Genomic DNA, 115343 nt, shown 5'->3' on the forward strand with positions numbered 1-115343 from the left:
CAGGAGATGCAGCTGCGCTACGCCACCGTGACCGGGGTCGCCCGTGATGACCTCCCCGATGAGGGGGTGTGGCTCTACGCGGAGACCATCCGCAAGATCCACGAGTTGAACCCGGGCACCGGCGTGGAGATCCTGATCCCGGACTTCTCCGGACGTGAGGAGAACATCGCCGGGATCTGCGAAGCCGCCCCCGAGGTGTTCGCGCACAACGTCGAGACGGTCCCGAGGATCTTCCGGCGGATCCGTCCTGCCTTCCGCTATGAACGGTCACTGGACGTGCTGACCCAGGGCCGCGGTCACGGCATGATCACCAAGTCGAACCTGATCCTGGGCATGGGAGAGACCCACGAGGAGATCTCCGAGGCGCTGCGCGACCTTCACGACGCCGGGTGTGACCTGCTGACCATCACGCAGTACCTGCGGCCCACCCCGCGGCACCTCCCGGTGGACCGCTGGGTCAAGCCCCAGGAGTTCCTCGACATCTCCCAGGAGGCCGAGGAGATCGGCTTCCTCGGTGTGATGTCCGGGCCCCTGGTCCGCTCCTCCTACCGGGCCGGGTCACTCTGGGCCAAGGCGATGCAGAAGAAGGGCTGGGAGATCCCCGCCGCGCTGGCCCACATCGAGCCCTCCGGGACGACCAAGCAGGAGGCCTCCACCCTGGTCGCTGCGGGCTACTGAGCCTGCGGTAGACTGAGATCACTATGGCACCAGCTGACTCCACTCCTTCCAAGGCTTCCTCCAAGGCAGAGGCAAAGGCCGCGCTCAAGAATCTCAAGGCCCAGCAGAAGGCTGAACAGCGGGACCGTAAGGCCCGCAAGAAGGCCAATAAACAAGAGGGCTTCTTCGCGCGGATCAAGCAGGTCTTCACCATGACCCGCTCCTACGACCCGAACATCGGATGGTGGATGGCGCTGGCCTTCTTCGCCACCTTCGGAGTCTTCTTCCTGCTCTTCACGCTGCTGCTGAACTGGGTGACCGGTCTGCTGATCGGGCTTCCGTTCGGTCTGCTCGCGGCGATGATCGTGATGAACCGGCGCGCCGAGAAGGCCGCCTTCTCTAGGATCGAGGGCCGCCCGGGGGCTGCCGCCGCCGCACTGAGCACGCTCAAGCGCGGGTGGGTCGTCACCGAGGAGCCGGTCGCGATGGACCCCAAGACCCAGGACGCGATCTTCCGGGTGGTGGGCAAGCCCGGGCTGGTGCTGATCACCGAAGGCCCCGCCGGTCGGGTGAACAAGCTGGTGGAGAAGACCCGCAAGCGCTTCAGCCCGATCCTTCGGGACACCGGTGTCCCGATCCACGTCATCCAGTCAGGTCGCGGCGATCAGCAGGTTCCGCTGCAGAAGCTGGTCAAGACCATCAAGAAGCTGGACAAGAAGCTGACCAAGCACGAGGTCAACGCGGTGGACCGTCGGCTCACGGCGCTGCCGATCTCCCGTCCCCCGATCCCCAAGGGCGTCGACCCCTACCGCACCCGCCCAGACCGCAAGGCGCTGCGCGGCTAGATCCACTCCCGCAGATCCTGCCTGAGAGAACCCCGATCATCCTGAGGATGATTGGGGTTCTCTCGTCCCCGGTGTTAGGCTGTTGTGCTGTCTGGCAGGCATCGCGCCCCTTGAAGAGATCCCTGCACACAGACGCTCCCCCAGATTCTCTGATGGAGCGCCCGTGTGCCGGTGCGATGTCGCAGTGCAGTGAGTCTTCGGCGGCTCACACTCTCCGAACCACGGATCTCGGAGGCCAGGTACCTGATCGTTTGTCGCGATCAGGAATAAACATCATTCGCCGACAAGACAGAAAGGCAGAATATGCCCAAAACACCTCTGCGCAGTCGTCGTACTGTGAAGGCATCGCGTGCCCTTGGCATCGCGCTGACCCCCAAGGCCCAGAAGTACTTGGACCGCCGCCCCTACGGTCCCGGTCAGCACGGCCGCACCCGGCGTCGCACCGATTCCGACTACGCGGTGCGTCTGAAGGAGAAGCAGCGTCTGCGCGCCCAGTACGGCATCCGGGAAGCCCAGATGCTGCGCTACTACGAAGAGGCCAAGCGGATGCACGAGGGCCTGACCGGTGAGAACCTGGTCGAGCTGCTCGAGTCCCGGCTTGACGCCCTGGTGCTGCGTGCCGGGTTCGCCCGCACCATCGCCCAGGCCCGCCAGTTCGTGGTGCACCGTCACATCCTGGTCAACGGCAAGCGCGTGGACCGCCCGTCCTTCCGCGTGAAGCCCGGCCAGATGATCCACGTGCACGAGCGCTCCGAGGTCTTCGAGCCCTTCCAGGTGGCCGCCGCAGGCACCCACCAGGATGCACTCCCCACGGTCCCGGGCTACCTCACCGTGGAGATCGAGAAGCTCCAGGCGACTCTGTCCCGCAAGCCCAAGCGCGAAGAGGTCCCGGTCACCTGCGAAGAGCAGCTCGTGGTCGAGTTCTACGCACGCTGATCCGACTCGGATCACTCAGAACCGCGTTCTGAGACCCACAGAGCCCGCTGCCCTCCCTCACCGGAGGCCGCAGCGGGCTCTGTGTTTCCACTAAGCTGGTCCCGGCGCAGATCCAGAGAAGTCACAGACATGAGACTTCCGCGGCCGACTCGCAGCGACCATCAGCAAAAGGACCCGAGAAACTCATGAAGACCGAGGACATCGCCCGGACGTGGTACGACTACTTCGCCGCCAAGGGGCATGAGCGCGTCCCCTCAGCATCGCTGATCTCCCCGGATCCCTCGGTGCTGTTCACCATCGCCGGGATGGTGCCCTTCATCCCCTACTTCATGGGTACCGAGAAGCCGCCCTACTCGCGGGCCGTGTCGGTGCAGAAGTGCATCCGCACCGCAGACATCGAAGAGGTCGGCAAGACCGCGCGCCACGGCACCTTCTTCCAGATGTGCGGGAACTTCTCCTTCGGCGACTATTTCAAGGAGACGGCCATCCCGATGGCCTGGGAGCTGCTGACCCACTCCCGCGAGCCAGACCCGGAGACCGGGCTGCGCGGCTACGGTCTGGATCCGGAGCGGCTGTGGATCACGGTGTACCAGGACGACGACGAGGCCTACGCCATCTGGCGGGACCAGGTCGGTGTCCCGGAAGCCAGGATCCAGCGTTTCGGCCCCGAGGACAACTACTGGAACACCGGCCAGCCGGGCCCAGGCGGCCCCTGCTCCGAGATCTACTACGACCGCGGGCCCGCCTACGGCATCGAGGGCGGCCCCGCCGCCGATGAGACCCGGTACGTGGAGATCTGGAACCTGGTGTTCATGCAGTACCGGCTCTCCGCAGTGCACTCGAAGACCGAGTTCGAGGTCGCCGGCCCGCTGCAGAACAAGAACATCGACACCGGCCTCGGCCTGGAACGCCTGGCCATGGTCCTGCAGGGCGTGGAGAACATGTACGAGACCGACCAGGTCCGTCCGGTGCTCGACCGGGCCGCCGAGCTGGCCGGCCTGGAGTACACCTCCACCGAAGACCCCGCCGACCCGCACCACGCCAATGACGTGCGGCTTCGCATGATCGCTGACCATGTGCGCAGCTCACTGATGCTCATCTCCGACGGTGTGCGTCCCTCCAACGAGGGCGGCGGCTTCGTGCTGCGCCGCCTGATCCGCCGGGTGATCCTGGCGATGCGCCTGATGGGGGTGGAACAGCCGGTCTTCGGCGAACTGGTCAGCGTGTCCAAGGACGCGATGAAGGGCACCTACCCCGAGGTCGAGTCCGGCTTCGAGAAGATCCACCAGACCGCAGTCAAGGAGGAGCAGGCCTTCCTGCGCACCATCTCTGCGGGCACCGCGAAGCTGCGCTCGGCTGTGAGCACGGCGCAGACCGCCGGGGCCGCCGTGACCGGCGCCGATGCGTTCGCGCTGCACGACACCTACGGCTTCCCGATCGACCTGACCCTGGAGATGGCCGCCGAGGCCGGGGTCGGTGTCGATGAGAATCGATTCCGTGAACTGATGACCGAGCAGCGCGAACGCGCCCGGGCCGATGCCAAGGGCAAGAAGTCTGGACACGCGGACACCCAGCTCTACCAGGAGCTGCGCGCCGACTCCCCGACCCACTTCACCGGCTACACCGAACACACCACCGAGTCGCGGATCCGCGGCGTGCTCGTGGACGGGCAGATGCGCACCAGCGCCTCGGCCGGGGAGGACATCGAGCTGGTCCTCGACGCCACCCCCTTCTACGCCGAGGCCGGTGGCCAGGCCCCGGACACCGGGCGGATCACCGGTGACGGGTTCGAACTCGAGGTCCTCGACGTGCAGTCCCCGATCAAGGGCCTCTCGGTGCACCGCGCCCGGGTGCTCTCCGGAGAGGTTCCGGTCGGCGCGGAAGCACTGGGCGCCATCGACGTGCGTCGTCGTCTGGATGCGGAGAAGGCGCACACCGGCACCCACCTGATCCACGCCGCCCTGCATGACGTGCTGGGCCCGGAAGCAGTGCAGGCCGGCTCCTTCAACAAGGAGGGGTACCTGCGTTTCGACTTCACCTCCGAGGCGGCTATGAGCAGCGCCGCTCGACAGGAGCTCGAAGCCGCCGCCAACCTCGCCATCCGGGACAACTACGAAGTCCAGACCCGGGTCACCTCGCTGGAGGAGGCGCAGGCGCAGGGCGCGATGATGCTCTTCGGCGAGAAGTACGGCAACGAGGTCCGGATGGTCGAGATCAACGGGGCCTGGTCCCGCGAGCTCTGCGGCGGCACACATGTGGACGCCACCGCCGAGATCGGCACCCTGGCCCTGATGTCGGAGGCCTCCGTGGGCTCGGGGAACCGCCGTGTCGAAGCACTGGTCGGGCTCGACGCGTTCCACCACTTCGCCGCCGAGCGCACCCTGGTCAACCAGCTCACCGAGATGCTCAAGGTCCCCGCGGACCAGGTCCCTGACCGGATCGCCTCGACCCTGGCCAAGCTCAAGGAGGTCGAGCGCGAACTGGAGAAGCTGCGCAGCGCCCAGCTGCGCGCCAAGGCCGGGGAGCTGCTCTCCCAGGCCGTGGATGCCGGTGGGGTCGACGTGCTGACGCATAACGCCGGAGCCGTGTCCGGGGCTGAAGATCTGCGCGCGCTCGCGCTGGACCTGCGCGGACGCTTCGGCTCCCGCGCGGCCGCCGTCGCGGTGGCCGGTGAGTCCAAGGGCCGACCGGTCATCGTGGTGGCCACCACCGAGGCCGCTCGAGACCAGGGAGTCTCCGCTGGTGACCTGGTCAAGCGGGCCTGCGCGGTGCTCGGCGGCGGGGGCGGCGGCAAGGCCGACCTCGCCCAGGGCGGCGGTCAGGACGCGTCCCAGATCCTGCCGGCCCTGGAGGCAGTCACCGCCGCGGTGGGCCAGCGTGTCTGATCAGCCGCAGAACGCCGCCTCCCCCGGCCCGAGCGCGCGCGCCGGGGTGCGGCTGGGCATCGATGTCGGTGACGCCCGGGTCGGGCTGGCCGCCTCGGACCCTGACGCCCTGATCGCCACTCCGGTGATGACCCTGCGTCGAGACCCCAACCGGGCCTCGGACCTGAGCATGCTGATCACCATCATCCGGGACCGGGGTGCCCGGGCGGTCTACGTCGGGCTGCCGCTCTCGCTCTCCGGCGATGACACCCCGTCCACTCAGAAGGCACGTGACTACGCCGCTGCGCTGGCAGAGATGATCGCGACCGCGCAGCTGGAGACCTCGGTCCACCTGGTCGATGAGCGTCTCTCCACGGTCTCGGCCGCCTCCAAGATGCGCGCATCCGGGGTGGCCTCGAAGGACCAGCGGTCCCGGATCGATCAGGCCGCCGCGGTGGAGATCCTGACCCACGCCCTGGATATGCGCCAGTCCTGGGGCCGTGAACCCGGGACGACGGTCTCCGCCGGCTGAAGGCCCAGGCCGGGCTCTCCACAGCCGGCGCCGCATCAGACTCTGCGCGCAGCCCGTCCACAGCGCAGTTGCAGGGCTGGCCTCGCGACAGCTGTTCCGGGAGGCTCAAGGCATGCGAACCCACACCGCGCCGAGCCTGCCCCCGGGGGTCTACCGCGCCGGGGTTGACTTCTCTGCCGCTGAACTTCAGGTCATGGTCCATGAGGGTGCCCTGCGTCCGCTGCTGGGAGACCTCTACGCCGCCAGCTCGCTGCCGGACGCCCCGGCGCTGCGAGCCCAAGCCTGCCGGACCCTGCTCGCAGGAGGCCTGCGCGCGCACGCGGTGCTCTGCGGGGAGTCTGCCGCGTGGGTCCACCTGGGAACACCGGCCGCACCGCCGCGGATCACCGTGATCACGGCGGGGGTCTACCGACGTCGGACTGCCGGACCGGTCCCCTGGCAGGTCCACCAGGTGCCCCTGACGGAGCAGGAGCAGCGCCAGCTCCAAGGCGTTCCGGTGACCACCCCACTGCGCACCGCGGCCGATCTCTTCCTGGGGCTGGGCACGGTGGGCAGCCGACGCGCGCTCGATGCACCGCCCGCGCAGCCTCGCACCAGGACAGCGACCGACGCCGGATCGGCGCCGGGCGCTCGATCAGGACCAGGCCCGGGGAGAGCACCGGAAGCTGGATCGGCGCCCGGTGATGACCGGGCCCGGCGCTGGACCGCGATCCGGCGGCTCTGTCTCAGTGAGGCCGAACCTATCCACCCTCAGGCGCTGCTCCGGCAGATCCAGTCACAGCTCGGCGGTCGCGGCGTCGTCCCGCCAGGACACGGCACCACAGACCCGGGGCTCCGGGACGATCCCAGCCTCGGGCACGCCCCGGACGGGCGCACCCCGGACGAGCGAACCCCGGACGGGCGCACCCCGGACGGGCGCACCCCGCATGGTCGCACCCCGAACGGACGCGTCGAGCGGATCGCAGCCCTGCTGGCCTGCCACATCCCTTCCGGATGAGGTGCTCAGTGTTCGCGGCGCTTGCCCACTGTGCGGTAGACGTCGTAGACCCCGTCGATCCGGCGCACCGAGTTCAGCACGTGGTTCAGGTAGCGCGGGTCCCCCATCTCGAAGGAGAAGCGAGAGATCGCCACCCGGTCCCGTGAGGTCTGCACACTGGCTGAAAGGATGTTGACCTGGGACTCTGCCAGGATCCGGGTCACGTCGGAGAGCAGCGACTTCCTGTCCAGGGCCTCCACCTGGATCTCGACCAGGAACACCGAGGACTTTGTCGGGGCCCACTCGACCTCGACCAGGCGCCCGGGCTGCTCGCGCAGCTGCTGGACATTGCGGCAGTCCGCGCGGTGCACCGAGACGCCCTGACCGCGGGTCACGAATCCCTCGATCTCATCCGGTGGCACCGGTGTGCAGCAGCGGGCCAGCTTGACCAGAACGTTGCCCGCACCCCGGACGATGACACCGGCGTCGGAATACTGGTTCGCGGGGGTCCCAGGAGAGGTGATCGGAGTGGTGTCGTGCTCCTCAGACTCTTCCTCCTCGGGCTCGAAGAGTGCGGTGAGGTGTTCGATGACGTTCTGGGTGGAGACATGCTCCTCCCCCACCCCGGCGTAGAGCCCGGCGACCTCGGTGTAGTGCAGCTGCTTGGCGACGGTGTCCAGCACCTCGGGGTTCATCACCTTCTGCAGCGGCAGCTGAGACTTCCGGATCGCCTTGGTCAGGCTCTCCTTGCCGCGCTCGATGGACTCCTCACGGCGCTCCTTGGAGAACCAGTGACGGATCTTGTTCCGGGCTCGCGGGCTCTTCACGAACTGCAGCCAGTCGTTGCTGGGACCAGCGGTCTCGGACTTGGAGGTGAAGATCTCCACCCAGTCCCCGTGCTGCAGCTCGGAGTTCAGCGGCACCAGCTTCCCGTTCACCCGGGCACCGATGGTCTTGTGCCCGACGTCGGTATGGATCGCGTAGGCGAAGTCCACCGGGGTGGAACCGGCCGGAAGCGCCATGACCTCACCCTTGGGGGTGTAGACGAAGACTTCCTTGGCGTTGATCTCGAAACGCAGCGAGTCCAGGAACTCATCCGGGTCCTTGGTCTCCGACTGCCAGTCCACCAGGGACCGCAGCCAGCCGATGTCCTCGGTGGCCTGGGACTGCTGGGTCGCGGTGCCCGCGAGAGACCCGCCGGTCGGCTGGTCCACCGCCGAGGCTGGGGCGGTGGCCGAGAAGTCCTGCTTGTACTTCCAGTGCGCGGCGACGCCGTACTCTGCGCGGCGATGCATCTCATGGGTGCGGATCTGGATCTCCACCGGCTTGCCGGCCGGGCCGAGCACCGTGGTGTGCAGCGACTGGTACATGTTGTACTTCGGCATCGCGATGTAGTCCTTGAACCGCCCGGGCAGCGGGTTCCAACGTGCATGCAGGGCACCGAGGACCGCGTAGCAGTCCCGGATCGTGTCCACGAGCACCCGGACGCCCATCAGGTCGTGGATGTCGTCGAATTCCTTGCCCCGCACGATCATCTTCTGATAGATCGAGTAGTAGTGCTTGGGGCGACCCGTGATGGTGGCGGAGATGGCGGCGTCGTTGAGGTCATCGGCGATGGTCTCGCGCACCTCGGCGAGGAACTTCTCGCGCTGCGGCGTGCGGTCCCCCACAAGCCGGACGATCTCTTCATACACCTTGGGGTACAAGGCTGCGAAGGAGAGGTCTTCGAGCTCCCATTTGATGGTGTTCATCCCGAGCCGATGGGCCAGCGGGGAGAAAATCTCCAGGGTCTCCTTCGCCTTCCGGGCACTGGACTCCGCGGCCACATACCGCCAGGTGCGCGCGTTGTGCAGCCGGTCCGCGAGCTTGATCATCAGCACGCGGATGTCCTTGGCCATGGCCAGGACCATCTTGCGCACGGTCTCGGCCTGAGCGGCATCGCCGAACTTGAGCTTGTCCAGCTTGGTGACGCCATCGACGAGCAGCGCGATCTCGGTGCCAAACTCCTCGGTCAGCTGCTCCAGGGAGTAGGCGGTGTCCTCCACGGTGTCGTGCAGCAGCGCGGCGGCCAGCGTGGAGCCGGTGAGGCCGAGCTCGGCGAGGATGGTGGCCACGGCCACCGGGTGGGTGATGTAGGGGTCACCGCTCTTGCGCTTCTGGTCCCGGTGGTGATGATTTGCGACCTCGAAGGCGCGCTGGACCAGGGGGAAGTCCTGCTGGGAGTCATTGGCCCGCATGGCGCGCAACAGCGGCTCGAGCAGCGGTGAAGACGATGCCTCGTCACTGACCACGCCGACGGCGCGAGCTCGTCGGACCACGGGCGGTGAGGCTGCACTCGCTGCGGCGAGCTGCGTGATGCCCTTTGCTGCCGGGCGTTCCTCGTTCACCAGTGCGGACCTGCTTTCCCTAGGGCTGCGCCGGGATGCTGAAGACGGCGTGTCGGCAATTGTAGCCCCAATTCAGCGACGGCTGAGACTCAGTGCTCGTGCCGAGCCTGAATGATGACCTGGTAGTCGTCCTCGTCCTCCGGCTCCTCCTCGGGCTCCGGCTCCGGAAGCGGCGGGAACGCCACGGGACGCCCGGACTCATCCAGCGCGGTGCCGGAGTAGGTGACCGCGTATACCCCTCGGGTCTCGCGCAGCCTGAGCACCTCTTCGGTGTGGGCCTTGATGTCCTTGTCGTTGCGCCGCATCCGGGCGTAGAGCGGAGCCTGGACGAAGATCGTGGCGAGGGTGCCCACGATGATGCCGACGAAGAGCGAGAGCGAGATGTCACGCAGGGTCCCGGCGCCGAGCAGCAGCGAGCCGATGAAAAGGATCGATCCCACCGGCAGGATGCCGACCACGGAGGTGTTCAGGGAACGCACCAGGGTCTGGTTCACCGCCAGGTTCACCCGTTCGGTGAACGTCTGGTCCTTCTGCGCGTGCAGCGGCTCCAGGTTCTCTCGGATCTTGTCGAAGACCACCATGGTGTCGTAGAGAGCGTAGGAGAGGATCGTCAGGAAGCCGATGATCGCGCTGGGGGTGACCTCGAATCCGGTGAGCGCGTAGATGCCCACCGTGGTGATCACCACGAACCCCAGTCCCAGCATCGCCGCGAGCGACATGGTCCAGGTGCGGAAGTAGAACGCCATGTACAGCGCCACGAGCACCACGAAGATCACCAGGCCCAGCGTCATCTGCTGCGAGATCTGCTCGCCCCAGACCGGGCCGATGAAGGTGGAGCTGACCTGCTCCGCGGAGACCCCGTAGCCCTGCTGCAGCGCGTCAGCGACCTCCAGGGTCTCGGTGTCGCTGAGCTCAGCGGTCTGCACCCGCACCGTGTTCGGCGCGACGTTGGTCACAACCGCCTCCTGGCCGGAGATCTCGGAGACGGCGTCCTCACCGATGGCGATGTCGGTGTCCTGGGTCTGTGAGACCGTGAACTCCGATCCGCCGGTGAACTCGATTCCCAGGTTGAAGCCGCCCCGGAAGAACGGCACCGCGATGGAGGCGAGCACCAGGATCCCGGCGAGCAGGAACCAGAGGTTCGAGCGCTGGATGAACGGGTAGGACCGTTCACCGGTGTAGAGCTGGTTGCCGGTCTTGGCGAATCCTGCAGCCATCAGCGGTCCTCCTCGGTCTCTCGCGATGTCACGCGCTCATCCGATACCTCGGTGTCGACCGCTGAGCCGTCACCGGTTGATTCGGCGCTTCGCTGCCGCGCGGCGGCGGCGCGGGCGCGGCGTCGTTCGGCGATGGTCATCTGGCTCCATTCCAGCTCCGAGATCTCAGGAAGTTCCTCGACCCGGGCCTCCCGAGCGTCATCGGGGGTGCCGGCCGAGCGAGGCAGCGGACTGCTCGGGGGCCCCTCCCCGCCTGGGTCGGCGGTGGAGTCGCGGGGGGTCATCGGACCCGCCGGACCTGTCGCGACCACGCTGCTGCGCGCGAAGCGTCCGCGTCCGCGGTAGAGCACGTCCACGCCCAGCTCCTTCTCAGAGAGCCCCGAGAACGGTTTGCCTGCGGCGAAGAACTTCCTTCGGGCGATCAGCTGCATCAGCGGGTGGGTGAAGAGGAAGACCAGGATGATGTCGATGATCGCGGTCAGTCCCAGGGTGAACGCGAAGCCGCGAACGTTGCCCACGGCGACCAGGTAGAGCACCACGGAGGCGATGATGTTCACGGCCTTCGAGGCGAGGATGGTGCGTCGGGCGCGGGCCCAGCCCGCTTCCACCGCACCCGGAAGCGACCGGCCTTCGCGCAGCTCGTCCTTGACGCGCTCGAAGTACACGATGAAGGAGTCAGCGGTCAGACCGATCGAGACGATCAGGCCTGCGATGCCGGCGAGCGAGAGCCTGTAGCCGTCGCTCCAGCCCAGCAGCGCGATCGCCCACCAGGTCATCACGCCGGCAACCACCAGGGAGGCGATGGTCACCAGACCCAGCGCCCGGTATTGGAACAATGCATAGCCCGCGACCAGCACCAGCCCGATGATGCCGGCGAGCAGACCCAGCCGGAGCTGCTCCTCGCCGAGGGTGGCAGAGATCTGCTGTTCGGACTCGATCTCGAAGCTGATCGGCAGCGAGCCGTAGCGCAGCTGCTCGGAGAGCCCGCGCGCCTCGTCCTCGGTGAAGTCACCGGTGATCTGCGGGCGTCCGTCCACGATCGCCGCCTGGGTGGTCGGGGCCGAGATGACCTGGCCGTCGAGCATGATGGCGAACTGGTTCCGCGGAGCTTCCAGGTTGACCAGGCGGGTGGTGGTGTCGCGGAAGGACTCGGTGCCCTCGGCGTCGAAGTTGATGGTCACCGCCCAGCGCCCGGTGGACTGTCCGCTCTGAGACTGCTCCATGCCGAAGCTGGAATCGGCGATGTTGGTCCCGGGGACCTCCACCGGTCCCAGCAGGTACTTCGTGCCGGTGGTGGGATCACATGCGCTCAGCGGCTCGTCGTCGGCCGCTGCGGCGCGCTCTTCGAGGCTGATCTCGGTGCTGCAGCTGAAGTTCGCGAACTCGGCGGCGACCTCTGGGGTGATCCAGTTCGGGTCGGAGCCGTTCTCCGGCTCCGCTGTGGGCTCCTCGAAGTCCTCCGGCTGCGCGGCGGGCTCCTCGTCCTCCTCCTGGGCTGCCGAGAGCTCCTCTTCGAGCGCCTCGGCTTCCTCCTCGGTGAGGTCCTCGTTCTCAAGCAGCGACTGCTGCAGGAAGTCCAGATCCTGATCGACCTGGATCACCGGCCGGAACTCCATGTTCGCGGAGGCCTGGATCAGCTCCCGGGTCTCCTCGTCGGGCACGCCGGGCATGCCCACAACCACGTTCTCAGCACCCTGGGTGGCGATCTCGGATTCAGTGACGCCGGAGCCGTCCACGCGCTGCCGGATGATCTCCACGGCCTGTTCGAGCTGCTCGGCGTCGATCTCTTCACCGCCCTCCACCTGGGGCGAGAGGACCATCTGGGTGCCGCCTTCAAGGTCCAGGGCGAGCAGCGGCGCCCACTGGGCACGGCCGTCCTGGACCGCGTAGGCAAGGAGTCCGCCCATGCCGAGCAACAGCACGAGCAGACCGATCAGGGCGCCGCGGGCACTCGCGACGGGGGTGCGTGGAGCCATAGGAGCCGGATCAGTCCTCTGGTGTCGCGGCGGGTTCGACCACCTGCTGGATGGCGCCGATGAGGAAGTCCACCCGGTCCCCGGAGCTGAACTCCAGAGTCACCCGCTGGGCCTCCTCGTCACGGGTCACCACAGTCCCGACTATCCCGCCGGCGGTGACCACCTGGGCGCCCACCACGGCGCCTCCGCGAGCCTTGGTCTGCTCGTCACGCATCTTCTTCCCGCGGCGGAAGGTGAGCACCATGAAGATCACCAGGATGGCGATCATGATCAGCAGGAACGGGTCCAGCGCGGGTCCGCCCCCTCCTGCGGTGGCGAGGAGCTGAGCGTAATAGGGCGAAGCGTTCACAGATCGGGCCAATCTCTCGTCACGGGGTGTTCTCGGCCAGCGTGGGGGTCAATTCACCCAGAGCTGGCCGGGCATTCAACCCGACAGACTATCAGGATGCCGGTCCGGCGGGGTCAGCCCCAGGTGCCGCCAGGCCTGGTCAGTGGCGACGCGCCCACGCGGTGTCCTGGCCAGCAGCCCCTCTCGCACCAGGTAGGGCTCGGCCACGGTCTCCACGGTCTCGGTCTCTTCTCCGACCAGGACGGCCAGGGTGGAAAGGCCCACCGGTCCGCCCTTGAACCTCAGGCACAGCGCCTCCAGCACGGACCGGTCCAGACGGTCCAGGCCACGCTCGTCGACCTCGTACATCTCCAGGGCTTCGGCCGCCGTCGCCCGGTCCACCTGGTCCACGCGGTGCACCAGCGCCCAGTCACGCACCCGGCGCAGCAGTCGGTTCGCGATCCGCGGAGTGCCTCGGGAGCGCCCGGCGATCTCGGCGAATCCTTCCGAGGCGACATTCATCTCCAACATCGCCGAGGAACGGCGCAGCACCAGCTCGAGCTCCTCGGTGCTGTAGAACTCGAGCTGTCCGGTGAAGCCGAACCGGTCCCGCAGCGGCCCCGGCAGCAGGCCTGCCCGCGTGGTGGCTCCCACCAGGGTGAAGGGCGGCAGCTCAAGCGGGATCGACGTGGCGCCGGCGCCCTTGCCGACGATCACATCCACCCGGAAGTCCTCCATCGCCATGTAGAGCAGCTCCTCCGCGGGCCGGGACATCCGGTGGATCTCATCGACGAAGAGCACCTCGCCCTCGGTCAGCGAGGACAGGATCGCGGCCAGGTCCCCGGCGTGCTGGATCGCGGGACCGGAGCTGATCCGCAACGGGGCGTTCATCTCCGCGGCGATGATCATCGCCAGGGTGGTCTTGCCCAGCCCGGGAGGCCCGGAGAGCAGCACGTGGTCCGAAGCGGTGCCGCGGATCCTGGAGGACTCGAGCACCAGTGAGAGCTGGCGGCGCACCGTCTGCTGTCCCACGAAGTCGCTCAGCGCCTTAGGGCGCAGCGCCGCCTCCATGGCACGCTCCTCGGTCATCGAGGAGGCGCCAAGGAGCTCCCGGGGGGCGTCGGCGCTCACCTGGCGCCCCCGAGGCTGCGCAGCGCCTGCCGCAGGACGGTGGAGACGTCGGCCTGGGCCAGATCGGGTTCTGCGCTGAGCAGCCGGTCCACGGCGAGGCGGGCGTCCTTCTCGATCCAGCCCAGGGAGATCAGCGCCTCACGCACCTGCACGGCCACCTCCGGTTCGGCGGGGACGACGGCGGCGGGCGCGGCCGGCTGGTCGATGACCAGTTTCCCGGCGAGTTCGAGCAGGATCCGCTGGGCGGTCTTCTTCCCGATGCCGGGGACCTTGGTGAAGGCCGCGGTGTCGGATTCCGCGATGGCCTGGTGGACCTCGTGCGGGGTGTGCACCGCCAATACCGCCAGCGCCATCCGCGGGCCGATGCCGGAGATCGAGACCAGGGTGGTGAAGATGACCCGCTCGGAGAGCTCGGAGAAGCCGAAGAGCAGCGGCGCGTCGTCCTGGCGGGGGACGAAGCTGGTATGCAGCCGGGTCTCGGTCCCGCGCTGCAGCTCCCCCAGGGTCTTCGGAGTGGCGGAGACGTGCAGGCCGAAGCCGGAGACCTCGACCACCGCGTGATCGGTGCCGACATGGAGCACGTCGCCACGGATGGAAGAGATCATTTCTCACCTCACCGTCGCCGCAGGCGACTGGTCACGGACCAGGGGTGACCCCGGTGCCATTAGAACATGTATTCGAACACTCTAGCGTGCCCGCTTCGCCGCTTCCATCCAGGCACGCTGGGCGGGGGTCAGCGAGGCCCCAGACGGGGTCCCGCGAGGGGACCGCGGCTTCGAACCGGCCTGGTTCGCGCCCGCCGACCTCACGCTGGCCGAGGCGCTGGCCGAGGTCGAGCCGACTGGCGTGGAGCCGGCCGCCTGCTGGGCGCGCTGCAGCGCGGTCATGGCGCCCTGGTGGGTCTGTGTGGACCCGGACATGTTGAACCGCGCACCGATTCCGGAGCGCCAGCCGTGGCAGATGGCCACCGCGTAGGCATCGGTGGCATCCACCGGGGTGGGCAGACCGGGAAGCTTCAGGATCCGCTGCACCATCCGGGCCACGGCCTGCTTATCGGCGTTGCCGTCATCGGTCACGGCGGCCTTGACCTCGGACGGGGTGTGCCAGGCCACCGGGATGCCGCGGGCGGCGGCCGCCGCGATGATCACCCCGGAGGCCTGCGCAGTGGCCACCACGGTGGGCGCGTTGTTCTGCGCGAAGACTCGCTCGATGGCCAGGACGTCGGGGGCGAATCGATCCAGGAGCACCTCGGCGGCGCGCTGGATCGCCAGGATCCGCTCCGCGAGATCCTGGGCGGCCTTGGTGCCGGTGACCTCGACATGCAGCGACTCCCCGGTGCGATTCAGGTTCATCTCCACCACCGCGAAGCCGCAGCGGGTCAGCCCGGGATCCACCCCGAGGATCCGCTGCGCGGTCCGCGAGGTCCCTGCGGTCCCGGAGACGAATCCTGCCGGGCTGCTGCTGCCACGCCCCGGGTGGGGGCTGGACGCCATCGCCATGAGTGCCGGGCCTGCCTCAGTCCTCGGCCTCGAGCGCCGCCAGCGTCTCAGCACTGAGGTCGGCGTTGGTGTGCACATTCTGCACGTCGTCGAGGTCTTCCAGGGCGTCGTGGAGCTTGAAGAACTTCTTGGCGGCGTCGACGTCGAGGTCCACCGTGACGTCGGAGACGAACTCGACCTCATCGCTGTCCCAGCTGAGCCCGGCCTCCTCGAGGCCCTTGAGCACCGCGTGCAGGTCCTGCGGCTCGGCGCGCACCTCGAAGCTGGAGTCGTGCTCGATGACGTCCTCAACCCCGGCCTCAAGGACCGCGGCCAGGACGTCATCCTCGCTCAGCTCAGCCTTGGGCAGCTGCACCACGGCCTTGCGCTGGAACATGTACGCCACCGAGCCGGGGTCCGCGACGGTGCCGCCGGAGCGGGTGACCGCGATGCGCACCTCTGAGGCCGCCCGGTTGCGGTTATCCGTCAGGCACTCCACGAGCAGCGCCGAGCCCTGCGGGCCGCGCACCTCGTAGGTGATCTCCTCGTACTCCACGCTGTCCCCGGAGAGGCCGGCGCCGCGCTTGATCGCGCGGTCGATGTTGTCGTTGGGGACCGAGTTCTTCTTCGCCTTGGAGACGGCGAGCTCAAGACCGGGGTTGCCGGCGAGGTCGGGGCCGCCGTTGCGCGCCGCCACCTCGATCTGCTTGATATAGCGCCCGTTGAGCTTGGCACGCTTGGCATCAACAGCAGCCTTGCGGTGCTTGGTGTTGGCCCATTTGGAATGGCCGGCCATGGTTCTCCTCGTGGATGACGTCAGGGTGTTGGCAGTCAACAGTTGCCTCAAGCAACCGTCGTATAGTCTTGCCACCAGCCTATCGGAGAGGACGTTGAGTCTCATGGAGCACACCGAGCAACGCTCAGCCGCGCAGAACACGACGACGGGCCCGCCGCCCTCGCAGAATCCGCTGCTGGAAGAGGGCACGCTGGACTACGGGCTCACCGACCTCTCCCTGATCCAGGACGAGCACTGGCTGCCCGCTCTCGAAGCCGGCATTCTCGCCCAGCGCGAGGTGGTGGCGGCCATCGCCGAGGATGACTCGCCCGCCACGGTGGCCACCGTGCTGCACCCGCTGGGACTCTCCCACCGGCTGCTCTCCCGGGTCGAGCGGGCGTTCTCCTGCATGTTCTCAGTACACGCCACGGATGAGCGGCAGCAGGTCCAGCAGGAGCTGGCCCAGCGGCTGGCCGGACATCGGGACTGGCTCACGCTGCATCCGGGGCTCTACCGCAGGCTCTCCGCTCTGGAATCTGCGCTGGGGCAGGGTGAGACCAGTGCCAGCCCGGAACAGCAGCGCATGCTGGCGAAGACCCTGGAGCAGTCCCGGGCGGCCGGGGCGGGGCTCGAGGAAGCCACCCAGGCGCAGCTGCGAGAGATCAACCTCGAGCTCAGCGCCGCGGAGACTGCCTACGCACAGCTGCAGCGCCAGGAGGCTGCCGCACACGCCGTGCACTACGCCGAGGACGCGGAGCTCGCGGGACTCAGCGAGCAGGAATTGGCCTCCGCCAGGGCCGCCGCCCGGGAGACAGGCCATGACAGCGGAGCTCTGCTGCACCTGAACCTGCCCGTGCAACAGGCGCCTCTGGAGAGGATGAGCGTTCGCGACTCACGGCGTCGGCTGCACGAGGCCTCGACCGCGCGCGGCACCCTCACCGATGATCAGGGTCGCACCACCAGCCAGATCGGCGCGCAGATCGCCCTGCTGCGGGCCCGACGCGCTCAGATGCTGGGTTTCGAGCATCACCTGGACAGCGTGCTCCCAGCACGCACGGCGGAGGATCGAGCCAGCATCGAGGCGATGCTGCGCACCATCGCCGACGGCGCGCGGGCCCGGCTCGGCACCGAGCTGCAGACACTGCATGAGGCCGGGGTGGTTGATGGCGCAGAACCTGATGGTGCGGGGCATGATGGCGCGGCGCTGGATGGCGCGGCTCAAGAGACCCCGTCCGAGGACGCAGCCTCGCTTCAGCCCTGGGACATCAGCTTCGGCATCGCGGCCGTGGCGAAACAGCGTTCCGCCGCCGATTCGACCCGTTCGAACCAGCAGGACCCTGCGACCCAGGAACAGTCCGTACCCCTGGAGGAGGCGCTGCGGCGCGTCTTCGAGGCCGCCTCCCGGCTCTACGGAATCACCGTGGTGGAACGTCAGGACCTGCCCGGCTTCGCTCCCGGGGCGCGCAGCTTCGAGGTCTTCGAGCGCTCTGCCGAGCAGCGGCCCGGTGCAGGTGTCGGACTGTTCCTGCTCGATCTCTTTGCCCGGCCGAGCAAGTCCGGCGGGGCGTGGATGAACTCCTTCTCGGTGGCCTCCACCCTCACCGGATCCTCTCCGGTGGTGATCAACGCGCTGAACATCACCGCACCGGCCCCTGGAGAAGAAGCAGCGCTGACGCCCTCGGCGATGCGCACGCTCTTCCACGAATTCGGCCATGCCCTGCATGGTCTGCTCGCCGAGGCCGAGTTCGAGGAGCTCTCCGGGACCGCGGTGCCGCGGGACAACGTCGAGTTCCCTTCCCAGGTCAATGAGATCTTCCAGGAGCTGTTCACCGGGGGTCTGGCCGAGGCAGGACAGACGCCCCCGGCGGAAGAACTCTGGGGGAAGGGACTCAGCACCTTCGAGCACATCGCCGCCGTGGTCCTGGATCTGGCCTGGCACACGCTCTCAGTGGAGGAGGCCGAGGCTGCGACGCAGGACCCCGAGGGGTTCTCCGCCCAGGCGCTGGCTGCATGGGGGCTGGATCATCCCCTGGTGCCGCCGCGGTATGGAACCGGATTCTTCAAGCACATCTTCGCCGGATCCGGCTACGCCGCCGGCTACTACTCCTACCTGTGGGCCCAGGTGCTCGCCGCTGACGCCTCACAGTGGTACCGCGAACAGCTTGGTGCACGCCCCAGCGCCGAGGAGCGCGAGCAGGCGCTGGTCGCCGCGGGGTCCCAGGTGCGCCGCGAGCTGCTGGCCTGCGGGAACACCCGAGATCCGCTGGAGTCCTACCGGATCACCTTCGGCCGGGACCCCGCCATGGGCGCCCTGCTGCGCCAGCTGGGACTCTAGGACGGATGGATGAGCCGCACGCCCGGGGAATCAGATTCCCCGGGCGTGCCGCCGCTGCGTCTGCGGGGTGCCAGTGTCCCCACTGGGCACCCTCGAGTGCAGCCTTCAGCACACCCCGCTGGGCGGCCTTCAGGGCTGGGGCGTGCCGGTCACCCCGACGATGACCTTCCCCGAGAGTCTGGGATCCGCCGCGGTGGCGAACAGAGGGCCCGGATCCTTGGGGTCCAGCTCATGGGTGATGACGTCTTCGATCGCCGAGTGCGACTCGAGGAGCCTGATGGCGTCGTCGATCTCGTGGACGAATCGGAAGGCCCCGACGATGCGTATCTCCCCGGAGATCACGCGTGAGAGCCCGATCGGACTCGACGTCGGCGAGACCATCCCCACCTGGACGTGGACGCCGCCTGACCGCAGAGCGCGCGAGGTCGACGAAGCGATGGCCGCATCCACTCCCGAACACTCGAAGACCAGGTCATAGGAGCGCTCCGGGACACTGTCCTTGGACACATCCAGGCACACGGTGGCCCCCTGGCGCTCAGCGCGTTCCAGAGCCTGGGGAACCACATCTGTTGCGGTGATATGGGCTGCTCCGGCAGCCTTCAGCGCCGCCACGGTCAGCAGGCCGATGGGACCCACCCCGGAGACCAGAATCCGTGCGGTCTCCGGATGAGCACCGACCGAGCGGGCCTGTTCAACGGCGTGGAGCGCCACCGCGAGTGGTTCCGCGAGGACCGCGCGACGGATCGGCAGCTGTTCCGGCAGAACCCGCAGCATGGTGCGATCGACCACGATGAACTCAGCCAGGGCTCCCTGGGTGTGCGGCCAGGTGGACGCGCTGCCCAGGTAGGACCCGCCGGGCCAGAGGTTCGGGGCGTGCTCCAGGCCGGGCTGGGGCGTGCCCCATCGCGCTGGATGCACGGTCACCGGAGTGCCCGCACGCAGCTCACCTGTTGGATCCTCAGCCACCGTGGCTGAGAGCTCATGGCCCGGGATCAGAGGTTCACGGACCTGGAAGTCGCCGTTGGCGCCATCCCGGTAGTAGTGCAGGTCCGAGCCGCAGATCCCGACGTAGGCCACCCGCAGCAGCACCTGGTGCTCTTCCGGGACCGGCATGGGCACTGACTCCCAGTGGCAGCTCTGCGCGCCATGGATCACCAGCGCGTGATTCGTCTCCAGCGGTGCTGCCGTGGGGGTGTTCTCTGTAGCCATGCGTCACACCACCGAGGTCATGCCGCCGTCGACGAACAGGTTCTGTCCGGAGACGAAGCTGGACGCCGCGGAGCTGAAGAAGAGCAGCGCACCGGAGAGCTCGTCGAGCGAGCCCCAGCGTCCTGCCGGGGTTCGCTTGCAGACCCACTGGTTGAAATCTTCATCCGCCACCAGGGCTCGATTCATGTCGGTGGCGAAGTAGCCGGGTGAGATGGTGTTCACCTGGATCCCGTGCCGGGCCAGATCCGCGGCCATCCCCTTGGACAGCTGAACGACAGCGCCCTTGGTGGCGGAGTACGGAGCGATCGTCTCGCGGGCCAGCATGGACTGCACCGACCCGATGTTGATGATCTTGCCGGAGCCGCGCTGGATCATGCTCGGTACCAGTGCGCGAGAGACGTAGAAGACGCTGCTGAGATTGGAGCCGACGACGTCGTCCCAGTCCCGGGTCTCGAAATCCTGGAAGGAGGCCCGGCGCTGGAGGCCCGCGTTGTTGACCAGGATGTCGGGAGTCCCGCGTTCTTCGACCAGCCGGTCCAGCTCGCTGCGGACCTGAACGGCGTCCGTCACGTCGAAGGTGACGCTGTGAACCGGATGACCCGAGATGCCCTCGACCTCTTGACGTGCTTCTTCCAGCGCGGCGGTGTCGCGACCATGCAAGGTGACCTCAGCCCCAGCTCTGGCCAGGGCCAGAGCCAGTTGCCGGCCCAGGCCTCGCGAGGAGCCGGTGATCAGCGCATGCTGACCCGTGATGTCGAAAAGGTTCGGTGCGCTGCTCTCGGTGTTGCTGCGTGTCACGGTGCGGTTCCTTTCAGAGCAGCGAGGCGGCCAGGTAGACGACGACGACCAGGAGGAACCCGAGCACGGACTGCAGCGCCTGCTGCACGGTCCAGGTCTTCAGCGTCTCCTTCACGTCCATCCCCATGAGTCGGCCGACGAGCCAGAAGCCTGAGTCATTGACGTGTCCGGCGAACACCGAGCCGGCGGCGGTCGCCAGGACGATGGCTGCGACCTGGATCGAGTTGAAGTCTCCCGCGAGCACAGCCGGGGCGGCCAGACCTGCAGCGGTGACCAGCGCGACCGTCGCCGAACCCTGAGCCAGGCGGATCGCGACCGCGATGAGGTACGCGGCAGCGATCACCGGCAGTCCGAGGTCGCTGAGCGAATCCGCCAGCGCATCGCCGATCCCTGAGGCGCGCAGCACTCCGCCGAACATTCCGCCGGCGCCGGTGATCAGGATGACCGAGCAGACCGGGCCGAGGGCCGAGTCCAGGAGCTTCTCCAAGGCTGTGCCGGATTCCCCGCGGCGGTATCCGAGCACGATGGTCGCGACGATCACGGTGATCAACAGCGCCATCATGGTGGTGCCGAGGAAGGACAGCGCCTGCACCCAGGTGCTCTCGCCGTCGAAGACTCCCACCGAGGTCAGGCTGTTGAGGCCGGTGTTGAAAAGGATCAGCGTCATGGGCAGCAGCAGCAGGAAGACGATGGTGCTGACTCGGGGAGGATTCGTCGGCTGATCGTCGTCGATCTCACCGAAGATCGTGGGAACCGGAACCATCAGGCGCTTCCCGACGAAGAGACCCCACAGGTAACCCGCGACGTACCAGAGGGGGTAGGCGATGATGAGTCCGACCAGGAGCACGATGCCGAGGTTGGCCTCGTAGAGTTCAGAGGCTGCCACTGGTCCCGGGTGCGGCGGCAGGAAGACATGCATGACCGAGAACGCGGCGGCGGTGGGCAGACCGAAGAGCAGGACGCTCTTGCCGGTGACTCGCCGGGCCACGGCGAAGACGATCGGGAGCATCATCACCAGGCCGGCGTCGAAGAACATCGGGAAGCCGAGGATCAGCGAGGCGATGCCGAGGGCGAATGGAGCTCGGCGTTCACCGAAGCGGGAGATCAGTGCCTCAGCGAGGGCCTTGGCACCGCCCGAGTGCTCCACGAGGCGTCCCAGCATGGCGCCGAGGGCCACCAGGATCGCGACACTGGCGAGCGTGGCTCCAAACCCATCGGTCAAGGTTTCAGAGAGGACCGAGAGTGGAACGCCCGCAACGACGGCGGTGAGGGTCGAGACCACGATCAAGGTGATGAACGCGTGGACCTTGAATCGAATGATGAGCAGCAGGATCAGCGCGATCGCGCCGACAGCAATGGACAACAAGGGGCCTGTGCCCAGTGTCTGAGTCCAATCTTCCATGGGTGTCTCCGTTGCAAAGTCTGAGTGGGAGTGCGCGGTCGATGGCGTCAACGTCGAAGCTTCATCGCGACCGCACAGAGTCACAGGGATGTGTTTCCAGTCACATGGTGGCAGACAGGTAGTACTTTTGGCAAGAAAAGGTAGTACCTGTCGCGGGCCTGGGTGCCCGTGGGGTCGGTCCCTCAGGCAAGGGCCTCATCGTCGGTGAGTTGGTCTGCTTCGACACTCGCACCGAGGAATCCCGAGATGACCAGTGCCAGGACTGCCAGCAGCATGACCCCGGCTGCAGAGAGGAGCGCGATGGTGGAACTGGTGGCGATGGCCAGGGCTCCGCCGAGCGGAGCGCCGAGGACGATCATTCCCCTGTTGATGGATCGTCGGGTGGCGCTCATGCGTGCCAGGAGTCGATCTGGCGTGACGGCCTGCCAGTACCCCATCTCCAGTGGCCCCTCGATGCCCATCGCCACCCAGAACACGAACTGGGCCGCGGCAATGACCCCGAAGGCCAACCAGCGCGCGGGCGGCCAGTCTGCCGGAGATGCGTATGCGCCTTCGACCAGCGGACCGTCCAGCATGGCCGCGCCCGCAAGGGGGGCGAGAGCCACCAGCGCCAACGCCGCGGGCTGGACGAACCGGGAAATCACCATGGTCCGGCCAGTCCCCCACCTTTCACCGATCCAGACCGAGAGCAGCGTGCCGATGACCGAGCCGATACCGCCAGCGGTGAGCACCAGCCCGAGTCCCAGGGCTCCAAGTCCCAGGTCGTTAAGAATCAGGGCGGGCAGGACAGCCCCCATCATCGCTGAGCCTACGAACCAGGCGTGGCTGGACCATGCCAAGGGTCCGAGCCGAGGGTGCCGGTAGATCCAGCTCAGACCCTCACTCACCTTCCGGCGAATCGATGTCGGAGTGGCCGCGGGCGGCTTCTCGGCCGCCACCTGCCTGAGGGTGAGCAGGACAGTCGCAGAGCCGAAGTGGGTGATCGCGCCGAGCAGAAGCGCGAAGGGGGCCGTGACCAGAGCGACCAAGCCGCCCGCCACGGCGCTTCCCGAGGTCTGGGCCACGGTGTCGCTCTGCTGCAGCCGGGCATTGGCCCGTGTGAGCAGGGGCCTCGGGACAAGCTGTGGCAGGAAGGACTGATAGGCCGCGTCGCTCATCAACGCCAGGGTCCCGAAGCAGAAGATCAGCACCATCACGGTTCCCAGCTCCAGGAGTCCCAGCACGCCCAACAGGCATAAGGCTGACAGCACCAGTCCCCTGCCGAAGTCGCTCGCGATGAGCACCGTGCGTCGCCTCAAGCGGTCCACCCAGATGCCGGCCAGCAGGCCGAAGAATACATAGGGCGCCCAGCGTGCCGCGTTGACCAGCCCCTGATCGAACGCGGTGCCGCCCAGCGACACCAGGACCAGAACCGAGAGCGCCACCGTGGTGATGTAGGTGCCGAAGTCCGAGACGGTCGAAGCGAACCAGAACCGTACGAAGGCGGAATTATGACGCAGCCTCATGGTTGAGCGGGACGAAGGTCTGCGAGCGAACAGGATGGCAGCACGATCCATCCTTCTCGTTCTGCGCGCGCCTGCTGGTCTGGCGGCGGAGGGTCATACCTTCCCAGAGCGGCAGCGCGTGTCGCGAGGGCGGCCACCACGGCGTCGAAGCAGTCGGTGGAGTCCACCATCAGCTCGACATGCCTCCCGAGGTCCAGCCACGGCGCCTCACGCTGCATCCGCTGGACCGGGCCGCGCCGCACCTCCGGATCTCTGCGGTACCCGCGGACCACCCAGCCCCACAGCCGCAGCGTGGCACCCGGGTACACCTCCACCACGGCACCGGACTGGCCGGACCTGTCGACGACGAGCCCCTCGGCGGCGAGTCGTCCCAAGAGACCTGCACAGCGCATCGCGGTCAGCCCGATCCGGTCGGTGGAGACGCTCAGGGGCCAACGACCAGTCTTCTCGCGCACATTCCGGTCGGTCTCCCGGTACGCCAGCGTTCGCCGCCAGGCCATGCCACCGTCCGGGACGTGCGCACCCCGGAGGTCGGCGTGCTCCACCAGGAAACCGACGAACTCATCGGGCCAACCCAACGCGCAGTCGATCCCGATCTTCGCGACACCGGGCGCCGCTCGCGTGATCTGGGCGTCATCGACATCAAGAGTCAGCTGCTCCAGGCAGGCTCTTCGGGCAGTCCATGCGATGACCGCGAGGGCGGTTCCCCTGCTCTCGGCGGCCAGATCAACTCCGGCGGTGCGCATCGGGACGTGGCTCATGACCCTGACGCTACCAACGACGCCGATCCGCCGGTGTCCCCACGCCCCGCTGTGGCTTGTTCACCCATCTGTCGCACCTCTGTGCCATGTCCCATGGATTTGGACGGATATAGCGATGGGACATCGCATAGGGATGCGACAAACGTGGCGGGACGGGCGGAGCTGGGACGGGCGGAGTGCCGGCCGTCGGGTCAGTCGGTCGCGGCGGCGGTCTGGCGGATCACGGTCTGGAAGCGCTGGGCGATGGTGACCACCGACGCGATCCCGAGCAGGACCAGCACGATCAGCAGCACCGAGGGGTGCAGCCCCAGACCGGTGAAGCCGGTGAACACCAGGGTGAGCACCATCCGCTCGGAGCGTTCGGCGATCCCGACGTCGGCGGTGTACCCCAGCGCCTCCGCCTTGGCCCGCACATAGGAGACCAGGCTGCCTGCCAGCAGGCAGAACGCGGACGCGATGCCGAGCCAGAGGTGGTCTCCCCCGGTGAAGAACCAGATCATCAGACCCAGGAACACGGCACCGTCCTGGACCCGGTCCAGACAGGAGTCCAGAAAGCCGCCCAGCACCGAACCCTGTCCGCTGATCCGTGCCATCAGTCCGTCGATCAGATCCGAGAAGACGAAGACGGTGATGAACACCGTGCCCCAGAACAGCTCTCCCATGGGGTAGAACACCAGGGCGCCCAGACAGACGCCGATGGTCCCGATGACGGTCACCATGTTGGGGGTCATGCCCAGCCCGAGCAGGGCTTTGGCGATGGGAGTGAAGAGCCCGCCGAAGAAGGCGCGCGCGTAGCGGTTGAGCATCTAGCGGTTCGCCTCCCAGCCCTCGGCCACCAGGGCACGGGTCTCCCCCAGCGTCTGCGAGAGGTTCTTGGTCTGCGCGATGATCGGCATGAAGTTGGTGTCCCCGTTCCAGCGGGGGATCACGTGCTGGTGCAGATGCGCCGCGATGCCCGCCCCGCCGACCTTGCCCTGGTTCACCCCGAGATTGAACCCGCCTGGGTTCGCCGTCGCCCGGAGCACGCGCATGCTCTGCTGGGTCAACGCGATGAACTCCGCCGACTCCTCGGCGTCAAGGTCGGTGAGGTCCGGAACGTGCCGGTAGGGGCAGACCATCAGGTGACCGGGGTTGTAGGGGTAGAGGTTCAGCAGCACGAAGCAGCGAACACCCCGGTGCACGATCAGCGACTCCTCGTCGCTGCGCAGCGGGCCCTGACAGAACGGACAGTCCCCGGAACCGCTGACCTGGTCCTGGCCGCGCTTCTGATAGGCGGCACGGTGCGGGGTCCAGAGCCGCTGGAAGGCGTCCGGCACGCCCGCCAGTTCAAACTCCTCTTCGGACCCCACGCCGGTTCAGCCTTCCTTGGATTCGATCGCTGCCAGGATCCGGGCCACGGCCTCGTCCACCGGCACCTGGTTGTCCTGGCTGCCGTCGCGGAACCGGAACGAGACCGCTCCGGCGTCGGCGTCGTCGCCCCCGGCGATCAGCACGAACGGAATCTTGTCCTTCGAGGCCGTGCGGATCTTCTTCGGGAAGCGGTCGCTGCTGTCTTCAAGTTCCGCGCGCACACCGGCGGCCTGCAGCTTGGCGACCACCTCGGCGAGGTAGTCGTTGAACGGCTCCGCCACCGGGATCGCCCGGACCTGGACCGGGGAGAGCCACACCGGGAACGCCCCGGCGTAGTGTTCGGTGAGCACGCCGAGGAAGCGTTCGATGGAGCCGAACTTCGCGGCGTGGATCATCACCGGCTCCTGCCGGGTGCCGTCAGCTGCCTGGTACTCCAGCCCGAAGCGCGCGGGCTGGTTGAAGTCATACTGCACCGTGGACATCTGCCAGGTCCGGCCGATGGCGTCGCGGGCCTGCACGGAGATCTTCGGGCCGTAGTAGGCCGCGCCGCCGGGATCCGCGACCAGCTCCAGACCGGTCTCGGTGGCGACGTCTTCAAGCACCTTGGTGGCCTCGGCCCACTGCTCGGGGCTGCCGATGAACTTCTCGGAGTCCTCGTCCCGGGTGGAGAGCTCGAGGTAGAAGTCATCGAGCCCGAAGTCGCGCAGCAGCGAGAGCACGAAGGTCAGCAGGTGCCGCACCTCGTCGGGGGCCTGTTCCTTGGTGACATAGGAGTGTGAGTCGTCCTGGGCGAAGCCGCGCACCCGGGTCAGCCCGTGGATCACACCGGACTTCTCGTACCGGTAGACCGAGCCGAACTCGAAGAGCCGCATCGGCAGTTCGCGGTAGGAGCGGCCGCGGGAGCGGTAGATCAGGTTGTGCATCGGGCAGTTCATCGCCTTGAGCCGGTAGTCCTGGCCCTGCTTGGTGATGTTGCCCTCGGCGTCGCGCTCCTCATCCACATGCAGCGGCGGGAACATGGTGTCGGCGTAGTAGGGCAGGTGTCCCGAGGTGTGGAACAGGCCGTCCTTGGAGATGTGCGGGGTGCCCACGTACTGGAAGCCGGCCTCGATGTGCCGGGTCCGGACGTAGTCCTCCATCTCGCGCTTGATGATGCCGCCCTTGGGGTGGAACAGCGGCAGACCGGAGCCGAGCTCGTCGGGGAAGCTGAAGAGGTCCAGTTCGGAGCCCAGCCGGCGGTGGTCGCGGCGTTCGGCCTCGGCGAGCCGCTCCTTATAGGCCTTCAGGTCCTCCTTGGTCGGCCAGGCGGTGCCGTAGAGGCGCTGCAGCTGCGGGTTGGTCTCCTTGCCGCGCCAGTAGGCCGCGGCGGAGCGCATCACGGCGTAGGCGTTGGCGATCAGCTTGGTGTTGGGCAGGTGCGGTCCGCGGCAGAGGTCGGACCAGATCCGCTCCCCGTGGCGATCCACGTTGTGGTAGATCGTGATCTCCCCGCCGCCTACCTCGATGTTGGCGCCCTCGGCGGCCTCAGCGGCACCTGCGCTGCTGCCGTCGCTGGCGACGCCGAGCAGCTCGAGCTTATACGGCTCCTCGGCCATGGCGGCCTTGGCCTGGTCTTCGCTGACCACCTCGCGCTCGAAGAGCTGGGTCTGATTGATCAGCTTCTGCATGGCCTTCTCGATCTTCTTCAGATCTTCCGGCGTGAAGGGCTCGGCGACGTCGAAGTCGAAGTAGAACCCGTCGGTGATGTGGGGGCCGATCCCGAGCTTGGCCTCGGGGTAGAGCTGCTGGACCGCCTGGGCCATGACATGGGCGGTGGAATGGCGCAGCACGTTGAGCCCGTCGGGGCTGGAGATGTCCACAGCCTCGACGACGGCGCCTGCCGGGATCTCCCGGGAGAGGTCCCAGAGCTCGCCGTCGACCCGCATGACCACTGTGGTCTTCTCCGCGGCGAAGAGCGTGGTGCCGGTGGTGCCGCGCTCGATGCTCGCCGTCTCGCCGTCGCGGGTGATGCTGATGGATTCAGCCGGTGCTGCGGGCTGGGACGGGGCTTCCGATGCTGCGTTTTCGGACACTTGGGATGTACTCCTCATGGATGTTCTGCGGACCCAGGTGATTCTACGGGAACCCCGGCGGAACTGATCCCGCCGAAGACTCTGGGGCCTGCGGTGCCGGATCAGTCCCGCTGACACCCCGGGCACCAGTAGAGCCGACGGCCCTGCAGCTCCGCCGCCGCGATGAGGGTCCCGCAGCGCGGACACCCGGTCCCCTGGTGCTTATACACCCAGTGCCGACGGGAGCCGCCGGTGCGCACGGTGCGGATCCGACCCTCGGCCACGCCGTCGCGCAGCTGCTCGCTGAGCCGGTCCCAGAGGGCTGCGGCGCGCTCGGGGTCCAGCTGGTTGCTCGGCGTGTGCGGATCCAGCTGCTCCAGGAACAGGGACTCGGCCCGGTAGATGTTGCCGACGCCGGCGATCACGGCCTGGTCCATCAGGGCCGCGGCGATGCTGATCCTGCGCCGGCTGAGGTTGCGCAGGAAGTCCTTGCGCGGGGTCGTGTCGGTCTGCGGCTGGCGCAGCGGGTCCGGACCCAGACGGCCGATGACCTTCTCGTAGTCCGCGAGCTGAAGCACCGCGCAGGTGGCGGGTCCCCGGAGGTCCGCCCAGCCGTGCCGGGCGCTGATGCTGGCTCGGACCGCACCCTTGGGCGGTTCCGGGACGAGCCAGCCCTCGGCGTCGTAGTGCGGCTCGAAGGTCACCGCCGCGGCGCGTGGGGCTCCGATGCTGGTCTCCGCCGCGAAGTCCGCGTCCCCGCGGAAGCTGAAGGCGCCGTAGAGCCCCAAATGGACCTGCCAGATCTCCGGCCCGAGGTGGACGAAGAGGTGCTTGCCCCAGGCCTCGGCATGTTCCGGGGTCTGCCCGTCCAGTCGCTGCGCGCCGGCGGTGAAGCGTCCCTGCGGGGAGCTGACCCGCCACGGGCGGCCCACGAAGACCGTGTTGATCTGCGCGGCGAGCCGGTGGAGGGTATGGCCTTCAGGCATGGATCAGTCGAGGATCTCGCGGGTGCGTTCGTAGTGGCCGATCTTCCCGATCCGGCGCGCGTGGCGATCATCGCCGCTGAAGTCCGCGCCGAGGAAGGCCTCAACGATCCCGGTGGCCTCTTGAAGGCTGTGCTGGCGACCACCGAGGGCGACCACGTTGGCGTCGTTGTGCTCGCGCGCCAGCACCGCGGTGTCGTGGTTCCAGGCCAGTGCGGCCCGGACGCCGGTGACCTTGTTCGCCGCGATCTGCTCACCGTTGCCGGAACCGCCCAGCACGATGCCCAGCGCGTTCCTCCCGGCGCTGCGAGCGGCCACCACGGCCTCAGCGGCGCGGATGCAGAACGCCGGGTAGTCATCCAGGGCGTCATACTCGCGCGGCCCGTGATCGATGAGCGTGTAGCCGAGACCACGCAGGTGCTCCACCAGGTGGGCGGAGAGCTCCATTCCGGCGTGATCGGTGGCGATGTGGACTTCCATGCTGTCTACCATGATCTCTTCTCAGACCTTTCGGGGGCGAGGACGCTTCGGGCCAGGTGCCGGGGACAATCCTACGGGGAGCCCGTGGGTGCCGGCGCGGACCGCCCGGCGGACCGGGGCTCGCGGGGAACACGGCGCGAACGAGTATCGTTGCACCCTGCACCGCGCCAGAGGAGGAACATGTCTGCAGAAGAGCCCCAGCCCGCCCGCGAGCTCCCGAAGTTCTCGAACCGACTCGGAGCTCCGATCGCCACCGTGCGCCCGGTGGGCCGTCCGCCCTCCCAGGTCTCCGGACTTCCCGGCCGCCCGGGCACAGACCAGGCGGCCGCGACGCCCTCCACTCCAGCACAGACCACCTCTGAGCCGGCCAACCCGGAGCAGCCAAACCCCGAGCAGCCCAACCCGGGACCCTCAGGCGCGGAACAGCAGAGCTTCTACGATGCCGTCGGCGGACGCAAGACCTTCGCCACGATCGTCGAGGTCTTCTACGACCATGTCGCCGAGGATGAGGACTTCCGGGCGATGTATCCCGAGGCGGACCTTCAGCCGGCGAAGGATCGGCTGCTGATGTTCCTGGAGCAGTATTGGGGCGGACCGCGCACCTACCAGGAGCAGCGCGGGCATCCTCGGCTGCGGATGCGGCACATGCCGTTCGCGGTCGATGCCCAGGCCCGGGACAAGTGGCTGGAATTCATGCGCGCCGGGGTGGACGCCGCCGAGCTCTCCCCGCTGCACGAGCAGATCCTGTGGGACTACCTGGAGCGCGCCGCGCACTCGATGGTCAACAGCTGAGCTGAGTCAGCAGCGAACCCGAGTCAACAGCTGACCTGCAGAGTGCCGCTTCGCTCACAGCGTGGCCGGCTCCCGGGTGCTGCGGCACAGGATGTAGCCGCCCTGGGAGCTCAGCCGGATCCAGCGGCCGCGGCGATGCACCGCGGTGCTTCCCCCCGCGCCCTCCGGGGCGAGGAAGTTCAAGGCGTGGGCGCCGAAGGCCGCGCCGGCCGGGATGGCGGCGTCCTGCAGCGGCTGCGCCTCGGCGGCGGCATCGGCATCAACCTGCAATTCTGCGCCCCAGACCTGTTCTCGGACCTGCTCGACGACGGCGGCGCCCGCCGTGGTCGGAACGGCCTGCGTGATCTGGGTGATCCCGGACTGGGCCTGGGCGCGCAGGTGGTCATCGCGCAGGCTGCCCAGCGGGTCCCAGCCCGAGCGTGGCGGCGTGACCGCCGCCCAGGGCACGCTGAGCCGGCTCGGCGGGAGCGCCAGCTCGGTCTCGGCGGGGTTCATCCGGGCGATCCGTTCGCTGATCGAGCTGAGCTCTGCGGTGACATCGGCGCGGGAGTCCTCGGCCAGGGCGACGGTGCGCAGCCCCAGCACGGCGGGCAGCTGGCTCAGCAGCGAACCCGGGGTCATCACCGGCACCCAGGCGGCCAGGACCTGGCCCACGGCCTGCAGGCGGATCCCCTGCTCCTGGATGCGGCGGGCGCGCTTGATATAGGTGGAGAGGTCCTGGAGCGAGACGGCTTCAGCGAATCGCAGCGAGTCAGTCATGGCGCTCATTCTTCCAGAGCGGAGCGCACCTCATCGACCAGGATCTCCATGTACCGGCGGGCCTCGCGCGGGTCCTTGTCCGCGATCGCTCGGGCGACGCCGTCGTGGGCGTCGAGTGCCTCGGGCATCGGACGGGTGGGCATCAGGCCGTGCTTGGTCCGTCCGGTGAGCACCTCGGCGACGACTTCGGCCAGTGCCGCAAACATGGAATTGCCTCCGGCCCGAAGCATCAGCCGGTGAAAGGCGATGTCGGCCTGGATGAACTCACTGAGCTGCTCGGACTCCCCCAGCCGCCGCATGGTGGCGGCGAGATCCAGCATCTGGTGCGCCTGGACCTCGGTGCGGCCGGTGGCGGCCAGGGCTGCCGCCTCGGTCTCCACAGCGATGCGCAGCTGGGTGAGCTCGATGAAGGCCTCGCGGGCGGCGGCTGAGGCGAGCCGCCAGCTGATCACCGCAGGCGACATCACGTCCCAGTTCTCGGCGGCAGTCACGACCAGACCGATACGACGCTTGGAGTAGAGCAGGCCGTGGGACTCGAGCACTTTGACGCTGTCCCGGGCCACGGTGCGTGAGACGCCGAAGCGCTGCTGCAGCGACTCCAGGGTGAACACAGCGCCGGCTTCGTGCGCCCCGTCCACGATCTCGCGCCCGAGGGTCTCCGAGATCGCATCCCGACCCACGCGGGCTACGGAAGGGTTCGCCACAGAGCCTCCTTGGTGCACACAGACATAAACATCACACCTTTCAGGTGGAAAGGTGTTATCTTAGTGGAGACGTGGTCCCCGTCACAGGGAGCGCCGGAACCATCCCCCAGCTGGAAAGAATTCGATGACGAACCCTCCACCTCAGCCTAGCCGGAGTGCACACGCTCTCCCCTGTCACCTCGTGGTCATGGGGGTATCGGGTTCCGGGAAGTCCACCCTGGCGGCGGCCCTGGCCGCCGAGCTGAACCTGCCGATGGCCGAGGCAGACGAGTTCCATCCGCCCGAGAACATCGCCAAGATGGCGTCCCAGACACCGCTGACCGATGAGGATCGCTGGCCCTGGCTCGACGCCCTGCGCGACTGGATGTCCGCTCAGGCGGAGACCGGCAGTGTGATCACCTGCTCTGCACTGCGCCGCAGCTACCGCGATGTGCTGCGCAGCGCCCGCGGGCGCGTGGTCTTCCTCCACGTCGACGTGGAGATCCCCCGGCTGAACACCCGACTGGCCCACCGCAGCGGCCACTTCATGCCCCCGGCGCTGCTGGAGTCCCAGCTGAGCACGTTGGAAGCGCTCGACCCGGACGAAGACGGCATCGTGCTCGCCAATGACTCCACGGTGGAGGCTCTCCTGGCAGCAGCCCGCGCCTGGCTCAGCGCCGAGACCAGCGCCACCACCGACGGAAGCAGCACGCCCGAGATCACCGGGAAGCCCGATCCTTCATGAGTCATCGGCGCGCGGTGTGTTGATCTGACCTGGCACCCCGACAGGCGGCCGGTGGGCCGATAGAGTGGAGGAATCTGATCCTCTCCGCGCCCGAAAGGACGTCGCATGCCTGACCGCCGTTACGAGGTGCCCGCCGCCGATGACTCGGTGCAGCAGCTCGTGGACATGTTGCAGCTGCAGCACCTTGACCCTGAGGATGCCGAAGCCGCCGCCGGCCGCGGCGCGGAGGATCACTTCCTGGGTCCGGTGTTCAAACAGGCCTATTGGCGGGTCTTCGGCGGACAGGTCCTCGCCCAGGCGGCGACTGCGGCGATGTCCACGGTGGACTCCGACCGTCTGATCCACTCCGTGCACGGGTATTTCCTGCGCCCCGGCGACGCGAACAAGCCGATCCAGGTCTCTGTGGAGCGGCTGCGCGACGGCGGGTCCTTCTCGGCGCGACGCAGCCAGGCGTATCAGGACGGGATCCCGATCCTCTCGATGATCGCGTCCTTCCAGCGCCCCTCCTCCGGGGTCTCCCACCAGCGCCGGATGCCTCAGGGTGTCCCCGACCCCGAGGATCTGGCACCCCCGCAGGAGCTGGTGGGGCACGTCAAGCATCCGATCGTGCATGAATGGGCGCATGGACGTCCCTTCGACATCCGTCATGTGGACCGCCCGATCTATCTCGAGGCGGATCAGGATGCCCACGCGACCAGCGCGGTCTGGCTCAAGACCAAGGCTCCGCTGCCCGATGACCCGAACATCCACCGGGCGGCGATCCTCTACGCCTCCGACTACACGCTGCTGGAACCGATCCTGCGGCGTCACGGGCTCTATTGGGCCAAGCCGGAGATGAAGGTGGCGTCCCTGGACCACGCCATGTGGTGGCATCGGGATGCCCGCGCCGACGAGTGGCTGCTCTACGTCCAGCAGAGTCCCAGCGCTCAGAACGCCCGGGGGCTGGCGCAGGGTTCGATCTACAGCCGCAATGGTGCCCTGGTCGCCTCAGTCGCCCAGGAGGGCATGGTGCGTCCGCCGGAGGGTCTGCGACCGAAGCTCTCCGAGAAGATGCAGCAGACCCTGGTGCACAGCTCCCGGGCCACCCGGGCGATCAACAAGAAGTACGCGCAGACCTGGTCCTCGCGCTACCTGGAGACCTGAGTCGACGCTCAGCGGCTGGTGAGCAGGCGGACGCTGCGGTAGGCCTGCAGGCTGGCCGCTGCCGTGGCCTGCCAGGAGTAGGCGCCGGCGAGGGTGGCCGCCGTCGCGCTGTAGCGGCTCCATGCGCGCCGGTGCAGCACCAGCCAGCGCATCTGCTCGGCCCACAGCTTCGGGTCCAGACTGGGGATCAGGCGGCCGCTGCGGCGATGCGTGATCAGCGCGGAGAGCCCGCCGACGTCGTGGGCGAGCACCGGGGTGCCGCAGGCCATCGCTTCCAAGGCGACCAGCCCGAAGGACTCGCTGAAGGAGGGCACCAGCACCGCATCGCTGCTCCGGAAGAGCTCCGCGAGCTCCTGGTGAGGCAGCGGAGCCATCGCCTGCACGGCGTCGGCGACTCCGGCCTGCGCCGCGAGGGCCGCCAGGTCCAGCACGTCCTCGCCGCTCTGACTTCCTGCCACGATCAGCTGCACCGGCACCTCGGGCATCATTCTGCGCAGCTCCCCCAGGGCTTCCACCGCGACCTGCGGACCTTTATGCGGCTGGAGCCGGCCGGCGAAGGCCAGCCGCAGGGGACGCTCACGCAGCGGCCCGGACCGGGGATCGATCCCCGCCGGAGGCCGGAACACCTCAAGGTCGACGCCGGGGCGCACCAGGGCGATGGAGTCCACCTCCAGGCCGAAGATCCGTTGCAGGTCGGCGGCCTCGCGCTCGGTGTTCGCGGTGACCAGATCGGCCGCCCGCGCGATCCCGGCTTCGGCGTGCCTGCGCCGTGGGCTCTCCTGGGCCGCAGGGTCGAGCTCCTGCTTCACCGCGGCGATCGTGTGCATGGTGTGCACCAGGGGGGCCGAGAGCGCCTGGGCCAGCTGGATCCCGGCGAGTCCGGAGATCCAGTAATGCGAATGGATCGTGCTGACCTGGCTGCCGTCCACCGACTGCAGGCTGCGCACCGCACGGGTGGCCAGCGCGTCGACCTGCTCGTATAACAGCGCCTTCTGCGACCGCGTCGGCTCTCCCACGGCGAGGGTGTGCACCCGCCGGCCGTCCTCCAACACCGTGACGCCATCGGAGTCCGCCGCGTGCTCGGCATCGACGTCGCTGGTGACGATGTCCACCGTGAGGCCTGCCTGGGCGAGCGCGGCGCTGAGCGCGTTGACGTAGACGTTGAGCCCGCCGGCGTCCCGGTTCCCGGCCTGGGCGAGCGGGGAGGTGTGCAGACTGACCATGACCACGCGCGCCGGGTCCAAGCCGGTCTGCGCGGGTCCGCAGACCTCCGCAGGGACGCAGTCGGTGGACATGTGGCTCTCCATGACGCCGCGCGACATCGCGGCGCGGCTGAGGGGTGGGTGGTTCGATCCTTATGCTACAGCGCGGTCATCGCCGCAGGTATTCCGCACAATCCTGCGTCGCAGCGCTGCTCGCCGGTGCGTCTCGGTGCAGCAGCCAGAGACCCTGGGCGTCCTCGATGACCGGCTCGAAGCCCAGCCGTTCAGCCCGGGCGAAGGCCTCTTCTGGGCTCAACGGGTTCGACCCGCCCAGCTCTTCCACGGTGTCATCGATGATGATCCAGGTCAGCGCGTCTTCATCGGTGGTTCCGTTGAGTCCCACCGAGGTGCGGTCCACCAGATGTGGCACCGCGGTGTCCGCGGCCTCGACACAGACCCCATCGGGCACCGCGTCGGTGACCTGCTGGTGGGCCAACGCCCGCTCCCCCATGGTCCAGTTGTCCCCGGTCACGGTGCGCTGCAGCGGGAAGACGCCGGGAAACGCGAGAGTGCCCACCAGGCCCACCGTGATGACCGTGACGGGAAGTCCCACGCTCAGCGGTCGCAGCCGAGGCCACCGTGCGATCATCCGGCGGGCGACGTCGAACCCGGCGAGCAGGAAGATCGGCGCCAGGATCGCGTCGTACTGGTAGATCACCGACCAGACGTTGGCCCGGTCGTTGAAGAGCCGGGAGAGCAGAATCGGTGCGCCGAGGATCACATAGGGCGAGGCGAAGGGCAGCAGCAGCAGCGGCAGGAAGTGCAGCGCCCAGAGTCCCACCTTGGCCGGGTCATCGAAGAGGATCACGACGGCGTTCCAGGGCTGGGTCAGCAGGAACAGCATCGCCGCGCCGGCGCTGGGGCCCAGAGCGGTGAACTCCCAGTAACCGAACTCCCCGGCCGCGGAGAAGTGCGGAATCACAAGCTCCACCGCGAACCAGTAGCCGAAGACGCCCAGGGCGGCGGTCACCAGGGCGGGCAGCCAGGCGCGCTTGAACGCCAAGACCAGCGCCAGCGCGATCAGCGTCACGCCCATGTCCTCGCGCACCAGCAGCAGCACGGCACCCAGACCCACCGCCAGCCACATCCGCTGGCGCTCGATGGCCCAGATCACCCACGCGATGAGCGGGACGCCGAAGGCGATCTCGTGGAAGTCCCAGTTCACCAGTGCCTGGAAGGGCCAGAAGAGCAGCAGGGCGACGGCGGCGAGCAGCGCGGGCAGGTGACTGAACCACCGGCGCACCACCAGGTAGACCGGCAGGGCGGTGGAGACCAGCAGCGCGATCATGCCGATGTTGAGCACCCGGGGGTCGTCCCAGATCCAATACAGCGGCGCGAAGGCGGCGATGATGGGGTGGAAGTGATCTCCCAGCAGGTGGAAGTCCTCACCCTTGATCGGCACGATCGGGGCCTTGAACAGCGCGTACTGGCGGACCGCCTGGTCGAAGATGCCCAGGTCGTAGCCCTTGGCCTCGAAGTTGCGGAAGCGCAGCAGGGAGTGGAGCAGATACAGCACAGCGGCCGCCGTCATGACGGCGGCCATCTGGAGTCTATGCGATGTGGACAAGTGCCCCGGGAGGGATTCGAACCCCCGACCGGCGGATTAGAAGGCCGCTGCTCTATCCCCTGAGCTACCGAGGCGTGGACACGCAGAGTCTCAGCATCCTGAGCAGGTCCAGGCAGAGAGTCTACCTGCTCAGGACAGCGGGCTTTTCCCCAGATCGGTGCGACACGCCACCGGTTCTCGGGCTGTGCACACCCGAGCAGCGGATCCGCGACCGGGAGTCCGCAGCGCGAAGACTGAGCGGACCCCGTCCCCGACTGCCACGGCCCGCGGCGGGGCTGGGCACGCCGTGCCGTCCATGACCGGCCGTGACAGAGATGGAGCAGAACAATGAGCGAGACGATCACGGTGCGTGGATTCCTCGGCGGCGAGGTGGACGAGTTCATCACGCCCCAGGGACTGCCGATCTCGAACTTCCGTCTGGGGTGCACTCCTCGGCGCTATGACCGCAAGACCGAACGCTGGGTGAACGGGGAGACCAACTGGTACACGGTCTCGGCCTTCCGGCAGCTGGCCCAGAACGTGAAGAGCAGCCTGAGCAAAGGAGACCCGGTGCTGGTGACGGGTCGGCTGCGCGTGCGGCAGTGGGAGAACGAGAAGGGTCAGCGCGGGACCTCGGTGGAGATCGACGCCGAGGCGGTGGGCCATGACCTGACCTTCGGCTCGGGGTCCTTCACCCGACTGGGCGGGTCCAGCTCCGGGGAGGACAGCTCCCGCGGCGGGACCGGGGAACACGCGGAGACCGCGGGTGAGTCATCGGGCGAGTCCCCAAGCTCGGCCGCGGACTCGGTCTGGGGCGTAGCCGCCAGTTCCTCCGACTCGGGGGACTCGGAGCACAGCCCGAGCACCGAGGAGGCGCGAGAGACGGAGAAGGCCCCGTTCTGAGCCGGTGCGCGGTGTCCCAGGGACTCGCCCTCAGGGGGAACGACTCGGCCCGCCTGCGGACACCGAGGTGGTGTCCGCAGGCGGGCCGGTCAGTGTGGCTGAGCCTTGCGACGCTCAGTCGCGGGTGAGCCTGCGGTGGGTCACCCGGTGCGGGCGGGCCGCGTCGTCACCGAGGCGCTCCACCTTGTTCTGCTCGTAGGACTCGAAGTTGCCCTCGAACCAGTACCAGTTGGCAGGGTCCTCATCGGTGCCCTCCCAGGCCAGGATGTGGGTGGCCACACGGTCCAGGAACCAGCGATCGTGCGAGATGACCACGGCGCAGCCGGGGAAGTCCAGCAGCGCGTTCTCCAAGGAGCCCAGGGTCTCCACGTCGAGGTCGTTGGTGGGCTCATCGAGAAGCAGCAGGTTACCGCCCTGCTTCAGCGTCAGCGCAAGGTTCAACCGGTTACGCTCACCGCCGGAGAGCACGCCGGCCTTCTTCTGCTGGTCCGGTCCCTTGAACCCGAAGGCCGAGACATAGGCCCGCGAGGACATCTCCACAGCGCCGACGTGGATGAAGTCCAACCCGTCGGAGACGACCTCCCACAGGCTCTTATCGGGATCGATCCCGGCACGGGACTGATCGACGTAGGAGAGCTTCACGGAGTCGCCCACAGCGAGCTTGCCGCCGTCGAGCTCTTCCATGCCCACGATGGTCTTGAACAACGTGGACTTGCCGACGCCGTTGGGGCCGATCACTCCGACGATGCCGTTGCGCGGCAGCGAGAAGGACAGCCCGTCGATGAGCTGACGGTCGTCGAAGCCCTTCTGCAGGTTCTCGGCCTCGATCACCTGGGTGCCCAGGCGCGGACCCGGTGGGATCTGGATCTCGTCCATGTCGAGCTTCTTGGTGCGCTCGGCCTCGGCGGCCATCTCCTCGTAGCGGTTCAGACGGGCCTTGGACTTGGTCTGGCGGCCCTTGGCGTTGGAGCGCACCCACTCCAGCTCCTCGGAGAGTCGCTTCGCCATCTTGACGTCCTTCTTGCCCTGGACCTTCAGACGAGCCTGCTTCTTCTCCAGATAGGTGGAGTAGTTGCCCTCATAGGGGTAGAGGCGACCGCGGTCGACCTCACAGATCCACTGGGCGACGTGATCCAGGAAGTAGCGATCGTGCGTCACGGCGAGCACGGCACCCTCATAGTCGGCAAGGTGCTGCTCGAGCCAGAGCACGGACTCAGCGTCGAGGTGGTTCGTGGGCTCATCGAGCAGCAGCAGGTCCGGCTTGGAGAGCAGCAGCTTGCACAGCGCCACGCGGCGGCGCTCACCACCGGAGAGCACGCTGACGTCAGCCTCCGGGGGCGGGCAGCGCAGCGCATCCATGGCCTGCTCCAGCTGCGAATCCAGGTCCCAGGCATTGGCGGCGTCGATGGCCTCCTGCAGGGTTCCCATCTCCGCCATCAGGGCGTCGAAGTCGGCGTCCGGGTTGGCCATCTCCTCGGAGATCTGATTGAAGCGCTGCAGCTTCCCGTAGATCTCACCGACACCCTCCTGGACGTTGCCCAGGACGGACTTGTCCTCGTTCAAGGCCGGCTCCTGCATCAGGATGCCCACGGAGTACCCCGGGGACAGACGTGCCTCGCCGTTGGAGGGCTCGTCGAGCCCGGCCATGATCTTGAGGATGGTGGACTTGCCGGCACCATTGGGACCGACGACGCCGATCTTGGCGCCGGGGTAGAAGGACATGGTGACGTCATCGAGGATGACCTTGTCGCCCACCTTCTTGCGGGCGCTGATCATCGTGTAAATAAACTCTGCCATGGTCCCCAGGCTAGTCGGCGGGGCGGAGAATCTGCTAATGGGCCTCGCGGCCCGCTGGTCCTCAGTCGATCAGGTCCAGCTGGTGCGGGGAGCGCCCGGTGGCGGGGCGCAGCTCCACCCGCCACCGCTGGGAGGCGAGCTCGGCGACGTCGTCGATGGTTCCAGGCTCTGCTCCGTCGGCGCGCAGCAACATTCCCGCAAGCAGGCCGCGGGCATGTTTGGCGAAGTGCGTGATGACCTTGCGCTGACCCTCCCGCTCGGTGAAGGCGTTGACCATCAGGGTCTGCTCCGGCGCAGGCCGGTGCGCCTGGGCGTAGGAGCTGGAACGGCAGTCCACGACCAGCTGATCCCCGATGAGCTCGGACAGCGGCTGGTGCAGGGCGCTCTTCCAGAAGCGGCCCAGCCGCCCGGGCGCGGAGTGCGCCGGCGCGGCGCCGGGGCCCTGACCGGTTCCGGGTGCGCTCAGAGCCACCCCCATGGAGAGTCGGTAGGCGGGGATCTCATCGGTGAGTGACGTCACCCCGAACAGGCCCGAGAAGATCAGCACCTGCCGGGAGGCCCGCTCCAGCTGCTCGGCGCTCAGCGAGGCGGGGTCCAGCGCCTCGAAGAGCACCCCGGTGTAGATCGCATGCGCCGGCGCCGCGGGAGCATGCGCCAGCTCGGTATTGGCGCGTACCTGCGGCATCACCTTCTCCCCCACGCCGAGGACCTCGCGTGCCTGCTCCGTGCCGCTGATCTGGATCAGCGCATCCATCACGGTGCGGCGTGCGGTCTCGAGCTCGGGCAGGGTGAGGCGGTCCAGGTCCATCGGCGGGGCGCCGGGATCGGCCGGAGGCGTCTTGCCCTCGGAGGGCGGCAGGAAGATCAGCACCGGGCAAGGCTAGCAAGGGCTCCTGCGCGTCATCGCCCGGGTTGCGCCGCTGGGCGCGGAGTCCGGGGTTGAATCCCGTAGCATGGTGGTCCGGGACGGGTCGGTCAGACCATCGCGGCTCGAGACTGAGGCCCGCCGGAGACGGCGGATAACTGCCTCGGGCCGAGGAAAGTCCGGGCTCCACAGGGCAGGATGGTGGGTAACGCCCACTCGGGGTGACCCGCAGGCCAGTGCCACAGAAAACAGACCGCCGGCGGCGCTCGTCGTCGCTGGTAAGGGTGAAACGGCGGTGTAAGAGACCACCAGCGCCCCAGGTGACTGGGGCGGCTAGGCAAACCCCATCCGGTGCAAGGTCGAACAGGATGTGTTTGAGGGCTGCCCGCCTGAGCATCCGGGTTGACCGCTTGAGGTCCGTGGCAACACGAGGCCCAGATGGATGATGGTCCGCCTCGGTGAGCAATCACCGTGGCCGACAGAACCCGGCTTATCGACCGACCCGTCCCCCACCCACTCCCCCGTGCCCTCCGGCGCCGAGCCAGCCCGGTTCGGCTAGACTCGCCTACGGACACATCGCGGTGTTCGCCAGAACCGAGCACCCGATGGGTCCACGTAGACAACGACGTCTAGACGAGTGAGGACACGTCCAATAATGACCACTGAAGCAGACGAACAACTGCGCAGCTGGATCGACCGAGAGTCCCAGGCCGAGGCCATGATCCCTCTGCTGGGCAAGCTCTACCGAGAGAACAATGTGGTCACCGGGATCTACGGTCGCCGACTGGTCAACCGGTCCGCCATCGAGATCATCAAGGCCCACCGCTTCGCCCGCCAGGTCGACGAGACCGAGCTTCCGGTCTCCCAGACGCTGCCCCTGGTGCAGGCACTGACCACCCTTGATCTCGGTGCCGCCAGCATCGACGTGGCCCGGCTGAACTCCCGCTACCGGAACTCCGCCTACTCCGCCACCGGGGACATGGACACCTTCCTGCGTGAAGAGCTCGCCGAGGTGATCGGCCGCGGCGGCGAGGGCATGATCGAGCCGCGCGACGTCGTGCTCTACGGCTTCGGACGGATCGGTCGACTGCTGGCCCGAATCATCGTGGGCAACGCATCCTCCGCCTCCGGGCTGCGGCTGCGCGCGATCGTGGTGCGCCAGGGCGCTGAGGATGACCTCGCCAAGCGCGCCTCGCTGCTGCGACGGGATTCGGTCCACGGACCCTTCGAAGGCTCCATCCGGGTGGATGAGGAGAACCAGGCGATCATCGCCAACGGCACCTTCATCAAGGTCATCTACGCCTCGGACCCTGCCGCAGTGGATTACACCGCCCACGGGATCAGCAATGCCGTAGTGGTGGATAACACCGGGCGCTGGCGCGATGAGGCGGGGCTCAGCCAGCACCTGCAGGCCAAGGGCGTCTCCCGGGTGCTGCTGACCGCTCCGGGCAAGGGGGACCTGAAGAACATCGTCTTCGGGGTCAACCAGGACCAGATCAGCTCGGAGGACACGATCATCTCCGCGGCGTCGTGCACCACCAACGCGATCACCCCGGTGGCCAAGCTGATGGACGAGGCCTACGGGATCGACCACGGCCATGTGGAGACGGTGCACTCCTACACCAATGACCAGAACCTGATCGATAACTTCCACCCGGGTGAACGGCGCGGTCGCTCGGCGGCGCTGAACATGGTGATCAGCGAGACCGGCGCCGCGAAGGCGGTGGCCAAGGCGCTGCCTCAGCTCGCCGGGAAGCTCTCCGGCAACGCCATTCGAGTCCCGACCCCGGACGTCTCGATGGCGATCCTGAACCTGGAGCTGGAACGGGAGACCACCAAGGAGGAGCTCAACCGGTTCCTGCGGCGTGAATCCCTGGAGGGCCCGCTGCACAAGCAGGTGGACTACATCGACTCCGCCGAGGTGGTCTCCACCGACTTCGTAGGCACCCGGGCGGCGGGGGTCGTGGACGGTCTGGCGACCATCGTCAACGGCAAACAGGCGATCCTCTACGTCTGGTACGACAACGAGTTCGGATACTCCGCCCAGGTGGTCCGGGTGCTCGAGCACATGACCGGCAGCGCCCCGGTGAAGTACCCCAAGGTGCAGCCGCGCGACGCCTCGGTGAACAACGGCGCCACCGCGGCGGCTCGCTGAGCGCCGAACCGGCACGCGTCCAAGCCTGAAGACGACGACGGCGACCCTCCCCTCCTCGGGGTGGGTCGCCGTCGTCGTCCTGGTCTGAGAGGCTGCCCAGTCCCTCATGGAACACCTGGACCCGCGTGTCAGACCGAGGCTTGCGGATGCCGAGTGCATGGATTGCGGGCGTCCCCGGCGCCTGTCGCGAAAACGGTCGAGCAGCCGATGACAGGCGGGTGTGGGGCTCTAGGCCGTCGCTCGCAGTAGGAACACAGCCATCGAGCAGAACTTCACGCTCGAGTGTGAAGACTCTTCAGTTCTTGCTGATAGCGGTGAGAAGGGCGGCAACTGCTTTGGCTCCCGCGTCTTCAGCGCCGATCGAGGCGGCTTCAGGAACGTACGCGGCTCGACCGGCCCGCGCTGCAAATTCGGCCGTTCCGCGTGCACCTGCTTCCGCGTCTCGGGCGGCTTCCACCAGGCTGCCACCCGCCTCCAAGGCCCTGAGCGCTGGGGCAATGGCGTCGACCATGGTTGAGTGTCCCTCTTCGGCGCCGCCATGATGCATCATCGCGTTGAGCCCGGCACCTAAAGCGTCTGCCCAGTCAGCGTCTCGGGCCAACGCCTCTGACATTGCGGTTGTGAGTATCGCAAGAAGAACTCCCGATGAGCCGCCCATTCGGGTTTCAAGGATTGTTGCTACGCGGTTCATCCCCGCGGCAGGGTCTGCGAATCCCAGCGTGCCCGCATCAAGGTCCGCGAGAACAGCTTCGGCCCCCGCACGGAATGTTGTTCCCGCATCGCCGTCTCCGGTGGACCTGTCAAGGTCGTCGAGTACCGCCTTCATCTCGATCAGAGTCAAGCAGCCCTGTCGGACCCTCTCTTCAATATAATTTCCGGAGGAAACCTCCATAGGTGCACTTCGTTGCTCCTCCTGCCTGCTTTTCACCCGGCGAGGCGATTCTTTGACCTTCTTCGGGGCCATCCAAGCAGGGGCAGCAGTCGCTCTCTCCAGTGCAGCTACCAGGGCGTCGTCTGCAGACATGGCCGTGACGGAGAAACCTTGCATTCCAAGAGATGTCATGGCCCTCACCGGTCCGATGAAGCGCGCAATTCGGTTCGGACCAATCTGGCGAATCAGTTCGTGAGTGAGAACAAGGCCCTCCTGTACCGAACAACCTCCGAGGTCGTTGAGCATAAGCACCATGGACTCGGACTCAGCGTCGATCTCCAGACTCTCGAGAGCCCGTGCGACCGCGTCGGCAGCACTGTCAACAGAGATGGTTTTCGCGCCAGGTTCGTTATGGATCCCCATGCCCAGTTCGGCCCCACGCTCGAGATCAGGTGCGTCGCCTGGCAACTGAACCGGTCCAAGCGCCAGTCCGATGGTCCGAATCGACCCCGCCGCCTGGCGCGCAGCTTCTGCCACCTCGGTGAGATCCTTGCCCATCGACGCCGCGGCTCCCGCCACTTTGTGCACCAATACCGTGCCGGCTAGACCTCGCGGCTGCTCGAAGCCAGGGAGTGCCACATCATCCGCAACCAGGACGGTTTCGACCTCGTAGCCCTCCTGACGCGCGCGCTCAGCAGCAAGTCCAAAGCTCAGTCGATCACCGGTGTAATTCTTGACCACCAGCAGGCACCCTGCCGTACCGGAGACATGTCGGATAGCCTCAAGCACAGAGGTCACTGAGGGAGAGGAGAAGATTGCGCCGGGCACGGCCGCATCCAGCATTCCCTCGCCAATGAACCCGGCATGGGCGGGCTCATGACCGGACCCACCACCTGAGATGACAGCGACGCGAGATGGATCTCGCTGTGAGGAAGCTCCAACGAGAACTGTTGTGCCTTCCGAAGTCTCAAGTTCTTCTAATTCAAGAATGTGCGTCATGGCCGAAAGCATCTCGGGCACCAAGGTCTCACGAGTGTTGTAGAACGGCATAGCGCTCCCCTACTTGTGTCGTTGAGCATGCGCGTCTGGCGTTTGGATGTGATACACCAGCGATAGATTGTGAAGCGTAACACATTGCAATCGCTGAACCGCCCTGGGTTTCCATGCATGCACGGGTATGTCCAGGCTTCCGAGGAGTCCGGATTTCAGGATTCTGTATGTCCTGAGCGCAGTAGGACCAGATGGGGTGCACAGGCTGCCCCGCGGAGCTCCCGCGACGAGTGCTGGACCTGCTCCAAGCTGGACGCAGCGTCGCGAGCATCGCCCAGCGAGCACGGGTCCTTGGATCAGTGCGGCCTTGGCGCAGCCGTTGACGGTATCCGCCAGAGGGGACTGTCGCAGCGATAGGTGACAGTTCAAACTGTCACTATCATTGGGTCATTCGAACCCAGTTCGACTCAGGTTGCCTGTCACGGGGATGCTGACGATTGCGGCCCCCTGGTTCGAATCTGGATCCAGTGGTCTGTGCGGCCTGTTCTGGTGCTCCTCAGCACTCCAGCTGAGCTGCGCCGGACGTGGGAGGTTCAGCCCACCGGGCGGATCCGACTCCTACTCGGGTCCCATTCGGTCCCAGCGGCGGAGGCGTCCATCGCCTCGTTGCTCAGGGCGTCGGCGTCGCCGTTGTCCTTGCGCGGGATCCAGGTGTAGCGCACCTGAGTCGGTGGCAGGATGGTGGAGGCCTCTGCGGCCAGGCGCTTCATGTCCTCGTGCTTGATCTTCCAGCGCCCACTCATCTGCTCCACCACCAGCTTGGAGTCCAGCTTGACCTCCACGAACGCCTCCGGGTCCAGATCGCGGGCCAGCCGCAGTCCCTCGATGAGCCCGGTGTACTCGGCGACGTTGTTGCTCGCCTTCCCCAGCGGGGTGGCCTTGGTGGCGAGGATCTGCCCCGCCTCATTGCGGACCAGGGCGCCGGAGCCGGCGATTCCGGGATTGCCGCGGCTTCCGCCGTCGGCCTCGACGAACAAAGTGGTCATGGCTCACGCACCTTCAGGTCAGTACAGGTCTTGAATCTCAAACAGCGAGCCCCGCAGGCGGCTCAGTGGCCCGGGGTGAGCACGAAGTCCCAGGGGTCGGTGTTGATGCCGCTCACGGCAACCTCCACATCGTAGCCGCGATCGGTCAGCGCCTGGTGCAGCGCCTGCGCTGCGGTGGGCAGCCAGAGCCACTCCGAGGCGAAGTGTGAGACGTCGATCAGATAGGGACGCTCCTCCCCCGCGGCCTCTCTGGCCTCCGAGGCCGGGTGGTGCCGCAGATCTGCGGTCAGGAAGACATCAGCCCCGGCCTCGGCCGCAGTCCCCAGCAGCGAGTCCCCGGCGCCGCCGCACAGCGCCACACGCTGGATGAGCCCATCGCGATCCCCGGCCACGCGGACCCCGCCGGCCACAGAAGGCAGGACCGAGAACACCCGGGCGGCGAACTCCCCCAGCGTCAACGGCTCCGGAAGCGTCCCGATGCGCCCAAGCCCCTCGGTGGAGAGGCCCTCCTGAGCCGGGGTCAGCGGCATGGTGTCCTCGATCCCCAGCGCTCCGGCGAGGACGTCGTTGACCCCGCCGATCGCCGAGTCCCCGTTGGTATGAGCCGTCAGCAGAGCGCAGCCGGATTCGATCAGCCGGTGCACCATCTCTCCCTTGAACTGCCCGGCCTCCACCGAGGTGACACCGCGCAGCAGCAGCGGATGGTGGGTGATCAGCAGATCGGTTCCGGAGCTGGCGGCCTCCTCGATCACCGGGCGCACCGGGTCCACCGCGAAATGGATCCTGCGCACCAGCGCGTCACGCCGCCCGGTCACCAGACCCACGGCGTCCCAGTTCTCCGCCAGCGACCGCGGCCAGAGCTCCTCCGCGGTGTCCAGCACTTCTTGAAGGGTCGGCACCTGGGATTCGGTAGTGGTCTCGTCTGCATGCTGGGCGGGGCTGGGCGACATGACTCATTTCTACAGGTTCCGGTTCAGGAATAGAGCCTGGGACACGGACGGTTGTGCTGGCCATGGACAACTCTCTCAAGACCGTGGTGCTCGCCGCCGGCTGCTTCTGGTGCCTGGATTCCCTCGCGCGCCGACTGCGCGGAGTCCACCATGTGCGCAGCGTCTACACCGGGGGCTCCGGACCGGCCATCTACGAGGCTGTCGCCTCCGGCGGCACCGGCCACGCAGAGGCCGTGGAGATCAGCTACGACCCTGAGGTGCTGCCCGACGAGGTCCTCTACAGCGTCTTCTTCTCCAGTCATGATCCGACCTCGCTGAATCGGCAGGGCTACGACGTCGGCACCCAGTACCGCTCGGCGATGTTCTATACCGACGACGCCCAGCGCGAGGAGTTCTCCGCCGCGATCGCCCACGCCCAGGCCTCCTTCGACCGTCCCATCGTGACCACGCTGGAACCACTGGGCCGGGTCTTCGAGGCCGAGGAGGTCCACCAGGACTTCCACGCCCAGCGTCCCGATGTCGGATACTGTCAAGTCATCATCGACCCCAAGGTCGCGAAACTCCGCAGAGACTATGCTTCATGGTTGAAACCCGAGGAAGAAAGGTCCACCCACTAATGGCGAAGATTCTTGAGAACATCACACAGGCGGTCGGCAACACCCCCCTGGTGCGGCTGAACCGCCTGGGCGCGGACCTCCCGGGCAACATCGCGATGAAGCTGGAGTTCTACTCCCCCGCCAGCTCCATCAAGGACCGCATCGGCGCCGCCATCGTCGACGCCGCCGAAGACTCGGGCATGCTCAAGCCCGGCGGCACCATCGTGGAAGGCACCTCGGGCAACACCGGGATCGCCCTGGCCATGGTCGGGGCGGCACGCGGCTACCGCGTGGTGCTCACCATGCCCGAGACCATGTCCACCGAGCGTCGCGTGATGCTGCGCGCCTATGGCGCCGAGATCGTGCTGACCCCCGGCGCGGAAGGCATGCGCGGCGCGGTGGAGCGGGCCAAGTCCATCGTGGAGGAGACCGAGAACTCCATCTGGGCCCGGCAGTTCGCCAACGAGGCCAACCCGGCCGTGCACTACCGCACCACCGGCGAGGAGATCTGGCGGGACACCGACGGCGAAGTGGACGTCTTCATCGCCGGCATCGGCACCGGCGGCACCATCACCGGCGCCGGACGCCGACTCAAGGAGTACAAGCCCGGGATCCACCTGGTGGCCGTGGAGCCCGAGGACTCCCCGATCCTCTCCGGCGGCACCGCCGGACCGCACAAGATCCAGGGCATCGGTCCCAACTTCGTCCCTGACATCCTGGACCAGGGGATCTACGACGAGGTCTACCAGGCCAACCTCGAGAAGGCCGTCAGCTGCGCCCGCGACCTCGGCACCCACGAGGGCATCCTCGGGGGCATCTCCACCGGCGCCAACGTCGCGGCGGCGCTGGAGCTGGCCTCCCGGGAGGAGAACCGGGACAAGCTCATCGTCACCGTCGCCTGTGACTTCGGTGAGCGCTACATCTCCACGCTGCTCTACGAAGACATCCGCGGCTGAGACGGTTGAGTCCCCGCGGCGAGCGAGCAAGCTGATCGCCGCCCGCCGCGGGGACTCGGCCATCACCGAGACCGCCAGATCCCTGCTGTCCGAATCGTGCAGCTCAACTCGTGCTGTTTGAACCCTTGAAAGAGGTTGACCCACCTTGGGCCCACTGAAGCGTCTGCGTGAGGACATCAAAGCCGCACGCGAACATGACCCCGCCGCGCGCAGCACCGCCGAGGTGGTGCTGGTCTATTCCGGCCTGCACGCGGTCTGGTCCTACCGGGTCGCCCATAAGATGTGGCAGCGCCGCCCCCTGAAGACCCCGGCGCGCGCGCTCTCCCAGCTGACCCGTGGTCTCACCGGCATCGAGATTCACCCTGGTGCGCAGATCGGGCGGCGCTTCTTCATAGACCACGGCATGGGTGTGGTCATCGGGGAGACCGCCGAGATCGGTGACGACTGCATGCTCTACCAGGGAGTCACCCTCGGTGGACGTTCCCTGGAACAGACCAAGCGCCACCCCACCCTGCGCGACGGCGTGGTCGTCGGTGCCGGGGCCAAGGTCATCGGACCCGTGGAGATCGGTGCCGGCTCCGCCGTGGGCGCCAACGCCGTGGTGGTGAAGTCCTCCCCGCCGAACTCCATCCTCACCGGGGTCCCGGCCAAGGCGCGACAGCGCGGTGTGGCCGAGCGCAAGCCCCACGTGGACCCCGCAGAGTACGCACTGGACCCGGCCATCTTCATCTGAAGGTTCTCAGCCGTGGCCGCGGCTTCAAGCCCCAGAGACTCCGATCGCTGACCAGAGGCCCTGCGCGCTAGACCCGGTGGTCGCCCGCCAGGCGGCGCATCACCTCACCGGCCGGGTCCGGCCGCGCCGCGGCGAACCCGGTTCCGGCCCAGAGATTGAGCCCGTGCGGGTCTGCGGCGGCACCCGCCGCTCGGCGCAGTCCGGCGCTGAGCTGGTGCAGGGCCGGAAAGCCCGACGGCGCCGACGTGGTCAGCGCGTCGGTGAAGCTGTTACGCAGCGCTCGCGCCGGACGGCCTGAGAACGCCGTCGTCAGGGTGGTCTCCGGCACCCCCGGAGGATCAGCCAGGGCCTGCTGGTGCGCCGGATGCGTCCCGCTCTCGGGGCAGCGCAGCAGCGCGGTGCCCAGCACCGCAGCCTGCGCCCCGGCGTGCAGGGCGGCACGGACTCCGGCGGCATCGGCGATCCCGCCGGCGGCCCAGAGCGGCAGTTCGGTGCGGGACGAGATGGCGTGAAGCAGCTCGAGCAGGCCCACCTCCGCGGGTGGTTTCCGCGGGGTCCAGGTCCCGGAGTGGCCCCCGGCGGAGGAGCACTGGACGATCAGCCCGTCCACCCCGGCTCGGGCAGCGCTCTCAGCCTCCGCGACGCAGGTCACGGTCTGCAGCACCCTGGCCCCGGTGGCCTGCAGCCGTGCGAGGTCCCGCGCGGAGGGCAGTCCGAAGGTCAGGCTGATCAGTGGCGCCGGATCGGCCTCCAGCACCTGAAGCTTCTGCTCCCAGAAGTCATCCCAGACCTCTGCGGGTGCTGCGGTGACTGCAGGGGCTTCGTCGACTGCCGGGGCCCCGGTAGCTCTGATCACTCCGGCGAGGCTGTTGATCTCTGGCAGCTCCACCTCGCCCGCCCAGTCTCCGCCGGTCCGGGCATGATCGCTCAGCCAGCGCTGGACCGCGGCGCGGTGTCGATCCAGCTCCGCAGGCTCGATCGGGACCTGGTTCGGTACGAAGAGGTTCACCCCGAAGCGTGGGGTGGCGCGCTGCACCTGCTGGATCTGGACCCTGAGGTCCTCGGGGCTCTTGTACCCCGCGGCGAGGAATCCCACTCCTCCGGCTGCAGCAGCGGCCAGAACGAGCTCAGGACGGCTCGGTCCGCCGGCCATCGGGGCGGCCACCACGGGAATCGTGGCGCCGACCGAGGCGAGCAGACCGGCCGTCCTGGTGCTCATCGGGTCAGCTCCGCATGTTCGGAGTCAGTCCTTGGACCCAGCGGGTCAGGCGTCGATCTCGCTGCGGTCACCGGACCACTGGGTGTGGAAGGTGCCTTCCTTGTCCACGCGCTTATAGGTGTGCGCGCCGAAGTAGTCGCGCAGACCCTGGGTCAGCGCGGCCGGGAGCCGGTCCCGGCGCAGGCTGTCGTAATATGACAGCGAGGAGGAGAACACCGGGGCGGGAACGCCGTAGGTCGCCGCGGCGGCGACCACGCGCCGCCAGGCGGGGAGGCATTCGTTGATCGCCTCGTTGAACTCCGGGGCCAGCAGCAGGTTCTTGGGCTGCTGATCCTTCGGCGCGTCGTAAGCCTTCATGATGGTGTCCAGCAGATCGGCGCGGATGATGCAGCCGGCGCGCCAGAGCGAGGCGATGGCCTTCAGGTCCAGGTCCCAGCCGAACTCCTCGCCGGCGGCGACCAGCATGTCCAGGCCCTGGGCGTAGGCGACGAGCTTGGAGGCGTAGAGCGCCTTGCGCACATCCTCCACGAAGTCCTGCCGGTCCTCAGCGCTGCCATACTTCTCGGTGGCCGAGAGCGTCTCATCGATCCCGGCGCTGAACGTGGCGTTGGTGACCGCGCGCAGCTCGCGCTGGGAGGAGATCGAGCGGGCAAAGACGGACTCTGCGATCGCGGTGACCGGGGAACCCACCTCCAGCCCGGAGATCGCGGTCCAGCGGCCGGTGCCCTTCTGACCCGCGGAGTCCACGACCACGTCCACCAGGGGACGACCGGTGACCTCGTCCTCCTGCTCCAGGACCTCGGCGGTGATCTCGATCAGGTAGGAGGCCAGATCGGTGGTGTTCCACTCGCGGAACACGCCGGCCTGCTCGCGGGGCTCGATCCCGGCCAGGGAGCGCATCAGGTCGAAGGCTTCGCCGATGACCTGCATATCGGCGTATTCGATGCCGTTGTGCACCATCTTCACGTAGTGCCCGGCGCCGTCGGTGTCGATCCAGGCGCAGCAGGGTTCGCCGTTGTACTTCGCGGAGATCTTCTCCAGCATCGGGCCCAGGGTGTCGTAGGACTCCTTGGAGCCGCCGGGCATGATCGAGGGACCGTTCAGCGCGCCCTCTTCGCCGCCGGAGACTCCGACGCCGACGAAGTGCAGGTTCTTCGCGCGCAGGCTCTCCTCGCGGCGGCGGGTCTCTTCGTAGAAGGAGTTGCCGCCGTCGATGATGATGTCGCCCTCGTCGAGCAGGGGCACCAGGTCAGCGATCACGGAGTCCACCGGGGCGCCGGCCTGGACCATGATCAGCACCCGGCGGGGTCGCTCCAGGGACTCCACGAGCTCGGTGAGGGTCTCGGTGCGCACGAAGTCGCCGTCTCCGCCGTGGGCCTGCAGCAGGGCGTCCGTGCGGGCGACCGAGCGGTTGTGCAGCGCGACGGTGTAGCCGTTGCGAGCCAGGTTGCGAGCCAGATTGGCTCCCATGACGGCCAGGCCGGTCACTCCGATATGGGCACTCATGCATTCTCCTTCGTCGAGGTCAGTCAGAGTTCCTCACGGCGCGGTGCGGAACGGGCATCGGTCGCGGACCGCAGCGATGCGGGTCCCCGTCCACGGTGCACCCGGGCGCGCCGGAGGTCTGACATGGGATCCCGCCGTCGTGAACCTCGGTGTCCCCGAGGCGAGCACTGCAACTCTACCGCTTCAGCAGATCAGCCGACCCAGGCCCACACCGGGCACGGCGGATGGGCGTCAGTCACCCACCGCATCGCGGCCGCGGCGCACGATCAGCGGGTCGGGCCCGCCGACGATTTCATGGTCCTTGCCCTCGTACTCGAACTGGGCGAGGAAGCACTTCATCGCGTTCAACCGGGCCCGCTTCTTGTCATTGGACTTGATCGTCATCCAGGGCGCGTGGTCGGTGTCGGTGCGCAGGAACATCTCCTCCTTGGCCTCGGTGTAGGCCTCCCAACGATCCAGGGACTCCAGGTCCATGGGTGAGAGCTTCCATTGCCGGACCGGGTCGATCTGCCGGATCGCGAACCGGGTGCGCTGCTCCTGCTGGGTGACCGAGAACCAGAACTTCGTCAGATGGATGCCGGCGTCGACGAGCATCTGCTCGAACTGCGGGGCCTGGCGCATGAAGAGCTCATACTCCTGCTCCGAGGAGAAGCCCATCACCCGCTCCACTCCGGCACGGTTGTACCAGGAGCGGTCGAAGAGGACCATCTCCCCGGCGGTGGGCAGGTGGTCCACATAGCGCTGGAAGTACCACTGGCCCAGCTCCCGGTCCGAGGGCCGGTTCAGGGCGACCACGCGTGCGGTCCGCGGGTTCAGGTGCTCGGTGAAGCGTTTGATCGTCCCGCCCTTGCCAGCGGCGTCGCGACCTTCGAAGACGATCACATGCTTGAGCCCATAGTCCTCGGCCCAGTACTGGAACTTCAGCAGCTCCACCTGCAGGTGGTACTTCTCGATCTCATAGACGTCGCGGGAGAGCCGGTTCTCATACGGGTAGTTCTCGTGCCAGGTCTCCACCGCGCGGCCCTGCGGGTCGATCAGATCCGGGTCCGGGGTGTGCCCGTCCAGCACCGTGTATCCACCCTCGCGGAGCTCGTCGATGAACTCCCGGAGGTTCTTGCGCGCGGTGCCGTCGACCTGGAAGATCGGGTCACTCATCAGATCAGCCTTTCTCGAGATGCGGCTGCTGCCAGCTCATCAGGTGTGCATGAACACATTGTTAACCGTCCCGGCCGGATCTGGAAGCGCTGGTGGTGGCGCTGCGGCTCAGAGCGCGGTCTCCCCCATCTGCCCGGCGCGGGCCAGGGCGGTGAGCCGGGAGACCGTGCGGTGATACTTCTTCATATACCCACCGGTCATCATCTCTTCGGTGAACAGCTCATCAAAGGGCTTGCCGGAGGCCACCACTTTGATGTCCTGATCGTAGAGCCGGTCAGCCAGCACCACGAAGCGCAGCGCCAGCGCCTGACCCTCGATGGTCTCCACGTCCTTGAGCACCAGCACGTCCATGTCGGTCACCAGCTGCCGGTACCGGCTGGGGTGCACGCCGCTGAGGTGCTCACAGAGCGCGCCGAAGTCGTCCACCGCGATGCGAGCCTCGGGGTACTTCTCGGCGGCGAAGCTCTCGACCTCGGCTGAGCTCAGCGGCGCCGGGGCCTCCGGGAGTCCGCGATGCCGGTAGTCCTCGCCGTCGACCTTGATCACTGCGAACTGATCCGAGAGCACCTGGATCTCGCGCTGGAAGTCCGCGGCGGCGAAGCGGCCCTCCCCCAGGGACCCGGGCAGCGTGTTCGAGGTCGCGGCAAGCTTGACCCCGGCGTCGGCCAGTTCCCGCATCAGCCGGGACATCAGCACGGTGTCACCGGGATCATCGAGCTCGAACTCATCGATGCAGACCAGGGAGTAGTCGCTGAGCACGTCCACGGTCCGGCGGAAGGACAGCGCGCCGACCAGGTTGGTGTACTCCACGAACGTGCCGAACGCCCGCTGCCCTTCCACCGAGTGGTACAGCGAGGCCAGCAGGTGGGTCTTGCCCACTCCGAACCCGCCGTCGAGGTAGATCCCGGCAGGCGCCTGCGCGCGGGCTGGGCCGCGGCCGAAGAGCTTGCCGAAGAAGCCGCCGCCGCCCTGACTGGCGCCCACGGAGGCGGAGAACTCGCGCAGCGCGGTCACCGCCTTCTCCTGGGAGGGGTGCGCAGGATCCGGGATGTAGGAGTCGAAGGAGACCTCGGCGAAGCGGAAGGACGGCTTCAGGCCCTCCAGGAGCTGACCGACTCCCAGCTGGGGGGTCCGCTGACTCAGCGGAGTGGCGTTTGACGGCATATGACCACTCTACCTACGACTGCGTGTTTCACCGGCTGATTCCCTATCCTGGAAGGTGACCCAGTGACGACGGAAGGTTCTGTGCATCATGACCGAAGAAAAAGACTTCTCCCAGTACGCCCACCCCGACGCCCTGGTCTCCACCGAATGGGTGGCCCAGCATAAGGAGGACCCCTCGGTGGTGCTGCTGGAATCCAACGAGGACGTGCTGCTCTACGAGACCGGGCACATCCCGGGAGCTCAGAAGATCGACTGGCACACCGACCTCAACGACCCGGTGACCCGGGACTTCCTGGGCCCGGAGCAGTTCGCCGAGTTCGCCGCCGCCAAGGGGATCACCCCGGACACCACTGTGGTCTTCTACGGGGACAAGTCGAACTGGTGGGCCGCCTACGCGCTGTGGGTCTTCACCCTCTTCGGGCATGCGGATCTGCGCCTGATGGACGGCGGTCGGCAGAAGTGGGCCGCCGAGGGCCGCGAGCTGGTCACCGAGGTGACCGCCCCGGCTCAGGTGAGCTACCCCGCGCCGTCCCAGCGCGATGACTCCACCTTCCGCGCCTTCCGCGAAGACGTGCTCGCCCACTTCGGCAAGCCGATGATCGATGTCCGCTCCCCCATGGAGTACTCCGGGGAGCGCACCCATATGGAGGGCTACGAGCAGGAGGGAGCGCTGCGCGGGGGCCACATCCCCTCCGCGGCCTCGGTGCCGTGGGCCAAGGCCGCGAATGAGGACGGGACCTTCCGCTCCCGGGCCGAGCTGGAGGAGATCTACACCGAGCAGGCCGGCCTGGGCAAGGCCGAGGAGGTCATCGCCTACTGCCGGATCGGTGAGCGCTCCTCGCACACCTGGTTCGTGCTGCAGCACCTGCTGGGCTACGGCAACGTGCGCAATTACGACGGCTCCTGGACCGAATGGGGCAACGCAGTGCGGCTGCCCATCGCCACCGGAGATCAGCCCGGCGAGGTGCCCGGCGCATGAGCCAGGACCAGGAGGCACAGCCTGCCTCGCAGCCCGGTGATGCCGGCGCCCGGGTGCTGCCCGAGCAGCTGGCTGAGGTGGTCGAGGAGTTCGCCGAGCTCGAGGACCGGCAGAAGCTGGAGCTGCTGCTCGAGTTCTCCCGCGAGCTGCCGGAGCTGCCCGAGCGCTACCGCAACAGCTATGACCAGATGGAAGAGGTGGTGGAATGTCAGTCTCCGCTCTTCCTGACCTTGGAGTACGACGACGCCGCCGGGACCGCCGCGATCTTCTTCGCCGCTGCCCGGGAGGCGCCGACCACCCGAGGCTTCGCGGCGATCCTGCATGAGGGTCTGGACGGGCTGCGCTACGAGGAGATCCTCGCGGTCCCGGAGGACCTCTCCGAGCGCCTGGGCCTGTCCAAGGCGATCACCCCGCTGCGGCTGCGCGGGATGACGGCGATGCTGGGTCGGATCAAACGGAATATCCGGGCTCACCAGGCCGAGTCTGCCCCGGCGCAGGCCGGCTGAACAGGTCGCTCACCCAGTCGATCACGGTGGAGTCCCAGCGCTGCGGATCGTGGTTCCACTCCTTGACGTGCCGGGCCTGGGCGAAGGAGACATAGGTGACCTTCGGGTTCTTCCGGGCAAGGTCCCGGGAGGGCCCGAAGGGCACGATGTTGTCATCCACGCTGTGCATGATCAGCACGTGGTCGCGCAGCTGGTCTGCCCGGTCGATCCAGTTCATCGCCTGCAGGTCCACCGGGGCGGCAAGCCCGGTCACCCGGCGTCCGCCCGGGTTGGAGATGAACCACTGGCCCAGGCGACCGACGACGTCGGGGATCCGGTTGGCCTTGGCCTGGTGGGCGAGCACATCCATCCAGTCGATCACCGGACCGGTGAGCACCAGGGCGCGGATGTACTCCGCGTAGCGGGAACGGTCAGCGGTCTGCAGGCTGATCGCGCCTCCCATGGACCAGCCGAAGAGGATGATGTCTTCGGCCCCGCGGGCCAGCGCGAATTCGATGGCGGCCTCCACGTCCTCCCACTCGGTGACTCCCAGGCCGTAGCGGCCATCTGCCGCGGCCGGGGCCTCGCCGTCGTTGCGGTAGGAGATCAGCAGCGTCTCAGCCCCCAGCGCCGAGGTCGCGGCCAGCGCCCGGATCCCCTCGGTGCGGTTGCTGCCGCGGCCATGGACACCGATCGCCCAGACGTTGCGCCCGGTGAGCGGACCCTGATGGTCTGCGGGCAGTCCCGCGGGGATCGGCTGCGGGGCCACGTGCCAGGCCGGTGACGGCCCTCCGGGCAGCGTGATCACCACCTCCTCGCTGGCGAACCCGGCGTCGGCGGGGTTCAGGTAGACCACCGAGGTCCACCAGCCGCGGACCGCGGTGCGCAGGTCCCCGCCGTAGACCTTCTCCACCGGACGGGTGACGGTGCCGCCCTTGGGCTCCAGCGCCGTGATCGGCCCGATCCGGGCCAGTGAGCGCCCGCCATGGAAGAACAAGCCATAGGTCCCGTCCACCACGGTCTCCGCGGTGATCGGCAGGATCACCTCATCCCCCTCCGGTCCGCGGGTGACGGCGAGGATCTCGAGATCCTCGGCCCGCTCGCGCACCGGGGTGACCACGGCGCGTGCGAAGTATCCGGCGAGGCCGGAGGCTCCGGCGGCGAGGGTCATCCCGGCGGCCAGGCCGGCCCCCACGCCGAGGCTCGTGGCCCGGATCCAAGGGGTGTGCGGCGCGGATTCCCGCGCGGGCCTCAAGGCCCGTGCAGTGCGGTGGACAAGGGCGTTTGCCCGCGCCGCGGCGGCGACGGGCTGCTTGAACCTGGACGTCATGGGGCACAGCTTACGCGGGCGCGCAGAACGTGATGAGATAGAGACATGAGTGAGCACCAGAACCCCGGAACCGGCACCGACCCATGGCGCGAGAAGCTCAGCCCGCAGGAGTACCAGGTGCTCCGGCAGGGCGGGACCGAACGCGCCTATACGGGCGAGTACTGGGACAACAAGGCCGCCGGGACCTACTCCTGCCGGGCCTGTGGCGCCCACCTGTTCGCCTCTACGGAGAAGTTCGACTCGCGCTGCGGCTGGCCCAGCTTCTTCGAGCCGGCCGCGGATGCGAACATCCGCTACCTCAGCGACACCTCCATGGGCATGGAGCGCACCGAGGTGCGCTGCGGCTCCTGCGACTCCCACCTGGGACACCTCTTCACCGGCGAGGGCTTCGACACCCCCACCGACCAGCGCTACTGCATCAACTCCATCTCGATGGACTTCCACGAAGCCTCCGAGAGCTGAGCGGTGACGCTGACCACGACGCATCCGGTGCTCGATGCCTCCTTCGCCTCCGACAACGTTGCCGGGGTCTCTCCCGAGATCCTCACCGCCCTGGGTCGGGCCAATGCCGACGCGGCGCTGCCCTACGGCGCGGACCCGGTCACCACGCAGCTGCGTGAAGTGATCAAAGAGACCTTCGGGCACAAGGCAGAGATCCTGCCGGTCTTCAACGGCACGGGAGCCAATGTGGTGGCGCTGCAAGCGCTGCTCCCGCGCTGGGGTGCCGCGATCTGCTCCGCCCAGGCCCATGTCAACAACGACGAGGGCGCCGCGCCGGAGCGGGTGGGCACCGTGAAGCTGCTCCCCCGGCCCACCCCGGACGGGAAGCTGACCCCGGCTGACGTGCAGGCCGAGCTCAAGGCCCTGGGCTTCGTGCACGCTGCCCAGCCGCTGGCGGTGACCCTCACCCAGTCCACCGAGCTGGGCACCGTCTATACGCCCGAGGAGATCGCTGGGGTCGCCGATCTCGCCCATGCCCACGGGCTCGGAGTCCACCTCGACGGTGCGCGGATCTCCAACGCGGCCGCGGCCCTGGGGTGCTCGCTGAGTGAGATCACGTCCGCCGTCGGCGTGGACGTGCTCAGTCTCGGCGGCACCAAGAACGGGGCGATGGCGGCAGAGGCCGTGGTGGTGCTCGATCCGGAGCGGGTGGCGGGCACCGAGTTCATCCAGAAGTTCTCGATGCAGCTGGCGAGCAAGCAGCGGTTCATCTCCGCTCAGCTGCTGGAGCTCTTCGGCACCGACCTGTGGCGGCGCAACGCCGGCCACGCCAACGCCCAGGCGGCGAAGCTGGGCCGCCTGCTCGCCGAGATCCCTGGGGTCACGCTGTCCCGGCCCACCGAGGTCAACGCCACATTCCCCGAAGTGCCGGCAAGAATCGCCCAGGCGCTGCGGGAGCGCTACCTGATCCACGTCTGGGACACCGCCCCCAGCGGCAACCCGGTGCTGCGCATCATGTGCTCCTTCGACACCTCCGACGCCCAGATCCACGCCCTGCTGGAGTGCGCGCGGCGCGCCTGGCACGTCAAGCTGGGGGTTGTTCCTACTCTTGGCACGTGACAGCTTTCGGTCCCCTGGGTGGACCCGACCAGCAGGGCGCAGGACGCGGCGCGTCCGAGCCGCCCCACGGTGCCACCGGCATCGAGGGGCTCCCGGATGCGTTCCTGCGTGCGCTGAGCAGCCTGCGCCGGGCGTCGCCGCGCCCCGAGGCGCTGGTCCAGGAGGTCCCGGCCCCGGCGAAGCTCGCGCCCTTCGCGGTGGCGCTGCGCGCTGAGGTGCACGCCCACGGCGAGGCCGGCCTGGGCTCGCACCCGGTCACCCGGCTGCGCCCCGCGCCGGAGGACACCGAGGTGCTCGCCACCGGGCGCTTCATCCTGCTCCACGACCCGGCCGGGCAGCAGGCCTGGGGCGGCACCTTCCGGGTGGTGATCTATATCCGCGCCGAGCTCGACGCCGAGATGGGCAACGATCCGCTGCTGGGCTCGGTGGCCTGGACCTGGCTCTGCGATTCCCTGGCCCAGCACGGGGTGGAGTACAGTCATGCGGGCGGCACGGCCACCCGGATCCTCTCTGAGAGCTTCGGCAGCATGGAGAATCGACTGCCCAGCAACGATGTGGAGCTGCGCGCCTCATGGAGCCCCACCGGCACCGGCTTCGGCTCCCACCTGCAGGCATGGGCCGATATGGTCTGCTCCTTCGCAGGACTGCCGCCGCTGCCCGATGGAGTGATCGCCCTGCCACATATCAGGAGGAACTGACGCAGTGCCGGAGACCCCGATGGACTCCCCCGAGGAGGGACCGCCGCCGCTGCTGACCGAACCCGAGGATGGGGTTCCGTTTGTGATCGACACCGAGCGCGGCCTGCAGCGCTGCGCCGAGGCGCTGGCCGCCGGCACCGGACCGGTGGCCGTGGATGCCGAGCGGGCTTCCGGCTTCCGCTATGGGCAGCGCGCGTTCCTGGTCCAGCTCAAACGGGAGGGCTCCGGTCTCTGGCTGATCGACCCCGAACCCTTCACCACCCTGGCCCCGGTCCAGGAGGCCCTCGACGGCGTCGAGTGGATCCTGCATGCGGCCACCCAGGACCTGCCCTGCCTGGCCGAGCTGGGCATGCACCCGCACAGCCTCTTCGACACCGAGCTCGCCGCCCGACTGGGCGGACTGCCCCGGGTCAGTCTCGGCGCGGTGGTGGAGTCCCTGCTGGGGGTCCGTCTGGCCAAGGAACACTCCGCCGCTGACTGGTCCCGGCGTCCGCTGCCTCAGGACTGGCTGCGCTACGCGGCCCTGGACGTGGAGCTGCTGATCCCGCTGCGCGAGAGCCTCACCCAGCTTCTGCGCGAGCAGGACAAGCTGAGCTGGGCCGAGCAGGAGTTCGAGCATCTGCGCACGCACCGTCCGGTCACCGTCCCGCGCAGCGAACGTTGGCGCCGGGCCAGTGGGGTCAACCGGCTGAAGTCGCCGCGCAAGCTCGCGGTGCTGCGTGAGCTCTGGGCCGCGCGGGAGAGCATGGCCGAGACCAAGGACGTCTCCCCCGGTCATATCCTGCCGGATTCCGCGCTGGTCGCCGCGGCGGACGCGGTCCCGCGCACCGTGCCCCAGCTGCTCTCGATCAAGGGCTTCTACGGTCGCGCCGCCAAGCGCGAGGCCCCGAAGTGGCTGCGCGCGATCGAGTCCGGGACCAAGAACAACGAGGTGCCAGAGGCCAAGCCGCGCTCGGCCGGACCGCCGCCACCGCGCACATGGAAGGACCGCAACCCGCTGGCGTTCCGCCGCTACCGCACCGCCCGAGACTGGTTGACCCACCGCGCCGATGAGCTGGAGCTGATGCCCGAGACGCTGCTGACCCCGGCGGTGCTCAAGGCGCTCTGCTGGTCACCGCCGGAGGTCCTGGACCTGGAGAGCGTCAGCGCCGCGCTCGCGGACCTCGGCGCCCGACCCTGGCAGATCGAGAAGTGCGCCGCCATCGTCACGGTGGCCCTGCTGGACCCGGAGCCGCTGGAGTCCTTCTGAGACCGGACGCGCCGGTTTCCTACGTGGTTACTCATGGGTAGGATGTGAGCTGAGACTCATCCTGAAGGCGCGGTGCTCCGCGCCGATTCCACGCCACGGAGGCAGCACATGACCGATTCGCACGCAGCACAGATCCCCGCCGAGGCCCTCGACTTCTCCCGCTTCACCGACCTCGCCGCGGCCTTCAGCGACGAGGTGATCACCCATTCTCGCGCCGAAGACGTCGACCTGCCCGGTGGGGCCGGCACCCTGGTGCTCATCCGGCTGGACAACGACCACCCCAAGCGGCCCTCCACGCTGGGCCCCAGCAGCCTGATCCAGTTCGGCGAGGTCCTCGCCGAGCAGCTCCCCCGCGCCCGCTCCGCAGAGATCGCCGGGATCGCGGTGATCGGCAAGCCCGGAGTGCTCGCCGCCGGGGCTGATCTGGGTGCTGCGGAACGGGTGGACTCCAGGGAGCACTCCACCGCGATGGCAGACCTGGGCCACCACGCGTACCGGCTGCTGGAGGACTTCCCGGTGCCCAGCTTCGCCTTAATCAACGGCACTGCGCTCGGCGGCGGACTCGAGATCGCGCTGGCGGCGCAGCACCGCACGGTCTCCACCGCCGCCAAGGGCATCGGACTGCCCGAGGCCTTCCTGGGCCTGGTCCCGGGCTGGGGCGGGGTCTACCGGCTCCCGCGTCTGATCGGACCGGAAGCCGCCGCAGAGGTCATCTTCGAGAACGCGCTGAGCAACAACCGCACCCTGACCGGGGAGAAAGTCCACGCGCTGGGCATCGCCGATGCGCTCTTCGAGGCCGAAGACTTCGAGGCCCAGAGTCTGGCCTACGCGGCGAAGATCATCAGCGGTGACCCCGACACGGCGCGCCAGCTGAGCGAACGCCGTCACCACGACGATTCCGCCGCCGCCTGGACCCGCGCCATCGAGGCCGCCGAGCGGACCGTGGCGAAGAAGCTGGGCCCCACAGCCCCGGCTCCGGCACGAGCCCTGGACCTCTTCCGCCAGGTCCCGGAGCGCACGCGCGAGGAGAGCCGCGCGGCGGAGTGCGAGGCGCTGGGCGATCTGATGCTTACCGAGGAGTTCCGCAACACCGTCTACGCCTTCTTGAACCTGTTGCAGAAGCGCGCCAAGCGGCCCGCCGGAGTCCCCGACGTCGCCCCCCGCAGCATCAACAAGGTGGGCGTGGTCGGGGCCGGCCTGATGGCCTCGCAGCTGGCGCTGGTCTTCGCCACCGCGCTGAAGGTCCCGGTGGTGCTCACCGACATCGACCAGGCCCGGGTGGACAAGGGGCTGGGGCACATCGCAGCCCAGCTGGAGAAGCAGGCCAGCAAGGGACGGCTCACTGCGGAGCAGGCCCACGGGCTGCGCGGGCTGATCACCGGCTCCACCGAGAAGTCCGTCTACGCCGACGCCGACTTCGTGATCGAGGCGGTGTTCGAGGAGATCGGCGTGAAGAAGCAGGTCTTCGCCGAGCTGGAGCAGATCGTCCCGGCCGAGACCATCCTGGCGACGAACACCTCCTCGCTCTCGGTCAGTGAGATGGCCGCCGACCTGGCCCATCCGGAGCGGGTCATCGGTTTCCACTTCTTCAATCCGGTGGCCGCGATGCCGCTGATCGAGATCGCGCGGGCACCGCAGACCGCCGATGAGCCCGTGGCCACCGCCTTCGCCCTCGCCGCCGGGCTGCGCAAGACCCCGGTGCTGACCAGCGACTCCACCGCCTTCGTGGTGAACCGGGTGCTGCTGCGGCTGATGGCCGAGGTTCAGCGCGCCTTCGACGAGGGCACCGACCCGGCCACCGCTGATGCCGCGCTGAAGCCGATCGGACTTCCGATGAGCCCGTTCACCCTGCTCGCCATGGTGGGGATCCCGGTGGCCCAGCATGTCACCGAGTCGCTGCATGCCAGCTTCGGGGACCGCTTCCACGTCTCGGAGAACCTGCAGCGGCTCATCGACGCCGGAGTCACCGAGATCTTCAGCACCGACGACGCCGGCCGACCCTACATTAAGGACAGCACCACCTCGCTGATGAGCTTCGGCAGCTCACCGCGCACCGCCGAGCAGCTGCTGAGAACGGTCCAGGATGCACTCGCAGAGGAGATCGGGATGATGCTCGACGAGGGCGTCGTCGCGTCCCGTCAGGACGTGGACCTGTGCATGATCCTGGGCGCCGGGTGGCCGCTGCACCGCGGCGGGATCACCCCCTACCTGGACCAGGTGGGCGCCAGCGAACGGGTCAACGGGCGCACCTTCAGCGCGCGCGGCTGATTCCAGGCCGCCCGGCCGCGGCAGGCAGGGCTGCAGGCAGGGCGGGGCTGCAGGCAGGGCGGGGCATGGCTGATCGCTCATAGAATGATCGGCATGACCTCGCCCTGCTGTGATCGCCGTCGTTTCCTGCACGCCTCGGCCCTGACCGTGGGCTCAGCTGGGCTGCTGAGCGCCTGCGGTGGGCACGGGACCCCGGAGCCCGCCGCGCCCAGCCTCGCCGAGGGCGGCAGCTGGGTCGAGCTCCTGGATCTGAAGGACCTTGAGGTCGGTGCCAGCAGCGCCGAGGAGGTTCAGGAGACCCAGCTGCTGCTGCATCGCAGCGATGAGAGCACGGTGCATGCGTTCTCCGCGGTCTGCACCCACCAGGGATGCGCGGTGGGCACCGAGCCGGATCGCTTCGCCTGCCCCTGCCACGGCTCCATCTTCAATCGTGAGACCGGCGCCGCCGAGGCCGGCCCGGCGCGCGAACCGCTGACCCGCTACCCCGCCGAGATCCGCGGCGAGGCCATCTGGGTGCAGGTCTAGTCACTGACCAGGGCGGCCGGCACGGTCTGGGTCGAGGTGCAGCTGGATCTTCGATGCTGGGACGTCGCCGCCGCGCACGGCGGCCTTGACCGCCTCGCGTGCCTTGCCCTGGTGCAGCGTGGTCAGCCGCATCACCGAGGCGTGCCCGGACTCGTGGGGTTCGATCACCGGGTCCGAGAGCAGACCCAGGCCGCGCCACGCCAGCGTGGCCAGCACATCCCGGTGCACGGCGCCGATGTTGCGCTGCTCCGAGGCGCTGGGCGCCGCGCCCTTCAGCGGGTAGAGCAGACGCAGCTGGACCTGCGCCTCTTCGGGTGCCTCGTTGAAGCCATCGGCACGGCACTGGGCGATGAAGCTCTCCAGCAGCTGCTCGGCGTCCTCGGCACCAGCCTTCTCCGAGCTGAGCTTGCCATTGGCGCCCAACGCTCCGTGGTGGACCACGAACTCACCGGCCGCTTCGTCATACCAGGCCTCTCGGTAGTTCCAGACCTGCTCGTCGCGGCGGTAGAGAGTGATCAAGGATCAGGCCTTTCGGGTGCGGAGACTGGGGATCTGACCGGTGGGAAACGTCTCACCGGGCAGCGGGCGGGCGTAGGGCACTTTGGTGCCGAGCACCTGGCCGACTACGTCCTGGGTGATCTTCTGTGCGGTGAGCCCGACCCGGGCCAGCACCTCGCCACGGGTGCCGTGAGCCAGGAACTCCACCGGCAGCCCGACCTCGTTGAGGCCGGTGTCCACCCCGGCTTCGCGCATGCTCTGCCGGATGCGTGAGCCCACACCGCCGGCCTTGACCCCGTCCTCGATGCAGATCACGGTGCGGTGCCGGGCGGCGAGGGAGACCACGGAATCCGGCACGGGCAGCACCCAGCGCGGATCCACCACGGTGGCGCTGATGCCCTGATCGGCCAGCCGCTGGGCGACATCCAGGGAGAGCTCCGCCATGGTGCCCACCGAGACGATCAGCACGTCGTGGGCGTAGGGCTGCTCGGCCTCGGCGCCGGGCTCCGCCTCGGCTGCGGTGCGCCAGAGCACGTCCACGCCGTCATGGAGGCGTTCCAGCGCGTCGATCTCTCCGTTGACCGAGCCCTTGGAGAAGCGCAGCACGGTCGGGGCATCGTCCACGGCCACCGCCTCGCGCAGCTCTTCACGCAGCCGGGTGGAGTCGCGCGGCGCGGCGATCTGCAGGCCCGGGACGATCTGGAGCAGCGAGAGGTCCCACATGCCGTGGTGGCTGGGACCGTCGGGCCCGGTGACCCCGGCCCGGTCCAGGACCACGGTGACCCCTGCCCGGTGCAGCGCCACGTCCATCAGCAGCTGGTCGAAGGCTCGGTTGAGGAAGGTCGCGTAGATCGCGACCACCGGGTGCAGCCCGCCGTAGGCGAGGCCCGCAGCGGAGGTCAGCGCGTGCTGCTCGGCGATGCCGACGTCGAAGACCCGCTCCGGGTGCTTCTGCGCGAAGCTGCGCAGCCCCACCGGGATCATCATCGCTCCGGTAAGCCCGACGATGTCTTCGCGCTCATCGGCGATGGCGGTGATCTCTTCTTCGAACACCGAGGTCCAGGAGCGTGCTCCGCCGCGGTGCACCGGCTCCCCGGTCTCTGGGTCGATGACCCCGACGGCGTGGAACTGGTCGTTCTCATCGGCGCGGGCCGGCGCATAGCCCTTGCCCTTCTCGGTGAGGGCATGCACGATCACCGGGCCGCCGTAGTTCTTCGCATCGGTGAGCGCCTCTTCCAGGGCGCGCTGGTCGTGGCCGTCCACCGGTCCGATGTACTTCATGCCGAGGTCCTCGAAGAGTCCCTGGGGGGCCCAGAAGTCCTTGGCGCCCTTCTTCGCGGCGTGCAGGCTGCGGTAGACCATCTGGCCCATCGGGCCGCCGTTCTGCAGCCGCTGCTTGGTGCCGTCCATGACGTTCTCATAGGTGCGGTGGGTGCGCACCTTGTCCAGGAAGTTCCTGCGCAGCCGACCCAGCTGCTCGGCCAGTCCGCCGACCGTCGGCGCGTAGGAGCGGCCGTTGTCGTTGACCACGATGATCACGCGGCGGTCTTTGTCTGCGGCGATGTTGTTCAGCGCCTCCCAGGCCATGCCGCCGGTGAGCGCGCCGTCGCCGATCACCGGGACCACGCAGCGATCGGCCTCCCCGGCGAGCACCCGGGCCTTGGAGATGCCATCGGCCCAGGAGAGCGAGGAGGAGGCGTGGGAGGATTCCACGATGTCATGCACGGACTCGGCTCGCTCCGGGTAGCCGGCGATGCCGCCGGTCTGGCGCAGCGTGGAGAAGTCTTGGCGACCGGTGACCAGTTTGTGCACGTAGGACTGGTGCCCGGTGTCGAAGATGATGGAGTCGCGCGGGGAGTCGAAGACCCGGTGGATCGCCAGGGTCAGTTCGACCACTCCGAGGTTGGGCCCCATGTGCCCACCGGTCTTGGAGACGTTCGCGATCAGGAACTCTCGGATCTCCGCCGACAGCCTCACCATCTGCTCGTCGCTGAGCTTGGACAGCTCCTGCGGAGACGTGATTGTCTGCAGAATACTCATTGATCCAGTCTACCTCTCGCGTCCCGGACGCATGGACCTTGACGCCGGTCAGACACGAAGAGGGACGCCCGATCCGTGGATCGAGACGTCCCTCCTCGTTCTGCGGCGCTGACCCTGGGTCAGCCGCGCGGGCGCAAGCTGGCTACTTCTTCACCAGCGAACGCAGCACGTACTGCAGGATCCCGCCGTTGCGGTAGTAGTCCGCCTCACCGGGAGTGTCGATGCGCACCACGGCGTCGAAGCTGACCTCGGAGCCGTCCTGCTTGGTCGCGGTGACCTTCACGGTCTTCGGGGTGGTGCCGTTGTTCAGCTCGGTCACTCCGGAGATGGAGAAGGTCTCGAAGCCGTCCAGACCGAGGGTCTCGGCCGACTCGCCCTCGGGGAACTGCAGCGGAAGCACGCCCATCCCGATCAGGTTCGAGCGGTGGATCCGCTCGAAGGACTGGGTGATGACAGCACGGACGCCCAGCAGGCTGGTGCCCTTGGCCGCCCAGTCACGGGAGGATCCGGAGCCGTACTCCTTGCCGCCGAGGACCACCAGCGGCACACCGGCCGCCTGGTAGTTCATGGCCGCGTCATAGACGGCAGCCTGCGGAGCGCCCTCCTGGGTGAAGTCGCGGGTGTATCCGCCTTCCACGCCGTCGAGCAGCTCGTTCTTGATCCGGATGTTGGCGAAGGTGCCGCGGATCATGACCTCGTGGTTGCCTCGGCGGGAGCCGTAGGAGTTGAAGTCCTTGCGGGCCACGCCGTTCTCCAGCAGGTACCGACCGGCCGGGGTGTCGGACTTGAAGGAGCCCGCCGGGGAGATGTGGTCGGTGGTCACGGAGTCGCCGAGCTTCAGCAGCACCCGGGCACCTTCGATGTCGGTGACCGCGGAGGGCTCGAGGTCCATGCCCTCGAAGTAGGGGGGCTTCCGCACGTAGGTGGAGTCCTCGTCCCAGGCGAAGGTGGAGCCCTCAGGGGTCTGCAGCTCCTGCCAGCGGTGATCGCCGTCGAAGACGGTGGCGTACTTGGAGGTGAACATGTCGGTGTCGATGGAGGCGTCGATGATCTTCTGCACCTCCACCGGGTCCGGCCAGATGTCAGCGAGGAAGATCGCCTTGCCGGACTCGTCGTGGCCCAGCGGCTCGTTCTCGAAGTCGAAGTCCATGGACCCGGCCAGGGCGTAGGCGACCACCAGCGGCGGGGAGGCCAGGTAGTTCATCTTCACATCCGGGTTGATCCGGCCTTCGAAGTTTCGGTTGCCCGAGAGCACCGAGGTCACGGCGAGGTCCTGCTCCTGGATCTTCTGGGAGATCTCCTCCTCCAGCGGACCCGAGTTGCCGATGCAGGTGGTGCAGCCGTAGCCGACCAGGTAGAAGCCGATCTTCTCCAGGTATTCGGTCAGCCCGGACTTCTCGTAGTAGTCGGTGACCACCTTCGAGCCCGGCGCCAGCGAGGTCTTGACCCAGGGCTTGCTGGTCAGGCCCTTCTCGGAGGCGTTGCGCGCCAGCACGCCGGCGGCCATCATCACGTTGGGGTTCGAGGTGTTGGTGCAGGAGGTGATCGAGGCGATGGACACCGCGCCGTGATCCAGGTGGAACTCGCGTCCGTCCGGCATGCTGACCGGGGTCGGGTTCGAGGGGCGACCCTCCACCGGCTGTCCCGAGGTCTCGCGGGGCTTATCGGCCTCGGTCTGCTCGTCGGTCGCGTCGTGGGAGGGCGCGTCAGAGGCCGGGAAGGACTCCTCGGAGGCGTCGTCGACGGCGCCGTTGGTCACCGAGCCGCCCTCGGCGTAGTTGTGGATGTCCTTGCGGAACTGCTGCTTCGCGTCGGTAAGCTCGATGCGGTCCTGCGGACGCTTCGGACCGGCGATCGAGGGGACCACGGTGGAGAGGTCCAGCTCGAGGAACTCCGAGAAGCGCAGCTCGCGGGAGGGGTCATGCCACATGCCCTGTTCCTTGGCGTAGGCCTCGACCAGCGCCAGCTGCTCCTCGGTGCGCCCGGTCAGGCGCAGGTAGTCCAGGGTGACCTCATCGATCGGGAACATCGCCGCGGTGGAGCCGAACTCCGGGGACATGTTGCCGATGGTGGCGCGGTTGGCCAGCGGCACTGCCGCCACACCCTCGCCGTAGAACTCCACGAACTTGCCCACCACACCGTGCTCGCGCAGCATCTCGGTGATCGTGAGCACGACATCGGTGGCGGTGGCGCCGGCCGGGATGGACCCGCTGAGCTTGAAGCCGACCACGCGCGGGATGAGCATCGAGATGGGCTGGCCCAGCATGGCCGCCTCGGCCTCGATGCCGCCCACGCCCCAGCCGAGCACGCCCAGGCCGTTCTCCATGGTGGTGTGCGAGTCGGTGCCCACACAGGTGTCCGGGTAGGCTCGCAGCGCGCCGTCGACCTCGCGGGTCATCACGGTGCGGGCCAGGTTCTCGATGTTGACCTGGTGCACGATGCCCATGCCCGGAGGCACGACCTTGAAGTCATCGAACGCGGTCTGGCCCCAGCGCAGGAACTGGTAGCGCTCACCGTTGCGCTGGTACTCCATGTCCATGTTGCGTTCCATGGCGTCGGCGTTGCCGAAGGAATCGATCTGGACGGAGTGATCGATCACCATCTCGGCCGGTGCCAGCGGGTTGATCTGCTCGGGCTTGCCGCCGAGCTCCTTGACGGCCTCGCGCATGGTCGCCAGGTCCACCACGCAGGGCACGCCGGTGAAGTCCTGCATCAGGACCCGCCCCGGGGTGAACTGGATCTCCGTGTCGGGCTGGGCGTTCTCATCCCACTGCGCCAGTGCCTTGATGTGCTCGGCCGTGACGTTGGCACCGTCTTCGGTGCGCAGGAGATTCTCGAGCAGGACCTTCAGGCTGTAGGGAAGGGAGTCGTGCCCCTCCACAGCGTTGAGTCGGAAGATTTCGTAGTCGGTGCCGTCGACGTTGAGGACGCCTTTGGCCCCATAGCTGTCCGCATTATTCACTCGGGACTCCTCTGTAGTTGCCAGTCGTGCCAGCCCGCGCAGCTGCGAAGCCGGGCTGATGGATCGGTGTTCAGTCTACTCTTTCAGATTTCTCCAGACCCCCGCCATAGGGCGCCTGGCGCGCCGTTCACCTGCGACGAGGCGCCCGGAAGAGCGCCACGGATTCCATGTGGTGGGTGTTCGGGTAGAGATCGAAGACCTCCAGGTCTGCCAGTTCCCAGCCACGGCTCATCAGGGACTTGGCGTCCCGGGCGAAGGAGGAGGGTTCGCAGGAGACGTAGAGGACCTCACGCGGGGCCGCAGCGTCGATCCCGGTGATGACACGTTCCCCCGCGCCGGTCCGGGGCGGGTCCAACAGGATCAGATCACGCCGCGCGAGCCGGTCCAGGACGGACTCCACGGGTGCCTGGAGCACCTCGACCTGCGGGGAGTCGGAGAACAGCTGGGCCGCACTGGCGCTGGATCCGGGGGCACCCTCGACGCTGAGCACCGATCCGGTGGGCCCGGCGAGGCCTGCCGCCCAGGCGGTGAACAGCCCGGCCCCGGCATAGAGGTCCGCGACCGCGGCGCCCTCGGGGACCTGGGCCATCTTGTGCGCGGCGCTGACCAGACAGCTCGGCGCGTTGCGGTGGATCTGCCAGAAGTCCTCGGGCCGGATCACCACCTCCGCGGGCACTGCGTCCCAGGCGCCTGCGATGGGCGCGGGCTGCGGGAGCGGCTCAGTCACTGTCCGGGACCCGGCCACCACCTCGTAGCTGACCTGATCCGGGCGCGCGGGAGCGGGAAGGTCCTGAGCTCGGGCCCCGGGGCCGGAACGTCCGCCGCGGCCCCGGCGCACCGAGCCGCGGGCGCCGCCCCGGGCCCCGCTCGGCACTGGTTCCGGGTGCGAGCTGGCCAGCACGATGTTCGCGATCTCGGGGTTCCGAGCGTGCAGCTGGAGCAGCCGCTGGATCAGCGCCTCACGGTCGGGCTGGGGCAGCCCGGTGCGCTCATGCACCACCAGGGTGACCTGCGGCCCGGCGCCGGCTGCCACGGCGTCCACCCGGTCGGCCCCGGCGAAGCTGAACCCGAAGATGCCGCTCTCATGGATCGAGCCCACGGCCAGCGGCATCCCGCGCAGCTCGATGAGCTCGTTGGAGCGGTGCGGCTTCATGCTCAGCGACCCCTCGGCGCTGACCGCGAAGCTTGCCCGGGTGCGCCAGTGCAGCCCGTGGTACGGCCCGTCGGAGAGCACGTCCTGGACGTGGACCTCGCCGTCTCCGGAGGCCAGTGGGAGGCGCTGGTCATGGATCGAGAAGCCTCCGATGCGCTGCATGGTGTCCCGGAAGACCTGCCCCTTGAGCCGGCGCTGATGCTGGTCGGTGATGTGGCCGAACTCGGCTCCGCCGACCGGGAGCCGGTCGTTCTCATGGGCGCGCAGGGAATCGGCGAGCTTCCAGATGTGGCGTCGGCGGTAGTCGGAGGCACTGAGCACCTCGACGACGTCGGCTCGCCAGTACTTCGCCCCCGGCCCGCCCTCGGTCACTTTGGCCCGGACGGTCTCCCCGGGGATGGCGTGGCGAACGAAGACGACGCGACCCTCGTAGCGGGCGACACAATGTCCCCCGTGGGCCATCGGGCCGATATCCAGCGTCAGGGTCTGCGTCATCGCGGAGTCACCGTCTCTTCTCTTGGTCGACCTGCTGCTCGGGATCGTCGTTGACCCCGGAGGTGGGCGTTGCTGGGGCATGCGGGCTGGTGGGCTCCGCCGGCCGGGAGATCAGCCATCCCACCCAGAGCGCGAGCGCGTAGAGCGGGATCCCCATCACGAGCCGGGCGGTGCCGAGACCGGCCACGTCGTCGGCCAGGTAGAGCGGAACCTGGATGATCAGGCGCAGTGCGGGCACCGCGAGCAGCAGCCATGTGGCCAGTGCGTACTTGCGGCGGCGCACCGGGTCCTTGCGCCACTCCAGCCCTTCCCCGCGCACGATCCCGAAGAGCAGACCGAGGAACGGCCATCTCACCAGGATGGAGACCAGGAAAGCCAGCAGGTAGCCGGCGTTGATCAGGAAGCCCCAGGCGTAGAAGTCGCGGGCATCCCCGGTGCGGTAGGCGACCAGCGCGCAGATCAGGATCCCGGCGAGTCCCGCCAGCGACTGCACCAGCGATCCCTTCTGCACCAGGCGCACCAGCGCGAATCCCAGGCCGATCACCACCGAGATGATCAGGGCCGGGATCAGGTCCTCGGTGATCAGGAACGCGATCAGGAAGGCGGCGGCAGGCAGCGAGCTCTCCACGAGCCCGCGCACGCCGCCGACCGAGGCGAGCACATCCAGGGAGCCGTCCTCGGCGGTCCGCACCCGGGAGGCGGCGGCGGTGGAGAACTGCGCTGCGGGGTCCCGCGCGTCAGATGCGTCCGAGCTCGCGCCGGAGTCCGCGCCGGGGTTCACGCCCGAGTCCTCGTCGGAGTTCGCGTCGGGGTTCGCGTCGGGGTTCATGCCCGAGTCCGCGCCGGAGCTTTCGCCGCGCGGCGCGCGGGGCGCTCCCCCCGAGCCCTGGGAGTCAGCGGTCATCGCTCACCGGTGCCGCCGCTGGGTTCGGGCTGGGCGAGTCGTCGCGGCGCTGGGCGCGGTTGCGCGGGACCACCACCCGCTTGGCTCCTTCGGGGGGCTGCAGCCGCAGCAGCTCCCGCGGAGGAAGCGGGTCATCGCCGCGGACGACGACGATCTTCGCGAACAGGTCCTCCACGGCACGGGCCGCGGAGGCGTCGATGGCGCCGCGACCTCCGACCACCCCGCGCAGGAACCAGCGCGGGCCTTCGAAGCCGATGAACCGTGCCACTCGCCAGCCTTTGCGGCCGTCCTTGAGCACGGTGGGCACGCGGGCTGCGAGCTCCTGGCCGAAGCGTCCGTCCACCCTTTTGACCTTGCCGCTCTGCTTGATGACCGAGTCTTCGATCTGCTCGAGCACCTCGTTCCAGGTGCCGCCGGACTTCGGGGCGGAGAACGGCTGGACCTGGATGCTCGCCTGGTCGATCATGATGGTCAGCGCCACCACGCGCTTGGTCTTCTGGTCGATGTCCAGGCGCACCTGCTGGTTCTTCGCCGAGGGGATCAGCAGTGCGCCGAAGTCCAGGTAGCCCTTCTTGGAGTCCAGCTCCCGGGAGTCACGCGGGACCGCCGTGGGGGTCGATTCGGTGACCGGCTGCGCCACGGAGGCCACGGCGGCGGTCGCGGGCACGACGTCGGGCGAGGCCGAGGCGCTCTGGGGTTCCGGCGAACCGGCTGCGGACACCTCGCGGGAGGCAGCGTTCGCCGAGGCTGTCTCCTCCGTGCCGGTGGTCTCTGAGCCGGTGGTGCCCGGGGATGTCTTGTCCGCGGTGGTGTCGTCGGCGTCCGTCGCGGGCGCCGGTGTCGCCGGGGTCTTCTTCTTGCCGAAGAGCATGCCTGTCCTCCTGGTCGGTTGTGCTGGTCTATCGCCCGGTGGAGCCGAAGCCGCCTGCGCCCCGGTCGCTGGTCTCGAGCTCATCCACCACTGTGAAGTCGGCCTGCTCCACCTTCTGCAGGAGCAGCTGAGCGATCCGGTCCCCGCGGGAGAAGTGGACCGCCTCGTAGCGGTCTGTATTGAGCAGGCACACCTTGATCTCCCCACGATACCCAGCGTCCACCGTCCCGGGTGCATTGACCACCGTGATCCCGTGGCGCACCGCCAGACCGCTGCGCGGATGGACCAGTCCGACCCATCCCTGCGGCAGCGCCAGCGCCACTCCGGTCGGGACCAGTCGCCGCTCCCCCGGTTCGAGGGTGAACTCCTCCGCGGTCAACAGGTCCGCGCCGGCGTCACCGGGGTGGGAGTAGCGCGGCACGTCGAGATCCGGGTCAAGCTGTTTCAGGGGTACTGAGATGCGATTCACAGCCCTGAGTCTACCGTCGGGTCGACTCGACTCTTCAGCCGGACATGCGACGATAGTGGCATGAGTGACGAGAGTGCCAAGAGTGCTGAAGCTTCCTCCCCCGACGCCGGCTCCGGCCCCGCCCCGATCTATCGCGAGAAGCTGTGGCCGGCCTGGTGGCTCTGGGTCGCCGGGGTCCTGCTGGGCGCGTCGATCTCGCTGATCTTCTTCCCGATCAGTGTCGGCTTCGGGGTGCTGACGATGTTCATCGGCATCGGCCTGGTGATCCTCGGCCTGGTGCTCACCACCCCGACGCTGGAGGTCACTCCGGGCTGGCTGAGCGTGGGACGCGCACGCATCCAGACGAAGCATCTGGGACGCATCGTGGCCCACCGCAGGGATGCTGCCCGGGAGCAGCTGGGCCCGGGCTTCGACGCGAGCTCCTACCAGTGCATCCGTGGCTGGATCGATCCGGTGGTCACGGCGCAGATCATCGACCCCCGGGATGCCACTCCCTATTGGATCTTCTCCACCAGAAAGCCGAACGCCGTGCTCTCCGCGTTGGGCTCCGGGGAGCCCGTGCAGGAGCACGGCGTCAGTTTCGAGTGAACCTCCCGATTCCCTCGGGCCGTCACGGACCGAGGGAGCCCGGGTCTGTCGACTGCGGGATCAGGCCTCGCAGTCCTTGCAGAAGAACATGCCGTTCTCCTCGCGAGCCACCTGGGAGCGGTGACGCACCAGGAAGCAGGATGAGCAGGTGAACTCATCCGACTGCGCGGGCAGCACGCGAACCTGCAGCTCTTCCTCGGAGAGGTCTGCTCCGGGGAGCTCGAACCCTTCAGCGGCCTCGGTCTCGTCCTCGTCCACGACGGAGGACTGGCGCGAGGTGTTCCGGTTCTTCAGCTCCTCGATCGAGTCTTCACTGGTTTCGTCGTCGTTCTTCCGCGGGGCGTCGTAATCGGTTGCCATAAGAGGTGCTCCACACTCCGAATTCTTGAGATCGAAGCGCTCGTTGACCGGCTTCTGGAGGAAGCTGATTGAGCGCGATTTCCCTGTGGCGTGGCCCCCTGCCGGCCCGGGCGGGGGCCCGGTCCGCAGAACACGTGGGAAATTCTGGTCGGACAGATTGTGTCCCATCCGGATCACAGGACCAAATCCTTCTCAGCCGTTGAGCCCAGGGCTGACACCGAGAGGCTTCGGACGCTGTCCGCGGCCGGGATGGGGACCCAAAGAATGTCACGCGCGGAGGGTTGAGGCAATCCTTCCAGGAGTGGTTGAGCACCTCGAGAGTTTTTGATCCGGGCCGCGATACAGTGGCCGGAATACCCACCAGCTCGTTCTTCGGAGGAAGCCCAAATGCAGCACCTGCGCATCGTCGGGGTCAATGACGAGGAGAACGTGCCGCAGCTCATCCTCTCCGACGAGTCAGGGCAGGAGTTCGCGCTGCCTGTAGATGAGGCCTTGCGGCACGCCGCGAACCGCACCCCGGTCCGTCCTGCAAACTCCGGGGCCGCGAAAAGTCCGTTGACTCCGCGGGAGATCCAGGCACGGCTGCGTGCCGGGGCCACCGTGGAGCAGGTCGTGGCGGCCTCCGGACTGACCACCGCTCACGTGGAGCGCTACGCCGGTCCGGTCCAGGCTGAGCGGGCGTACGTGGCGCAGCGGGCCCGGTCCGCCCAGGTGGCTCCGGCCTCGGCCGCCGAGGCGCACCGCGCCGCCTTCGGTGATGATCCCGCCACCCTAGAGGCCATGGTCTCGGTGCGGCTGCGCGCCATGGACGTGGAGCTGGACACGCTGATCTGGGACTCCTGGCGCCGGGAGGACGGGCTGTGGCAGATCAGCTGCGCCTTCGACGTCGACTCCTCCGCCACGCATGGGGCCGGCATCGGACTGCGTCCCCCGGCTGAGTGGACCTTCCAGCCGGAGACCCTGCACCTGCGGGCGATCAACCGGTGGGCCGAGTCGCTCAGCGCCCTGACTGCTCCCTCGCCCTCCGATGCGCACCCCGGCTCCGAGACCCAGGGCTCCCCCGGTCGCAGACGGCTCAGCGCCGTGGACTCTGTGTTCGATGTCGAGGACTCCACCGCGCGCGGGTCCGGCTCCGCACCCTCGCAGCCTGGCACCTCTGGGCCTCGCAAGCCGGCTGCCGGGGCTCGCGGCGCGGGCACCCAGGCTCCGCGCGACGCCTCACCGAGCCGCAGCGAGCAGCCGTCCCGCAGCGAGGGACGAGAACATGAGGACCTCCTCGATGTCCTGCGCGCCCGTCGCGGCCAGCGTCTGGGGGCCGACGCCGAGGCCGATGATCGGCTCGCGCTGATGCTTAACCGGCAGGACCCGCAGGACCGTGCCACGACCTCGGACGCCGCCCAGCAGGACGAGGACGAGCACTCCACGGTCCCGCTTCCCCGGCTGCGCCCGGTCCGTGACGCGCATCAGGGCGAGGACGACGCCGAGCTCGAGAACCCCGAGGCGGAGGATTCTGCGACCGGGAACTCTGAAGCGGGGAGCTCCACGTCTGAGGACCTCGCGGCGGGAGGCTACGATCCTGCCGCATCCTCGCCAGCCGAATCAGGCGGTACCGCGTCGAAGCAGACGAACACCGAAGAGACCGGCCCCAACGATGGCCGGCTCGACGCCTGGGGATTCGCCTACGAGGGTGAGTCCGAGGAGCGCAGTGGTCCCGGAGAGCAGGCGCCCGCGGCGAAGGCCGCGGAACCTGCTGAGGCTGAGTCCACCGCGGAGAAGCCGCGGAAGCGCGCTCCCGCACGTCGGGCGAGCATGCCGAAGTGGGATGACATCCTCTTCGGCTCCAAGAACGACTGAACCCAGACGAGGCCTCCGCCGCGAAGGTTCCGCCACGTGGCTGCCCGCTGCGCGGAGGCAAGGCTTGTGCTCAACCGCGGCGGAAGACGTCGAGACCTCGTTCTCGTGACCGGTCAGGAATAGACTCCGCTCATGGGGCTGGGGCTGAGAATGCGGCGGGGGCTGCGTCTGCGTGATGTCTCTGTGGACCGCGACCGGGTTCGGCAGCTGGGATGCGTGGGGCTCACAGTGGGGGGCATCCTCGCGGCCTCTGCCGGGGACTACGGATCTGCCGAAGCGACCGATAATCCCCTGATTCCGGCCGACGCGGCCTTTGGGATCTGGCTGCCGATCTATGCCGGCTGCCTGGGCTATGCCGCCTATCAGGCTGTTCCCTCCCAGGCCCGGCGCAGTGTGCACCGGCGGATCGGTGTGCCGTTATCGCTCTGCGCAGGACTGACTGGGACCTGGGTCTGGCTGCAGGAGCCCCCGCTGCTGCAGCTCCCGGCGATCGCGGCCACGCTGTGGGCTGGTGGCGTGGCCTACCGTCGGGCCGTGCCGATCGTGGAGAGCCCGGCGGATCGGTGGCTGATCGCCGCCCCTGCTGGCCTCTTGCTGGGCTGGCTGACTCTGGCCGCGGTCGTGGCGAGCACTGAGGTCGCCGCGGCGAGCGGGCTCAGAGCGCCGGCGCCGAATACGCTGAGCCTCGCGGCCATTTCCGCACTCGCGGTGCTCGGCGCTCGGTCCCGCCGCCACGCACCCGCGCCCCAGACCTACGCCGCGGCACTTGCCTGGGGGCTGCTCGGGATCGCCGCCGAATCCAGGACGCGCAGCCCGCTGCGGGCACTGACCGCGGCGGCCGGCGCAGCGGGGATTCTGGGGATCCGGCGGAGTTGAGTGGTCGGATGGCTTTTCCGAGATCCCCACGCGATCTGCAGCGGCGGCCATCTGGGCGCGTCGATTCCCAGCTGTCCTCGCCACAGCGACCCCCTCCGCTACCGAGCTGCCCCGGGCAAATAGGACCCGAAGCTCCATTCGCGGCCCCCAGGGCCTAGGACCCGGGCACGTTGAGTGCCCCACTCGGTCTCCTCCGGAGCCAGGACTGACGAGGCTCCGGCGTCGATGGCGGCGGCGTAGCGCTCGGCCACGTCATCGAGCGCGAGGTACAGCCCAACCCCTGTCGAGCGCGCTATCAGCGGGGGCGTCAGGTAATCCGCGTCATTGCTGGCCAGCATCACCACCGCCTCGCCGAACCCCAGCTCGGCGTGGACCACCCTGCCAGCAGGGTCATCGTGACGGGCCAGCACTCGGAAACCGATCGCCTGCAGCCAGTCGATGACGCCGGCGGGATCGGCATAGCTCAGATACGGCACGAGCACTGCGGCCATGTACATACTCTAAGGACCCCGGTGGGGCAGGTCGAGGCTCGGTCTGCTAGCCGCCCAGACGCAGCAGCGGCACCCGGCGCTCAGCCTCGGTGAGCGAGCCGTGCTGGCCGATCATGTCCATCGGGGACAGTCCGACCCGGTCGCAGTGGTAGAGCGCGATGTCGCTGTGCGTGGCCACCAGCACGTCTCCGATCCGCGCTGAGACCCGGTCATCGACGGGCCCGAACCAGCCCGCGGTGCGGGCCTGTTCGCGGGTGAGCACCCAGGCACGGTCCCCGTATTCCTGCTCCCAGGCGGCGGCGATGCTCGCTGGCTCGGCGCCGGGCTCTGCGTAGAGCTGCACCAGTCGCGGCTCACCCCCGGTGTGCCGGACGCCCTCGAGGAGCTGCGCCTGGGCGGAGTAGTCCAGCCGGTTCTCCGGTGTGATGTCGACCATGCCGTGGTCTGCGGTCAGCAGCACCGAGACCTGATCCCCGTAGGCGCGGCGCAGCCCGGCGGTGAAACGCTCCGCCTCCGCGTCGAGGGTCTCCAGCATCTGCAGCCACTGCGGGGAGTCCACGCCGTAGCGGTGTCCGGTCTTGTCCAGCTCGTCCACGTAGAGGTACACCAGCTGGCGTGGCGCCGGCCCCTGCCGGAGCGCGCCACGGGCCGGGCGCTGCTGCTGGATCCACTCGGCGGTGAGGGCGAAGCGGGCATCCATCCTGGCGGCTCCGCGGAAGTCACCGCCGCGCAGCACCGCCTGGGTGAGTCCGGAGTCCACGAACTTCGGCCGGGAGGCGGTGAGGACCTCTGTTCCGGCCTCGACGGCGCGCTGCAGCACCGAGGGATGCGGCTGCCACTGCTCGGGGTCGACCTCGGGGTCCCAGCCGCCGAGCATGTTCACGATCCGGTCCAGCTCCGGGGAGAGGATGTCGTAGCCGACCAGTCCGTGCTCCCCGGGGGTGGTGCCGGTGCCCAGCGAGGCCAGGGAGGCCGCCGTCGTCGTCGGCACCCCGACGTCGAGGGTCCGCGCGCTGGAGCTGCGCCAGGCGGAGGCGAGGAAGCGCGCGTGGCCGGAGTAGCGGGCCAGCAGCGCATCTCCGAGCCCGTCGACCATCAGCACCACCGTGGTGACGGCCTCGGGCAGCTCCAGCCGGTTCTGGAAGCCGCTGAGGCCCAGCGAGGCGGCGGCGGAGCTCAGCACGTGACGCAGGTGGGCGCCGTCGTAGTCCGGAGCCGGCGGCAGCGGGCGGGAGTTCGGGGTCATCTCGGCCAGCGGTTCAGCGCACGTGCCGGATGCAGGCCCGGCGCAGCGCGCGGACGAACCCGCGGGCCTCGTCCACGGCGGTGTCGCCCTCGGCGGTGGCCGCGATCCGCAGCGCGATGTCCTCGGGCACCCAGTTCCCGGTGTCCCCGTGATCGGCTACGCATTCCGGGTTCCCGCATTCGGCCGGGTAGGTGTCGAAACGGGCACCCCCGGTCCAGGTCAGGTTCAGCGACACCTCGGCCAGTGACCTCTCCGGGGTGAAGTCCTCCGGGGTCCGGTGCACCTCGGAGAGGATCAGCGAGCGGATCCGACTCACCGGGACCACCTCGGTGGAGATCCGCGCCACGGTGTCGGCTCGGCGCGGGTGCGGGGAGTCGCCGTGGCCGAAGCCTGGCCCGTCGTCGGCCTCGAGGTCATGGTCATCGAGGTGCGCGACCACGACGATGTCATCGGCCAGGGCCAGCACGGTGATGTGCCGGTGGACCTCCTCCATGTCGAAGTGGGTGTCCACGTGCACGATCTGATGACTTGCCTCACGCTCGTCGAGCGCCTCATTCAGGGTGTGCAGCACCAGGGAGGGGTAGAAGCCCCCGCGCTCGACTGCATCCTTCAGGCTGGAGGTGGGGGCGGGGCCTCGTCGGTGCTCCCCGGGCCCATGCTGGCTGAACGTCATGGATTCCATGCTATCCGGTGGCGGGATTAGCAGGTGCGCTCCACATACGGGATACTTGTCCGGTGCCAGGAAACGCGACTTTTCACCACCGCAACGCCGCCCTCCTCTCCGTGACGGAGGTGCAGGCCCCGGAGGTCCTCACGTCAAAGGATCTGGACCGGCGTCTGGCGGATGCGCTCAAACGTCTGAAGCTGCCCACCGGGCTGCTGCACCGAGTGGCCGGGGTGAAGGCCCGGCGCAACTGGTCTAGACCAGGCGACGTCCGCGCCGGGACCGTGGAGGCCGGGCGCCGAGCCCTCGCCGCCGCCGGGATCGCAGCCGAAGACGTCTCGATGATGATCAACACCTCGGTCTCCCGGGAACACCTGGAGCCCTCGGTCGCCGTCGGGGTCCACCACGACCTCGGGCTTCCCAGCTCCGCGATGAACTTCGACATCACCAACGCCTGTCTGGGCTTCGTCAACGCGATCACCCTGGCCAGCTCGATGATCGACGCCGGACAGGCGAAATACGTGCTGATCGTCAACGGTGAGGACGCCAAGAAGGTCCAGGACGCCACCGTGGAGCGGATCAACTCGCTGGAGAAGATGGCCTCCCGGGACGACTTCATGGCCGAGTTCGCCTCGCTCACCCTGGGCTGCGGCGCCGCCGCGGCGGTGATCGGTCCCGCCGATGAGCACCCGGAGGGCCACCGGATCGTCGGTGGAGTCACCCGGGCCGCGACCCAGCACCACGGGCTCTGCGTGGGTGACCACAACGGCATGTTCACCGACGCCCGCGGGCTGCTCGACGGCGGCCTGGAGCTGGTCATGGACGCCTTCAACGACGCCCGCGAGCACTTCGACTGGGACTCCATGGACTCCTACATCACCCACCAGGTCTCTCAGCTGCACACCTCCTCGATCGTGAAGGCCGCGAAGCTGGACAAGAAGCGGGTCCCGGTGACCTACCCGGAGCTGGGCAATGTGGGGCCGGCCTCGCTGCCGATCACGCTGGCCCGGGAGTCCGACCGGCTGCAGCCCGGCGACCGAGTGCTCTGCATGGGGGTCGGATCAGGACTGAACACCGCGATGCTGGAGATCCAATGGTGAACCTGCGCCCACGCTTCACACCGGTCCCCGCGGCCCCCGCCCGGCTCCCCCGCGAGCACGCCCCCGGGGCCAGCTTCCCCGACCTGGACCCGGCCTGGTCCCGGCTGGTCACCGCGAAGACCGACGACGGCGCCCGGACCTTCCACGTGCTGGACACCGGCCCGGCGCTGGCCGCCCGCGGGATCACGCCCACCGGCACGATCCTGGCCGTGCACGGGAACCCCACCTGGTCCTACCTGTGGCGGAACGTGATCGCCGGGTCCCTGGAACGCGCCCGCAGCGGCGACGCCTGGCGGGTGATCGCTCCGGACCAGCTGGACATGGGATTCTCCGACCGGCTCTCCCACCCGGTCCCGCCGGCCCCCGATGCGCCCAGCTACCGCCGACTCTCGCAGCGGCTGGGAGACCTCGACGCGCTGATGGACGCCCTGGACGTGGACACCGGCTCCCGTCTGGTCACCCTGGGACACGACTGGGGCGGAATCATCTCCCTGGGCTGGGCGGTGCGCCAGCGCGGCCAGGTGGATGCCGCCATCACGCTGAACACCGCCGTGCACCATCCCACCGAGGATCAGGTCCCAGCGGCGCTGCGCGCGGCGATGGCCCCCGCGGTGCTGCCCGCGGCCACGCTGGCCAGCGAGGGGTTCCTCACCGTGACCCTGGGGCTGGCGGAGAACGCATTGTCCCCGGAGGTCCGTGAGGCCTACCGGGCGCCCTACACCACACGCAACGGACGCGGCGGCATCGGCGGCTTCGTCGCCGACATCCCCGCCGAGACCAGCCACGTCTCGCGCCCGGCACTGGACGAGGTCGCTTCGGGCCTGCGCGAATGGAACAAGCCCACGCTGCTGCTCTGGGGACCCAAGGACCCGGTGTTCCAAGACCGCTACCTCGCTGACCTGCAGTCCCGTGTCCCGCACGCCGACCTGCACCGCTTCGAAGGCACCGGGCACATGCTCGCCGAGGACCGCGATCTGAGCACGCCGATCTTCACCTGGCTCGATGACCAGTTCGGCGCCGGAGCAACCCGCTCCCGGCTGAGATCCCCCGCACCGGCCGGGGACGTCCTGGGACTCCACGAGCGGCTCACCGAGCTGGCCCGCACCGAGCGCCGGCAGGACCCCGCCGTGGTGGACATGACCGCAGAGCCAGAGGCCTGGAGCAGCGCCGAGGACGCCGCCACCGGCGACCGCGCGCTGAGCTGGGCCGAGCTCGACGTCCAGGTGGACGCGCTGGCCGCAGGCCTGAGCGCCACCGGAGTCCGGCCCGGCGATCGGGTCTCGCTGCTGGTCCAGCCCGGCGCCTCGCTGACCGTGATCCTCTACGCCTGCCTGCGCCTGGGCGCGGTGGCGGTCGTCGCCGACGCCGGACTCGGAGTCCGCGGGATGACCCGCGCGGTCCGTGCGGCACGCCCAGACTGGGTGATCGGGGCGCTGCCGGGACTCACCCTGGCCCGCAGCCTGGGCTGGCCCGGGAAGCGGATCAGCACCCAGCGGCTCTCCGCCCGGCGCGCCGGGCTGCTCGGCACCGTGGCCTCGGTGGATGCGCTGCTGGACCGCTATGAAGGTGCCGCCCCGGATCAGGTGGACCTCCCCGCCGCGGAGGACCCGGCGGCGATCCTGTTCACCTCCGGCTCCACCGGGCCGGCCAAGGGCGTGATGTACACCCACGGACGGCTCGGCGCGCTGGTCGCGCTGCTCATCGAGCAGTTCGACATTCGCCCCGGGGCCTCGCTGATCGCCGGCTTCGCGCCGTTCGCGCTGCTGGGACCGGCCATCGGCGCCACCTCGGTGACCCCGGACATGTCCGTGACCCGCCCGGCCACGCTCACCGCCCAGGCCGTGGCGGACGCCGCCCTGGCCGGGGAAGCCACCATGTTCTTCGGCTCCCCAGCGGCGCTGCGCAACGTCGTGGCCACCGCACCGGCGCTCAGCGCGCTGCAGCGCCGCGGACTCTCCGGGATCACACTCGTGCTCTCCGCCGGAGCCCCGGTGCACCCGGACCTGCTCAACGCGGTCCAGGAGATCTTCCCCCACGCGGAGATCCACACTCCCTACGGCATGACCGAGGGTCTGCTGCAGGCCGACATCGAGCGCCAACAGGTGCTCGACGCGGTCGCCACCGATCAGTCGGGGGTCTGCGTGGGCACTCCGGTCGCCGGCGTCCGGTTCGCGCTGGCCCCGCTGGACGGGCTGGGACGCCCCTCCGAGGAGCTGCAGGAGCCCGGCGAGGCTGTGGGCGTGCTCGGCGAGATCGTCGTCTCCGCAGCGCACCTGAAGGCCGGCTATGACCGGCTCTGGCAGACCGAACGGGCCTCGAGACGCGATACCAAGGACGGGCTGATCTGGCACCGGACCAATGACATCGGACACTTCGACGCTGAGCACCGGCTCTGGATCGAGGGGCGGCTGCAGCATGTGCTCGCCACCCCCGACGGACCGCTGGGTCCGGGGTCCGTGGAGACCCCGGTCGACGCCCTCGAAGAAGTGGCCCGCAGCGCCGCGGTGCCGGTGGGTCCGCAGGGCACCCAGGCCGTCGTCGTGATCGTGGAGCCGGAGCCGGGGCGCAGCCTGCGCGCCGGGCGTTCACCGGTGGCCGAGATCAGCTTCGCCGCCCGGGTCCGTGAGGCTGCCGGGGAGGTGCCCGTGGCCGCCGTGCTGGTGCTCGATGAGCTGCCCACCGATGTCCGGCACAACTCGAAGATCGACCGCACCGGGCTCGCGGCCTGGGCGGAGAAGGTCCTCGCCGGCGAAAAGGTCAAGGCACCATGAGCCGACTCATCGAAGCCGGCGCCAGCGTGCTGGTCACCGGAGCCTCCGGGCTGCTCGGTGGCAGTGTGGCCCAGCGGCTCAGCGACGAGGGCTACCAGGTCACGGTGCTCCAGCGCGGCGCCTCCGGGCTGACCGGGGTCCGCGAGGTGCGCGGCTCGCTGAGCGACCCCGATGCCGTCGCCCGCGCCGTCGCCGGCCAGGACGCCGTGATCCACATGGCCGCCAAGGTCTCGGTCTCGGGGCGGCATCAGGATTTCGTCGAGGTCAATGTGCACGGCACCCAGCGGCTGCTCGATGCCGCAGTGGATGCCGGGGTCACCGACTTCCTGCATGTCTCCTCCCCCTCGGTGGCTCACGCCGGGGCCTCACTCATCGGCGCCGGCGCCGGCCCGGCGGACCCGGAGCACGCCGTGGGCAGCTACGCGCAGACCAAGGCCGCGGCCGAGCTGATCGCCGAAGCCCGCGGAGCCAGGGACCTCAACGTGCTGATCCTGCGTCCGCACCTGGTCTGGGGGCCCGGGGACGGGCAGCTGACCCGGCGGATCATCGACCGTGCCCGCTCCGGACGGATGCCGATCCTCGGCTCCGGGGCCGCGCTGGTGGACACGCTCTACATCGAGAACGCGGTGGACGCGTTCCTGGCCGGACTGCGCCGGCTCCCGCAGATCGCCGGACAGCGGCTGGTGCTCACCAACGGTGAGCCGCGCCCGATCGGTGAGCTGATCACCGGGATCGCTGCCGCAGGCGGGGCCCCGGCGCCGCGGCTGCGGCTGGCCCCGGGGCTCGCCAAGGGGCTGGGCGCCGTCGTCGAACGCGCCTGGGCGCTCAGCGAGAAGCTCGCCGGCCCGCGCGCCGATGAGCCCCCGATGACGCAGTTCCTGGCCGAGCAGCTCTCCACGGCGCACTGGTTCGACCAGCGCGCCACCCAGCAGGCCCTGGACTGGATCCCGCGGATCAGCATGGACCAGGGACTCACCCTGCTGCGCGACCACATCCGCAGCACCGGCAAGGTCTGACCCTCCCCTCCCCTCCCCTTCCCTTCCTGGGCAGTTGAGTTCTCCGGCACCTACGGTGCTGCCGGAGAACTCAACTGCCCAGGATGGGGGGGGCGGTTCTGCACAGTTCCGCGGTCTCGCTGTGCGTCCGGTCTGTCCGTCGGCACTGTGGAGGCATGACACTCCCCGATCTCGACACCCCCGCACCGATCCAGCTGATCCGCTCCGCCTGGCAGCCGGATGACCTGCACAGCGCGACCAGGCTCTCCGCCCTGGTGGCCGCGGCCCAGCTGCTCCGGGTGCGCCGCGGCATCTACATCGACGCCGCCACGTGGGTGCGGTCCCCGCCGTGGGTCCGCGCGCAGATCGCCGTCGCCGCGATGGCCCACCGGCTGCCGAACTCGCTGTTCTGCCGCGACTCCGCGATGCTGCTGCATGGTCTGCCGCTGATCACCCCGCCGCCGCACGTGACCGTGCGCACCCAGGACCCCAGCCTGGTCGGGATCGGTCGGCGCGAATCGATGACCGGATCCACGAGCGCCGAGAGCTGGCTCGCCGCGTACTCCACAAGGTCCCAGGAAGAGCCGACGACGGCGGCTCTGCTCAACGTGCCGACCCGGCGCTTCGAGACGGTGCTTCCGCGGGGGATGACGCGCGGCAGCGCCCGAGAGTCCCAGCGGCGCGGGATCCTCCGCACCCCGCAGGTGCGGCTTCCGGCCTCGGCGCTGAGCGTGGTGACCGGACCGGAGTCCGGGTACTGGGTGGAGCCGGTCGAGATCGCCCTGCCCGACGCCGCCTCCCGCCTGCCCTTCCCTGAGGCCGTGGCCGTGTTGGATGCCTTCCTCGCGCAGTCCGCTCTCGGGGACCTGCTGAAACCGCCGGAGTCCTCAGCCGGGCTTTCAGACTGGGGGGACGGGTTCCTCACGCACCGACTGAACCGGCGTTGGAGGGCGGCGGTCGGCTTCGCCGATGCTCGTGCCGAGTCCCCCGCGGAGTCCGTCTCGCGCGCGCTGATCCATCAGCTGGGCTTCGCGACGCCGGCGCTGCAGGTATGGATCGCCACGGACATCGGCGATGAGCGCGTGGATTTCGAATGGGTTCTCCAGGCCCGCTCCCGTTCCGGGGCGTCGCGGCCGCGTCGGATCGTCGGGGAGTTCGACGGGCGCGGGAAGTACTTCGACGAGGCGCTGCTGCAGGGTCGCTCCGCCAAGGAGGTGCACTATGCGGAGAAGCTGCGCGAGGATGCGCTCCGCCGCACCGGGCGCGACGTGGTGCGCTGGGGGTGGTCTGACCTGGCCCGTCCCGAGATCCTGGCGGCGAGGCTCGCCCAGGCGGGGGTGCCGCGGGCTCGGGAGGGGACTCGCCCCGCCGTCGTCGTGGGAGCCGCTCACAGCGCTCCTGCGCTCCCCAGTCCCAGCCACCGTCCCGATCAGCGTCCCAACCCCCGTGGTTGAGTTTTCCGGTCCCAACGTCAGGACCGCAGAACTCAACCACCCAGGAAAAGGAAAGGGAATGGGGGGGGGGTCAGTAGCGGCTGATCGCGCGACGGGCGGAGTCGGTGCGCTGTTCTGGGTTGGCGATCTCGATCGCGGCGTGCAGCACCTGGACCCCCTCCGGGGAGGCCAGCACCGGGGTCAGCTCCAGGGACGCCACCTGGGGGTGGTTGTCCTTGAGCGTGGCCACCCGCTGCAGCGTGTCCTCCAGGGCGGCGATGTCCACCGCCGGGACGCCCTTATAGCCGAAGAGCCGCTTCGCCGCCCGGGGGCGGCGCAGCAGCCCGCGCACGTCCTGGTCGGTCAGCGGGGGCACCGCGTGGGCCCAGTCGTCGAGCAGCTCCACCGCGTCCCCGGAGAGGCCGAAGGAGATCACCGGGCCCATCAGCGGGTCCTCGATCGCGCGGATCACGCAGCCCTGACCGGCCGGCGCCATGGACTGCAGCTCCAGTCCCGCCGCGTCATAGTCCGCGAGCACCCGCCGCATCTCCGCGATCGCCCGGCGCAGCTCCTCGGGATCCTCGATGTTCAGCTGCACCCCGCCCAGGTCAAGACGGTGGCGCAGGTAGGTGTTCGTGGACTTCACCGCCACCGGGTAGCCGAGCGACTCTGCCGCCGCCAGTGCCTGATCCTCGGTGGAGAAGGCCACCGAGCGCAGCATCGAGAGTCCGTAGACCTCCAAGAGCTCAGCGCAGCGCTCGGGCTCGAGCTGCCGCAGCGTGGCGCCCTGAACGCCGGCCAGCCAGCCGTCGAGCAGCGCGTCCCCGCGCCGCGACGCGGCCGTGCCCTCCAACCCGGCCGGCACGAACGGCTCTCCGATCCCTTCCGAGCGCCAGCGCTGATAGCGCACGATCTTCGCCAGCGCGGTCAGTGAGCGCTCCGGGGAGGAGAACACCGGGAACCCCTGCTGCAGGGACCCCTTCTCGATCACCGGGGCGGCATTGCCGATATGGTTCAGCGGCACGGCGGAGTCCAGCACCCCGATCCAGGACGCGACCATCGGTTTGGTGTGCTGGCGCGCGGTCTGCGAGATCAGCCGGCTGTGGTCATAGTGCTCCCCGGTCACCGCGGGCTGCAGGCACAGCGCCACCGCGTCGACGTCCTCGGCGGTGAACAGCTCCTCCAGGGCGCCGGCCAGCGCGGCGTCGGCCTCGGCGCGGGGCAGATCGAGGTCAAGGTTCCCGACGACGTGGGTCGCGGTCAGGTCCAAGGTGCCGGCGGTGTCGGCCAGGATCCGGCTCATCGAGGGCGAGTTCGAGAGGATCCCGATGCGCCCGCCCCCGGGCAGCGGCTGGGTGGCGAGCACCTGGAGCACGTCCATGAGCGAATCGTGGTTGCCCACCTGGATCACCCCGGAATGCTCCAGCATGGAATCCACCGCGCCCATCGGGGCGCGGGTGGTGCGGACCTCGTGTCCCGGCGGCAGGCTGCGCCCCATCACGTCGGACTTCGCGACCACCACCGGCTTGGTGCGCGAGAGCCGGCGCGCGATCCGGGAGAACTTGCGCGGATTGCCGAAGCTCTCCAGATAGACCCCGACGGCGCGGGTGGAGTCATCGTCCTCGAAGTACTGCATCGCGTCGTTGCCGGAGAGGTCCGCCCGGTTGCCCGCGGAGATCACCGAGGAGAGCCCCAGCTCGCGCCGGTTGGCCTGGGCGAAGAGCGAGACCCCGATCGAGGCGGACTGGCTGAACAGCCCCACCCCGCCGCGCAGCGGCATCGTCGGGGAGAGCGAGGCGTTCAGGGAGACATCCGGGTCGGTGTTCAGCAGACCCACCGAGGCCGGTCCGATCACCCGCATCCCCCAGCGCCGCGCCAGGCGGACCAGTTCCCGCTGGGCCAGCCGACGCTGCTCCACGTCTTCCTCACCCGAGCCCAGCTCCGGGGCGGTGATCACCAGGATCCCCTTGACCCCGTTGCGTCCGCAGTCTGCGACCACCTCGGGAAGGTGCTCGGAGGGCACGGCGACGACGGCGAGGTCCACCTGCTGCTTGATGTGCGCCAGTGAGGCGTAGGCCTCGACCCCGCCGACCTCGAAGGCCTCCGGGTTCACGGAGTGGACTCCCCCGGTGAAGTGACCTTCGATCAGGTTCTGCACCAGGTGATAGCCCACGGAGCCGTACTCCCGGGAGGCCCCGATCACGGCGACCTGCTCCGGGGCCAGAAGCTCGGCGACGCTGCGGGACTCGGCCCGATGCTCCCGGGCCTCCATCACCGCCCGGGACCGCTCCGTGGGGTCGATGGGGAACTCCACCATCACCACGCCGTCCTCGAAGCTGCGCTGGGTCTCATAGCCGGCCTCGGAGAAGACCGCCAGCATCTTCCGGTTCTCCGGGAGCACCTCGGCCGAGAAGCGTTCGAGTCCGCGCTCGCGACCGGCGGCCGCCAGGTGCTCCAGGAGCACCGAGCCCAGACCGCGGCCCTGGTGTCGGTCCGAGATGTTGAACGAGACCTCGGCCTCGCGGCTGCCATCGATCCGGTCATATCCGCCGACCCCGATGATCTCCTCGTCGAGCAGGATCACCATCGCGACCCGATCCACGTGATCCACCCGGGTGAACCGGTCGAGCTCCTTCTCGGTGAGCGTGGACTTGAACGTGAAATAGCGCAGATAGATCGAGGACTCGGACTGCGAGGAATGCAGCCGCTGCAGCCGCTCGGCATCCTCCGGACTGATCGGGCGCAGATGGGCGGCAGCCCCGTCTCGCAGCACGACATCTGCTTCCCAGTGCGCCGGATATCCGCCGGTTCGGGGTGTCTCACCCATAGGATCAAGACTAACCATCCCCACCCGGAGATCGATACCCACCCTCCGACGCGCCCTGATCACGCTGCTCGGCAGCTCCAGGCCTGCACCTGCCCCCGAGAGATACAGGACCAGCACACCCGCCATGGCCCGCCGTTCCAAGAGCGCCGACACTCCCCCGGTCACCCCGGAGGAGAACATCATCGACATCGACGTCTCCGCGGAGATGGAGACCTCCTTCCTGGAATACGCGTATTCGGTGATCTACTCGCGAGCCCTGCCCGACGCCCGGGACGGTCTGAAGCCGGTGCAGCGCCGGATCCTGTACATGATGGCGGACATGGGTCTGCGCCCCGAGAAGGGCCACGTGAAGTCGGCCCGCGTGGTGGGCGAGGTGATGGGCAAGCTGCACCCGCACGGTGATGCCGCGATCTATGACGCCCTGGTCCGGATGGCGCAGTCCTTCGCGCTGCGCCTGCCGCTGGTGGACGGCCACGGCAACTTCGGCTCGCTCGACGACGGGCCCGCCGCGCCCCGCTACACCGAGGCCCGGATGACCGCCGCGGCGCTGTCGATGACGGCGGACCTCGATGAAGATGTGGTGGACTTCGAGCCCAACTACGACAACCAGCTCACCCAGCCCGGCGTGCTGCCCAGCGCCTTCCCCAACCTCTTGGTCAACGGGGCCTCCGGGATCGCGGTGGGGATGGCGACGAACATGGCCCCGCACAATATGCGCGAGGTGATCAGCGGCGCCAAGCACCTGATCCTGCACCCGGAGGCCACCCTCGAGGACCTGATGGAGCACATCCCCGGCCCCGACCTGCCCTCGGGCGGTCGGATCGTGGGGCTGGAAGGGATCCGGGACGCCTACCGCACCGGCCGCGGCTCGTTCAAGACCCGCGCGAAGGTCTCCATCGAGCAGGTCTCGGCCCGCAAGACCGGGATCGTGGTGACCCAGCTGCCCTATATGGTCGGGCCTGAGAAGGTCATCGAGAAGATCAAGGACGCCGCCCAGGCCAAGAAGCTCACCGGGATCTCCGACGTCCTGGACCTGACCGACCGCAAGCATGGGCTGCGGATGATCATCGAGCTCAAGGCCGGATTCAACCCGCAGGCCGTCCTCGCCCAGCTCTACCGGCACACCCCGCTGGAGGACTCCTTCGGGATCAACAACGTCGCCCTGGTCAACGGGCAGCCGCGCACCCTGGGCCTGCTGGAGATGCTGCAGGTCTATGTGGACCACCGGCTGGATGTGGTGCGCCGACGCAGCGCCTACCGGCTGCGCAAGCGCCAGGCCCGGCTGCATCTGGTCGAGGGTCTGCTGATCGCGATCCTGGACATCGACGAGGTCATCCAGATCATCCGCGCCGCAGAGGACACCGCGGCGGCCCGGTCGCGGCTGATGACCATCTTCGACCTGAGCCAGGCTCAGGCCGATCACATCCTGGAGCTGCGGCTGCGCCAGCTGACCCGCTACTCCTCCCTGGAGCTGGAGCAGGAGAAGGAACGCCTGGAGGCCGAGATCGCGGAGTTGGAGGCCATCCTGGGCTCCGAGACCCGGCTGCGCAGCCTGGTCGCCGATGAGCTTGACGAGGTGGCCGCGAAGTACGGCGACGATCGGCGCACCGAGCTGCTCGACGCCGAGGCCGCCCCCGCGGTCACCGCCCAGCCTGACCCGGCAGCCCCCTCCGCCGGGTCCAGCCTGCAGATCCCCGACGCCCCCTGTTGGGCGGTGCTCTCCAGCTCCGGCCAGCTGGCCCGCACCACCAACCGCTCCTCCCTGGTGCACCCGACCCGCCGTGCCCGCCACGACGCGCTGACCTCAGTGGTGCCCACCACCGCACGCGGGGAGATCGGCGCGGTCACCTCCGCGGGCCGGATGATCCGGGTGCCGGTGGTGGACATGCCCGCCGTGGAGATGTCCTCCGGCGCGGTCAACCTCAACCAGGGCGTGAAGGCCCGGGAGTTCCTGCATCTGGAGAAGAACGAGGAGCTGCTCGCCTTCGTCCCGCTGGACGCGGTGATCGCTCTGGGCACCGCGCAGGGCAGGGTGAAGCGGGTCAACCCGGACTACCCGCTGAATCGTGACGACTGGGAGGTGATCTCGCTCAAGGGTGAGGGACGCGCCCAGGACCGGGTCATCGGGGCCGCGGTGGCCGCCGAGGACGCCGACCAGCTCTGCTTCATCACCGCCGGCGCCCAGCTGCTGCGCTTCGGCGCCTCCCTGGTACGTCCGCAGGGACGCACCGCCGCCGGGATGCTCGGGATCAAGCTGGCCCCTGAGGACACCGTGATCGGCTTCTCCGTGGTGCCCGCAGATGCATCCGAGGAACACGCCGGGGAAGGCGAGCCGAGCGGGGACCCGTCGCAGCGGCCGGTCTCCAGCGCTCTGGTGGTGACCCTCGCCGGCGGCGACGCCCCGCTGGAGGGCTTCGAATCCGGCAGCATCAAGCTCACCGACTTCTCCGAGTTCCCCGCCAAGGGCCGCGGCACCGCGGGTGTGCGGGCGCACCGCTTCATGCGCGGAGAGGACCACCTGAAGCTGGGCTGGGCTGGGATCGGGCCGGCGCTCGGCGCGGCCCGCACCGGCGCCGCGCGGATCCTGCCCTCGGAGATGGCGCGTCGGGACGGGTCCGGCATCCCGCTGGAGCGTGGCGTTGACGCCGTGGCCTCCAGTCCCGAGGCGCTCTCCGCCGCCGTTGTGCGGTGACCATGACACACCATTACTACACCGTGTAGAAATCACAGGCTCGGCAGGAGTATTCTGGTCCCATCAGCTGACCGGGGACCGTCTCATCGCGTGCTCGCACCAGCTTCATCGACGTGTCACAGCACTAAGGAGCACCTGCCCATGGCCACCCTCGGAGGACTGGAGCGCTCTGTGATGAGCCTGCTCTGGGACAGCGCCGAATCCCTCAGCGCGAATGACGTGCGGGATCGTCTCGGCGAGGACCTCGCGGTGACCACCGTACTCACGGTGCTCTCTCGCCTGGAGCGCAAAGAGATGGTGCGACGGGAACGTTCCACCCGGCCGCACCGCTACACCGCGGTGGCCTCCCGGGAGGAGCACACCGTGGAGATGCTCAACGAGGTGCTGGGCACTGCCGGAGACCGCGAGGCAGTGCTGGCCCGGTTCATCGGGGGCATCCCCGAGTCCGAGGCCGCCGCGCTGCGTCGTCTGCTGCAGAGATAACCGCTCAGCCGCCGAATCCACATCGGCTCCGGAGACTAAACTGATCCGGTGACAATTCTCGCGCTCTGCCTGGCCGCTCTGGCCTTCGCCCTGGCCGTTCCGGTGCCCCGGGTGCTCAGCCAGGCGAGGTTCCGCACCCGCTCCCCCTGGGCCGCGATGCTGCTCTGGCAGGCGATCGCCCTGGCCGGCGGGCTCTCCATGGTGGGCGCGCCGATCGTCTATGGGCTCGGCCCATTCGGGGACTCGGTCCCGGCTGCGGCCTGGCACGTGCTGCGCCTCTCGGCCGCCGCGGACTTCGGCGCCCTCCCGGCGCTGGGGGTCCATGCCGGTCACATCTTCGCGCTCTGCCTCGGCGTGCTGCTGGGGTGCCACCTGCTGCTGACCCTGCTGCTGACCTATGTGCGGGTCCTGGGGCAGCGCCGGCGGCACCGAGACGTGGTGCGGCTGCTCTCCACCCCGGTGGACGGGAACCAGGCAGCAGCCCTGGGACGGCACTTCAAGCTCTCTCCGGAGCTCATCCACGCCCATGTCCTGGAACACGACGCGCCACTGGCCTACTGCCTGCCTGGTCGCACCCACTCCGGCTCGGTCACGGTGCTCTCCCGGGGACTGCTGGACCAGCTCTCGGAGGGCGAGCTTGCTGCCGTCGTAGCCCATGAGAAGACACATCTGCAGCAGCGCCACCACTTCCTGACCATGGCCTTCGAGGCCTGGTACCGGGCGCTGCCCTGGCTGCCGACCACCCGGCACGGCCGCGCCGCGGTCACCGAACTCACCGAGATGCTCGCCGACGACGGCGCCCTGCGCGCCCACCAGCGTGAGGATCTGGTGCGCGCGCTGGCGCTGAGCTCTGCCGGTCAGGAACACCGCGATGTCCGACGTGATGCCCGGCCGGACGCAGCGCCGGACCAGAGCACCCCAGGCGGCCACACGGAGGGCGCAGGGGCCACGGAGCCCGCAGAGACGCTCAGCGCAGCGCTGGAGCCCTCACCGCTGATCACCACGGCCCGGCTGAGCCGGCTGCTGGTCCCGCCGGAACCGCTGGGCCGTCCCGCGCTGGGCGGGATCCTGCTGATCGTCGCGGCGCTGGTCTGCGTGCCCACCGCGGCGCTGCTGCTGGGACCCTAGCCGTTGGCGGCCAGGAAGTCCTCTGCCCCGCCGACCAGCTCGGTGTGGCCCTGTGGCAGATCCGAGCGACCGATCAGCGCGGCGATCTCTGCGGCGAACTCCTCGACGCTGTAGAGCTTTCCGGCCGCCTCACGGCGGGTCTCGAGCGCACCGGGCTCGGCGCGCTCGAGCAGGGTCGCGGTGATGGTGCCTTCGATCATGTCCCCGGAGACCACGGTGAGCGTGATGCCCTTGGCGTCGAGTTCCGGGATGAGCTCCAGCAGCGCATCCTCACCGGCGCGCTTGGAGCGCGCCACCGGCTCATAGGCGTCCATGGTGGCGGTCTGTTCGATGAAGTGCGCCTGGTGGCTGGTCACGAACACGATCTGTGACCCCGCTGGCATCACCTGGATCGCGGTGCGCACCATCTGCACCTGGGCGTCCCGGTTGAGCTTGAGCGCGTAGTCCTCTCCCCGGCCGGACTCCATGCCGCCGGAGGCGTTGAGCACCAGCAGGTTGAGCCCGCCGAAGTTCTCCACCGCGGCGTCCACCAGGGCCTGCGCGCCGGCGGCCTCGGTGAGGTCGGCACCTACGGCGACCGCCCGGCCACCGGCCCCCTCGATGCCCGCCACGACCTTCTTCGCCCGTGGCGCCTTCTGCCGGTAGTTCACGACGACGCCGGCGCCCCGAGCCCCCAGAAGGGTCGCGGTGGCGGCACCGATGCCGCGCGAGGATCCGGTGATGATGGCGCCGATGCCGGCGAGGTCCTGCTCTGTCATGGCTGTGTCCTCAGTTCTGCTTGTGCCTGATGCGTTCTTTGAAAAATACCGGTGCCTGCCCGGGCGGGTCTCAGTGCCCCATCCCGAGGCCGCCGTCGACCGGGATCACGGCGCCGGAGATGTAACCGGCCTCCTCAGACGCGAGCCAGCGGACCACCGAGGCCACCTCGGTGGGCTCGGCGAAGCGCCCCGCAGGGATGTTCTGCAGGTACTTGGCCTGCGTGGCATCGTCCAGCTCGTCGGTCATGTCCGAGCGCACGAAGCCGGGAGCGACCACGTTGGCGGTGATTCCCCGGCTGCCCAGCTCCCGGGTCAGCGAGCGGGCCATGCCGATCAGCCCGGACTTCGAAGAGGCGTAGTTGATCTGTCCCGGGGAGCCGTAGAGCCCGACCACCGAGGAGATCAGCACGACCCGACCCTTCTTCATCCGGATCATGCCCTTGGAGGCGCGCTTGAGCACCCGGAAGGCTCCGGTGAGGTTGGTGTCGAGCACCTCGGTGAAGTCCTCCTCGCTCATCCGCATCAGCAGCGTGTCGCGGGTGATCCCGGCGTTGGCCACCAGGATCTCCACCGGGCCGTGGGCCTGCTCCACCTCGGTGAAGGCGGCATCCACGGAGGCCGCATCGGTGACATCTGCGGCGACTCCGAGTGCACCATCAGGGGCGTCACCGTTGCGCGTGGTGACGGCGACCTTGTCCCCGTTGGCGATGAAAGCCTCGGCGATGGCGCGGCCAATGCCACGATTGCCACCGGTGATCAGTACGCTGCGTGCGGTCATGAGTCTCCTTGTTACGGGTCTGGGTGCACGAGGGCACACGCCGGGAGCGGCGCCATCGACACGAAAGGGCTTCTGCACCCAGCCTATGCCAGCCGCTATGTGACCGTCGCGTCACATCGCCGTGAGCCACCAGGTTGGGCCCCTAGAATGAACCGGTGAGCGACCAGGTCCACTCGATCACTGATGCTCCCCAGAAGCACAGTGATGAGCAGCACTCGAGAATGGTGCGCTATGCGGTGTCGATGAGCATCCGTATGGTGTGCTTCATCCTTGCGGTGATCCTGCAGAACTGGATGACCTGGGTGCTCCTGGCGGCCGCGGTGGTCCTGCCCTACGTCGCGGTCACCACGGCGAACGTGGGCGCCGATCGGTATATGGGGCGCCGTCAGTCTGAGGACCTGGACTCCCCCGCCCTGCTGGGCACCGCGCATGAAGAAGGCGACCCGGAGGCGGACCGGCAGTGGTGGGAAGAGGACGAGCCCGAGCTGCACGGCGGCTACTCCAACGGCGTCGCCGAGGCCGAGGTGATCTCCGGGGAGCTCGTGGAGCCCGACGGGCCTGAGCACCCGCGCGACACGGAGCAGCCTCGCGACACGGAGCACCTTCGCGGCACTGAGCAGCCGCTGAACTCCGCGAAGACACCGCAGGACCCCGCACCCGAGCCCCTCGACGATCAGGACACGCACCGCTGATGGATCTGCTGAACGCCCTGGGCGGTGACGGCGCGCAGCCCGGACCCCAGGACCCGCAGTGCTCCCGAAAAGGCTGCCGCAGCGACGCGGCCTGGCAGGTGCTGTGGAACAACCCGAAGATCCACGAGCCCGAGCGGCGCAAGGTCTGGCTGGCCTGTGACGAGCACCGCCCCTGGTTGGAGAACTACCTCACCCAGCGGCTCTTCTGGCGCAGCACCGAAGCGCTGGAACCTGCCCCCGGAACGGCCGAAGATCCGCCCGGGCGGAGTCAGACGTGAACCGCTACCGCTTCCTGCTCACCCCCACCTGGCTGGGCTGGCTGGGCATGTGCGTGCTCTTCGCCGTGGCCTGCGTGTTTCTGGGTCAGTGGCAGATCGATCGCCGCGAGGTCGCCCTGGAGGAGATCAACCGGATCGTGGACAACTACGACCAGGAACCGATCCCCTACGCCGAGGCCCGGGAACTCTTCGAGGCCGCCGAGGACCAGGACGAGTGGACGGTGGTCGAGCTCAGCGGGGAGTACCTGACCGAAGACTCCCGGCTGGTGCGCAACCGAGGTCACAGCGGTTCCGTGGGCTACGAATCGGTGGTCCCCTTCGCCGTGGCTGGGACGGACGACGTCGTCGTCATCGACCGCGGCTGGCTGCCCACCGACAGCACCGACGGCTCCCAGCCCGCGCTGAACCCGGATCCTCCGGAGGGTGAGGTGGACCTGGTTGCTCGGATCCGCCCCGCGGAGCCGGAGATCAACCGGGGCGCACCCGAGGGCCAGCTGGCGTCGATCGACTTGAAAGAATACCAGGACCAGCTCGGCTACGACCTGCTCACCGGCGGCTATGGGCTCATGGCGGAGGAGTCTCCGGCCCCTGAGGTGGCGCCGCGGCAGCTGATCCGGCCCTCTCAGGATGAGGGACCGCATCTGTCCTACTCGATGCAGTGGATCACCTTCGGCCTGCTCGGCTTCATCGGTTGGGGTTACGCTGCACGGATCCACGCCCGGAATCGGGACTATGAGGAGGCCGAAGCGCTGATCGGCGGCGAGCCGCACCATGCCGAGGGCGCCGAGGGCGCACCGGTCCATGCCGCCTCCTCCGCCCCGGCCCAGAACCGGGTCCGCGAGGTCAGACGTCGGCAGCGGATCAAGACCGGCAAGCTCTCGGACGAGGATCTCGAGGACGCTTGGGTGGAGGAGCGGCTGCACCGCTGAGGCTCATCCCGCCGGCGGGTACTCCTCCTGTGCGCAGGACTCCACCTGCCGCCAGTGCAGAGACTCTTCGAACTGCCAATGGGTCAGTTCGGTGCCCAGACCCGGGCCTGCGGTGAGCCACCAGGTCTCTCCCGGGTTCCAACCGGCGATCACGCTCGCCGTCTCGGCGTCGATGTCGATGTCGATGGCCCGGCCTGCCGCACTGAGGTATCCGGCGACGCTGAGGTGCACGCCGTCGTACTGCTGGGCGACCGCCTGCCAGTCGGGGATCACCCACCGCCCGGAGCGACCGGTGGTGCGGTACCAGTCATGGCGCTTCTCACCGGTGACCTCCAGAGGGAAGTCTCGACACAACTGCGCCCAGTCCTCGCTTGTGTGGACCTCGAAGACCCGCGGGGACCTCGGGATCCACAGCCGCCGGGTATGGGCCGTCTCCCAGCCGAAACCGTCCTCCACCAGGTAGAGCACCACAGGAGCCTGGTCTGAGAAACGAGGAACGCTGCGCAGCAGCCGCTCGGGCGGACGCGACCACCACTCCCCGCTCCAGTTTGCGGTGGGGTCCGCGCGCCGCACTCGCAGCGCCCGGTGTTCCATGGAGTCCTGCTCCTCGCGCCAGCTGAGCAGCACCGTCGGCGGCTCCCCCGCCAGCTCAAAGCCAGGGATGTCCGGCCATTGCACGCAGGCCTGGTCGTGGAGCTCGACGTCCTGGTCCCACCAGGCTGCGGCAGGAGAGGCGAGGATGTGGGTCGCCACGCGCAACAGCGGATCACGCAGTTCAGCGGTCGCGGCGAGCAGGTCAGATCCCTCCGGCTCCTGCCAGTACCGTGCGAAAGCGACGACATCGCCCAGGACGAACCGGAGCAGGTCTTCGGTGGAATCTGCCAGATCAGTGTCATCCAGCGCCGCGGCGACGTCGACCGGGGTACGTTGCGGAGCTGGTGGGCGCGGCGGCGTCCTGCGTCCGAAGAGGGTCCTGCCGAGGTAGCGACGACTCTTGAGATCACCGGGCTCGAACGGTTCTGCGGCCTCATTGGCCACTTCGGCGAGTCGCAACGACTCCGGGTGAAGGTGACGCTCCGAGGCCAGAGCGAACTCCAGGCACAGCCTCCGGCCGCGCGGGCCGGCCAGCAGCGAGTCAGGAGTCAGGGCCATCCGGTGAGCCTAGCCTCGGCGCGCGCCGCTGACCAGCATCGAAAGATCCGTGGAGTCCTTTGGGAAGCCCCGGGTCACACCACCAAAGGCACCGCTCAGGCGAGCGTGATCAGATCCTCATACTCCTTGGTGTAGATGTCTTCCTCACCGTCGGGCAGCAGCAGCACCCGGTCCGGGCTCAGCGCCTCGACCGCGCCCGGATCGTGGCTGACCAGCACCACGGCGCCCTCATAGGTGCGCAGCGCGGCGAGGATCTCCTCGCGGCTGGCCGGGTCCAGGTTGTTCGTGGGCTCATCAAGCAGCAGCACGTTGGCGCTGGAGGCGACCAGCGAGGCCAGCGCCAGGCGGGTCTTCTCACCGCCGGAGAGCACTGCGGCAGGCTTGCTCACGTCGTCCCCGGAGAACAGGAAGGAGCCCAGGATCTTGCGCTGATCGGTGTCATTGAGGAACGGAGCGGCGGTCTTCATGTTCTCCAGCACCGAGCTCTCGGTGTCCAGGGTGTCGTGCTCCTGGGCGAAATATCCCAGCTTGAGCCCGTGACCCGAGATGACCCGGCCGGCGTCGGCCTCGGCGGCACCGGCGAGCAGCCGCAGCAGCGTGGTCTTGCCCGCGCCGTTATAACCCAGGATCACCACACGGGACCCCCGGTCGATGGCCAGGTCGAGCCCGTTGAAGATCTCCAGCGACCCATAGGACTTCGAGAGTCCCTCGGCCATCAGCGGGGTCTTGCCGCAGGAGGCCGGCGCGGGGAAGCGGATGTTCGCGACCCGCTCGGCGGCGCGCTCACCCTCGAGCCCGGCCATCATCCGGTCCGCGCGCTTGAGCATGGACTGAGCCGCCACAGCCTTGGTGGCCTTGGCGCGCATCTTCTCGGCCTGGAAGCGCAGCTGGCTGGCCTTCTTCTCCGCGTTGGCATACTCGCGCTTGCGCCGTGCGGCGTCCTGATCGCGCTGCACCAGGTACTTCTTCCACCCCATGTTGTAGACATCGAGGGTGGTGCGGTTGCCGTCGAGGTAGAAGACCTTGTTCACGGTGGACTCGATGAGGTCCACGTCATGGGAGATCATCAGCACCGCTCCGGCGTAGCTCTGCAGGTGATCGCGCAGCCACACGATGGAGTCCGCGTCGAGGTGGTTGGTCGGCTCATCCAGCAGCAAGGTGTCAGCGTCGGAGAACAGGATCCGGGCGAGCTCCACACGGCGGCGCTGACCACCGGAGAGGGTCTTCAACGGCTGGGAGAGGATCCGCTCCGGCAGGTCCAGATTGTTGCAGATCATCGCGGCCTCGGCCTCCGCAGAGTAGCCGCCGGCGGCGTCGAACCGGGTCTGCACCTTCCCGTACTGGGCCATGGCCTTGTCCCGCACGGCGTCATCGGTGCTCATCATGTCCTGCTCGGCGGCGCGCATCTTCGCGCTGATCACGTCGAGCTCGCGGGCGGAGAGGATCCGGTCCCGGGAGAGCTGCTCCATGTCCTCGATCTTGGGGTCCTGCGGCAGGTAGCCGATGCTGCCGCGGCGCTCTACATGACCGGCGGCAGGCTGGGTCAGCCCGGCAAGCACCTTGGTCATCGTGGTCTTGCCGGCACCGTTGCGACCGACGAGCCCGACCTTGTCCCCGGAGTCGATCCGGAAGTTGACCTCGTCCATCAGCAGGCGCGCGCCTGCTCGGAGTTCAAGATTGGATACGCTGATCAACGGTGCAGATTCCCTTCGGGCCGAGACGTTCTCGCCGGCCTGACAATGCAAGATGGGTGGGTGGGGTGGACAGCCTCTCTAGTGTAACGACGACGCTCGATGCCGTCGCATTCGACGTGGACACCGCCGAGGGCGGGCGACGCCGGATCCTGCACCCGCTGAGCCTGTCCCTGTCTCAGCATCGGATCGCCGTGATCGGCGCCAACGGGTCGGGCAAGTCCACACTGCTGCGCCTGATCGCCGGCCTGGTCGCCCCCACACAGGGATCGCTCCAGCTCAGCCCGGCGGGTGTGCGCTCGGGGTTCATCTTCGCCAACCCGCAGGCCCAGCTGATCATGCCGGTGGTCGGTGAGGACATCGCGTTCTCGATGCGCCGCAGCATCAGCTCCGCCTCCCGGCGTCGCGCGCGCAGCCGTGAGATCTTGGACACCATGGGGCTCGGTGAGAGGGAGAACTCCAGCATCTACGACCTCTCCTCCGGCGAGCGCCAGAAGGTCGCGCTGGCAGGTGTCCTGGCCGCGGAGCCGGAGCTGGTCCTCGCCGATGAGCCGACGACGCTGCTGGATCTGCGCAGCACCGTGGAGTTCACCGAGCTGCTGATGGGGCTTCAGGCGCCGATGATCGTGGCCACCCATGACCTGCAGCTGGCCGCACGGGCGGAACGCGTGCTGGTCTTCGAGGAGGGCCGACTGATCGCCGACGACGCACCGGCCCCGGCGATCGCACGCTACCGCGAGGTCGCCGGCGCCTGAGACGGCAGGGTGCCGAGGCACAGGTCGCTGAAGTCAGCCGGCGTCAGAGTCAGACGGCGCAGAGTCGGCCGACGCCAGGGTCAGCGGGTGCAGGGTCAGTAGGCGCCGGTCCCGCCGAACACCGCACGTGCGGTGCGCAGCACGATCTGGATGTCTCCGAGCAGCGTCCAGTTCTCCACGTAGTAGAGGTCCAGTCGGATGCTCTCCTCCCAGGAGAGGTCCGAGCGTCCGGTGACCTGCCACAGTCCGGTGATCCCGGGCTTGACCAGCAGCCGCCGGTGGGCGGTGTCGTCGTAGGCCTCCACCTCCTGGGGCAGCGGCGGTCGCGGACCCACCACGGACATCTCCCCACGCAGCACGTTGTAGAACTGCGGCAGCTCGTCCAGGCTGAGCCGGCGCAGCACCGCCCCCACCCGGGTGACCCGCGGATCCCGGCGCATCTTGAAGAGCACCTCATTGCCCTCGGAGCGGTCCTTCAGCAGTGAGAGATACCGCTCGGCGTCGACCACCATGGATCGGAACTTCAGCATCGAGAACCGGGAGTGGTTGATCCCCACCCGCTCCTGCCGGAAGAGCACCGGCCCAGGACTGTCCAGGCGCACGCAGACCGCAATGATCGCCAGCCCAGGTGCGAGCATCAGCAGCGCCAGCGCTGAGACGAGGACGTCGAAGCTGCGCTTGAGGATCCGGGCACGTCCGGTCAGCCGCGGGTAGGCGACGTGGAGCAGCGGGACTCCAGCGATCATGTGGGAGCTGATCCGCGAGCCGGCCGTCTCGGTGAGCGAGGGCACCACCACCAGGTTCACGTCCAGCGCATCCAAAGCCCATCCCAGTTCCCGCACCGCCTGCGCAGAGAGCAGGTCGGTCTCGGTGAGCAGCACCAGGTCCGCTGCGCTGCTGGTGACCACATCCACGATCTGGGCGACCAGGCGCTCCCGGGCTGCGGCATCACCGCCGGTCAGATCCCCCCGGACGGGATGCGTGGCGATCACCACCGTTCCGGTGCAGGAGGTCGCACCTTGGACGGCGGAGACCACGTGGTTGATCTTTCCCGGATGTCCCACCACCACGGCCCGGTGGGTCCAGATGCCAGACCGCCACTTCCGCTGCAGCACCCGTCGCCACACCCAGCGGCCCAGCAGCAGACTCAGGACGCCCATGGGAAGGGACCAGATCAGATGCTCACGCGGGGTGGGCAGATTCAGGGCCACCAGGGTCGCGAAGAAGAGTCCCGCGCTGGTCACCGAGGCGACGAGCACCCGGCGGTACTCCGTGACGCCCGCCCCGATGTGTCGCCAGTCCCGAGACCGTGCGGCCCCCAGCGCGGTGAGCCACAGCGCCAGCAGCACCGCGGTGCTCAGCACGGACAGTTCGGGCAGCGCCAGCCAATGCACCGCCGCCAGTGTGCCTGATGCCAGGATCAGATCCGTCAGCGCCAGCCGTCTGGCGTAGCCTCGCTGCCACTGCCGTGCCGAGGCTGGACCGGCAGGTGCCGTCATCCAGTCGTGGCTCGCGGCAGCGTTGCTGAGACTGATCGGGCTGATCTGCACGCTCATGGCCGGGCCTCTTTGATCTTCGCGGCACCACCTGGGGGGTCGTTCCGGACGGTGTCGAAACCCGCCCACCAGGCGCCCATCTGGATATCCACTGAGTCGGGGCTCAGGGGATCCATCCCGCCCGAAGGGTAGGGCGTCATTTCGCCGAACCAGATCTCGCCGTCGACGTTGTACAGATCCACTCGCATATAGTCGTATCCCGCCCCCAGAGCCTCGGCGGCCAGCACCATTGACTCGAAGTTCTCAGGCCTTGGGGTGACTGGTCCCAGTGGTGCCCCATGGTAGATGTCCAGCGGATTCCAGTCCGGATCGTAGAACACCTCTTGAAACTCCTCGGTGAAGCGTCCGCAATCGGTGTGCAGCACGCGCAGCTGACCGTGAAAGACGAACATCTTGTAGTCAGTCAGCGGAACTCCCTGGCCGATCCTGGGCTCGATGATGAGTTCACGGCGGGCCTGACTGTAGGCCCACTCCCCCACGGCGATCCGGTCGTAGGGTCGGAGCCAGCCTCGGGTCACCCTGCGCAGCTCATCCAGGGTGGTGCTGCGATCTCCGAAGTGCACCGCCTTGCTGCGGTGATTCGGCTTGATCACCCACTGGTCCGGCAGGCTCGCCAGGTCGAGCTGGTCCAGGTCGGTCCCGTGCCACAGCGTGTCAGGCACGTTGATCCAGGGGGTGTGCTCCGCGGCGTAGGCCTTCATCGCGCGTTTATCGCAGGTCCACGCAATCTCCGGGCTGCGATCGCGCAGCATCCGCTGGGTGAGGAACTCGGTGAACCGCGCCGGAGTCTTGAAGTCCCCCCAGCGACCGAAGCGACGGCGGTACATGACCTGACGCAGGATCGAATCCGGAACGGGGGTCAACATTCTGCGAGCTGAAGGGTGCATGGTGATTGCCTTTCAAGGTCAGGCCTGCTGAGCAGGCGTGAGGAAACGGTCATGGGTCTGCGCGGCGCCGGATGCCGCAGCGGTGGACGCCTTGCCGGCGGGGCTGGTGGGATCGGATGGCTCGGTGGAATCAGCAGGGTCAGTTGGATCAGCAGGCTCAGGTTGATCAGCAGGCTCAGGTTGATCAGCAGGCTCAGGTTGATCAGCAGGCTCAGGTTGATCAGCGGGCTCAGCCTGCTCAGCAGGGTCAGTCTGATGAGCAAGCTCGTTGGGGTGCCGTGGGGATGCGGAGCTCGGCGCCTCGGCGGTGCCGGTCGAGGACCGCGTCACCGGCGACCCAGGCGCCGATTCTGCGGCCTCGACTCGCAGCAGCCGGGCTGCCAGCAGCAGTCCCGGGATGACCTGCGCCAGCGTCACCCCCAGGGCCATCGAGACGCCGGGGGCGGCGGCGCCGAGTCCCAGCCGGATTCCAAGCAGGGTCCCGGGGACCACGATCCCGAGCAGCGCCAGGGACATGGCGGCCTGGCGCCAGAAGCCAGCACGGTCGGTGAACAGGTTGACCTGGGTCAGGTGAGCGGACTGCGCGATGAGCGCCGCGCTGAGCCCGAGCACCACACCCCAGGACGGCACCAGGCTGCCTCCGGAGACCAGATCTGCCACGGGGCGAGCGAAGCTGAGATAACCCAGGGCCGCTCCGAAGCCGAGCCCGGTGAGCATCAGATTGGCTCGTCTCCAGAGCTGCGGATCCTTCGCCACTGCGAAGCGCGGCCAGAGCACCGTGGCTGCCATATAGAGCACCGAGTAGATCGGCATGTAGAGCTGCAGTGCGATCGCGTACTCGCTGAGGTCCAGGGCTGTGCCCGCACTGGCCAGCACCAGCCGTCCGTGCTGCTCGGAGAGGACCATCCCCGCAGTGGACAGCAGGACCGGCAGTCCCCCGAGCAGGATCAGCCGGATCGAGGTCTCATCGCGCACCACCTTCCCTGCCGGAGCCGGCTGTCCCGGGGCCGCTCCCTGCGGGTGGCCCGGACCGGTGATCCCTCGGAGGCCGATGCGCGGATGGACAAAGGCGAGATAGCCGCAGAGTCCCAGGAAGCTCAGCGTGCTCAGCGGCAGACCCAGAGCCAACCAGGCCACGGGGACCCCGAGCTGCCCCAGCGCCAGGACCACCAGCAGGTTCCCCACCGAGGGGATCAGTCCCAGCAGCACCAGCACATCGGCGCGATCGCGGCCGATGAGGACTCGTTCAGCGATCCCCAGCGGAAGGCTCAGGAAGAACACCGCGAGCACCAGGCTCATCACCAGATCCACTTCCCCGGCCAGGGCCTCGGGCACATCGAAGACCCCGGACCAGAATCCGGAGATCCCGCTCAGCACCGCACCCGCCGCCCCCACCATGCCCACCGTGCCCAGCAGCAGGGCCGTGCGCCGGATCAGCACCCGGACTGTCTCTGCTCCGCTGGCCGAACCATCGGCGCGGGCCACCGCGCGGGCCACCGCTGCCCCCATGCCGAGATCCGCGAATGGCAGGGCGAGCTGCAGCTGGGCGACCAGGGTGATGAACCCGAAGGCCAGCACCCCCGCGTAGTGCACGGTGAGTCCCGCGGTGGTCAGTGCGCACAGCGCGCTGACCGGCAGCACTGCCACGCGCAACCCAGCCGTGCGCAGGAACATCGCGGCCCAGCTGCGCTGCGGTCCAGGTCGGGGAGCACCCGAGGCGGCGGGATCAAGCGCAGTGGAACCCGGGATGGAAGCGTCAGGAGCCATGCCCGCCCACTCTCAACATTCCGGAGACTGCCAGCACCACGGCGGCAGCGTGCGGGCGTGCCCGCAGCCCTCGGGCGAGCTGCCGCAGGCCCTGGTTCCACGCCCCGGAGGCGAAGGCGCCGCGCGCCACCACCGAAGTGAGGAAGTCTGCCCGGGAGCGGTCCGAGAGCCCCGGACCGACCGAGTCGAGCCAGCGCGAACTGGCCTGCCAGTCGGCGCTGCGCGAGATGGAACCGGTGCTGCCCTGGTGCACCCGCACAAGCACCTCGGGCAGCATCCTCAGGGTCTTGCCTGCTGCTTCAAGCCTGGCAAGCCAGTCCCAGTCCTGGTGCCGGGTCAGGTCCTGGTTCCATGGCACCTGCAGGGCGGTGTCGCGGCTGCACAGCAGCGATGAGGTCTGCATGAAGTGCCGACGCAGCCGCAGGGTGGACCGGTCCAGGACGTAGTCGACCACAGGCACCGCCTGGTCTCCCTCGGAGTGGTAGAGCCGCTCCGGCACGACGCGACTCGTGGAGCCGACCAGGAGCGACCGTGAGCTGACCACGGTGTCCTCCCCGGCCACCGCCATCTGCAGAGCGGCCTTCTCCGAGACCCATTCGTCGTCGTCGTCGAGGAAGGCGACGTGAGTTGTGCGCGCGCTGCGCACCCCGAGGTTCCGCGCGCCCGCCCCGCCCAGCCCGCCGGGGCTGACCACCAGCAGGTGCGGCAGTCCCTGCAGCAGCTTCTCCACGCTGGCGGCGTTCTCCGGCCGATCCAGCACCACCAGCGCTGTGGTGGGCCAGGTCTGGCGCGACACCGAGGCGACCGCCCGCTTCAGCGAGCGGCGCCCCACCGTGGGGATGATCGCGGTCAGCGTGCGCGGCGGGGTGGACTCGGGGCGGTCGTCGAGCTCTGCGGTGAACGGGACCTGGTGCGTCGTCTCCGTCCAGGCCGAGGTGGTGATGCTCATCAGGCCCTCCACATCAGCAGCGCGGCGAGCTTCATGGGTTCCAGCAGATAGCGCCCGGCGAGCCGGCGCGGGTCGGTGGCGAGCCGCCACGCCCATTCCAGGCCCATGGTGCCCAGTCGCCGCGGGGCGAGCGACTGGGTACCTCCCAGCTGGTCCAAGGCTCCGCCCACCGTGGCGATCACCGGGACGTCCAGACGTGCGGCGAGCTGATCGGCGATGCGTTCCTGCAGCGGCATGCCCATCCCGATCAGCAGCACCTGGGGATCGTGAGCCCGGATCTCCTCGGCGACCTCATCGACATCCTCGGCCCGCCACGGGTCACCGGGGATGCCCTGCCAGGCGACGTCTCCGCCCAATGAGCGCAGGTGCCGCAGCACCGCTGTGCTCGCCGCCGGGGTGCCGCCGAGCAGCGTCACGCGCTGGATCCCCTCCAGGTCAGCCAGCCCGTCGAGCCAGTCGGTGGACCCGATGCGGTGTTCGGTGCGCAGCGGCGCGCGCTGCCCGATCCGCAGCAGGGCCAGCAGCGGCATCCCGTCGACCACGACGGCTCCGGCGCGGTCATAGAAGTCGCGGAACTCCGGCAGGCTGTACCAGAGGTAGACCGAGTGCAGGTTGTGCCCGGCGACCAGCATCCGCCGGCCCTCCTGGACCGCGTCGCGGATATGGGCGAGCAGCTCCGCGCGGTTCAGCGGGGTGACGGCGACGCCGAGCAGAGGAACATTCAGGGACGGGATGACAGTCATCGGAGATCTCCTTGTGGATGAAGCGACGGTGCACGGAACGGAGCCAGAGGTCGTTGAGCGGCTGCGGGGTCGACTGCTTCGCGGGGTCCAGCTGTGAGGACCGCGAGCAGGATCGGCAGAGCCACATAGGGGTTGTTGAAGCCGCTGACCGAGGCGCTGTTGATCACCGCGATCGCCAGCAGCGTCAGGGTCAGGCCCCAGGGCACCCGGGCCTGGCGCATGATCACCAGCGGCAGGAGCAGCGCCATGAGCAGGGCCAGGAAGCCGCCGTCGTAGAGCAGCCGCAGGATGAAGGAGTGCAGGATGACCGAGTAGCACTGGCCGTCCCCTGCGGAGGAGAACAGCACGTCGTAGTAGGCCAGCGAGGCGCAGCCCTGCGGGGAGAGCGGGGTGATCGGTGGTGTCCCGAAGGTCCAGTCCAGCCATTGCCAGCGCTGGACCTCGCTGAGGAACACCTCGAGGAACCTCACCCGATCGATCACCTCGGACTCCGCGGCCCGGCCTGCGAAGATCACCCAGGGGACGACGACGGCGACCACCGGGGTGAGCATGGCCAGGTAGCGCAGGAAGACATCCCGGGTGCTCACGCTCCAGAGCGCGAAGGCCACGAGCACCAGGTAGGTCAGGGCGCCGCTGCGGGACCCGGAGAGCAGCGTCAGCAGACCCAGCAGCAGGATCAGCCGGATCCCATTGCGCGGGTCATTGCGGTGGATGACCGCTGCCGTGCCGCTGAAGAGCGCCAGTTCGAAGTTGTTCTCCAGGAACAGTCCGGGACGTTCATCCAGACCCAGGGTGAGCGCGGTCAGCACCGACTTCACGGTGGCCAGTCCGACCAGCCACCATGCCAGCCGGGTGAGCAGCTCCGGCCTGCTCCATCGGTGGCCTCGGGCCAGCGCGAAGACCGCGAGGTAGACCAGCCAGCGGTGCGCCTGCAGCAGATCCAGCAGCGGGGGGTCCACCGAGATCGCGGCGAGGCCGCGCGCTGCGAGGTACCCCAGGACCAGGAGCAGGCTCACCCAGGACTGGATCCGACCGCGAAACAGGATCCATACGGCGAGCAGCAGCACCCAGACGTCGAGCAGCGTGGTCATCGGCAGCGGCGAGAACTCACCGACGAAGCCGACGCTGACCAGCCCACCACCGATGAGCAGCAGGCACAGCAGCTTCTGCAGCGCCTCCGGGATCTCCGTGCGGTGCGTAGGTTCGTGGTCGGTGATCGGGTTCTTCGCAGGCACCAGCGGGGTGGTCAGCATGCTCCCGATCACCCCCTGTCCTGCGGGAGGCGCAGGCTGCTCGCTGCGCGCGGAGTCGACTGAGACAGCGCCAGCGTGCCGTCGGGCAGCCGACGACGCCGGGCGGCGGAGTGTCCGGGCCGCTGCGAGTGGGCTTGCGGATCAGACTCGGGGGCCTCGACCTCGGCCGGGCCGCGTGCGGAGCGCCGGCGTCGTGATGTCGGCGGGTGAGCATCGTGGAGCCGGTCCGGGCCGCGCCGTGGGACCCCGGTGAAGACCACGCCCACGATCCGTGCCCGGGCTCGGGCCAGCAGGTCCAGTCCGGTGCTCAGCTGGGCCCGGGTGACTTCGCCGTAGCGGGCCACCACGATGACTCCGGTGGTGATCTGACCGAGCAGCGCCGCGTCGGAGGAGCTCAGCAGGGCGGAAGTGTCGATGATGGTGACGTCATAGGTCTCTGCGCAGGTCTCCAGCATCCCCGCCATGGAGTCCAGGCGAGTGGCCTCCAGGCGCTGATCGGTTCTGCGACCGGCGGGGACGACGTCGAGCCCGGGTTCGGCGTCTCGGAGGATCACGTCCTCGAGATAGGCCCTGCCCGAGAGCACCTCGGTCAGCCCCGTTGGGGTCAGGTCTCGGATCTGGCCCCTCTGGGACCGTCCGGCGCGCAGCTGCTGCACGAGGTCAGGGTTCGCGAAGTCCGCTCCGATCAGCAGCGTCCGGCGACCGCCCTCGACCAGGGACCGAGCCAGGTTCAGCGCCACAGTGGTGCGGCCTTCACGCTCCAGGGAGCTGGTGACCACGTAGGAGCTCGGGGACCCGTGGGTCTCTCCGAACATCAGCCGCATGCGCACCTCACGGAAGGACGCTGCACACTCTGCGGGCCCCGGCGCCGAACGCTGCCTGTTGCCCGAGCTGGCCCTGGACCGTCGGATGACTCCCAGCAGGGGTGCCTCGACGAGGTCCTTGAGGTCGGGTGGGGTGCGGACCGCGGTGTCGAGGGCTTCTTGCAGGAACGCCAGGCCCAGGCCGAGCACCAGACCCACCGCGAGGCCGATCCCCAGCGTCACCTCGAGCCGGGGACTCACCGGACGCGTCGGCACCTCCGCCTCCTGGACCACTGCGAGCTCGACGAGCGGGACGGCATCGCTCGCGGCGCCGCTGACCGGACGATCGATCTCGTTGACCAGCTCCTGAAGGCTGGTCACCGTGGAGTTTGCGATGTCCGCGGCTGCCGCTGCGGTGTCTGCGCTTGCAGTGATCTCCAGCAGCGTGGTGCCCCCGAGCGCCTCTGCGTCGATGTCCTCAGCGAGCCGAGAGCTCGCCATCGGCAGCCGCAGCTCCTCGATCACCGGTCCCAGAACTGCGGGGGTGGTCACCAGGTCTGCGTAGGTCCCGGCACGCTGTTCGGCGAAGTCGCTGCCCTGCTGGAGCTCCTCGAGGTTCTCTCCGGAGGCGGCGGAGACGTAGATCTTGGTGGTCGCCGCGTAGGTGGTCGGCTGGAAGGGGTAGATCACCGCGGCCGCAGCGAGCGCGATCAGCAGGGTGAGCAGGATCGAGGCCCATCGCCGACGGCAGATGCGCACATAGTCGTGCATATTCATGAGTGACAACTTTCCCGGTGCATGGTCAGTAGTCACCGGGTGAGACGCCCCTGGACGGAGGGGCGTCTCTCACGGTGTGCTGACCACGCTAGGCCGGGACGAGTGCCGGGCGTCACAGTGGTGGGTGAACCCCCGCAGGGACTACCGGGGAATACCCGTGATTCCCCGTGGTGCGAACGCTGAAATTGCTTGCATCATCAAGTCGCCCAGGTCAGAGGCAGGACGTCGAGGCGATTCAGGCGGAGCGCAGGTCGCCCTCATCCTCACCTTGGAGCATGCGCCGCAGGGCATGGCGGGACTCCAGCGCCAGCTTTCCGAGGGCATTGGCGACGTGATACTCCACCGTGCGCACCGAGAGCACCAGCTCCTCGGCGACATCCTTGTTGGAGAGCCCCTGACCCACCATCAGGGCGATCTCGCGTTCCCGGGTGGTCAGCGCGCTGAGCGCGAAACGGGCCTTGGAGCTGAGCCCCTCGGGCAGATCGATGATGCGCAGCCGCTCGCTGCCGGCGCTGGCGCCCGAGCCCGGCTTGCGCAGCGCCCGGAACACCTCGTCGGCCTGGTGGAAGAGGCCCTCGGCTCCGCAGCTCTGGAACATCGAGGCGGCCCAGAGCACCCATTCTGAAGCCTCGCCCACCTTCTCCTGGAGGGACTCCATGCCGAGCAGCACACAGTGACCCAGGTCCAGTGCGAGCAGACCCCGGTAGATGCTCAGCGCCCCGCCGTCGCCGGGCACATGCGTGGACTTCAGCGACGGGATCCCTGAGACCGTGGACATGGCGGCACTGAGGTACTCATAGGCCGCCGGGTGTTTGCCCGCGCCCAGGGCGGAGAGTCCGCGCAGGTGCCGGAGCACGTAGTCACGCTGCACCGACGCGGAGTGCTCCTCGCCGCGGATCTTGGTGATCAGGGCGGGCAGCGCCTGTGCGCGGCCGGTATGGAAGAGCGAGCGGCCCAGGAGCACCGCGGGGGTGATCGCTCGGGACCAGATGTTCAGCTCGACCTGGAGCGCGAGCACGCTGCTCACCACCCGCTCGTGGTCCTGGGCGGAGGTGGCTCCCCAGGCCTCGATGAACCCCCAGCCGGCCTTGCCCAGGCTGGTGCCGGTCATGCGGCCGATATGGGCCCGGAGATCGAAGGGCCAGTCCTGCTCCTCGCGGTGACCGCGCGCGGCGGGAACCAGGTGCGCGGCGTTGAAGGCCATCGGCGCGATGTTGTCCTCGGTGATGTCCAGCACCTCGGAGGCTGCCGACTCCGCGAAGGACTGCGCCTCACCCCACAGTCCCGCTTCGAAGAGCAGGTAGGTCATGTGGATCTGCGCCTGGGCCAGTGCCCGGCGATTGCGTCCGGGCCAGTTCTCGATGGCGGTGATCAGGTCCGCGTACGCCTCGGTGGGATGTCCCGCGGTGCGCAGCAGCGCTCCGCGGGCCACCAGCAGCAGCATCTGGGCGGATTCCGTGCCCGGGACCCGACGGAGGTCCTCCAGGAGCACCTCCACCTCGCTGGAGAACGAGTGTGGCTGTTCGGCGTCGCCGATCCCCTCGAGCAGACGCCACAGCTGCAGGCTCGCGCGCAGCCCTCGGGCCTCCGCCAGCAGCTCCTCGGGCGCCGTGATTGCCGTGTCCTGGATCGGTTCCGCCGCAGCCAGCTGCGCCTCCAGGCTCGCCAGGGCTTCGACGGTGCGCTCGGCAACCTTGAACAGGTGCCAGTAGGACCCGCGCAGCCCCGCCATGCGGGAGGCCTGCAGCACGGTGTCCGCATAGGAGAGCAGCGCCTTGGGCGAGGCGGCGGCGAGATCGAGTCCCCCTGCCAGGAAGCCCAGGGTGCCTTCGAGGTCACCTCGCATGAGGCTCTCGCGGGCCAGCACCCCGCGGCGCAGCACTGGATGGATGTCATCGTGGGTGTGCATCCAGCTGCTGGTCGATTCGATGTCGATCCAGGTGCCGGCTCGCAGCGCAGCGAAGGCCAGCGCCTCCAGCGTGGCGCCTGAGCGTTCGACCTCGAAGGCCAGCCGCAAGAGCTCCAAGGTCTCGGCGGTCTCACCGGACCGGCTGGCCAGACTCGCGGCATCGCTCAGCCCTGTCACGATCGCCGGGCGATCCGCCACCGAAGGATCCAGCAGCGCCGCATGGGCCTGATGGCGCACCGAGGCGAGGCCCACCTCCATCCGGGCCAGACGCATGTGCAGGTCGACCTTCTGCTCCCGGGGGAGATCCGCGACCAGGCACCGGGCGAAGATCCGATGCTGCAGGGAGAACCGCCCGGACTTCATCGACTCCTGGACCAGGCTGAATTCCCGCAGCGCCTCAACATCGAGGGTGTCGGTCCCGAGCAGCTCGCGCAGCTCGTGCACGGCGAGTGGGTACCGGGCCAGGGCCAGCAGGCCGAGCGCACGCCGTACGTCCTCGGGGGCCTCCTCGGCGACCTGCCGGATGAGCAGCCGCTGGGTCTTCGCAGGGCCCTGACCCTTCTCCAGATCCCGCAGCGCCGCGTCGAGGGCGGCGGCACTGACTGCCTCCTCCTGGGTCGTGAGCTTCTCGATCACGTAGTTCACGAATGCCGGCAGACCGCCGGTGCCTTCGTGAACCCGGCCGGCGACGTTGCTGCTGATCGGCAGTCCGGTCTCGCGCTGGAGCAGGGCGCGCAGCTCGGCCCGGCTGAAGGGCTCCAGCACGATGCGCTGCGCCTCTCCGGCCGTCTGGGTGTAACGAGTCAGACGCAGCAGCTCTGGGCGTGTGCTCAGGCGTCCGGTGACCAGGGAGAGCATCGGCACGTCTTCCACCTCGCGGATCGTCTGATAGATCACGTCCGCGGAGAGGGAGTCCATCCACTGCAGGTCCTCGATGACCAGCACCACGGGTTCGGTGATGCCATCGGCCTGTTCTTGGATCAGCGCGGCGAGCCCGGCCTTCTCGGTGGGGGCTCGCAGGCGCTGCTTCTTGCGCAGCAGATGGGTGGCGGCGTATCCGGGGCTCTCCTGATCTGCGGCGTCGAGGTAGACGTTGGCTCGCGACCAGCCGGTGAGCCGGGAGACGGCTTCATTGAGCAGGGCGGTCTTCCCGACGCCCGGGTGCCCCTCGATCAGTATGAATCGCGGCTCCCCGGACGCACGGACGGCAGAGGCGGCCGCGGTGATCGCGGCCAGCTCGGACTCCCGGCCCAGAAACGTGGTCAATCTCGACATCAAAGCTCCCGTCACAGGTGGCACCCTGTCCGCTTCAGGGTACAGACATGGATGCCACCTGCTTCGGCACAGCTTATGTCACGGTTCTTCCCAGGAAAACGCCTGACGGGAAGATTTAGTTCAAATCTAAATATTGAATCCCAGGGCGCGCATCTGCTCCCGACCGTCGTCGGTGATCTTCTCCGGGCCCCACGGCGGCATCCAGACCCAGTTGAGCCGCCACTCATCGACCAGGCTGCCCACATGCTGTCCGACCTGCTCCTCGAGCACATCGGTGAGCGGGCAGGCGGCGGTGGTCAGCGTCATATCGATCAGCAGGGCACCGTCCTCGGCGTAGTTCAGGCCATAGAGCAGGCCCAGATCCACGACGTTGATCCCGAGCTCCGGGTCGATCACGTCCTTGAGGGCTTCCTCGACGTCTTCCAGCGGCGTCTGAGCCGCAGCGGGCGCGTCACTCATGGTGCGCTCCTTTCCTTCGAAGTTCTCTGCATCTGTGCGGGGCTTGCGTGTCATCTCAGGCGGTGTTGCCGCAGCCTTGCGGCTGGCTGTGGTGTCAGGGCGTGGCAGCTTCTGCCGGTTTCAACCGTGTCGGCTTCGGGTCTATGCCCGGCCGCGCGCCTGAACCAGGGCGTCGCGCAGCGCCATCCATCCCAGCAGAGCACATTTGATCCGTGCCGGATAGCGTGCCACACCGGTGAAGGCCGAGGCATCCTCGAGGGCCTCCTGCCGCACGGCATCGAGTTCCTTCCCGCGGGCCGCCATCAGGTCCCGGAAGTACCCGCCGAGTTCCTCGGCGCGGGTCACCGGGTGCCCGGTGACCAGCTCGTGCATCACCGAGAGCGAGGCCTGGGAGATGAAGCATCCTTCTCCGGTCCACCCGAGCTGGAGGATCGTCTCTCCTGCTGGATCCAGGTTCACCCGCAGAGTGACCTGATCCCCGCAGGTGGGGTTGATCTGGAAGGACTCCCCGCCATAGTCGAGGAGTTCACCGGCGCCCTGGCGCGCGCGGGCATGATCCAGGATGACCTGCTGGTAGAGCTGTTCCATCGCGTCGGCCATCAGCGGGAGACCCCTCTCGGTGCGCGCCCGCCGACGACCTCAGACGGGGTGAAGAACCTGCGGACCTCGTGCAGCCCCTGGATGAAGGCCTCGACATCGGCCGCGGTGGTGTAGACCCCGGCAGAGGCTCGGGCAGAGGCATGCACGCCCAACCGACGGTGGATCGGCTGCGCGCAGTGGTGGCCCACCCGAACGGCGATCCCGGCGTCGTCGAGCACCTGGCCGACATCGTGCGGGTGCACCCCGTCCACCTCGAAGGCGACGACGGCGAGCCGATCCGTGGCATCTGGGGGTCCCAGCACGCGGACCCCGGGCACCGAGGCGATGCCCTCGAGCAGCAGCTCAGTCATCTGCTGCTCATGGGCGGCCACCTGGTCCATGCCCAGGGCACCGAGGTACTCCACCGCGGCGCGGAAGCCCACCACCTGAGCCACCATCTGGGTCCCGGCCTCGAAGCGCTGCGGCGGGGGCATGAAGCTGGTGGACTCCATGGTGACCACTTCCACCATGGACCCTCCGGTGAGGAAGGGCGGCAGGTCTTGGAGCAGCTCGGCACGGCCGTAGAGGGCGCCCACGCCGGTGGGTCCCACCATTTTGTGGGCGGAGAATGCCGCGAAGTCGACGTCCAGGCCATGAAAGTCCACCGGCATGTGCGCGGCGGTCTGGCAGGCGTCGAGCACCACGTAGGCACCCACGGCTCGGGCTCGGGCCACCAGCGCGGGGACATCGGTGATCGCCCCGGTGACGTTGGAGGCGTGGGTGATGGCCACCACCCGGGTGCGCTCCCCGATCACCGAGAAGCTCTCCGGATCCAGGCGCCCCTCGGCGGTGACCGAGATCCAGCGCAGGGTGGCGCCGGTCTTCGCGGCCAGCTGCTGCCAGGGCACCAGGTTCGCGTGGTGTTCAGCCTCGCTGACCACGATCTCATCCCCGGGCGTCAGCGCGAAGCGCGACCGGGCCTGCGCGCTGACCGCCTCGAAGGCGGGGCTGGCAGGTCCCGCCGCGGCGGCGAGGCTGGCATTGAGGAAGCCGTAGGCCACCAGGTTCAGCGCTTCGGTGGCATTCTTGGTCCAGACGATCTCATCGGTGTCGGCACCGAGGAAGCCGGCCACCGTCTCACGGGCAGTCTCGTAGGCCTCGGTGGCCTCTTCGGCGATCTGGTGCGCCCCGCGGTGCACCGCAGCATTGGTCTGGGAGTAGAACCCCGACTCGGCGTCGATGACCTGCTGCGGCTTCTGCGCGGTGGCCCCGGAGTCCAGGTACACCAGGGGCTTCCCGCCGCGGACCGTGCGGCCCAGCAGCGGGAAGTCAGCCCTGATGGTGTCTGGATTCAACACTGTGCTGCTCAGGCCTGGACCGGGGCGAGGAAGCGGTCGTAGCCGTTGGCCTCGAGCTCGTCGGCCAGCTCCGGCCCGCCCTGCTCGGCGACGCGGCCGTCGACGAAGACGTGGACGAACTGCGGAGTGATGTAGTTCAGGATCCGCGTGTAGTGGGTGATCAGCAGGGTGCCCATGTCGTTCTCGGAGTGCGCCCGGTTGACACCGTCGGAGACCACGCGCAGGGCGTCGATGTCCAGACCGGAGTCGGTCTCGTCGAGCACGGCGAACTTGGGCTTGAACAGCTCCATCTGCAGGATCTCCACGCGCTTCTTCTCACCGCCGGAGAAGCCCTCGTTGACGTTGCGGTTGGCGAAGTCGGCGTCGATCTTGAGCTTCTCCATGGCGCCGCGGACGTCCTTGGTCCAGGTGCGCAGCTTCGGGGCCTCGCCGTCGATGGCGGTCTTGGCGGTGCGCAGGAAGTTGGTCATGGTCACCCCGGGGACCTCGACGGGGTACTGCATGGCCAGGAACAGGCCGGCGCGGGCGCGCTCGTCCACGGACATCTCCAGCACGTCTTCGCCGTCCATGGTGATGGTCCCGGAGGTCACCTGGTAGCGCGGGTGCCCGGCGATGGTGGAGGCCAGTGTGGACTTCCCGGAGCCGTTGGGGCCCATGATGGCGTGGATCTCGCCGGACTTGATGGTCAGGGTGACGCCTTTGAGGATCTCTTTGGAGCCCTGCTCGGTCTCGATGGAGACGTGCAGGTCCTTGATCTCGAGAGTAGACATTCTTTGCGTGTCCTTTGCTTGGTTCTGTGAGGTGTTGATGATGGAGCGAACGAGCCGCGGCGGCCCTGGGGGTCAGCTGAGACCGGGCAGCGGAGGCTGTCTCTAGAAGCCGGCGATCTTCAGTTCGTTCTCCAGATCCTGCTGGACGCTGTCCTCGATCGACTCCACGCCGATGGCCTGGACGATCTCGTTGAGGAACCCGCGCACCACGAGCTGGCGGGCCTCCTTCTCAGGGATGCCGCGAGCCATCAGGTAGAACAGGTGGTTCTCGTCGAAGCGTCCGGTGGAGGAGGCGTGTCCTGCACCCTCGATGAGTCCGGTCTCGATCTCCAGGTTCGGGATCGAGTCGGCGCGGGCGCCGTCGGTGAGGATCAGGTTCTGGTTCTTCTCATAGGAGTCGGTGCCCTCGGCCGCCTTGCGGATGAGCACGTCACCGACCCAGACGGTGCGCGCGTCCTGGCCCTGCAGCGCGCCCTTGTAGAGCACATTGGAGCTGTTCCGCGGGGAGTTGTGGTCCACGAAGCTGCGGTGCTCCAGGTGCTGGCCGGCATCGGCGAAGTAGAGACCATACATGGCCGCTTCCCCACCCTCGGCTGCGTAGCGGACGTTGGAGTTCAGCCGCACGACCTCGCCGCCCAGGGTGACCGAGATGTGCTTGTACTTCGCGTCACGACCCACCTCGGCGTCCTGCTGGCCCACGTGGATGGCGTCCTCGTCCCAGCGCTGCAGGGAGACCACTGTGACGTCGGAGCCGTCGCGCGCGATCACCTCCACGTTGAGGTTGGCATCGGCGGAGCCGCGGTGCTCCATGACGAAGACCACCTTGGAGTGCGTGCCGGCTTCGAGCACGAGGTGCCCGTTGGCGCGCTGGCCGGCGGCCTCACCGGTGATGTCCAGGAACACCGGCTCGGTCAGCTCGGTGTCGGCGGCGACCTTGATGTGATCGGCCTTCTCGGTCTGGCTGTACCCGACGACGGCGGCGCGATCGGCTGCCGAGAACACGGTGCCGCGCGGGGACTGGGCCTGGGCGAGCTCGCCCTGGGTGACGCCCTCGGCCAGGTTGCGGACCTTCAGGCGCACCGGGGTCTGGGTGGCCGCGTCGGAGAGCACCCGGCCCAGCTTCTTCAGCGGGGAGAAGCGCCACTCCTCCTCGCGCCCGGTGGGCACGGCGAAGTCGGCGACGTCCAGGCTGGTGGTGCGGTCGGCGCGGGAGCCGCCGGACTTGGCCTTGACGGTGGACTCGCCGAGGCCGCCATGGGTGTGTTCGGTCTCCTCATGGGCGGTGGCGAGGTTCTCGCCCTCCTCGCTCATGCCGGGGATCGTGATGCGGGCTTCCCCGACCTCGACTCCTGCGACCTGTTCCGCCTGATCGGCGGACGCGGAATTCGTCATGTGTTTCTCTTCCCTTGTTTCTTCATGCGCGGGTCTGCGTGCGCGGTTCAACGGAGGCGCTGCGGTGGACGGCAGACCCCAGCCGCCCGGCTCCTGTGCGGGACCGGGCGGCTGGGAGGATGCCTGGAGAACGCTGGGTCAGCCGACCGAGCCTTCCATCTGCAGCTCGATCAGGCGGTTGAGCTCCAGGGCGTACTCCATGGGCAGCTCGCGGGCGATCGGCTCGATGAAGCCGCGCACGATCATCGCCATGGCCTCGTCCTCGGCCAGGCCGCGGGCCATCAGGTAGAAGAGCTGGTCCTCAGAGACCTTCGAGACCGTGGCCTCGTGGCCCAGGGTGACGTCGTCTTCGCGGATGTCGATGTACGGGTAGGTGTCGGACCGGGAGATCGTGTCCACCAGCAGGGCGTCACAGACCACCGAGTTCGCGGAGTTCGAGGCGCCCTCGTTGATCTGGACCAGACCGCGGTAGGCCGCGCGTCCACCGTTGCGGGCCACGGACTTCGAGACGATCGTGGAGGAGGTGTTCGGCGCCATGTGGACCATCTTGGAACCGGTGTCCTGGTGCTGGCCCTCGCCGGCGAAGGCCACCGAGAGCGTCTCGCCCTTGGCGTGCTCACCGGTGAGGTAGACGGCGGGGTACTTCATGGTCACCTTGGACCCGATGTTGCCGTCGATCCACTCCATGGTGCCGCCGGCGTCGACCACGGCGCGCTTGGTCACCAGGTTGTACACGTTGGTGGACCAGTTCTGGATGGTGGTGTAGCGAACGCGGGCGTTCTTCTTCACCACGATCTCCACCACGGCGGAGTGCAGCGAGTCGGAGTCATAGATCGGAGCGGTGCAGCCTTCGATGTAGTGGACGTAGGAGTCCTCGTCCGCGATGATCAGGGTCCGCTCGAACTGACCCATGTTCTCGGTGTTGATCCGGAAGTAGGCCTGCAGCGGGATCTCCACGTGCACGCCCTTGGGGACGTAGACGAAGGAGCCGCCGGACCACACCGCGGTGTTCAGCGCCGCGAACTTG

The 115343-nt window shown here is 68.5% G+C and carries 99 protein-coding genes, 1 tRNA gene and 1 other RNA gene (2 of these 101 cut by a window edge); 38 read left to right on the top strand and 63 right to left on the bottom strand.

All coding sequences use genetic code 11. The features are described 5' to 3' along the window. From lipA to HNR11_RS11490, 6 genes are all read left to right on the top strand, one after another. Positions 1-678, top strand: partial view of a lipoyl synthase gene (lipA, locus tag HNR11_RS11465; RefSeq protein ID WP_179442435.1) — the 3' portion only. It extends 330 nt beyond the left edge of the window; the window shows 678 of its 1008 coding nt (coding positions 331-1008); the start codon falls outside the window, past its left edge; its stop codon occupies positions 676-678. A gap of 23 nt (positions 679-701) precedes the next feature. After that, a complete protein-coding gene (locus HNR11_RS11470; RefSeq protein WP_058889169.1) occupies positions 702-1502 on the top strand; it encodes a DUF4191 domain-containing protein in 801 nt (266 codons plus the stop codon). A gap of 303 nt (positions 1503-1805) precedes the next feature. Continuing rightward, positions 1806-2438: a 30S ribosomal protein S4 gene (rpsD, locus tag HNR11_RS11475; protein ID WP_058889168.1), complete on the top strand. Its 633-nt coding sequence runs from the start codon at positions 1806-1808 to the stop codon at positions 2436-2438. Positions 2439-2623: 185 nt separating this feature from the next. Then, the gene (alaS, locus tag HNR11_RS11480) at positions 2624-5323 is read left to right on the top strand and encodes an alanine--tRNA ligase (protein ID WP_179442437.1); all 2700 of its coding nucleotides are present in this window, start codon (positions 2624-2626) and stop codon (positions 5321-5323) included. Then, positions 5316-5834, top strand: a complete 519-nt coding sequence (gene ruvX, locus HNR11_RS11485) for a Holliday junction resolvase RuvX (RefSeq protein ID WP_179442439.1) — start codon at positions 5316-5318, stop codon at positions 5832-5834. The genes alaS and ruvX overlap by 8 nt, the downstream gene beginning before the upstream one ends. A 112-nt stretch (positions 5835-5946) precedes the next feature. Further along, positions 5947-6831, top strand: coding sequence for a hypothetical protein (locus tag HNR11_RS11490; protein WP_179442441.1), 885 nt, complete (start codon positions 5947-5949; stop codon positions 6829-6831). A 5-nt stretch (positions 6832-6836) separates the two neighbouring features. Here HNR11_RS11490 and HNR11_RS11495 read toward each other — a convergent pair whose 3' ends face one another. From HNR11_RS11495 to HNR11_RS11530, 8 genes are all read right to left on the bottom strand, one after another. Further along, entirely contained in the window at positions 6837-9128 is a 2292-nt protein-coding gene (locus HNR11_RS11495; protein WP_343050696.1) for a RelA/SpoT family protein, read from the bottom strand. A 158-nt stretch (positions 9129-9286) separates the two neighbouring features. Continuing rightward, positions 9287-10414, bottom strand: a complete 1128-nt coding sequence (gene secF / locus HNR11_RS11500; protein WP_179442445.1) for a protein translocase subunit SecF — start codon at positions 10412-10414, stop codon at positions 9287-9289. Next, positions 10414-12390: a protein translocase subunit SecD gene (gene secD / locus HNR11_RS11505; protein WP_179442447.1), complete on the bottom strand. Its 1977-nt coding sequence runs from the start codon at positions 12388-12390 to the stop codon at positions 10414-10416. The genes secF and secD overlap by 1 nt, the downstream gene beginning before the upstream one ends. A 10-nt stretch (positions 12391-12400) precedes the next feature. Next, complete coding sequence (locus HNR11_RS11510) at positions 12401-12739, bottom strand: preprotein translocase subunit YajC (RefSeq protein WP_058889163.1); 339 nt, start codon at positions 12737-12739, stop codon at positions 12401-12403. Positions 12740-12814: 75 nt separating this feature from the next. Next, entirely contained in the window at positions 12815-13807 is a 993-nt protein-coding gene (ruvB, locus tag HNR11_RS11515) for a Holliday junction branch migration DNA helicase RuvB (protein ID WP_179442993.1), read from the bottom strand. A 38-nt stretch (positions 13808-13845) separates the two neighbouring features. Then, positions 13846-14454, bottom strand: a complete 609-nt coding sequence (gene ruvA, locus HNR11_RS11520; protein WP_058889162.1) for a Holliday junction branch migration protein RuvA — start codon at positions 14452-14454, stop codon at positions 13846-13848. A gap of 81 nt (positions 14455-14535) precedes the next feature. Next, entirely contained in the window at positions 14536-15342 is an 807-nt protein-coding gene (ruvC, locus tag HNR11_RS11525; RefSeq protein WP_179442449.1) for a crossover junction endodeoxyribonuclease RuvC, read from the bottom strand. A 22-nt stretch (positions 15343-15364) separates the two neighbouring features. Continuing rightward, positions 15365-16123: a YebC/PmpR family DNA-binding transcriptional regulator gene (locus HNR11_RS11530; protein ID WP_058889161.1), complete on the bottom strand. Its 759-nt coding sequence runs from the start codon at positions 16121-16123 to the stop codon at positions 15365-15367. A gap of 103 nt (positions 16124-16226) precedes the next feature. Here HNR11_RS11530 and HNR11_RS11535 point away from each other — a divergent pair, with 103 nt between their 5' ends. Next, positions 16227-18437, top strand: a complete 2211-nt coding sequence (locus HNR11_RS11535; RefSeq protein ID WP_179442451.1) for a M3 family metallopeptidase — start codon at positions 16227-16229, stop codon at positions 18435-18437. 129 nt (positions 18438-18566) lie between these two features. Here HNR11_RS11535 and HNR11_RS11540 read toward each other — a convergent pair whose 3' ends face one another. The 10 genes from HNR11_RS11540 to HNR11_RS11585 all read right to left on the bottom strand — a co-directional run bounded on the left by HNR11_RS11540 (position 18567) and on the right by HNR11_RS11585 (position 28976). Next, entirely contained in the window at positions 18567-19646 is a 1080-nt protein-coding gene (locus HNR11_RS11540) for a zinc-binding dehydrogenase (RefSeq protein ID WP_179442453.1), read from the bottom strand. A 3-nt stretch (positions 19647-19649) separates the two neighbouring features. Then, positions 19650-20444: an SDR family oxidoreductase gene (locus HNR11_RS11545; RefSeq protein WP_179442455.1), complete on the bottom strand. Its 795-nt coding sequence runs from the start codon at positions 20442-20444 to the stop codon at positions 19650-19652. Positions 20445-20457: 13 nt separating this feature from the next. Then, positions 20458-21846 (bottom strand): GntP family permease, encoded by a 1389-nt coding sequence (locus HNR11_RS11550; protein WP_179442457.1) that lies wholly within the window; start codon positions 21844-21846, stop codon positions 20458-20460. Between the two features lie 182 nt (positions 21847-22028). Next, positions 22029-23351, bottom strand: coding sequence for an MFS transporter (locus HNR11_RS11555; RefSeq protein WP_179442459.1), 1323 nt, complete (start codon positions 23349-23351; stop codon positions 22029-22031). After that, positions 23348-24112 carry a DUF429 domain-containing protein gene (locus HNR11_RS11560; RefSeq protein WP_246310392.1) on the bottom strand — a complete coding sequence of 255 codons (765 nt, stop codon included), beginning with the start codon at positions 24110-24112 and terminating at the stop codon, positions 23348-23350. The genes HNR11_RS11555 and HNR11_RS11560 overlap by 4 nt, the downstream gene beginning before the upstream one ends. Positions 24113-24303: 191 nt before the next feature. After that, positions 24304-24918 carry a phosphatidylinositol phosphate synthase gene (gene pgsA, locus HNR11_RS11565; RefSeq protein ID WP_058889156.1) on the bottom strand — a complete coding sequence of 205 codons (615 nt, stop codon included), beginning with the start codon at positions 24916-24918 and terminating at the stop codon, positions 24304-24306. After that, positions 24919-25461: an HIT domain-containing protein gene (locus HNR11_RS11570; RefSeq protein ID WP_179442461.1), complete on the bottom strand. Its 543-nt coding sequence runs from the start codon at positions 25459-25461 to the stop codon at positions 24919-24921. A 6-nt stretch (positions 25462-25467) separates the two neighbouring features. Next, positions 25468-27552, bottom strand: a complete 2085-nt coding sequence (gene thrS, locus HNR11_RS11575) for a threonine--tRNA ligase (RefSeq protein WP_179442463.1) — start codon at positions 27550-27552, stop codon at positions 25468-25470. Positions 27553-27635: 83 nt separating this feature from the next. After that, on the bottom strand, positions 27636-28499 hold the full coding sequence (locus HNR11_RS11580) for an Fpg/Nei family DNA glycosylase (RefSeq protein ID WP_179442465.1): 864 nt from the start codon (positions 28497-28499) through the stop codon (positions 27636-27638). 3 nt (positions 28500-28502) lie between these two features. Beyond that, complete coding sequence (locus HNR11_RS11585; RefSeq protein WP_179442995.1) at positions 28503-28976, bottom strand: ribose-5-phosphate isomerase; 474 nt, start codon at positions 28974-28976, stop codon at positions 28503-28505. 180 nt (positions 28977-29156) lie between these two features. On the opposite strand from HNR11_RS11585, the gene HNR11_RS14115 reads away from it, so the two are divergent. After that, the gene (locus tag HNR11_RS14115) at positions 29157-29768 is read left to right on the top strand and encodes a globin (protein ID WP_179442467.1); all 612 of its coding nucleotides are present in this window, start codon (positions 29157-29159) and stop codon (positions 29766-29768) included. A 54-nt stretch (positions 29769-29822) separates the two neighbouring features. On the opposite strand, the gene HNR11_RS11595 is transcribed toward HNR11_RS14115, so the two are convergent. Together HNR11_RS11595 and HNR11_RS11600 are read right to left on the bottom strand one after the other, a co-directional pair. Next, positions 29823-30527 carry a DUF8185 domain-containing protein gene (locus HNR11_RS11595; protein WP_179442469.1) on the bottom strand — a complete coding sequence of 235 codons (705 nt, stop codon included), beginning with the start codon at positions 30525-30527 and terminating at the stop codon, positions 29823-29825. 5 nt (positions 30528-30532) lie between these two features. Next, positions 30533-31231 carry an FCD domain-containing protein gene (locus tag HNR11_RS11600; RefSeq protein WP_179442471.1) on the bottom strand — a complete coding sequence of 233 codons (699 nt, stop codon included), beginning with the start codon at positions 31229-31231 and terminating at the stop codon, positions 30533-30535. Positions 31232-31418: 187 nt separating this feature from the next. Between HNR11_RS11600 and HNR11_RS11605 the strand changes: the two genes are divergently transcribed. Both HNR11_RS11605 and HNR11_RS11610 read left to right on the top strand, forming a co-directional pair. After that, a complete protein-coding gene (locus tag HNR11_RS11605; protein ID WP_179442473.1) occupies positions 31419-31955 on the top strand; it encodes a gluconokinase, GntK/IdnK-type in 537 nt (178 codons plus the stop codon). Between the two features lie 105 nt (positions 31956-32060). After that, a complete protein-coding gene (locus HNR11_RS11610; RefSeq protein ID WP_058889150.1) occupies positions 32061-33098 on the top strand; it encodes an acyl-CoA thioesterase in 1038 nt (345 codons plus the stop codon). Positions 33099-33106: 8 nt separating this feature from the next. Here the strand turns inward: HNR11_RS11610 and HNR11_RS11615 are convergent, their stop codons facing one another. From HNR11_RS11615 to HNR11_RS11625, 3 genes are all read right to left on the bottom strand, one after another. After that, a complete protein-coding gene (locus HNR11_RS11615; RefSeq protein WP_179442474.1) occupies positions 33107-34393 on the bottom strand; it encodes a glycosyltransferase in 1287 nt (428 codons plus the stop codon). A gap of 76 nt (positions 34394-34469) precedes the next feature. After that, positions 34470-35903, bottom strand: coding sequence for a DUF2079 domain-containing protein (locus HNR11_RS11620; protein WP_246310394.1), 1434 nt, complete (start codon positions 35901-35903; stop codon positions 34470-34472). A 25-nt stretch (positions 35904-35928) separates the two neighbouring features. Beyond that, positions 35929-36001, bottom strand: a tRNA-Arg gene (locus tag HNR11_RS11625). Between the two features lie 253 nt (positions 36002-36254). On the opposite strand from HNR11_RS11625, the gene ssb reads away from it, so the two are divergent. Beyond that, entirely contained in the window at positions 36255-36809 is a 555-nt protein-coding gene (ssb, locus tag HNR11_RS11630) for a single-stranded DNA-binding protein (RefSeq protein ID WP_179442476.1), read from the top strand. Between the two features lie 114 nt (positions 36810-36923). Here the strand turns inward: ssb and ettA are convergent, their stop codons facing one another. Next, entirely contained in the window at positions 36924-38606 is a 1683-nt protein-coding gene (ettA, locus tag HNR11_RS11635; protein WP_058889147.1) for an energy-dependent translational throttle protein EttA, read from the bottom strand. A 61-nt stretch (positions 38607-38667) separates the two neighbouring features. Further along, positions 38668-39477, bottom strand: coding sequence for a peroxide stress protein YaaA (locus HNR11_RS11640; RefSeq protein WP_179442478.1), 810 nt, complete (start codon positions 39475-39477; stop codon positions 38668-38670). Between the two features lie 96 nt (positions 39478-39573). Between HNR11_RS11640 and rnpB the strand changes: the two genes are divergently transcribed. Continuing rightward, positions 39574-39980: RNase P RNA component class A (gene rnpB, locus HNR11_RS11645), an RNA gene on the top strand. A 146-nt stretch (positions 39981-40126) separates the two neighbouring features. Then, on the top strand, positions 40127-41626 hold the full coding sequence (locus HNR11_RS11650) for a glyceraldehyde-3-phosphate dehydrogenase (RefSeq protein WP_179442480.1): 1500 nt from the start codon (positions 40127-40129) through the stop codon (positions 41624-41626). Positions 41627-41921: 295 nt separating this feature from the next. Here HNR11_RS11650 and HNR11_RS11655 read toward each other — a convergent pair whose 3' ends face one another. The 3 genes from HNR11_RS11655 to HNR11_RS11665 form a co-directional block, all read right to left on the bottom strand. Further along, complete coding sequence (locus tag HNR11_RS11655) at positions 41922-43547, bottom strand: dihydroxyacetone kinase subunit DhaK (RefSeq protein ID WP_179442482.1); 1626 nt, start codon at positions 43545-43547, stop codon at positions 41922-41924. Positions 43548-44080: 533 nt separating this feature from the next. Continuing rightward, a complete protein-coding gene (locus HNR11_RS11660) occupies positions 44081-44533 on the bottom strand; it encodes a reverse transcriptase-like protein (RefSeq protein ID WP_179442484.1) in 453 nt (150 codons plus the stop codon). Between the two features lie 62 nt (positions 44534-44595). Beyond that, on the bottom strand, positions 44596-45483 hold the full coding sequence (locus HNR11_RS11665; RefSeq protein WP_179442486.1) for a Nif3-like dinuclear metal center hexameric protein: 888 nt from the start codon (positions 45481-45483) through the stop codon (positions 44596-44598). A 62-nt stretch (positions 45484-45545) separates the two neighbouring features. On the opposite strand from HNR11_RS11665, the gene msrA reads away from it, so the two are divergent. From msrA to epsC, 3 genes are all read left to right on the top strand, one after another. Continuing rightward, positions 45546-46100, top strand: a complete 555-nt coding sequence (msrA, locus tag HNR11_RS11670; RefSeq protein WP_179442488.1) for a peptide-methionine (S)-S-oxide reductase MsrA — start codon at positions 45546-45548, stop codon at positions 46098-46100. Next, complete coding sequence (gene cysK, locus HNR11_RS11675; RefSeq protein WP_058889142.1) at positions 46100-47035, top strand: cysteine synthase A; 936 nt, start codon at positions 46100-46102, stop codon at positions 47033-47035. The genes msrA and cysK overlap by 1 nt, the downstream gene beginning before the upstream one ends. Positions 47036-47180: 145 nt before the next feature. Beyond that, positions 47181-47768, top strand: coding sequence for a serine O-acetyltransferase EpsC (epsC, locus tag HNR11_RS11680; RefSeq protein WP_058889141.1), 588 nt, complete (start codon positions 47181-47183; stop codon positions 47766-47768). A 67-nt stretch (positions 47769-47835) separates the two neighbouring features. On the opposite strand, the gene HNR11_RS11685 is transcribed toward epsC, so the two are convergent. The 4 genes from HNR11_RS11685 to zapE form a co-directional block, all read right to left on the bottom strand. Further along, positions 47836-48987, bottom strand: coding sequence for a nitronate monooxygenase (locus tag HNR11_RS11685; RefSeq protein ID WP_179442490.1), 1152 nt, complete (start codon positions 48985-48987; stop codon positions 47836-47838). Positions 48988-49032: 45 nt separating this feature from the next. Next, positions 49033-50493, bottom strand: coding sequence for an NADP-dependent phosphogluconate dehydrogenase (gndA, locus tag HNR11_RS11690; RefSeq protein ID WP_179442492.1), 1461 nt, complete (start codon positions 50491-50493; stop codon positions 49033-49035). Between the two features lie 231 nt (positions 50494-50724). Then, positions 50725-51648, bottom strand: a complete 924-nt coding sequence (gene ppk2 / locus HNR11_RS11695; protein ID WP_179442494.1) for a polyphosphate kinase 2 — start codon at positions 51646-51648, stop codon at positions 50725-50727. A gap of 108 nt (positions 51649-51756) precedes the next feature. Next, entirely contained in the window at positions 51757-52812 is a 1056-nt protein-coding gene (gene zapE / locus HNR11_RS11700) for a cell division protein ZapE (protein WP_179442496.1), read from the bottom strand. Between the two features lie 88 nt (positions 52813-52900). Between zapE and HNR11_RS11705 the strand changes: the two genes are divergently transcribed. Further along, positions 52901-53791: a sulfurtransferase gene (locus tag HNR11_RS11705; protein WP_179442498.1), complete on the top strand. Its 891-nt coding sequence runs from the start codon at positions 52901-52903 to the stop codon at positions 53789-53791. After that, positions 53788-54297, top strand: a complete 510-nt coding sequence (locus HNR11_RS11710; RefSeq protein ID WP_179442500.1) for a SufE family protein — start codon at positions 53788-53790, stop codon at positions 54295-54297. The genes HNR11_RS11705 and HNR11_RS11710 overlap by 4 nt, the downstream gene beginning before the upstream one ends. On the opposite strand, the gene HNR11_RS11715 is transcribed toward HNR11_RS11710, so the two are convergent. Then, a complete protein-coding gene (locus HNR11_RS11715) occupies positions 54242-55606 on the bottom strand; it encodes an alpha/beta hydrolase family protein (RefSeq protein WP_179442502.1) in 1365 nt (454 codons plus the stop codon). The genes HNR11_RS11710 and HNR11_RS11715 overlap by 56 nt on opposite strands. Positions 55607-55651: 45 nt before the next feature. Between HNR11_RS11715 and msrB the strand changes: the two genes are divergently transcribed. The 6 genes from msrB (at position 55652) to HNR11_RS11745 (ending at position 61906) form a co-directional block, all read left to right on the top strand. Then, on the top strand, positions 55652-56068 hold the full coding sequence (msrB, locus tag HNR11_RS11720) for a peptide-methionine (R)-S-oxide reductase MsrB (protein WP_179442504.1): 417 nt from the start codon (positions 55652-55654) through the stop codon (positions 56066-56068). A gap of 3 nt (positions 56069-56071) precedes the next feature. After that, complete coding sequence (locus HNR11_RS11725) at positions 56072-57166, top strand: threonine aldolase family protein (RefSeq protein WP_343050665.1); 1095 nt, start codon at positions 56072-56074, stop codon at positions 57164-57166. Positions 57167-57246: 80 nt separating this feature from the next. Continuing rightward, positions 57247-57864, top strand: a complete 618-nt coding sequence (locus tag HNR11_RS11730; RefSeq protein ID WP_179442998.1) for a DUF3000 family protein — start codon at positions 57247-57249, stop codon at positions 57862-57864. 4 nt (positions 57865-57868) lie between these two features. Next, on the top strand, positions 57869-59113 hold the full coding sequence (locus HNR11_RS11735) for a ribonuclease D (RefSeq protein WP_425488265.1): 1245 nt from the start codon (positions 57869-57871) through the stop codon (positions 59111-59113). A gap of 108 nt (positions 59114-59221) precedes the next feature. Continuing rightward, positions 59222-61381 (top strand): 3-hydroxyacyl-CoA dehydrogenase NAD-binding domain-containing protein, encoded by a 2160-nt coding sequence (locus HNR11_RS11740; protein ID WP_179442506.1) that lies wholly within the window; start codon positions 59222-59224, stop codon positions 61379-61381. A 93-nt stretch (positions 61382-61474) separates the two neighbouring features. Beyond that, entirely contained in the window at positions 61475-61906 is a 432-nt protein-coding gene (locus tag HNR11_RS11745) for a QcrA and Rieske domain-containing protein (protein WP_179442508.1), read from the top strand. Here the strand turns inward: HNR11_RS11745 and HNR11_RS11750 are convergent, their stop codons facing one another. The 7 genes from HNR11_RS11750 to dut all read right to left on the bottom strand — a co-directional run bounded on the left by HNR11_RS11750 (position 61907) and on the right by dut (position 71298). Then, positions 61907-62425 carry a hypothetical protein gene (locus HNR11_RS11750; RefSeq protein WP_179442510.1) on the bottom strand — a complete coding sequence of 173 codons (519 nt, stop codon included), beginning with the start codon at positions 62423-62425 and terminating at the stop codon, positions 61907-61909. Positions 62426-62428: 3 nt separating this feature from the next. After that, positions 62429-64444, bottom strand: a complete 2016-nt coding sequence (gene dxs / locus HNR11_RS11755; RefSeq protein ID WP_179442512.1) for a 1-deoxy-D-xylulose-5-phosphate synthase — start codon at positions 64442-64444, stop codon at positions 62429-62431. Between the two features lie 142 nt (positions 64445-64586). After that, positions 64587-67406: an aconitate hydratase AcnA gene (gene acnA, locus HNR11_RS11760; protein WP_179442514.1), complete on the bottom strand. Its 2820-nt coding sequence runs from the start codon at positions 67404-67406 to the stop codon at positions 64587-64589. 127 nt (positions 67407-67533) lie between these two features. Continuing rightward, positions 67534-69054, bottom strand: coding sequence for a class I SAM-dependent RNA methyltransferase (locus HNR11_RS11765; RefSeq protein ID WP_179442516.1), 1521 nt, complete (start codon positions 69052-69054; stop codon positions 67534-67536). Between the two features lie 7 nt (positions 69055-69061). Then, positions 69062-69958: a DUF3159 domain-containing protein gene (locus HNR11_RS11770; protein ID WP_246310396.1), complete on the bottom strand. Its 897-nt coding sequence runs from the start codon at positions 69956-69958 to the stop codon at positions 69062-69064. Continuing rightward, positions 69948-70829, bottom strand: coding sequence for a DUF3710 domain-containing protein (locus tag HNR11_RS11775; protein ID WP_179442518.1), 882 nt, complete (start codon positions 70827-70829; stop codon positions 69948-69950). Before HNR11_RS11775 ends, HNR11_RS11770 begins: the two co-directional genes overlap by 11 nt. A 28-nt stretch (positions 70830-70857) precedes the next feature. Further along, the gene (dut, locus tag HNR11_RS11780; protein ID WP_343050666.1) at positions 70858-71298 is read right to left on the bottom strand and encodes a dUTP diphosphatase; all 441 of its coding nucleotides are present in this window, start codon (positions 71296-71298) and stop codon (positions 70858-70860) included. Positions 71299-71358: 60 nt separating this feature from the next. Between dut and HNR11_RS11785 the strand changes: the two genes are divergently transcribed. After that, positions 71359-71886, top strand: a complete 528-nt coding sequence (locus HNR11_RS11785) for a DUF3093 domain-containing protein (RefSeq protein ID WP_179442520.1) — start codon at positions 71359-71361, stop codon at positions 71884-71886. A 60-nt stretch (positions 71887-71946) separates the two neighbouring features. Here the strand turns inward: HNR11_RS11785 and HNR11_RS11790 are convergent, their stop codons facing one another. Then, a complete protein-coding gene (locus HNR11_RS11790; RefSeq protein WP_058889122.1) occupies positions 71947-72246 on the bottom strand; it encodes a DUF4193 domain-containing protein in 300 nt (99 codons plus the stop codon). A gap of 387 nt (positions 72247-72633) precedes the next feature. Here HNR11_RS11790 and sepH point away from each other — a divergent pair, with 387 nt between their 5' ends. Continuing rightward, complete coding sequence (sepH, locus tag HNR11_RS11795) at positions 72634-74100, top strand: septation protein SepH (RefSeq protein ID WP_179442522.1); 1467 nt, start codon at positions 72634-72636, stop codon at positions 74098-74100. Between the two features lie 132 nt (positions 74101-74232). Beyond that, positions 74233-74976, top strand: coding sequence for a hypothetical protein (locus HNR11_RS11800; protein ID WP_179442524.1), 744 nt, complete (start codon positions 74233-74235; stop codon positions 74974-74976). Positions 74977-75074: 98 nt separating this feature from the next. Here HNR11_RS11800 and HNR11_RS11805 read toward each other — a convergent pair whose 3' ends face one another. The 3 genes from HNR11_RS11805 to HNR11_RS11815 are packed head-to-tail and all read right to left on the bottom strand — an operon-like array spanning position 75075 to position 77386. Then, positions 75075-75467, bottom strand: a complete 393-nt coding sequence (locus HNR11_RS11805) for a VOC family protein (RefSeq protein WP_246310398.1) — start codon at positions 75465-75467, stop codon at positions 75075-75077. 46 nt (positions 75468-75513) lie between these two features. After that, entirely contained in the window at positions 75514-76713 is a 1200-nt protein-coding gene (locus HNR11_RS11810) for an alkaline phosphatase family protein (RefSeq protein ID WP_179442528.1), read from the bottom strand. A 13-nt stretch (positions 76714-76726) separates the two neighbouring features. Beyond that, positions 76727-77386: a DUF5998 family protein gene (locus tag HNR11_RS11815; protein ID WP_157075480.1), complete on the bottom strand. Its 660-nt coding sequence runs from the start codon at positions 77384-77386 to the stop codon at positions 76727-76729. A 62-nt stretch (positions 77387-77448) separates the two neighbouring features. Between HNR11_RS11815 and HNR11_RS11820 the strand changes: the two genes are divergently transcribed. The 4 genes from HNR11_RS11820 (at position 77449) to HNR11_RS11835 (ending at position 83697) form a co-directional block, all read left to right on the top strand. Beyond that, the gene (locus HNR11_RS11820; protein WP_058889118.1) at positions 77449-78477 is read left to right on the top strand and encodes a 3-oxoacyl-ACP synthase III; all 1029 of its coding nucleotides are present in this window, start codon (positions 77449-77451) and stop codon (positions 78475-78477) included. Then, on the top strand, positions 78471-81248 hold the full coding sequence (locus tag HNR11_RS11825) for an alpha/beta fold hydrolase (protein ID WP_179442530.1): 2778 nt from the start codon (positions 78471-78473) through the stop codon (positions 81246-81248). The genes HNR11_RS11820 and HNR11_RS11825 overlap by 7 nt, the downstream gene beginning before the upstream one ends. Continuing rightward, positions 81245-82264 (top strand): NAD-dependent epimerase/dehydratase family protein, encoded by a 1020-nt coding sequence (locus tag HNR11_RS11830; protein WP_179442532.1) that lies wholly within the window; start codon positions 81245-81247, stop codon positions 82262-82264. The genes HNR11_RS11825 and HNR11_RS11830 overlap by 4 nt, the downstream gene beginning before the upstream one ends. 155 nt (positions 82265-82419) lie before the next feature. Continuing rightward, entirely contained in the window at positions 82420-83697 is a 1278-nt protein-coding gene (locus HNR11_RS11835) for a hypothetical protein (RefSeq protein WP_179442534.1), read from the top strand. A 70-nt stretch (positions 83698-83767) separates the two neighbouring features. Here the strand turns inward: HNR11_RS11835 and HNR11_RS11840 are convergent, their stop codons facing one another. Continuing rightward, positions 83768-86503: a bifunctional GNAT family N-acetyltransferase/acetate--CoA ligase family protein gene (locus HNR11_RS11840; protein ID WP_179442536.1), complete on the bottom strand. Its 2736-nt coding sequence runs from the start codon at positions 86501-86503 to the stop codon at positions 83768-83770. A 124-nt stretch (positions 86504-86627) separates the two neighbouring features. On the opposite strand from HNR11_RS11840, the gene HNR11_RS11845 reads away from it, so the two are divergent. The 3 genes from HNR11_RS11845 (at position 86628) to HNR11_RS11855 (ending at position 90806) form a co-directional block, all read left to right on the top strand. Further along, positions 86628-89195, top strand: coding sequence for a DNA gyrase/topoisomerase IV subunit A (locus HNR11_RS11845; protein WP_179442538.1), 2568 nt, complete (start codon positions 86628-86630; stop codon positions 89193-89195). Positions 89196-89336: 141 nt separating this feature from the next. Next, positions 89337-89678 carry a BlaI/MecI/CopY family transcriptional regulator gene (locus tag HNR11_RS11850; protein ID WP_179442540.1) on the top strand — a complete coding sequence of 114 codons (342 nt, stop codon included), beginning with the start codon at positions 89337-89339 and terminating at the stop codon, positions 89676-89678. Between the two features lie 48 nt (positions 89679-89726). Next, on the top strand, positions 89727-90806 hold the full coding sequence (locus tag HNR11_RS11855) for a M48 family metalloprotease (RefSeq protein WP_179442542.1): 1080 nt from the start codon (positions 89727-89729) through the stop codon (positions 90804-90806). Here HNR11_RS11855 and HNR11_RS11860 read toward each other — a convergent pair. Both HNR11_RS11860 and HNR11_RS11865 read right to left on the bottom strand, forming a co-directional pair. After that, entirely contained in the window at positions 90803-91564 is a 762-nt protein-coding gene (locus tag HNR11_RS11860; RefSeq protein WP_179442544.1) for an SDR family oxidoreductase, read from the bottom strand. The two genes, HNR11_RS11855 and HNR11_RS11860, sit on opposite strands and share 4 nt — an antisense overlap. Before the next feature lie 70 nt (positions 91565-91634). Further along, entirely contained in the window at positions 91635-92342 is a 708-nt protein-coding gene (locus HNR11_RS11865; RefSeq protein WP_058889109.1) for a beta-ketoacyl-ACP reductase, read from the bottom strand. Positions 92343-92497: 155 nt separating this feature from the next. Between HNR11_RS11865 and HNR11_RS11870 the strand changes: the two genes are divergently transcribed. The 3 genes from HNR11_RS11870 to HNR11_RS11880 are packed head-to-tail and all read left to right on the top strand — an operon-like array spanning position 92498 to position 94241. Beyond that, positions 92498-93034: a DUF3099 domain-containing protein gene (locus tag HNR11_RS11870; RefSeq protein ID WP_179442546.1), complete on the top strand. Its 537-nt coding sequence runs from the start codon at positions 92498-92500 to the stop codon at positions 93032-93034. After that, positions 93034-93312 (top strand): acetone carboxylase, encoded by a 279-nt coding sequence (locus tag HNR11_RS11875; protein WP_179442548.1) that lies wholly within the window; start codon positions 93034-93036, stop codon positions 93310-93312. Before HNR11_RS11870 ends, HNR11_RS11875 begins: the two co-directional genes overlap by 1 nt. After that, positions 93309-94241: an SURF1 family cytochrome oxidase biogenesis protein gene (locus tag HNR11_RS11880; RefSeq protein ID WP_343050667.1), complete on the top strand. Its 933-nt coding sequence runs from the start codon at positions 93309-93311 to the stop codon at positions 94239-94241. The genes HNR11_RS11875 and HNR11_RS11880 overlap by 4 nt, the downstream gene beginning before the upstream one ends. Positions 94242-94244: 3 nt before the next feature. Here the strand turns inward: HNR11_RS11880 and HNR11_RS11885 are convergent, their stop codons facing one another. Next, positions 94245-95393, bottom strand: coding sequence for a hypothetical protein (locus tag HNR11_RS11885; RefSeq protein ID WP_179442550.1), 1149 nt, complete (start codon positions 95391-95393; stop codon positions 94245-94247). A gap of 95 nt (positions 95394-95488) precedes the next feature. Continuing rightward, a complete protein-coding gene (locus HNR11_RS11890) occupies positions 95489-97087 on the bottom strand; it encodes an ABC-F family ATP-binding cassette domain-containing protein (RefSeq protein WP_179442552.1) in 1599 nt (532 codons plus the stop codon). Between the two features lie 65 nt (positions 97088-97152). Between HNR11_RS11890 and HNR11_RS11895 the strand changes: the two genes are divergently transcribed. Continuing rightward, positions 97153-97839: an energy-coupling factor ABC transporter ATP-binding protein gene (locus HNR11_RS11895; protein ID WP_343050668.1), complete on the top strand. Its 687-nt coding sequence runs from the start codon at positions 97153-97155 to the stop codon at positions 97837-97839. Positions 97840-97934: 95 nt separating this feature from the next. On the opposite strand, the gene HNR11_RS11900 is transcribed toward HNR11_RS11895, so the two are convergent. The 14 genes from HNR11_RS11900 to sufB form a co-directional block, all read right to left on the bottom strand. After that, complete coding sequence (locus HNR11_RS11900; protein ID WP_179442554.1) at positions 97935-99395, bottom strand: sugar transferase; 1461 nt, start codon at positions 99393-99395, stop codon at positions 97935-97937. After that, positions 99392-100261 carry an ATP-grasp fold amidoligase family protein gene (locus HNR11_RS11905; protein ID WP_179442556.1) on the bottom strand — a complete coding sequence of 290 codons (870 nt, stop codon included), beginning with the start codon at positions 100259-100261 and terminating at the stop codon, positions 99392-99394. The genes HNR11_RS11900 and HNR11_RS11905 overlap by 4 nt, the downstream gene beginning before the upstream one ends. Before the next feature lie 39 nt (positions 100262-100300). After that, on the bottom strand, positions 100301-102049 hold the full coding sequence (locus HNR11_RS11910; RefSeq protein ID WP_179442558.1) for a lipopolysaccharide biosynthesis protein: 1749 nt from the start codon (positions 102047-102049) through the stop codon (positions 100301-100303). Further along, entirely contained in the window at positions 102039-102998 is a 960-nt protein-coding gene (locus HNR11_RS11915) for a glycosyltransferase family 2 protein (RefSeq protein WP_179442560.1), read from the bottom strand. Before HNR11_RS11915 ends, HNR11_RS11910 begins: the two co-directional genes overlap by 11 nt. After that, positions 102998-103741: a WecB/TagA/CpsF family glycosyltransferase gene (locus HNR11_RS11920; RefSeq protein ID WP_179442562.1), complete on the bottom strand. Its 744-nt coding sequence runs from the start codon at positions 103739-103741 to the stop codon at positions 102998-103000. Before HNR11_RS11920 ends, HNR11_RS11915 begins: the two co-directional genes overlap by 1 nt. Next, on the bottom strand, positions 103738-105006 hold the full coding sequence (locus HNR11_RS11925; protein WP_179442564.1) for a hypothetical protein: 1269 nt from the start codon (positions 105004-105006) through the stop codon (positions 103738-103740). Before HNR11_RS11925 ends, HNR11_RS11920 begins: the two co-directional genes overlap by 4 nt. Beyond that, positions 105003-106574: a tyrosine-protein kinase domain-containing protein gene (locus tag HNR11_RS11930; protein ID WP_179442566.1), complete on the bottom strand. Its 1572-nt coding sequence runs from the start codon at positions 106572-106574 to the stop codon at positions 105003-105005. Before HNR11_RS11930 ends, HNR11_RS11925 begins: the two co-directional genes overlap by 4 nt. Positions 106575-106809: 235 nt before the next feature. Beyond that, the gene (locus tag HNR11_RS11935; RefSeq protein WP_179442568.1) at positions 106810-109758 is read right to left on the bottom strand and encodes a helix-turn-helix transcriptional regulator; all 2949 of its coding nucleotides are present in this window, start codon (positions 109756-109758) and stop codon (positions 106810-106812) included. A 126-nt stretch (positions 109759-109884) separates the two neighbouring features. Next, positions 109885-110217 carry a metal-sulfur cluster assembly factor gene (locus HNR11_RS11940; protein WP_058889463.1) on the bottom strand — a complete coding sequence of 111 codons (333 nt, stop codon included), beginning with the start codon at positions 110215-110217 and terminating at the stop codon, positions 109885-109887. Between the two features lie 141 nt (positions 110218-110358). Further along, positions 110359-110817, bottom strand: a complete 459-nt coding sequence (gene sufU, locus HNR11_RS11945; RefSeq protein WP_179442570.1) for a Fe-S cluster assembly sulfur transfer protein SufU — start codon at positions 110815-110817, stop codon at positions 110359-110361. Then, the gene (locus tag HNR11_RS11950) at positions 110817-112151 is read right to left on the bottom strand and encodes a cysteine desulfurase (RefSeq protein ID WP_343050669.1); all 1335 of its coding nucleotides are present in this window, start codon (positions 112149-112151) and stop codon (positions 110817-110819) included. Before HNR11_RS11950 ends, sufU begins: the two co-directional genes overlap by 1 nt. Positions 112152-112162: 11 nt before the next feature. Continuing rightward, positions 112163-112924 (bottom strand): Fe-S cluster assembly ATPase SufC, encoded by a 762-nt coding sequence (sufC, locus tag HNR11_RS11955; protein ID WP_179442572.1) that lies wholly within the window; start codon positions 112922-112924, stop codon positions 112163-112165. Between the two features lie 102 nt (positions 112925-113026). Then, positions 113027-114316, bottom strand: a complete 1290-nt coding sequence (sufD, locus tag HNR11_RS11960) for a Fe-S cluster assembly protein SufD (protein ID WP_179442574.1) — start codon at positions 114314-114316, stop codon at positions 113027-113029. Between the two features lie 138 nt (positions 114317-114454). Next, positions 114455-115343: the 3' portion of a Fe-S cluster assembly protein SufB gene (gene sufB, locus HNR11_RS11965; protein ID WP_179442575.1), read on the bottom strand. 569 nt of this gene lie beyond the right edge of the window; the window shows 889 of its 1458 coding nt (coding positions 570-1458); its start codon lies beyond the right edge, outside the window — the gene reads right to left on this strand; the stop codon is at positions 114455-114457.

The organism is Nesterenkonia sandarakina, from assembly GCF_013410215.1.
GTDB lineage: Bacteria > Actinomycetota > Actinomycetes > Actinomycetales > Micrococcaceae > Nesterenkonia > Nesterenkonia sandarakina.

What these genes read in the sequence shown, in the direction of transcription:
- HNR11_RS11470 (WP_058889169.1), top strand. Translation starts at nt 702, where the DNA reads ATGGCACCAGCTGACTCCACTCCTTCCAAGGCTTCCTCCAAGGCAGAG.
- rpsD (WP_058889168.1), top strand. Translation starts at nt 1,806, where the DNA reads ATGCCCAAAACACCTCTGCGCAGTCGTCGTACTGTGAAGGCATCGCGT.
- alaS (WP_179442437.1), top strand. Translation starts at nt 2,624, where the DNA reads ATGAAGACCGAGGACATCGCCCGGACGTGGTACGACTACTTCGCCGCC.
- HNR11_RS11490 (WP_179442441.1), top strand. Translation starts at nt 5,947, where the DNA reads ATGCGAACCCACACCGCGCCGAGCCTGCCCCCGGGGGTCTACCGCGCC.
- secF (WP_179442445.1), bottom strand. Translation starts at nt 10,414, where the DNA reads ATGGCTGCAGGATTCGCCAAGACCGGCAACCAGCTCTACACCGGTGAA.
- secD (WP_179442447.1), bottom strand. Translation starts at nt 12,390, where the DNA reads ATGGCTCCACGCACCCCCGTCGCGAGTGCCCGCGGCGCCCTGATCGGT.
- ruvB (WP_179442993.1), bottom strand. Translation starts at nt 13,807, where the DNA reads ATGACCGAGGAGCGTGCCATGGAGGCGGCGCTGCGCCCTAAGGCGCTG.
- ruvA (WP_058889162.1), bottom strand. Translation starts at nt 14,454, where the DNA reads ATGATCTCTTCCATCCGTGGCGACGTGCTCCATGTCGGCACCGATCAC.
- ruvC (WP_179442449.1), bottom strand. Translation starts at nt 15,342, where the DNA reads ATGGCGTCCAGCCCCCACCCGGGGCGTGGCAGCAGCAGCCCGGCAGGA.
- HNR11_RS11530 (WP_058889161.1), bottom strand. Translation starts at nt 16,123, where the DNA reads ATGGCCGGCCATTCCAAATGGGCCAACACCAAGCACCGCAAGGCTGCT.
- HNR11_RS11535 (WP_179442451.1), top strand. Translation starts at nt 16,227, where the DNA reads ATGGAGCACACCGAGCAACGCTCAGCCGCGCAGAACACGACGACGGGC.
- HNR11_RS11540 (WP_179442453.1), bottom strand. Translation starts at nt 19,646, where the DNA reads ATGGCTACAGAGAACACCCCCACGGCAGCACCGCTGGAGACGAATCAC.
- HNR11_RS11550 (WP_179442457.1), bottom strand. Translation starts at nt 21,846, where the DNA reads ATGGAAGATTGGACTCAGACACTGGGCACAGGCCCCTTGTTGTCCATT.
- HNR11_RS11555 (WP_179442459.1), bottom strand. Translation starts at nt 23,351, where the DNA reads ATGAGGCTGCGTCATAATTCCGCCTTCGTACGGTTCTGGTTCGCTTCG.
- HNR11_RS11560 (WP_246310392.1), bottom strand. Translation starts at nt 24,112, where the DNA reads ATGAGCCACGTCCCGATGCGCACCGCCGGAGTTGATCTGGCCGCCGAG.
- pgsA (WP_058889156.1), bottom strand. Translation starts at nt 24,918, where the DNA reads ATGCTCAACCGCTACGCGCGCGCCTTCTTCGGCGGGCTCTTCACTCCC.
- thrS (WP_179442463.1), bottom strand. Translation starts at nt 27,552, where the DNA reads ATGAGGAGTACATCCCAAGTGTCCGAAAACGCAGCATCGGAAGCCCCG.
- HNR11_RS11580 (WP_179442465.1), bottom strand. Translation starts at nt 28,499, where the DNA reads ATGCCTGAAGGCCATACCCTCCACCGGCTCGCCGCGCAGATCAACACG.
- HNR11_RS11585 (WP_179442995.1), bottom strand. Translation starts at nt 28,976, where the DNA reads ATGGAAGTCCACATCGCCACCGATCACGCCGGAATGGAGCTCTCCGCC.
- HNR11_RS14115 (WP_179442467.1), top strand. Translation starts at nt 29,157, where the DNA reads ATGTCTGCAGAAGAGCCCCAGCCCGCCCGCGAGCTCCCGAAGTTCTCG.
- HNR11_RS11595 (WP_179442469.1), bottom strand. Translation starts at nt 30,527, where the DNA reads ATGACTGACTCGCTGCGATTCGCTGAAGCCGTCTCGCTCCAGGACCTC.
- HNR11_RS11605 (WP_179442473.1), top strand. Translation starts at nt 31,419, where the DNA reads ATGGGGGTATCGGGTTCCGGGAAGTCCACCCTGGCGGCGGCCCTGGCC.
- HNR11_RS11610 (WP_058889150.1), top strand. Translation starts at nt 32,061, where the DNA reads ATGCCTGACCGCCGTTACGAGGTGCCCGCCGCCGATGACTCGGTGCAG.
- HNR11_RS11615 (WP_179442474.1), bottom strand. Translation starts at nt 34,393, where the DNA reads ATGTCCACCGACTGCGTCCCTGCGGAGGTCTGCGGACCCGCGCAGACC.
- HNR11_RS11620 (WP_246310394.1), bottom strand. Translation starts at nt 35,903, where the DNA reads ATGGCCGCCGTCATGACGGCGGCCGCTGTGCTGTATCTGCTCCACTCC.
- ssb (WP_179442476.1), top strand. Translation starts at nt 36,255, where the DNA reads ATGAGCGAGACGATCACGGTGCGTGGATTCCTCGGCGGCGAGGTGGAC.
- ettA (WP_058889147.1), bottom strand. Translation starts at nt 38,606, where the DNA reads ATGGCAGAGTTTATTTACACGATGATCAGCGCCCGCAAGAAGGTGGGC.
- HNR11_RS11650 (WP_179442480.1), top strand. Translation starts at nt 40,127, where the DNA reads ATGACCACTGAAGCAGACGAACAACTGCGCAGCTGGATCGACCGAGAG.
- HNR11_RS11655 (WP_179442482.1), bottom strand. Translation starts at nt 43,547, where the DNA reads ATGCCGTTCTACAACACTCGTGAGACCTTGGTGCCCGAGATGCTTTCG.
- HNR11_RS11660 (WP_179442484.1), bottom strand. Translation starts at nt 44,533, where the DNA reads ATGACCACTTTGTTCGTCGAGGCCGACGGCGGAAGCCGCGGCAATCCC.
- HNR11_RS11665 (WP_179442486.1), bottom strand. Translation starts at nt 45,483, where the DNA reads ATGTCGCCCAGCCCCGCCCAGCATGCAGACGAGACCACTACCGAATCC.
- msrA (WP_179442488.1), top strand. Translation starts at nt 45,546, where the DNA reads ATGGACAACTCTCTCAAGACCGTGGTGCTCGCCGCCGGCTGCTTCTGG.
- cysK (WP_058889142.1), top strand. Translation starts at nt 46,100, where the DNA reads ATGGCGAAGATTCTTGAGAACATCACACAGGCGGTCGGCAACACCCCC.
- HNR11_RS11685 (WP_179442490.1), bottom strand. Translation starts at nt 48,987, where the DNA reads ATGAGCACCAGGACGGCCGGTCTGCTCGCCTCGGTCGGCGCCACGATT.
- gndA (WP_179442492.1), bottom strand. Translation starts at nt 50,493, where the DNA reads ATGAGTGCCCATATCGGAGTGACCGGCCTGGCCGTCATGGGAGCCAAT.
- ppk2 (WP_179442494.1), bottom strand. Translation starts at nt 51,648, where the DNA reads ATGAGTGACCCGATCTTCCAGGTCGACGGCACCGCGCGCAAGAACCTC.
- zapE (WP_179442496.1), bottom strand. Translation starts at nt 52,812, where the DNA reads ATGCCGTCAAACGCCACTCCGCTGAGTCAGCGGACCCCCCAGCTGGGA.
- HNR11_RS11705 (WP_179442498.1), top strand. Translation starts at nt 52,901, where the DNA reads ATGACCGAAGAAAAAGACTTCTCCCAGTACGCCCACCCCGACGCCCTG.
- HNR11_RS11710 (WP_179442500.1), top strand. Translation starts at nt 53,788, where the DNA reads ATGAGCCAGGACCAGGAGGCACAGCCTGCCTCGCAGCCCGGTGATGCC.
- HNR11_RS11715 (WP_179442502.1), bottom strand. Translation starts at nt 55,606, where the DNA reads ATGACGTCCAGGTTCAAGCAGCCCGTCGCCGCCGCGGCGCGGGCAAAC.
- msrB (WP_179442504.1), top strand. Translation starts at nt 55,652, where the DNA reads ATGAGTGAGCACCAGAACCCCGGAACCGGCACCGACCCATGGCGCGAG.
- HNR11_RS11740 (WP_179442506.1), top strand. Translation starts at nt 59,222, where the DNA reads ATGACCGATTCGCACGCAGCACAGATCCCCGCCGAGGCCCTCGACTTC.
- HNR11_RS11745 (WP_179442508.1), top strand. Translation starts at nt 61,475, where the DNA reads ATGACCTCGCCCTGCTGTGATCGCCGTCGTTTCCTGCACGCCTCGGCC.
- dxs (WP_179442512.1), bottom strand. Translation starts at nt 64,444, where the DNA reads ATGAGTATTCTGCAGACAATCACGTCTCCGCAGGAGCTGTCCAAGCTC.
- HNR11_RS11765 (WP_179442516.1), bottom strand. Translation starts at nt 69,054, where the DNA reads ATGACGCAGACCCTGACGCTGGATATCGGCCCGATGGCCCACGGGGGA.
- HNR11_RS11770 (WP_246310396.1), bottom strand. Translation starts at nt 69,958, where the DNA reads ATGACCGCTGACTCCCAGGGCTCGGGGGGAGCGCCCCGCGCGCCGCGC.
- HNR11_RS11775 (WP_179442518.1), bottom strand. Translation starts at nt 70,829, where the DNA reads ATGCTCTTCGGCAAGAAGAAGACCCCGGCGACACCGGCGCCCGCGACG.
- HNR11_RS11785 (WP_179442520.1), top strand. Translation starts at nt 71,359, where the DNA reads ATGAGTGACGAGAGTGCCAAGAGTGCTGAAGCTTCCTCCCCCGACGCC.
- HNR11_RS11790 (WP_058889122.1), bottom strand. Translation starts at nt 72,246, where the DNA reads ATGGCAACCGATTACGACGCCCCGCGGAAGAACGACGACGAAACCAGT.
- sepH (WP_179442522.1), top strand. Translation starts at nt 72,634, where the DNA reads ATGCAGCACCTGCGCATCGTCGGGGTCAATGACGAGGAGAACGTGCCG.
- HNR11_RS11800 (WP_179442524.1), top strand. Translation starts at nt 74,233, where the DNA reads ATGGGGCTGGGGCTGAGAATGCGGCGGGGGCTGCGTCTGCGTGATGTC.
- HNR11_RS11805 (WP_246310398.1), bottom strand. Translation starts at nt 75,467, where the DNA reads ATGGCCGCAGTGCTCGTGCCGTATCTGAGCTATGCCGATCCCGCCGGC.
- HNR11_RS11810 (WP_179442528.1), bottom strand. Translation starts at nt 76,713, where the DNA reads ATGACCCCGAACTCCCGCCCGCTGCCGCCGGCTCCGGACTACGACGGC.
- HNR11_RS11815 (WP_157075480.1), bottom strand. Translation starts at nt 77,386, where the DNA reads ATGACGTTCAGCCAGCATGGGCCCGGGGAGCACCGACGAGGCCCCGCC.
- HNR11_RS11825 (WP_179442530.1), top strand. Translation starts at nt 78,471, where the DNA reads ATGGTGAACCTGCGCCCACGCTTCACACCGGTCCCCGCGGCCCCCGCC.
- HNR11_RS11830 (WP_179442532.1), top strand. Translation starts at nt 81,245, where the DNA reads ATGAGCCGACTCATCGAAGCCGGCGCCAGCGTGCTGGTCACCGGAGCC.
- HNR11_RS11835 (WP_179442534.1), top strand. Translation starts at nt 82,420, where the DNA reads ATGACACTCCCCGATCTCGACACCCCCGCACCGATCCAGCTGATCCGC.
- HNR11_RS11840 (WP_179442536.1), bottom strand. Translation starts at nt 86,503, where the DNA reads ATGGGTGAGACACCCCGAACCGGCGGATATCCGGCGCACTGGGAAGCA.
- HNR11_RS11845 (WP_179442538.1), top strand. Translation starts at nt 86,628, where the DNA reads ATGGCCCGCCGTTCCAAGAGCGCCGACACTCCCCCGGTCACCCCGGAG.
- HNR11_RS11850 (WP_179442540.1), top strand. Translation starts at nt 89,337, where the DNA reads ATGGCCACCCTCGGAGGACTGGAGCGCTCTGTGATGAGCCTGCTCTGG.
- HNR11_RS11860 (WP_179442544.1), bottom strand. Translation starts at nt 91,564, where the DNA reads ATGACAGAGCAGGACCTCGCCGGCATCGGCGCCATCATCACCGGATCC.
- HNR11_RS11865 (WP_058889109.1), bottom strand. Translation starts at nt 92,342, where the DNA reads ATGACCGCACGCAGCGTACTGATCACCGGTGGCAATCGTGGCATTGGC.
- HNR11_RS11875 (WP_179442548.1), top strand. Translation starts at nt 93,034, where the DNA reads ATGGATCTGCTGAACGCCCTGGGCGGTGACGGCGCGCAGCCCGGACCC.
- HNR11_RS11885 (WP_179442550.1), bottom strand. Translation starts at nt 95,393, where the DNA reads ATGGCCCTGACTCCTGACTCGCTGCTGGCCGGCCCGCGCGGCCGGAGG.
- HNR11_RS11900 (WP_179442554.1), bottom strand. Translation starts at nt 99,395, where the DNA reads ATGAGCGTGCAGATCAGCCCGATCAGTCTCAGCAACGCTGCCGCGAGC.
- HNR11_RS11905 (WP_179442556.1), bottom strand. Translation starts at nt 100,261, where the DNA reads ATGTTGACCCCCGTTCCGGATTCGATCCTGCGTCAGGTCATGTACCGC.
- HNR11_RS11910 (WP_179442558.1), bottom strand. Translation starts at nt 102,049, where the DNA reads ATGGCTCCTGACGCTTCCATCCCGGGTTCCACTGCGCTTGATCCCGCC.
- HNR11_RS11915 (WP_179442560.1), bottom strand. Translation starts at nt 102,998, where the DNA reads ATGAGCATCACCACCTCGGCCTGGACGGAGACGACGCACCAGGTCCCG.
- HNR11_RS11920 (WP_179442562.1), bottom strand. Translation starts at nt 103,741, where the DNA reads ATGACTGTCATCCCGTCCCTGAATGTTCCTCTGCTCGGCGTCGCCGTC.
- HNR11_RS11930 (WP_179442566.1), bottom strand. Translation starts at nt 106,574, where the DNA reads ATGAATATGCACGACTATGTGCGCATCTGCCGTCGGCGATGGGCCTCG.
- HNR11_RS11935 (WP_179442568.1), bottom strand. Translation starts at nt 109,758, where the DNA reads ATGTCGAGATTGACCACGTTTCTGGGCCGGGAGTCCGAGCTGGCCGCG.
- HNR11_RS11940 (WP_058889463.1), bottom strand. Translation starts at nt 110,217, where the DNA reads ATGAGTGACGCGCCCGCTGCGGCTCAGACGCCGCTGGAAGACGTCGAG.
- sufU (WP_179442570.1), bottom strand. Translation starts at nt 110,817, where the DNA reads ATGGCCGACGCGATGGAACAGCTCTACCAGCAGGTCATCCTGGATCAT.
- sufC (WP_179442572.1), bottom strand. Translation starts at nt 112,924, where the DNA reads ATGTCTACTCTCGAGATCAAGGACCTGCACGTCTCCATCGAGACCGAG.
- sufD (WP_179442574.1), bottom strand. Translation starts at nt 114,316, where the DNA reads ATGACGAATTCCGCGTCCGCCGATCAGGCGGAACAGGTCGCAGGAGTC.